General features: G+C 53.5%; 111 protein-coding genes, 4 tRNA genes, 1 other RNA gene and 1 pseudogene (1 of these 117 cut by a window edge). 68 read left to right on the top strand and 49 right to left on the bottom strand.

Translation table 11 applies throughout. From position 1 onward, the window contains the following. From lsrK to U869_RS0106405, 4 genes are all read left to right on the top strand, one after another. A protein-coding gene (gene lsrK / locus U869_RS0106420; RefSeq protein WP_025121101.1) for an autoinducer-2 kinase crosses the window boundary here: on the top strand, positions 1-819 show its 3' portion. It extends 774 nt beyond the left edge of the window; only the last 819 of its 1,593 coding nucleotides appear in the window; the start codon falls outside the window, past its left edge; it ends in the stop codon at positions 817-819. Between the two features lie 12 nt (positions 820-831). Further along, positions 832-1,182 carry a cupin domain-containing protein gene (locus U869_RS0106415; RefSeq protein ID WP_025121100.1) on the top strand — a complete coding sequence of 117 codons (351 nt, stop codon included), beginning with the start codon at positions 832-834 and terminating at the stop codon, positions 1,180-1,182. 171 nt (positions 1,183-1,353) lie between these two features. After that, the gene (locus U869_RS32145; protein WP_157834718.1) at positions 1,354-1,503 is read left to right on the top strand and encodes a hypothetical protein; all 150 of its coding nucleotides are present in this window, start codon (positions 1,354-1,356) and stop codon (positions 1,501-1,503) included. Positions 1,504-1,505: 2 nt separating this feature from the next. Next, positions 1,506-2,516, top strand: a complete 1,011-nt coding sequence (locus U869_RS0106405) for an AI-2E family transporter (RefSeq protein ID WP_025121099.1) — start codon at positions 1,506-1,508, stop codon at positions 2,514-2,516. 213 nt (positions 2,517-2,729) lie between these two features. Here the strand turns inward: U869_RS0106405 and U869_RS0106400 are convergent, their stop codons facing one another. Continuing rightward, positions 2,730-3,398: a sulfite exporter TauE/SafE family protein gene (locus tag U869_RS0106400; protein ID WP_232785333.1), complete on the bottom strand. Its 669-nt coding sequence runs from the start codon at positions 3,396-3,398 to the stop codon at positions 2,730-2,732. A gap of 186 nt (positions 3,399-3,584) precedes the next feature. Here U869_RS0106400 and U869_RS0106395 point away from each other — a divergent pair, with 186 nt between their 5' ends. Further along, entirely contained in the window at positions 3,585-4,475 is an 891-nt protein-coding gene (locus U869_RS0106395) for a LysR substrate-binding domain-containing protein (protein ID WP_025121097.1), read from the top strand. 235 nt (positions 4,476-4,710) lie between these two features. Here the strand turns inward: U869_RS0106395 and U869_RS29240 are convergent. The 3 genes and pseudogenes from U869_RS29240 to U869_RS0106385 form a co-directional block, all read right to left on the bottom strand. Continuing rightward, positions 4,711-5,226, bottom strand: a pseudogene (locus U869_RS29240) (LysE family translocator); the annotation flags it as partial. Between the two features lie 499 nt (positions 5,227-5,725). Then, positions 5,726-5,858: non-coding RNA, RtT sRNA (locus U869_RS30495), on the bottom strand. 46 nt (positions 5,859-5,904) lie between these two features. Further along, positions 5,905-5,994: transfer RNA gene (locus tag U869_RS0106385), tRNA-Ser, on the bottom strand. 235 nt (positions 5,995-6,229) lie between these two features. On the opposite strand from U869_RS0106385, the gene ghrA reads away from it, so the two are divergent. The 3 genes from ghrA (at position 6,230) to U869_RS0106370 (ending at position 8,638) form a co-directional block, all read left to right on the top strand. Then, complete coding sequence (gene ghrA, locus U869_RS0106380; protein ID WP_025121096.1) at positions 6,230-7,171, top strand: glyoxylate/hydroxypyruvate reductase GhrA; 942 nt, start codon at positions 6,230-6,232, stop codon at positions 7,169-7,171. Between the two features lie 110 nt (positions 7,172-7,281). Then, a complete protein-coding gene (locus tag U869_RS0106375) occupies positions 7,282-8,019 on the top strand; it encodes a phosphatase (protein WP_025121095.1) in 738 nt (245 codons plus the stop codon). A gap of 40 nt (positions 8,020-8,059) precedes the next feature. Continuing rightward, positions 8,060-8,638 (top strand): molecular chaperone, encoded by a 579-nt coding sequence (locus tag U869_RS0106370; RefSeq protein ID WP_025121094.1) that lies wholly within the window; start codon positions 8,060-8,062, stop codon positions 8,636-8,638. 37 nt (positions 8,639-8,675) lie between these two features. Here U869_RS0106370 and U869_RS0106365 read toward each other — a convergent pair whose 3' ends face one another. The 4 genes from U869_RS0106365 to mdtH all read right to left on the bottom strand — a co-directional run bounded on the left by U869_RS0106365 (position 8,676) and on the right by mdtH (position 13,079). Beyond that, the gene (locus U869_RS0106365) at positions 8,676-9,239 is read right to left on the bottom strand and encodes a lipoprotein (protein WP_025121093.1); all 564 of its coding nucleotides are present in this window, start codon (positions 9,237-9,239) and stop codon (positions 8,676-8,678) included. A 145-nt stretch (positions 9,240-9,384) separates the two neighbouring features. Further along, positions 9,385-11,025 carry an AarF/ABC1/UbiB kinase family protein gene (locus U869_RS0106360; RefSeq protein WP_025121092.1) on the bottom strand — a complete coding sequence of 547 codons (1,641 nt, stop codon included), beginning with the start codon at positions 11,023-11,025 and terminating at the stop codon, positions 9,385-9,387. A 31-nt stretch (positions 11,026-11,056) separates the two neighbouring features. Continuing rightward, positions 11,057-11,704, bottom strand: a complete 648-nt coding sequence (gene grxB, locus U869_RS0106355; RefSeq protein WP_025121091.1) for a glutaredoxin 2 — start codon at positions 11,702-11,704, stop codon at positions 11,057-11,059. 169 nt (positions 11,705-11,873) lie between these two features. Next, the gene (gene mdtH, locus U869_RS0106350; RefSeq protein ID WP_025121090.1) at positions 11,874-13,079 is read right to left on the bottom strand and encodes a multidrug efflux MFS transporter MdtH; all 1,206 of its coding nucleotides are present in this window, start codon (positions 13,077-13,079) and stop codon (positions 11,874-11,876) included. 334 nt (positions 13,080-13,413) lie between these two features. Here mdtH and rimJ point away from each other — a divergent pair, with 334 nt between their 5' ends. The 4 genes from rimJ (at position 13,414) to murJ (ending at position 17,218) form a co-directional block, all read left to right on the top strand. Next, complete coding sequence (rimJ, locus tag U869_RS0106345; RefSeq protein WP_025121089.1) at positions 13,414-13,998, top strand: ribosomal protein S5-alanine N-acetyltransferase; 585 nt, start codon at positions 13,414-13,416, stop codon at positions 13,996-13,998. Between the two features lie 10 nt (positions 13,999-14,008). Next, positions 14,009-14,653 (top strand): YceH family protein, encoded by a 645-nt coding sequence (locus tag U869_RS0106340; RefSeq protein ID WP_025121088.1) that lies wholly within the window; start codon positions 14,009-14,011, stop codon positions 14,651-14,653. Next, positions 14,646-15,563: a Gfo/Idh/MocA family protein gene (locus U869_RS0106335; protein WP_025121087.1), complete on the top strand. Its 918-nt coding sequence runs from the start codon at positions 14,646-14,648 to the stop codon at positions 15,561-15,563. The genes U869_RS0106340 and U869_RS0106335 overlap by 8 nt, the downstream gene beginning before the upstream one ends. A 119-nt stretch (positions 15,564-15,682) precedes the next feature. Beyond that, the gene (murJ, locus tag U869_RS0106330) at positions 15,683-17,218 is read left to right on the top strand and encodes a murein biosynthesis integral membrane protein MurJ (RefSeq protein ID WP_025121086.1); all 1,536 of its coding nucleotides are present in this window, start codon (positions 15,683-15,685) and stop codon (positions 17,216-17,218) included. Positions 17,219-17,377: 159 nt separating this feature from the next. Here the strand turns inward: murJ and argS are convergent, their stop codons facing one another. Then, positions 17,378-19,108 carry an arginine--tRNA ligase gene (argS, locus tag U869_RS0106325; RefSeq protein ID WP_025121085.1) on the bottom strand — a complete coding sequence of 577 codons (1,731 nt, stop codon included), beginning with the start codon at positions 19,106-19,108 and terminating at the stop codon, positions 17,378-17,380. A gap of 842 nt (positions 19,109-19,950) precedes the next feature. Between argS and U869_RS0106320 the strand changes: the two genes are divergently transcribed. Together U869_RS0106320 and cutC are read left to right on the top strand one after the other, a co-directional pair. Beyond that, the gene (locus U869_RS0106320; protein WP_025121084.1) at positions 19,951-20,514 is read left to right on the top strand and encodes a VOC family protein; all 564 of its coding nucleotides are present in this window, start codon (positions 19,951-19,953) and stop codon (positions 20,512-20,514) included. A gap of 212 nt (positions 20,515-20,726) precedes the next feature. Further along, the gene (gene cutC, locus U869_RS0106315; protein WP_025121083.1) at positions 20,727-21,479 is read left to right on the top strand and encodes a copper homeostasis protein CutC; all 753 of its coding nucleotides are present in this window, start codon (positions 20,727-20,729) and stop codon (positions 21,477-21,479) included. A 205-nt stretch (positions 21,480-21,684) separates the two neighbouring features. Here the strand turns inward: cutC and U869_RS32770 are convergent, their stop codons facing one another. After that, a complete protein-coding gene (locus U869_RS32770) occupies positions 21,685-21,819 on the bottom strand; it encodes a hypothetical protein (RefSeq protein WP_255328563.1) in 135 nt (44 codons plus the stop codon). Positions 21,820-22,159: 340 nt separating this feature from the next. Between U869_RS32770 and U869_RS0106310 the strand changes: the two genes are divergently transcribed. Beyond that, positions 22,160-22,657 carry a hypothetical protein gene (locus tag U869_RS0106310; protein ID WP_051588660.1) on the top strand — a complete coding sequence of 166 codons (498 nt, stop codon included), beginning with the start codon at positions 22,160-22,162 and terminating at the stop codon, positions 22,655-22,657. Between the two features lie 54 nt (positions 22,658-22,711). Here the strand turns inward: U869_RS0106310 and cmoB are convergent, their stop codons facing one another. From cmoB to U869_RS0106285, 5 genes are all read right to left on the bottom strand, one after another. After that, entirely contained in the window at positions 22,712-23,683 is a 972-nt protein-coding gene (gene cmoB / locus U869_RS0106305; RefSeq protein ID WP_025121081.1) for a tRNA 5-methoxyuridine(34)/uridine 5-oxyacetic acid(34) synthase CmoB, read from the bottom strand. Continuing rightward, positions 23,680-24,423, bottom strand: coding sequence for a carboxy-S-adenosyl-L-methionine synthase CmoA (gene cmoA / locus U869_RS0106300; RefSeq protein WP_025121080.1), 744 nt, complete (start codon positions 24,421-24,423; stop codon positions 23,680-23,682). The genes cmoB and cmoA overlap by 4 nt, the downstream gene beginning before the upstream one ends. 95 nt (positions 24,424-24,518) lie before the next feature. After that, positions 24,519-24,914 (bottom strand): MAPEG family protein, encoded by a 396-nt coding sequence (locus tag U869_RS0106295; RefSeq protein ID WP_024528726.1) that lies wholly within the window; start codon positions 24,912-24,914, stop codon positions 24,519-24,521. Between the two features lie 101 nt (positions 24,915-25,015). Then, complete coding sequence (locus U869_RS0106290) at positions 25,016-25,831, bottom strand: DUF72 domain-containing protein (RefSeq protein WP_025121079.1); 816 nt, start codon at positions 25,829-25,831, stop codon at positions 25,016-25,018. A gap of 128 nt (positions 25,832-25,959) precedes the next feature. After that, positions 25,960-26,532: a hydrolase gene (locus U869_RS0106285; protein WP_029987616.1), complete on the bottom strand. Its 573-nt coding sequence runs from the start codon at positions 26,530-26,532 to the stop codon at positions 25,960-25,962. A 190-nt stretch (positions 26,533-26,722) separates the two neighbouring features. Between U869_RS0106285 and U869_RS30490 the strand changes: the two genes are divergently transcribed. The 7 genes from U869_RS30490 to ruvB all read left to right on the top strand — a co-directional run bounded on the left by U869_RS30490 (position 26,723) and on the right by ruvB (position 32,393). Next, positions 26,723-26,953 carry an FmdB family zinc ribbon protein gene (locus tag U869_RS30490; RefSeq protein WP_369795068.1) on the top strand — a complete coding sequence of 77 codons (231 nt, stop codon included), beginning with the start codon at positions 26,723-26,725 and terminating at the stop codon, positions 26,951-26,953. 82 nt (positions 26,954-27,035) lie between these two features. Then, positions 27,036-28,820 (top strand): aspartate--tRNA ligase, encoded by a 1,785-nt coding sequence (gene aspS, locus U869_RS0106280; protein WP_025121077.1) that lies wholly within the window; start codon positions 27,036-27,038, stop codon positions 28,818-28,820. After that, a complete protein-coding gene (nudB, locus tag U869_RS0106275; protein WP_025121076.1) occupies positions 28,820-29,266 on the top strand; it encodes a dihydroneopterin triphosphate diphosphatase in 447 nt (148 codons plus the stop codon). Before aspS ends, nudB begins: the two co-directional genes overlap by 1 nt. Before the next feature lie 21 nt (positions 29,267-29,287). After that, positions 29,288-30,031: a YebC/PmpR family DNA-binding transcriptional regulator gene (locus U869_RS0106270; protein WP_025121075.1), complete on the top strand. Its 744-nt coding sequence runs from the start codon at positions 29,288-29,290 to the stop codon at positions 30,029-30,031. A 67-nt stretch (positions 30,032-30,098) separates the two neighbouring features. Then, on the top strand, positions 30,099-30,620 hold the full coding sequence (ruvC, locus tag U869_RS0106265; RefSeq protein ID WP_025121074.1) for a crossover junction endodeoxyribonuclease RuvC: 522 nt from the start codon (positions 30,099-30,101) through the stop codon (positions 30,618-30,620). A gap of 132 nt (positions 30,621-30,752) precedes the next feature. Then, complete coding sequence (gene ruvA, locus U869_RS0106260; protein ID WP_025121073.1) at positions 30,753-31,367, top strand: Holliday junction branch migration protein RuvA; 615 nt, start codon at positions 30,753-30,755, stop codon at positions 31,365-31,367. A gap of 18 nt (positions 31,368-31,385) precedes the next feature. Then, a complete protein-coding gene (gene ruvB, locus U869_RS0106255; protein WP_025121072.1) occupies positions 31,386-32,393 on the top strand; it encodes a Holliday junction branch migration DNA helicase RuvB in 1,008 nt (335 codons plus the stop codon). Between the two features lie 134 nt (positions 32,394-32,527). Here ruvB and znuB read toward each other — a convergent pair whose 3' ends face one another. Together znuB and znuC are read right to left on the bottom strand one after the other, a co-directional pair. Beyond that, positions 32,528-33,313, bottom strand: a complete 786-nt coding sequence (gene znuB / locus U869_RS0106250; protein WP_025121071.1) for a zinc ABC transporter permease subunit ZnuB — start codon at positions 33,311-33,313, stop codon at positions 32,528-32,530. Next, positions 33,310-34,068 carry a zinc ABC transporter ATP-binding protein ZnuC gene (znuC, locus tag U869_RS0106245; protein WP_025121070.1) on the bottom strand — a complete coding sequence of 253 codons (759 nt, stop codon included), beginning with the start codon at positions 34,066-34,068 and terminating at the stop codon, positions 33,310-33,312. The genes znuB and znuC overlap by 4 nt, the downstream gene beginning before the upstream one ends. Before the next feature lie 78 nt (positions 34,069-34,146). Between znuC and znuA the strand changes: the two genes are divergently transcribed. The 3 genes from znuA (at position 34,147) to lpxM (ending at position 37,595) form a co-directional block, all read left to right on the top strand. Beyond that, complete coding sequence (znuA, locus tag U869_RS0106240; protein WP_025121069.1) at positions 34,147-35,094, top strand: zinc ABC transporter substrate-binding protein ZnuA; 948 nt, start codon at positions 34,147-34,149, stop codon at positions 35,092-35,094. Positions 35,095-35,115: 21 nt separating this feature from the next. Further along, a complete protein-coding gene (gene mepM / locus U869_RS0106235) occupies positions 35,116-36,438 on the top strand; it encodes a murein DD-endopeptidase MepM (RefSeq protein WP_025121068.1) in 1,323 nt (440 codons plus the stop codon). Positions 36,439-36,626: 188 nt separating this feature from the next. Next, positions 36,627-37,595, top strand: a complete 969-nt coding sequence (gene lpxM / locus U869_RS0106230; RefSeq protein WP_025121067.1) for a lauroyl-Kdo(2)-lipid IV(A) myristoyltransferase — start codon at positions 36,627-36,629, stop codon at positions 37,593-37,595. A 228-nt stretch (positions 37,596-37,823) separates the two neighbouring features. Here the strand turns inward: lpxM and U869_RS0106225 are convergent, their stop codons facing one another. From U869_RS0106225 to U869_RS0106215, 3 genes are all read right to left on the bottom strand, one after another. Next, positions 37,824-38,714, bottom strand: coding sequence for a leucine-rich repeat domain-containing protein (locus U869_RS0106225; protein ID WP_025121066.1), 891 nt, complete (start codon positions 38,712-38,714; stop codon positions 37,824-37,826). 75 nt (positions 38,715-38,789) lie between these two features. Next, a complete protein-coding gene (gene pyk / locus U869_RS0106220) occupies positions 38,790-40,232 on the bottom strand; it encodes a pyruvate kinase (protein WP_025121065.1) in 1,443 nt (480 codons plus the stop codon). 190 nt (positions 40,233-40,422) lie between these two features. Next, entirely contained in the window at positions 40,423-41,289 is an 867-nt protein-coding gene (locus U869_RS0106215; protein ID WP_025121064.1) for a MurR/RpiR family transcriptional regulator, read from the bottom strand. Positions 41,290-41,681: 392 nt separating this feature from the next. Between U869_RS0106215 and zwf the strand changes: the two genes are divergently transcribed. From zwf to mdtI, 11 genes are all read left to right on the top strand, one after another. Further along, entirely contained in the window at positions 41,682-43,157 is a 1,476-nt protein-coding gene (gene zwf / locus U869_RS0106210) for a glucose-6-phosphate dehydrogenase (RefSeq protein WP_025121063.1), read from the top strand. A 220-nt stretch (positions 43,158-43,377) separates the two neighbouring features. Then, positions 43,378-44,019 carry a bifunctional 4-hydroxy-2-oxoglutarate aldolase/2-dehydro-3-deoxy-phosphogluconate aldolase gene (locus U869_RS0106205; protein WP_025121062.1) on the top strand — a complete coding sequence of 214 codons (642 nt, stop codon included), beginning with the start codon at positions 43,378-43,380 and terminating at the stop codon, positions 44,017-44,019. Between the two features lie 192 nt (positions 44,020-44,211). Beyond that, positions 44,212-47,022: a sigma 54-interacting transcriptional regulator gene (locus tag U869_RS0106200; protein WP_025121061.1), complete on the top strand. Its 2,811-nt coding sequence runs from the start codon at positions 44,212-44,214 to the stop codon at positions 47,020-47,022. Positions 47,023-47,160: 138 nt separating this feature from the next. Continuing rightward, on the top strand, positions 47,161-47,580 hold the full coding sequence (locus tag U869_RS0106195) for a PTS fructose transporter subunit IIA (protein WP_025121060.1): 420 nt from the start codon (positions 47,161-47,163) through the stop codon (positions 47,578-47,580). 2 nt (positions 47,581-47,582) lie between these two features. Continuing rightward, positions 47,583-48,068 (top strand): PTS sugar transporter subunit IIB, encoded by a 486-nt coding sequence (locus tag U869_RS0106190; protein WP_025121059.1) that lies wholly within the window; start codon positions 47,583-47,585, stop codon positions 48,066-48,068. Positions 48,069-48,099: 31 nt separating this feature from the next. Continuing rightward, positions 48,100-48,846, top strand: a complete 747-nt coding sequence (locus tag U869_RS0106185) for a PTS sugar transporter subunit IIC (RefSeq protein WP_021806649.1) — start codon at positions 48,100-48,102, stop codon at positions 48,844-48,846. Further along, entirely contained in the window at positions 48,846-49,706 is an 861-nt protein-coding gene (locus tag U869_RS0106180) for a PTS system mannose/fructose/sorbose family transporter subunit IID (protein ID WP_198530683.1), read from the top strand. The genes U869_RS0106185 and U869_RS0106180 overlap by 1 nt, the downstream gene beginning before the upstream one ends. Before the next feature lie 7 nt (positions 49,707-49,713). Continuing rightward, positions 49,714-50,841: a DgaE family pyridoxal phosphate-dependent ammonia lyase gene (locus tag U869_RS0106175; RefSeq protein WP_025121057.1), complete on the top strand. Its 1,128-nt coding sequence runs from the start codon at positions 49,714-49,716 to the stop codon at positions 50,839-50,841. Beyond that, positions 50,828-51,574, top strand: coding sequence for a KDGP aldolase (locus U869_RS0106170; protein ID WP_025121056.1), 747 nt, complete (start codon positions 50,828-50,830; stop codon positions 51,572-51,574). Before U869_RS0106175 ends, U869_RS0106170 begins: the two co-directional genes overlap by 14 nt. A gap of 551 nt (positions 51,575-52,125) precedes the next feature. Continuing rightward, on the top strand, positions 52,126-52,494 hold the full coding sequence (mdtJ, locus tag U869_RS0106160; protein WP_025121054.1) for a multidrug/spermidine efflux SMR transporter subunit MdtJ: 369 nt from the start codon (positions 52,126-52,128) through the stop codon (positions 52,492-52,494). Continuing rightward, positions 52,481-52,810 (top strand): multidrug/spermidine efflux SMR transporter subunit MdtI, encoded by a 330-nt coding sequence (gene mdtI / locus U869_RS0106155; RefSeq protein WP_025121053.1) that lies wholly within the window; start codon positions 52,481-52,483, stop codon positions 52,808-52,810. The genes mdtJ and mdtI overlap by 14 nt, the downstream gene beginning before the upstream one ends. 158 nt (positions 52,811-52,968) lie before the next feature. Here the strand turns inward: mdtI and U869_RS0106150 are convergent, their stop codons facing one another. After that, positions 52,969-53,313: a RidA family protein gene (locus U869_RS0106150; protein WP_025121052.1), complete on the bottom strand. Its 345-nt coding sequence runs from the start codon at positions 53,311-53,313 to the stop codon at positions 52,969-52,971. Between the two features lie 133 nt (positions 53,314-53,446). On the opposite strand from U869_RS0106150, the gene U869_RS0106145 reads away from it, so the two are divergent. The 5 genes from U869_RS0106145 (at position 53,447) to rnd (ending at position 59,931) form a co-directional block, all read left to right on the top strand. After that, positions 53,447-55,348 (top strand): ATP-dependent DNA helicase, encoded by a 1,902-nt coding sequence (locus U869_RS0106145; RefSeq protein WP_025121051.1) that lies wholly within the window; start codon positions 53,447-53,449, stop codon positions 55,346-55,348. 72 nt (positions 55,349-55,420) lie between these two features. After that, positions 55,421-56,122: a tRNA (adenosine(37)-N6)-threonylcarbamoyltransferase complex dimerization subunit type 1 TsaB gene (tsaB, locus tag U869_RS0106140; protein ID WP_025121050.1), complete on the top strand. Its 702-nt coding sequence runs from the start codon at positions 55,421-55,423 to the stop codon at positions 56,120-56,122. Positions 56,123-56,227: 105 nt separating this feature from the next. Beyond that, entirely contained in the window at positions 56,228-56,818 is a 591-nt protein-coding gene (locus U869_RS0106135) for a Slp family lipoprotein (RefSeq protein ID WP_081795897.1), read from the top strand. 215 nt (positions 56,819-57,033) lie between these two features. After that, positions 57,034-58,722 (top strand): long-chain-fatty-acid--CoA ligase FadD, encoded by a 1,689-nt coding sequence (gene fadD, locus U869_RS0106130; protein ID WP_025121048.1) that lies wholly within the window; start codon positions 57,034-57,036, stop codon positions 58,720-58,722. An 87-nt stretch (positions 58,723-58,809) separates the two neighbouring features. Then, complete coding sequence (gene rnd, locus U869_RS0106125; RefSeq protein ID WP_025121047.1) at positions 58,810-59,931, top strand: ribonuclease D; 1,122 nt, start codon at positions 58,810-58,812, stop codon at positions 59,929-59,931. A 234-nt stretch (positions 59,932-60,165) separates the two neighbouring features. On the opposite strand, the gene minE is transcribed toward rnd, so the two are convergent. The 3 genes from minE to minC are packed head-to-tail and all read right to left on the bottom strand — an operon-like array spanning position 60,166 to position 61,969. After that, entirely contained in the window at positions 60,166-60,435 is a 270-nt protein-coding gene (gene minE / locus U869_RS0106120) for a cell division topological specificity factor MinE (RefSeq protein ID WP_025121046.1), read from the bottom strand. Positions 60,436-60,438: 3 nt separating this feature from the next. Beyond that, complete coding sequence (gene minD, locus U869_RS0106115) at positions 60,439-61,251, bottom strand: septum site-determining protein MinD (protein WP_025121045.1); 813 nt, start codon at positions 61,249-61,251, stop codon at positions 60,439-60,441. Between the two features lie 25 nt (positions 61,252-61,276). After that, entirely contained in the window at positions 61,277-61,969 is a 693-nt protein-coding gene (minC, locus tag U869_RS0106110) for a septum site-determining protein MinC (protein WP_025121044.1), read from the bottom strand. A 134-nt stretch (positions 61,970-62,103) separates the two neighbouring features. Between minC and U869_RS0106105 the strand changes: the two genes are divergently transcribed. The 4 genes from U869_RS0106105 to U869_RS0106090 all read left to right on the top strand — a co-directional run bounded on the left by U869_RS0106105 (position 62,104) and on the right by U869_RS0106090 (position 64,889). Continuing rightward, positions 62,104-62,376, top strand: coding sequence for a YcgL domain-containing protein (locus U869_RS0106105; protein ID WP_025121043.1), 273 nt, complete (start codon positions 62,104-62,106; stop codon positions 62,374-62,376). A 96-nt stretch (positions 62,377-62,472) separates the two neighbouring features. Then, positions 62,473-63,534 (top strand): lytic transglycosylase domain-containing protein, encoded by a 1,062-nt coding sequence (locus U869_RS0106100; RefSeq protein ID WP_051588661.1) that lies wholly within the window; start codon positions 62,473-62,475, stop codon positions 63,532-63,534. Positions 63,535-63,582: 48 nt separating this feature from the next. Next, complete coding sequence (locus tag U869_RS0106095; protein WP_025121041.1) at positions 63,583-64,239, top strand: fumarylacetoacetate hydrolase family protein; 657 nt, start codon at positions 63,583-63,585, stop codon at positions 64,237-64,239. Positions 64,240-64,442: 203 nt separating this feature from the next. After that, positions 64,443-64,889 (top strand): YcgN family cysteine cluster protein, encoded by a 447-nt coding sequence (locus tag U869_RS0106090; RefSeq protein ID WP_021181179.1) that lies wholly within the window; start codon positions 64,443-64,445, stop codon positions 64,887-64,889. Positions 64,890-65,095: 206 nt separating this feature from the next. On the opposite strand, the gene U869_RS0106085 is transcribed toward U869_RS0106090, so the two are convergent. The 4 genes from U869_RS0106085 to nhaB form a co-directional block, all read right to left on the bottom strand. Further along, a complete protein-coding gene (locus tag U869_RS0106085; RefSeq protein WP_025121040.1) occupies positions 65,096-65,533 on the bottom strand; it encodes a universal stress protein in 438 nt (145 codons plus the stop codon). A 119-nt stretch (positions 65,534-65,652) separates the two neighbouring features. Continuing rightward, complete coding sequence (locus U869_RS0106080) at positions 65,653-66,552, bottom strand: Kdo hydroxylase family protein (protein ID WP_025121039.1); 900 nt, start codon at positions 66,550-66,552, stop codon at positions 65,653-65,655. A gap of 578 nt (positions 66,553-67,130) precedes the next feature. Then, entirely contained in the window at positions 67,131-67,661 is a 531-nt protein-coding gene (gene dsbB / locus U869_RS0106075; protein ID WP_025121038.1) for a disulfide bond formation protein DsbB, read from the bottom strand. A 122-nt stretch (positions 67,662-67,783) separates the two neighbouring features. After that, positions 67,784-69,358 (bottom strand): sodium/proton antiporter NhaB, encoded by a 1,575-nt coding sequence (gene nhaB / locus U869_RS0106070; RefSeq protein ID WP_025121037.1) that lies wholly within the window; start codon positions 69,356-69,358, stop codon positions 67,784-67,786. A 243-nt stretch (positions 69,359-69,601) separates the two neighbouring features. On the opposite strand from nhaB, the gene fadR reads away from it, so the two are divergent. Further along, on the top strand, positions 69,602-70,321 hold the full coding sequence (gene fadR / locus U869_RS0106065; RefSeq protein WP_025121036.1) for a fatty acid metabolism transcriptional regulator FadR: 720 nt from the start codon (positions 69,602-69,604) through the stop codon (positions 70,319-70,321). A gap of 58 nt (positions 70,322-70,379) precedes the next feature. Here the strand turns inward: fadR and U869_RS0106060 are convergent, their stop codons facing one another. Next, complete coding sequence (locus U869_RS0106060) at positions 70,380-71,915, bottom strand: SpoVR family protein (RefSeq protein ID WP_025121035.1); 1,536 nt, start codon at positions 71,913-71,915, stop codon at positions 70,380-70,382. A 526-nt stretch (positions 71,916-72,441) separates the two neighbouring features. Here U869_RS0106060 and U869_RS0106055 point away from each other — a divergent pair. Both U869_RS0106055 and dadX read left to right on the top strand, forming a co-directional pair. After that, entirely contained in the window at positions 72,442-73,746 is a 1,305-nt protein-coding gene (locus U869_RS0106055) for a D-amino acid dehydrogenase (RefSeq protein WP_025121034.1), read from the top strand. A gap of 25 nt (positions 73,747-73,771) precedes the next feature. Next, the gene (dadX, locus tag U869_RS0106050) at positions 73,772-74,848 is read left to right on the top strand and encodes a catabolic alanine racemase DadX (protein WP_025121033.1); all 1,077 of its coding nucleotides are present in this window, start codon (positions 73,772-73,774) and stop codon (positions 74,846-74,848) included. 2 nt (positions 74,849-74,850) lie between these two features. On the opposite strand, the gene U869_RS0106045 is transcribed toward dadX, so the two are convergent. After that, positions 74,851-76,044, bottom strand: coding sequence for a multidrug effflux MFS transporter (locus U869_RS0106045; RefSeq protein WP_025121032.1), 1,194 nt, complete (start codon positions 76,042-76,044; stop codon positions 74,851-74,853). 121 nt (positions 76,045-76,165) lie between these two features. Next, a complete protein-coding gene (locus U869_RS0106040) occupies positions 76,166-76,726 on the bottom strand; it encodes a 3'-5' exonuclease (RefSeq protein ID WP_025121031.1) in 561 nt (186 codons plus the stop codon). 528 nt (positions 76,727-77,254) lie between these two features. Here U869_RS0106040 and U869_RS0106030 point away from each other — a divergent pair. After that, positions 77,255-79,372, top strand: a complete 2,118-nt coding sequence (locus U869_RS0106030; protein WP_025121030.1) for a TonB-dependent siderophore receptor — start codon at positions 77,255-77,257, stop codon at positions 79,370-79,372. 44 nt (positions 79,373-79,416) lie between these two features. On the opposite strand, the gene U869_RS30485 is transcribed toward U869_RS0106030, so the two are convergent. Continuing rightward, positions 79,417-79,593, bottom strand: coding sequence for a GhoT/OrtT family toxin (locus U869_RS30485; protein ID WP_025121029.1), 177 nt, complete (start codon positions 79,591-79,593; stop codon positions 79,417-79,419). A 358-nt stretch (positions 79,594-79,951) separates the two neighbouring features. Between U869_RS30485 and cspA the strand changes: the two genes are divergently transcribed. The 6 genes from cspA to U869_RS0105995 all read left to right on the top strand — a co-directional run bounded on the left by cspA (position 79,952) and on the right by U869_RS0105995 (position 83,428). Beyond that, positions 79,952-80,164 (top strand): RNA chaperone/antiterminator CspA, encoded by a 213-nt coding sequence (gene cspA / locus U869_RS0106020; RefSeq protein WP_025121028.1) that lies wholly within the window; start codon positions 79,952-79,954, stop codon positions 80,162-80,164. A gap of 413 nt (positions 80,165-80,577) precedes the next feature. After that, positions 80,578-81,138 (top strand): fasciclin domain-containing protein, encoded by a 561-nt coding sequence (locus U869_RS0106015; protein ID WP_025121027.1) that lies wholly within the window; start codon positions 80,578-80,580, stop codon positions 81,136-81,138. A 64-nt stretch (positions 81,139-81,202) separates the two neighbouring features. Further along, positions 81,203-81,757 carry a sigma-70 family RNA polymerase sigma factor gene (locus U869_RS0106010; RefSeq protein ID WP_025121026.1) on the top strand — a complete coding sequence of 185 codons (555 nt, stop codon included), beginning with the start codon at positions 81,203-81,205 and terminating at the stop codon, positions 81,755-81,757. Then, on the top strand, positions 81,754-82,416 hold the full coding sequence (locus U869_RS0106005) for an anti-sigma factor domain-containing protein (protein ID WP_025121025.1): 663 nt from the start codon (positions 81,754-81,756) through the stop codon (positions 82,414-82,416). The genes U869_RS0106010 and U869_RS0106005 overlap by 4 nt, the downstream gene beginning before the upstream one ends. 89 nt (positions 82,417-82,505) lie before the next feature. Beyond that, complete coding sequence (locus U869_RS0106000; RefSeq protein WP_025121024.1) at positions 82,506-82,757, top strand: hypothetical protein; 252 nt, start codon at positions 82,506-82,508, stop codon at positions 82,755-82,757. A 236-nt stretch (positions 82,758-82,993) separates the two neighbouring features. Beyond that, complete coding sequence (locus U869_RS0105995) at positions 82,994-83,428, top strand: DUF2570 family protein (RefSeq protein ID WP_025121023.1); 435 nt, start codon at positions 82,994-82,996, stop codon at positions 83,426-83,428. 212 nt (positions 83,429-83,640) lie between these two features. Here U869_RS0105995 and U869_RS0105990 read toward each other — a convergent pair whose 3' ends face one another. Together U869_RS0105990 and yeaG are read right to left on the bottom strand one after the other, a co-directional pair. Continuing rightward, a complete protein-coding gene (locus U869_RS0105990) occupies positions 83,641-84,909 on the bottom strand; it encodes a YeaH/YhbH family protein (protein ID WP_025121022.1) in 1,269 nt (422 codons plus the stop codon). A 117-nt stretch (positions 84,910-85,026) separates the two neighbouring features. Beyond that, entirely contained in the window at positions 85,027-86,961 is a 1,935-nt protein-coding gene (gene yeaG, locus U869_RS0105985; RefSeq protein ID WP_025121021.1) for a protein kinase YeaG, read from the bottom strand. A gap of 435 nt (positions 86,962-87,396) precedes the next feature. On the opposite strand from yeaG, the gene U869_RS0105980 reads away from it, so the two are divergent. After that, on the top strand, positions 87,397-88,161 hold the full coding sequence (locus U869_RS0105980) for a MipA/OmpV family protein (protein WP_025121020.1): 765 nt from the start codon (positions 87,397-87,399) through the stop codon (positions 88,159-88,161). Positions 88,162-88,281: 120 nt separating this feature from the next. Here U869_RS0105980 and U869_RS0105975 read toward each other — a convergent pair whose 3' ends face one another. Then, the gene (locus tag U869_RS0105975) at positions 88,282-89,157 is read right to left on the bottom strand and encodes a D-hexose-6-phosphate mutarotase (RefSeq protein ID WP_025121019.1); all 876 of its coding nucleotides are present in this window, start codon (positions 89,155-89,157) and stop codon (positions 88,282-88,284) included. Positions 89,158-89,437: 280 nt separating this feature from the next. Next, the gene (gapA, locus tag U869_RS0105970; protein WP_029987603.1) at positions 89,438-90,433 is read right to left on the bottom strand and encodes a glyceraldehyde-3-phosphate dehydrogenase; all 996 of its coding nucleotides are present in this window, start codon (positions 90,431-90,433) and stop codon (positions 89,438-89,440) included. A gap of 347 nt (positions 90,434-90,780) precedes the next feature. Here gapA and msrB point away from each other — a divergent pair, with 347 nt between their 5' ends. Both msrB and U869_RS0105960 read left to right on the top strand, forming a co-directional pair. Next, positions 90,781-91,194 carry a peptide-methionine (R)-S-oxide reductase MsrB gene (msrB, locus tag U869_RS0105965; protein ID WP_025121018.1) on the top strand — a complete coding sequence of 138 codons (414 nt, stop codon included), beginning with the start codon at positions 90,781-90,783 and terminating at the stop codon, positions 91,192-91,194. Between the two features lie 64 nt (positions 91,195-91,258). Next, complete coding sequence (locus tag U869_RS0105960; protein WP_025121017.1) at positions 91,259-91,531, top strand: YeaC family protein; 273 nt, start codon at positions 91,259-91,261, stop codon at positions 91,529-91,531. Between the two features lie 41 nt (positions 91,532-91,572). Here U869_RS0105960 and U869_RS0105955 read toward each other — a convergent pair whose 3' ends face one another. From U869_RS0105955 to sppA, 4 genes are all read right to left on the bottom strand, one after another. After that, positions 91,573-92,853 (bottom strand): glycoside hydrolase family 18 protein, encoded by a 1,281-nt coding sequence (locus U869_RS0105955; protein WP_025121016.1) that lies wholly within the window; start codon positions 92,851-92,853, stop codon positions 91,573-91,575. 233 nt (positions 92,854-93,086) lie between these two features. Then, complete coding sequence (pncA, locus tag U869_RS0105950) at positions 93,087-93,719, bottom strand: bifunctional nicotinamidase/pyrazinamidase (protein ID WP_025121015.1); 633 nt, start codon at positions 93,717-93,719, stop codon at positions 93,087-93,089. Between the two features lie 17 nt (positions 93,720-93,736). Continuing rightward, positions 93,737-94,753, bottom strand: a complete 1,017-nt coding sequence (ansA, locus tag U869_RS0105945; protein WP_025121014.1) for an asparaginase — start codon at positions 94,751-94,753, stop codon at positions 93,737-93,739. 92 nt (positions 94,754-94,845) lie between these two features. Then, complete coding sequence (gene sppA / locus U869_RS0105940; RefSeq protein WP_025121013.1) at positions 94,846-96,699, bottom strand: signal peptide peptidase SppA; 1,854 nt, start codon at positions 96,697-96,699, stop codon at positions 94,846-94,848. Between the two features lie 193 nt (positions 96,700-96,892). On the opposite strand from sppA, the gene U869_RS0105935 reads away from it, so the two are divergent. The 5 genes from U869_RS0105935 (at position 96,893) to U869_RS0105915 (ending at position 101,978) form a co-directional block, all read left to right on the top strand. Then, a complete protein-coding gene (locus U869_RS0105935; RefSeq protein WP_025121012.1) occupies positions 96,893-97,444 on the top strand; it encodes an NAD(P)H nitroreductase in 552 nt (183 codons plus the stop codon). A gap of 172 nt (positions 97,445-97,616) precedes the next feature. Continuing rightward, a complete protein-coding gene (gene selD, locus U869_RS0105930; RefSeq protein WP_025121011.1) occupies positions 97,617-98,660 on the top strand; it encodes a selenide, water dikinase SelD in 1,044 nt (347 codons plus the stop codon). Next, positions 98,660-99,778, top strand: coding sequence for a tRNA 2-selenouridine(34) synthase MnmH (gene mnmH / locus U869_RS0105925; RefSeq protein ID WP_025121010.1), 1,119 nt, complete (start codon positions 98,660-98,662; stop codon positions 99,776-99,778). The genes selD and mnmH overlap by 1 nt, the downstream gene beginning before the upstream one ends. Continuing rightward, entirely contained in the window at positions 99,778-101,703 is a 1,926-nt protein-coding gene (locus U869_RS0105920) for a DNA topoisomerase III (protein ID WP_025121009.1), read from the top strand. Before mnmH ends, U869_RS0105920 begins: the two co-directional genes overlap by 1 nt. Then, positions 101,700-101,978, top strand: coding sequence for a DUF1496 domain-containing protein (locus U869_RS0105915; RefSeq protein WP_025121008.1), 279 nt, complete (start codon positions 101,700-101,702; stop codon positions 101,976-101,978). Before U869_RS0105920 ends, U869_RS0105915 begins: the two co-directional genes overlap by 4 nt. 100 nt (positions 101,979-102,078) lie before the next feature. Here the strand turns inward: U869_RS0105915 and U869_RS0105910 are convergent, their stop codons facing one another. From U869_RS0105910 to U869_RS30470, 8 genes are all read right to left on the bottom strand, one after another. After that, on the bottom strand, positions 102,079-102,525 hold the full coding sequence (locus U869_RS0105910; RefSeq protein WP_025121007.1) for a pyrimidine (deoxy)nucleoside triphosphate diphosphatase: 447 nt from the start codon (positions 102,523-102,525) through the stop codon (positions 102,079-102,081). 47 nt (positions 102,526-102,572) lie between these two features. Further along, positions 102,573-103,376, bottom strand: coding sequence for an exodeoxyribonuclease III (gene xthA, locus U869_RS0105905; protein ID WP_025121006.1), 804 nt, complete (start codon positions 103,374-103,376; stop codon positions 102,573-102,575). A gap of 105 nt (positions 103,377-103,481) precedes the next feature. Continuing rightward, positions 103,482-104,054 (bottom strand): TIGR00730 family Rossman fold protein, encoded by a 573-nt coding sequence (locus U869_RS0105900; RefSeq protein WP_025121005.1) that lies wholly within the window; start codon positions 104,052-104,054, stop codon positions 103,482-103,484. A 376-nt stretch (positions 104,055-104,430) separates the two neighbouring features. Continuing rightward, positions 104,431-104,515 (bottom strand) — tRNA-Tyr (locus U869_RS0105895). Between the two features lie 102 nt (positions 104,516-104,617). Beyond that, positions 104,618-104,702 (bottom strand) — tRNA-Tyr (locus tag U869_RS0105890). Positions 104,703-104,815: 113 nt separating this feature from the next. Continuing rightward, a tRNA-Tyr gene (locus tag U869_RS32140) sits at positions 104,816-104,929 on the bottom strand. Positions 104,930-105,087: 158 nt separating this feature from the next. Continuing rightward, positions 105,088-105,936 (bottom strand): formyltetrahydrofolate deformylase, encoded by an 849-nt coding sequence (gene purU / locus U869_RS0105885; protein ID WP_025121004.1) that lies wholly within the window; start codon positions 105,934-105,936, stop codon positions 105,088-105,090. Between the two features lie 37 nt (positions 105,937-105,973). Next, the gene (locus U869_RS30470) at positions 105,974-106,432 is read right to left on the bottom strand and encodes a YchJ family protein (protein ID WP_071998204.1); all 459 of its coding nucleotides are present in this window, start codon (positions 106,430-106,432) and stop codon (positions 105,974-105,976) included. 146 nt (positions 106,433-106,578) lie between these two features. On the opposite strand from U869_RS30470, the gene rssA reads away from it, so the two are divergent. From rssA to U869_RS0105855, 4 genes are all read left to right on the top strand, one after another. After that, complete coding sequence (gene rssA / locus U869_RS0105870) at positions 106,579-107,481, top strand: patatin-like phospholipase RssA (RefSeq protein ID WP_025121002.1); 903 nt, start codon at positions 106,579-106,581, stop codon at positions 107,479-107,481. Between the two features lie 105 nt (positions 107,482-107,586). Further along, a complete protein-coding gene (rssB, locus tag U869_RS0105865; RefSeq protein ID WP_025121001.1) occupies positions 107,587-108,600 on the top strand; it encodes a two-component system response regulator RssB in 1,014 nt (337 codons plus the stop codon). A 386-nt stretch (positions 108,601-108,986) separates the two neighbouring features. Next, a complete protein-coding gene (locus U869_RS0105860) occupies positions 108,987-110,330 on the top strand; it encodes a UDP-glucose/GDP-mannose dehydrogenase family protein (RefSeq protein WP_025121000.1) in 1,344 nt (447 codons plus the stop codon). A 9-nt stretch (positions 110,331-110,339) separates the two neighbouring features. Further along, positions 110,340-111,350, top strand: coding sequence for an NAD-dependent epimerase (locus U869_RS0105855; protein ID WP_025120999.1), 1,011 nt, complete (start codon positions 110,340-110,342; stop codon positions 111,348-111,350). Between the two features lie 169 nt (positions 111,351-111,519). Here U869_RS0105855 and hns read toward each other — a convergent pair whose 3' ends face one another. Next, on the bottom strand, positions 111,520-111,927 hold the full coding sequence (gene hns / locus U869_RS0105850) for a histone-like nucleoid-structuring protein H-NS (RefSeq protein WP_024486694.1): 408 nt from the start codon (positions 111,925-111,927) through the stop codon (positions 111,520-111,522). Between the two features lie 878 nt (positions 111,928-112,805). Between hns and U869_RS0105845 the strand changes: the two genes are divergently transcribed. Continuing rightward, positions 112,806-113,390 carry a thymidine kinase gene (locus tag U869_RS0105845; RefSeq protein WP_025120998.1) on the top strand — a complete coding sequence of 195 codons (585 nt, stop codon included), beginning with the start codon at positions 112,806-112,808 and terminating at the stop codon, positions 113,388-113,390. Positions 113,391-113,530 lie beyond the last annotated feature (140 nt).

The following is a 113,530-nucleotide window of genomic DNA, read 5'->3' as shown; positions in this document are numbered from 1 at the left end:
GTGGGCCTTGGCATTGTCAGGGCAGGGCAAACTGCCGTCTTGGGCGGGACGTTTTGGCAGCAGGTCGTGAATCTTCCCGCTCCCGTCACCGATCCCAATATGAATGTGCGCATCAACCCGCATGTGATCCCGGGAATGGTGCAAAGCGAATCCATCAGCTTTTTTACCGGGCTGACCATGCGTTGGTTCCGTGATGCGTTCTGCGCCGAAGAAAAGCTGATCGGCGAGCGTCTGGGCGTGGATACCTATGCCTTGCTGGAGGATATGGCCAGGCGTGTACAGCCGGGGGCCCATGGTGTCATGCCTATCTTCTCCGACGTCATGCGCTTTAAGAACTGGTATCACGCTGCCCCCTCATTTATCAATCTGTCGATCGATGCTGAAAAATGCAACAAAGCTACTCTGTTTCGCGCTCTGGAAGAGAATGCGGCTATCGTGTCGGCCTGTAATCTGCAACAAATCGCCGAGTTTTCCGGTATCAAGGCTGACTCGCTGGTATTTGCTGGTGGAGGTTCAAAGGGCACGCTGTGGAGTCAGATCCTGGCCGATGTTACCGGCCTGACCGTACGAGTTCCGGTAGTGAAGGAAGCGACCGCGCTAGGATGCGCCATTGCGACAGGCGTTGGCGTCGGTGTCTATTCGTCGTTGGCGGATGCCGGGGAAAGCCTGGTGCGTTGGGACAGGGAGCATATTCCTAACCCGGAAAACAGCGAGGTTTATCAACAGGCGCGGCAAAAATGGTTGGCAGTGTATCTGGATCAACGTGGTTTGGTTGATCACGGATTGACAACCTCAATGTGGAAGGCTCCCGGCCTCTAAAGGAGGGCACTCATGATCAAAACCAATGAAATGGCTCACGACTATCGCTTCGGTGACAATGGCCCGAAATACCTGATCCGTGGCCCGATGTGCGACATGGGCGTCGTTGTGTTGCAACCTGGGCAGTCATTCAGAAATCATCGTCACAAGGAGGTTTGTGAGGTGTTTTATACGCTGAGCGGTGAAGTGTGCCTGTATCTGGAAGGGGAGATGCAACTGCTGGGCGAGGGGGATGTGTTGCAGTGCGATCCTGGTGAGGCACATTTTCTGGTCAATCATGGTTCGGTTCCCTGGAAAGGGGTGTTTGTGAAATCGCCGCATATTTTGGGCGATAGCCATCCCGCGGAACCAGAGAGTTATTAGAGGAAAAGCCTGAGTGAAAATTCAGGCTTTGAGGCTGCTGGCAAATTTTCGTTGATCTCACCGCGTAGGGGCGCTGCATGCTGCGCCCATCTGGATAATCAATAGGTTGACCGAGAGCGATCCCTACAAATTCAGCAACATTGCCACTTTGTCATCAATCTGAAAGTCTGCATGAAAAATCAGGCTTTCATTGCCTATTTTTGCTATGTTTCTTCTGACAAAGGAGGCCAGCAACTTATGGACGAAAAGCAACGCAAGGTACTTGCTGCCGGGCTGGCACAGGGACTTACAATTTCTATCCCCTCAGGGATAAGCGAGTAACAATGCAGTTAATGAATTTAAAACAGGCCAGGATTATCAGCTTCATCTTTGTGATGGGGGGGCTCCTGTTGCTGTTGCCGTTGCATCTTCTTACCTGCTTTATGGCAGGTTTTTTGGTTTACGAGATCGTCAATATCCTGACGCCACATTTTCAGAAGGTGATTGGCGGCCATCGGGCCAGGTGGTTGGTTGTTGCGGTGATCAGCACGCTGGTGGTCGGCCTGTTGACCGCTATTGTGGGGAGTATCGTCGGCTATCTGATGCAGGAAATGCGCAATCTCACCGCTGTTAACACCCGTATTGCGGTCATCTTGCAGGATGTCCAGCAGGAAGTGGTGAAATATATGCCGGGCTATCTGCCATTGAGCGTGGAAGAGCTGAAAAACGAAATGCTGAGCCGGTTACAGCAACATATCGCGTTGTTGCAGACGATGGGCAAGAGCGTACTGCACGGTCTGGTGACTATGCTGATCGGCATGGTGCTCGGTGCCATCATCTCACTGTATAACGTTGATAAAAGCGAGGATCGGCCATTACTGAAAAGTGAGCTGATGAGAAGGATTTCGCTGCTATCGCAGGCGTTCCGCAACATTGTGTTTGCTCAGGTTAAAATTTCGGCCATCAATACCTTCTTCTCGGCCATCTTTATCCTTGGTGTGATGCCGCTGTGTGGGATCCATATCCCGCTGGCGAAAACGCTGGTGGTGTTTACCTTTATCTTTGGCCTGCTGCCGGTGATCGGCAATCTGATCTCCAATACCATCGTGTTCATCTCTGGCCTGTCGGTGTCACTCGGGGTGGCATTGATTGCGCTGCTGTATCTGATCGTGATCCACAAGTTTGAGTATTTCCTCAATGCTCGTATCGTCGGCACTAAAATCCAAGCCAACTCTTGGGAGATCTTGCTGGCGATGTTGGTGTTTGAGGCGGCATTTGGTTTGGCAGGGGTGGTGGCTGCACCTATCTACTATGCCTATCTGAAGAGTGAGCTTAGGGAAGCTAAGCTGATTTGAGTGTAAGCCTCAGCCGAGGCTTTTCACTGTGCTCACCCATGCTGCGCCCGTCTACCTATCGCATGAGCATGTTCGCTAATGGGTAAATGCTTCATAGCTGCTCTAGCAAGTTTTTTATTTTAACTACAGGTTGCTGCTCATTACATCCTCCCGGTTGTTGACCCTTCAGAGCAGATCGCCAATTGCTGCACCCTGTCCTACAGTTCTGATAAATCAAAAAAAGGGGCGTGAAATCAACTCTATTCCGAGCACCATCAGAAACAGGAGAAAACACTGCCTGAAACGTTTGGCACTAATGCGCGCCCGCACCTTCTGCCCCAGCCACATCCCAGCCAAAGCAGGCAATATCGATAAAAAGGACAGTGAAAACTGCTCTACCCTGAAAGCATCATGTAGATAAAGCCCCACGGCCAGCGACATGGTAGAAACTGTGAATGACAGCCCCAGGGCCTGAACGAGTTCATCTTTACTGAAGCGAAGCGACTGAAGAAAGGGAACGGCCGGCATAACGAATACGCCTGTCGCGCCGGTGATTACACCTGTCACGCCACCAATAACTGGGGAAAGCCATTTCTCCCTGGCTTGAGAAACCGTAAGCGACGGTGAAACCAGCGCAAAAGCAGCGAAAACGATTAAAGCCATGCCCAGAGCGAATGCTGACCAGGCCGGATTAATGGTGATAAGAAGCGAAGAGGCTGACACTGTACCAGCGACAATAAGCAGCATCATCAGCCACAGACGGCGGATAATCAGCCTCATTGAGGGGCCGGTAACAAGCTGCAGCATATTCGTCACGAAAGAAGGAATTACCAGCAATGCCGCCGCGATCGGAAGTGGCATAAACATGCCAAGCAGCCCCATTGCTACTGTTGGCAGTCCCATTCCGGTCACGCCCTTTACAAAACCGGCAAAGATAAATATTAATGAAAGGTAGATATACAGCTGTTCGCCCACAAAGTTTGCCCTGACATAGGATTTTCAGTGATTCAATCATCTCACCTGTTAGTAGACAATCTGGTTTAAGCGGGCCATGCTTCGGATAACCCGAAGGATGAGATAAATATCCCTATGAGACTGGATCTTTCTGATTTGAAACTTGTCGTCTGTATCGCTGATGCTGGAAGCATTACCCATGGTGCGCGATGCGCTAGCCTGGCCGTTGGTTCGGCCAGTGAGAGACTTAAAAACATAGAGGACGATACCGGGGTGAAGCTGTTTTCACGACATCCGAGGGGTGTCAGCCTTACAGAAGCCGGTGAGGTTCTCGTACGCCATGCCCGGGAAATACTGTCCCAGCAGGAGCGGCTTAAAGCTGAGCTCGGCGCTTATGCCAAAGGAGTCAGGGGAAAAATAAGGTTATATGCCAATACCTCAGCGATGGCTGAGTATCTGCCCGGCAGGCTTGCAAAGTGGCTTTCAGAGCACCCAGATGTGACCATTGAGCTGGAAGAGAGAACAAGTGCGGATATCATTAACAGTGTAAGTAATGGTATAGCTGAAGCAGGGCTCGTTTCAGATGCGGTAGACACCCGGGAACTCATGCTTGAACCAATGACAGATGACTGGCTTGCTCTTATCGTCCCACCCTCTCACCGGTTTGAACACAGAGATAAAATCTCTTTCTCTGATGTGATCACAGAGCCTTTCATTGGTTTATACCCCGGTAATGCGCTGCAGGACCACATCAGTGAGCATGCTGAAGGCCTTGGCCATCCACTGACTTATCGCGTCAGAATGAGCAGTTTTGAAGGGATTGGTGAGATGGTCAGTAGCAGTATTGGCGTAGGGATCCTTCCAGTCTCAGTAGCTGAACGTTTCAGTAAAAAATTTCATTACCATATATTGCCGCTAACCGATCAATGGGCACGGCGGCGAATCTGCATTTGCTATAAAACACCGGATTCACTGAGCCCAGCCATGAGGGAATTGATCGATTTTCTCAGGGTACAAGATGTATAAATATCCCTGTTATGCCAGATTAACGTTGTGCTACTCAGTCTCTGGTGGTGTTAAAAAAGCAGGTCAAGTCATGTCGTGATCAATAGGGGGTAAAACTGCGAACCTCCGCTTTTCGCTTATAATGGACAGCCATACTCAAATCACCCACAATTATTTGATGGATGAAGCAGGCGTAAGCTAAATTGTCCTCATTGATTTTGAAAATGAGGCTCTTCTTGTTCTTACCAGACCCGTCCTAACGATGCTGAAAAGCCACTTTTAAACCAAGTGATACAAATAGTGCCCCAATTATTTTCCCCTCCCAGCGACGTAGCCCAGACAAGCATCCTAGCCAGCGTCTCAGGGGCCGGATTATGATCGCAATGATGCTGGCATAAGCTGCACTGAGCCCTGAAAATATCAAACCGAGTACTGCAAATTGACTTAAAGACGAGCCAGATTCAGGGTGAATGAATTGAGGTAGAAATGCCAGAAAGAATAAGGCAGTTTTTGGATTAAGCACCTCGGTGCCAACAGCCTGAACAAATGCCTGAGGCAATGTCACTTCTGCCAAACGTGTTTGCGAGATAGCGTTTGATTTAGCAAAAAATGCACGCATACCCAGATAAATCAGATAACAGGCTCCTGCAATCTTTACGACATCAAATGCGAGTGCCGAGGTCATCAGAATTGCTGATAAACCTAGCGCAGCACTCAGCGTGTGAATCAGATCTCCTGTAGCAATGCCTAGTCCTGTGGCAATGCCTGCTTTACGCCCCCCCCTGAAAAGTGCGAGTAATGACCAGTAAAACGGCCGGGCCCGGGATTAAAAAAAGACCAATAACGACTGCTATGAAGGACATTATTGATGTTGAATCAAACATTTTCAGTTCACTCAAAACAGGATAATAATCCATTTATCCCTATGAACACGTTAAAAGCAAGTCACAGAGCATCTGTAGCGGACATAGCTGAAACTAGCTTGCAAAGATGTCCTGTTCCTTTTCGCTAAACGCGTCATTCTCTTTCAGTCGTGACCTGCCAATGTTTTTTGAGCTGATGACAAAATTATTGAAATAATGCTAAACAGCCTCAGTCGATATGAGAACCTTTGAATCGCAAATGTCCGCTGTTCGCTCATAGCCAACATGGGTTCTACCCTTCGGTGCGGGCCATTTTGTCGAACCCTGTCGAGGCTTCTCACTCCTCCCTGCCTGGAGAATATGTAATAAAAAGGCCTGAACGTGAATTCAGGCTTTCTTATTTTAATATGGCGGTGAGGGAGGGCTTGATTCGCAAGCTCACCCTACGGGCGGCCGGTCGGCCGTCCAAAATGTCCCAGCGGTGCGGGTCATTTTGTCGAACCCTGTCGAGGCTTCTCACCCCTCCCAGTATGGGGAACATGCAAAAAAAAAAGTCTGAACGTGAGTTCAGACTTTCTCTTAAAATATGGCGGTGAGGGAGGGGTTCGAACCCTCGATACACTTACGCGTATACACACTTTCCAGGCGTGCTCCTTCAGCCACTCAGACACCTCACCGTTTTGTCGTCGGCAACGCTTTACGCTGTCGACGGGCGCTAATGTAGGAGAATCTTATGCCAGCGTCAATAGCCTTGTGCCATAACCGCGTGCGTTTAGCCAAACTTCCAGCAATTTGCTGATTTGTCGCACGATAATTTGCTCTGTCAGCGCCAATCCGCCGTGACTTTGTGCTTGCATCAATCGGCGAAGCGCGGAAGGATAGGTAGAAATCCACCCAGTAAGGGAACCGGCAGTGAATATCATTTTCTATCACTCGTTTTTTGATGCGCAAGATTGGCTGGCAGGAATGGCGCAGCGCTTACCACAGGCAAATATCCGGGCATGGCAGCCAGGGGATGACCGCCCGGCAGATTATGCGCTGGTATGGCGGCCTCCTTATGAAATGCTGGCCAATCGCCGCGATCTGAAAGGGATCTTTGCCCTCGGGGCTGGCGTGGATGCCATTCTTGAACAGGAACGCCAGCATCCCGGCAGCCTACCGGCGGGAGTACCGCTGATCCGGCTGGAAGATACCGGCATGGCGCAGCAGATGGATGAATACGCGCTGGCTGGCGTTTTGCGCTATTTCCGCCGTTTTGATGAGTATCAGTTGCAGCAACAGCAGCAAAACTGGGCGCCACTCGAACCTCATCAGCAGAGTGATTTTACCATCGGCATTCTGGGGGCAGGGGTGTTGGGTAAAAGCGTGGCGCAAAAGCTGGCGGCGTTGGGCTTTGACGTCCGTTGCTGGAGCCGCAGCCCCAAGCAGATCGATGGCGTACAGAGCTTTGCCGGCCAGCCTCAGCTTGCGGCGTTCCTTGATGGTAGCCGATTGCTGATCAACCTGTTGCCCAATACGCCGGAAACGGCGGGTATCCTCAACCGTGAGTTGTTAAGCCGCTTGGTGCCTGGGGCTTATCTGATCAACATTGCACGTGGTGCCCATCTGGTCGAAGACGATCTATTGGTGATGTTAGAGCAAGGGCAAGTGGCGGCGGCTATGCTCGATGTCTTCGTTAATGAACCTTTGCCACACGCCCATGCCTTCTGGCGTCATCCGCGTGTCACCATTACCCCGCATATAGCAGCTATCACCCTGCCGGAGCAGGCCATGGATCAGGTCAGTACCAATATTCTGCGGCTTGAGGCGGGCGAGCAGCCTACAGGCGTGGTTGATATTCAGCGTGGCTATTGATGCTATCTAAACCCGCTAACATGTTGATAGCGGCGTTAACTGCTATGATGAGCAAGGATTGACCCGCCATCCGCTGACCCACCCCGGCGAGCGCCTAAGAAGGAGAAAGAATGTACCCCGTTGATTTACATATGCATACCGTAGCCAGTACCCATGCCTATAGCACTCTGCACGACTATATCGCCGAAGCGAAGCACAAGGGCATCAAACTGTTCGCCATCACCGACCACGGGCCGGATATGGCCGATGCGCCTCACTACTGGCACTTTATGAACATGCGTGTGTGGCCACGTCTGGTGGATGGCGTTGGCATTCTGCGCGGCATTGAAGCCAATATCAAAAACCTGGCCGGTGATATCGACTGCACCGGACCCATGCTTAACGAAATCGATCTGATCATTGCCGGATTCCATGAGCCGGTATTTGCACCGCAGGACCGGGCTGCCAACACCGAAGCGATGATTGCTGCCATGGCACAGGGCGATGTGCATATCATCAGCCATCCCGGCAACCCGAAATATCCGGTCGATATCCCGGCAATAGCCGCAGCGGCAGCCAAATATCAGGTAGCGCTGGAGCTCAACAACTCCTCGTTTATCCATTCCCGTAAGGGCAGTGAATCGAACTGTCGTGCGATCGCTGCCGCAGTGCGAGATGCCGGTGGATGGCTGGCACTAGGTTCTGACTCGCACGTCGCTTTTGCGCTCGGTATTTTTGAACATTGCGAGCGAATCATTGAGGAAGTGAATTTCCCGCAGGAACGCATTTTGAATGTGTCACCACGCCGGATCCTGGATTTTCTTGAGCAGCGCGGCAGGCCAGCAATTGCGGAATTAGCCGATCTGTGACATCGTCACGGCAAATTTTCTGTTTGTATAGGGTTTTATCATGAATGAGTTTTCCGTTGTCTGCCGGGTATTGGGCACGCTGTTTTACCGCCAGCCGCAGGATCCGTTGTTGGAGCCGCTGTTTACCCTGATTAAAGAGGGCAAGCTGCAACAGCATTGGCCGCTCGAGCAGGACGAACTGCTGGCCCGTTTGCAGCAGCATTGTAGCGATCCGCAGTTGGCCAGCGATTTTAACGCGTTGTTTGTCGGCAGCGAATGCAGCGTCTCACCACTGCGCTCAGCCTATGTGGAAGGTGCCAGCGAAGCTGAAGTTCGCGTATTCCTCCAGCAGCGTGGCATGCCATTAGGCGATGCGCCAGCCGATCATTTTGGTTCGCTGCTGCTGGCGGCCTCGTGGTTGGAAGACCAGTCGCAGGAAGACGAAATTCAGGCGCAAACCACGCTGTTTAATGAATTCTTGTTGCCTTGGTGCGGCCGTTTTCTGGGTAAGGTCGAAGCACATGCCACCAGCGGCTTTTATCGTACTCTGGCAGAGCTGGCACGCCATGCCATCGCGGCCATGTGTGATGAGTTAGCGGAGTATGAGCAAGGCGAAGAAGGGCAGGACGAAGAACAGTAAATGATTGAGGGCGCAGCAAGCACTGCGCCCGTAACGATTAATCGGTGAACGGGATCACCAACTGACCCGGCTTCACTTCCAACCCTTTGGCCAGCTTGCGCGCCAGCGCTTCCGTTTTGCTGTTATCCGGGTTCAGCACATAAACCGGTTTCTGATCGAAATAGGATTTCAGTGACTGATTGAGATAAGGCGATAACGCCTTCATCACCGTATCCATCTTCTCCGGCTGTACCTGGTAATCAACCAACTCCATCTCTTTGAGGAAAATCGCGCCCTTTTCCGGGTCGTAGACCGGTTGCGCTTTCAACGTCAGCTGTAAATCGGCGGCCTGCGGGCCGAGGATCGAGGTGATGTTGACCTTGGCATTACCAGACAGCGTTACCTTGTTAGGTTCAGTACGGCCAATCTGGCTCTGCAACTGGGTTAATACGATATTGGCATCAACCAGCCCCGGTACGCCGATCTGCTTTTGGTAGTCATTGTGTTTTTGCAGGTAATTGTTCACTTCCTGCTCGCTGACGCTGTATTGGGTAAGCTGGTTGCAGCCGATAAGCGTACCGGCAAATACCAGGGCGGCTACGCCCATCAGGATCTTCTTCATTCAAACCTCGTAAAGCGGACAACGGAAATGCGGCAGTATAAATCTTGCAACCTAACTGCCAGCAAAAGAAAAATTCATGGGGTGCAGGATAACAGATGACGCGGCACAACGGGCTTTTTACCTATTCGGATAAGGCTGAAATTGCTTAACGCCGCAGCCGCCACACCAACAATACGACTCCCCCAAGGCAGGTTAGCCCGCCGAGTGCCGGGAACAGAGGAATGCCCCATAGCTCGCTAGTGGAGCGCATAAGATAGGGGGCGAGCCCCAGCGCGAAGGCAGCCGTCACGATTGCAATAGCCAACGTTACCGCCGAGCGCTCCAGCGCCTTACTGAGTTGGCTGAGGTTCTTGACGTTGATCTCGGCATCGATCTTGCCCTGCTTTAACCGGCGCATCAGCAAACGAATGGCCTGCGGCAGTTCCACTCCGGCATCCAGCGCCTCACCACCCAGCAATAGCGCATGGCGGCGCAGCGCTTCGGGGGTGTAACGCTGGAGCATCACCTGATGCAACATGGGGTTCAGGGTAGCGACGATATCGAAGGCGGGATCCAGGCGGTGCAATACGCCATCCGCAGTGATCAGCGCCTTGAATAACAGCACTAAATCGGGGGGCAACGGCAGTTGATGTTCGCGGGCCATCACCAAGAGGTCGGTGAGGGCTTTGCCTAGCGTTAGCGTGGTCGAAGCCTGCTTATCGAGAAAGTTCTGCGCGGCCTGTTCCAGGTCGATCAAATCCAACTCCTGATTATCGGACCAGGCGATCAGCGTATTGACGATACCGTCGCTTTGCCGCTCTGCAATGGCTTGCAGCAACAGCAGTAACTGATTGCGTCGTCGTTCCGACAGTTGGCCAACCATGCCAAAATCGATAAACCCCACGTGGTTGTCACCCAAGGCCATCACGTTACCGGGATGAGGATCGGCGTGATAAAGTCGATGCTCCAGCACCATGGTCATAAAGGCCTGCGCACCACGTTGTGCCAACAACGGGCCGTCGAAACCGGCGGCGGCTAACTGCTGCGGATTTTCGGGCGCAATGCCGGGCAGGAATTGCTGCACCAACAGGCGTTTTGACGAGTGCTGCCAATAAATTTTCGGGATCACCACTTCAGGCTGTTTGGCGAAGTGTTCCGCAACCCGATCACAATTATTGCCTTCATGCGTCAGGTCCAGTTCATGATTAAGCGCGGTGGCCAACGTTTGCACCATCTGGTGCGGGCGATAACGTGCCAGCGCCGGACTTTGTTGTTCGACGGTTTCTGCCAGATAGGCCAGCAGTCGCAGGTCGGCATGAATGGTTTTGGCCAATCCAGGGCGTAATACTTTGACCACCACCGATTCACCGCTGTGCAGGCGGGCACGGTAGATTTGCGCCATGGAGGCAGCGGCTAGCGGGATCGGGTCGAACTGGGCGAACACTTGCTGAGGGTCGCCCCCCAGATCGGCAGTTATCTGCGCGGACAGCTTTTCCCAAGGGAGAGTGGTGGCCTGGCTATGCAGGCGTTCCAACTCATCGGTCCAACGCTGTTCCAGCAGATCGGTGCGGGTGGCCAGGATCTGGCCGAATTTAACAAAGGTTGGCCCCAGGGCTTCCAGGGCCGCGCGCAGGCGTTCTGGTAATGTCTGATTATCATTCTCCGCACCGCTGCCGCTCAGACCGCCGAGCAACTTGCCTAGCCCGAGCAACCTGATCACGTCCTGCAAGCCGTAGCGGATCAACACGGACGAGATTTCTTGCAGCCGGGCACGGTCACGAGCGGTGACCAAAACCATTTTTAACATCTGCGCGCTACTCCCTTATCGCCGTTGCGACTCACTGCTCCATATCGAACAGCAACGGAACGTCAACGCGCTGTGCCATGCGGTTGCGGTAGGCTTCCACATTGTCCGGCAGGGCTACGCCAGCCACGATAGACAGCGAGCGTAACACCGGGAACAGCAGGATATCATCTTCACTGAGGGTACCATTGACCGCTTCCGCTGACTTAATCAATGGGGAGAGCGTGGCCAGATCCTCTTCCAGCTGGGCGATCAGATCGGCACTGTCGGCCAGTAACACGGCAAAGTCGCCGCTGGCCGCCTGTTTTTTGTCGCTGAAATAGCGGCGCGCGTTGTCAGTGGCGAACTCTTCGAAATCGGCATTGGCAAAGCGCGGTAACAGCAGTTTGTTGACGTAAGTTGCTGTGTGTTGCAACCAGGCGGCGATCGCTGGGTTGGTTTTCCCCGTGAGAAGCGGTTTACCGTCCAAGTTATCGACGTAATGCACGATATCCAGGCTTTCGGGCAGATAGCTGCCGTCGTCTTTTTGCAGGATCGGTGCCATTTTCTTGCCAATCATGCTGGTGGGGGTGATTTCGTCATCGCTTAGCAGGGTCACCAGACGAACGGGCAAATTCTTGAGGCCGAAAATCATGCGGGCTCTTACGCAGTAGGGGCAGTGATCGTAAATAAACAGTTTCATGCGAGCTCCTGTTGTCAGGTTTAGCCGTCAGCCTGGGCCATTGCGCAGGTTGTGGTGGGATGATGCGCCATAATAAGCCTTTCTGCGCCAGTTTTTGTACTATCAGGATAGCAACTTTGGCAAATTAGGTCGTTAGATATAGGGCGCAAGCGGTGCGCCCGGGCAAAAATCAACCACCACGAAGGATCGCTGGTGCTGTGGTACGCGGATTAAACTGCCAGTAAAGTGCGAACAAAGTGATAAAGCCCACCAGCCCCAGCAGGAACCAAGGTAACTCAGGTCTGCCCATTGCGTGGCCGGTGTCATACATCCAGCCACCACCGGTATAACCCAATGCGCCACCGAGCGCCAACCCCAGGCGGCTAAAGCCCATATAGCTGCCGCGTGCCCGTGAGTCGGCCAGCGAGGCACTCAGGGTTTCACGGGCCGGTTCGGCGATGATCGATCCCAGGTAGAAGCAGCAGATCAGGGTAAACACCGCTTGCAGGCTGGTGGCAAAACCGACGGGTAGCAGGCTGAGGGTCATCAGCAGCAAGCCGGCCATCAGGCGTTGCTCCAGCCGGAAGTGTTTCTCACTCCAACGGGCCAGCGGGTACAGCAACGAGAGCGACAGCGCGGCTTCGATGGCGTACATCCATTTAACCGCTGACGGTGAACCGGCGATCTCGTTGACCACGATCGGCAGCATCAGCATCACCTGCACGGAGAGCATGTAATAGCCGGTCAACGTTAAGACATAGGTCAGGAAGCGGCGATCGCGCAGCACGCGCATCATGCCTTCCTTCATTGGTGCACGTATGGTGGAGATGCGGTAATTAGGCAACAGCCAGGCGTTCCAGCCCGCAGCCAGCACGAAAATTCCGGCCCCGACCCAGCAGACGAAATGGAAATCGTATTGCAGTAGCCAACTGCCGATTAACGCACCGATCACGGCACCTGCGCTGTCCTGCATCATCAGCAGGGAGTAGAAACGGCTGCGCTCATGCGGTCGAGTCAGTTTGATCACCAGTGCGGTGCGGGGTGGATCGAACAGGGTGCCGCCAATGGCGGACAGCGCGCAGGAAAACCACAGGATCCAGGGTTGATCGGCCATGGCCATGGTGGCAAAACCCGCCGCGCGCAGCAGCATGCCGGTGACGATCATCGGTTTGGCGCCAAAACGGTCAGCAATTGCCCCGCCGAAGATCCCCAATCCTTGCTGGATCAGTTGGCGCAACCCCAATGCCAGTCCCACCACCACGGCCGCCCAGCCGAGCTGATCGACAAAACGAATAGAAATAAGTGGGAAGACGACGAAAAAGCCTAAAACCACCAACAGGTTATCGAACAATAAAAAATACTTACCCAAGCTCCGAGCTTGCGATACCAGAGACATGCTTCACCATGAGCAATCAAGAGGAGAGAAAGACTACTCGGTTATTCTCTACCCAATATGCGGCGGCTGAAAGGGGGGCAGTAGATAATATTTTTTAATCGTCAATACGTTACCTGAGTGGCAAAACTACACTTAAAAATGAGTAAAACGACTAACTGGCTATTTACTGAGCGCCTGGGGGCTTACCTGCCGGGCAGGCTACGGTTATATTACCGGGGGAATACGCGGTTCTGCGCCAATAGTCTGCCATGAGCCCTACGAGCTAACGCCTGGCCGTTCAGACGTTGACCCAATCAATACTTCTTATCGAACCGTTCTGACCGCGGGGGAAATGATGTTTGGCTATCGCTCTGCATCACCGAAAGTACGCCTTACCACCGACCGGCTGGTCGTCCGTTTAGTCCACGAACGCGATGCCTACCGGTTGGCCGAATACTATGCCGAAAACCGGGCGTTTCTGAAGCCCTGGGAGCCGGTACGCGATGATAGTCACTGTTATCCCTCTGGCTGGCAAGCTCGCCTGGGTATGATCACTGAAATGCAAAAGCAGGGCAGTGCCTACTATTTTATCCTGCTCGATCCGGAAGAACATCAAGTGTGCGGCGTCGCCAACTTCAGTAATGTGCTGCGCGGTTCGTTCCATGCCTGTTTCCTGGGGTATTCCCTGGGTGAAAAGTGGCAGGGGCAGGGGCTGATGTATGAGGCGTTGCAAACGTCTATCCGGTATATGCAGCGCCAACAGCGGATGCATCGCATTATGGCCAACTATATGCCGCACAACCACCGCAGCGGTGGGTTACTGACCCGGCTGGGTTTTGAACGTGAAGGCTATGCCAAGGATTACCTGCTGATCGACGGACAGTGGCAGGATCATGTGCTGACCGCATTGACCAATAAAGAGTGGCTACCACCACGCTGAGGCCGTAAACATGAAATATGAATTAAACGCCAAAGAAGCCCGAGTGATCGGCTGCATGATGGAAAAACAGGTGACCACGCCTGACCAATATCCCCTTTCGCTGAACGCCATTACGCTGGCCTGTAATCAAAAAACCAACCGCGAACCGGTGATGGATCTGTCGGAAAGCGAAGTGCAGCAGCAGCTTGATTTACTGTTGAGAAGACACTTCCTGCGCACCTTGAGTGGCTTTGGCAACCGCGTGGTGAAGTATGAGCAGCGTTTTTGCAACTCCGAGTTCGGTCAACTGAAACTGTCACCGGCCGAACTGGCGGTGATTGCGACCCTGTTATTACGTGGCGCACAGACGCCGGGAGAACTGCGTACCCGCACCAACCGGATGCATGAGTTCAGCGATGTCAGCGAAGTAGAAGAAGTTCTGCAACAGTTGACGACCCGTGAGGACGGCCCCTTCGTGGTGCGCCTGCCGCGTGAACCAGGCAAGCGTGAAAGCCGGTTTATGCACCTGTTCAGCGGCCAGATTGAGGCAGCACCCGCTGAGGCAGAAGAAGCCAATAATGGCGAATTGGCGTGGCGGGTTGCACAACTGGAAGCCGAAGTCGCCGAATTAAAGCAACAGATCCAGCAACTGCTGGCGCGGGGTCAGGATGAGTAAACTGCGCATCGGGGTAGTGGGTTTGGGCGGTATAGCGCAAAAGGCTTACCTGCCACTATTGACTCAGGCGGCGGACTGGCAGCTTATCGGCGGTTTCTCACCGAGTCAGCACAAAGCCCAGCCAGTCTGCGACAGCTATCGCATGCCTTGTTTTTCTCGCCTCGATAGTCTGGCACAACAGTGTGATGCCGTGTTCGTGCACAGCAGTACGGCCAGCCATTTTCAGGTGGTCGGCGAGTTGCTGGCTCAGGGCGTGCATGTCTATGTTGATAAACCGCTGGCGGAAACCCTGGAGCAAAGCGAGCAGTTAATCGCACAGGCTGAGAAGCAGGGCTTGGCACTGATGGTGGGCTTCAACCGCCGTTTTGCGCCGCTGTATCGCCAGTTGAAACAGCAAATGCAGTTGCCCGCCTCGATCCGCATGGATAAACACCGTGCCGATAGCGTGGGGCCAAAAGATCTGCGCTTTACCCTGTTGGATGACTATCTGCATGTAGTGGATACCGCACTATGGCTGGCGCACGGTAACGCCAGCTTGCAGAGTGGGCAACTGCGCGCTAACGAAGCGGGCGAGATGCTTTACGCGGAACACCATTTTGCCTGTGGCGATACCCTTGTCACCACCAGCATGCACCGCCGTGCCGGTAGCCAACGGGAGAGCGTGCAGGCAGTCACCTCTGGCGCAGTCTATCAGTTGAACGATATGCGCCAATGGCTGCAGGAAGACCAGCAAGGTATCGTCGAGAAACCGGCCCCTGGTTGGCAAACCACGCTGGAGCAACGCGGTTTTGCCGGTGCGGTACACCATTTTATTCAGGCCGTCAGCAACCAGACCGTACCGGAAACATCGGGAGAACAGGCCATTTACGCCCAGCGGCTGATCGAGCAAATGCTGCGTGATGCCAGTTAACCCCATGTAACATATGGCGGTAGCTATTACCGGCGTGGATCCGTAGACTAACGCCACTCCACTGACGCCTGCCAATGCAGGCGTTGATATTTACCAGTCGTACACATCAGAAAAACCACATGAATCTACTTAAATCACTGGCAGCCGTTAGCTCGATGACCATGTTTTCGCGGGTGCTGGGCTTTGCGCGTGATGCCATTGTGGCACGCGTGTTTGGGGCAGGGATGGCGACGGATGCCTTCTTTGTGGCGTTCAAGCTGCCCAATCTGTTACGGCGTATCTTTGCGGAAGGCGCATTCTCTCAGGCCTTTGTGCCGATCCTGGCGGAATATAAAAGCCAGCAGGGGGAAGAGGCAACCCGTACCTTTGTTGCCTACGTTTCCGGGCTGTTGACGCTGGTGTTGGCAGTAGTGACTGTGATCGGCATGCTGGCCGCGCCTTGGGTGATCTTCATTACCGCCCCGGGGTTTGTCGATACGCCGGATAAGTTTGCCCTGACCTCGTCGCTGTTGCGTATCACTTTCCCCTATATCCTGCTGATTTCGCTGGCCTCGCTGGTGGGGGCGATCCTCAATACCTGGAACCGTTTCTCCATCCCGGCGTTTGCGCCGACGCTGCTGAACGTCAGCATGATCGGCTTTGCGCTGTTTGCCGCGCCGTATTTCAACCCGCCGGTGCTGGCTTTGGCTTGGGCTGTGGTGGTAGGGGGCGTGCTGCAACTGGGCTATCAATTGCCGCACCTCAAGAAAATCGGCATGCTGGTCCTGCCGCGCCTGAAGCTGAATGACGCTGGCGTATGGCGCGTGATGCGCCAAATGGGGCCCGCTATTCTTGGGGTTTCGGTCAGCCAGATCTCGCTGATCATCAACACCATCTTCGCGTCGTTCCTGGTTTCCGGCTCGGTTTCGTGGATGTATTACGCTGACCGCCTGATGGAGTTTCCGTCTGGGGTGTTGGGCGTGGCATTGGGAACCATCTTGTTACCGTCGCTGGCGAAAAGCTTCTCCAGTGGTAACCACGACCAATATAACCGTCTGATGGATTGGGGCCTGCGCCTGTGCTTTGTGCTGGCTTTGCCGAGCGCCATCGCGCTGGGCATTTTGGCCAAGCCGCTTACCGTATCGCTGTTCCAATACGGCAAGTTCAGCGCCTTTGATGCGGCGATGACCCAGCGCGCGCTGGTGGCCTATTCGGTCGGCCTGATGGGCCTGATCGTGGTGAAAGTGCTGGCACCGGGTTTCTATTCGCGCCAGGACATTAAAACGCCGGTCAAGATTGCCATCATTACCCTGATCCTGACCCAGGTGATGAACCTGATATTTATCGGCCCACTGAAACATGCCGGGCTTTCGCTGTCGATTGGTCTGGGTGCTTGTTTGAACGCTTCCTTGCTGTATTGGCAACTGCGCAAGCAGGATATTTTCCAACCGCAACCCGGCTGGGGGATGTTCCTGTTCAAGCTGGTAGTCGCCGTGCTGGTGATGGCTGCGGTATTGTTGGGCGTGATGGGGCTGATGCCTGACTGGGATCAGGGCAATATGCTGGCTCGTTTGCTGCGTTTATCGGTCGTGGTAGTGGCGGGAATTGTGACTTACTTTGCGGTGTTGGGGCTACTTGGATTCCGCCCTCGGGACTTTGCCCGGCGGGTAGAGTGAGTGCTGATATTGCAACCCGCTTTAAATGTAGCCCGACTGGATAATCAGTGAATTAAATCGGGTCGAACATGTTCGACCCCTACCAATTTGGCAATGTAGTCAGGTTGACAGCAATAAAAAAGGTCGCAATCGCGACCTTTTTTATTGCTAGGGTTTGGCTTACATACGTTCGACGGTTTCGATCCCGAGCGTTTCCAGACCGGTTTTCAACGTCTTGGCGGTCAGCAGAGCCAACTTCAGCCGGCTCTGACGAGCCTCTTCGCTATCGGCATTAAGGATCTGGCAATGCTCATAGAAGCCGGAGAACAGCCCCGCAAGGTCGTACAGATAGGTACACATCACGTGCGGTGTGCCTTCGCGAGCGACCACGGTGAGGGTTTCTTCGAACTGCAGCAGGCGAGTGGCCAGCGCAACTTCACGCTCTTCGGTCATCACCAACGGCAGCGTCAGGTTGCTTTCATCCACGCCAGCGCGCTTGAACACCGAAGCAACGCGGGTATAGGCATACTGCATATACGGCGCGGTGTTACCCTCGAAGGTCAGCATATTGTCCCAATCGAAGATGTAGTCCGTGGTACGGCTTTTCGACAGGTCGGCATATTTCACCGCACCAATACCTACCGCGTTTGCCAGATGCTGTATTTCATCGGCAGGCATATCCGGGTTCTTCTCGGCGATCAGCTTGCTGGCGCGTTCAACCGCTTCATCTAACAGATCCGTCAGTTTGATGGTGCCACCAGAACGGGTTTTGAACGGCTTGCCGTCTTTACCCAGCATCATGCCGAACATGTGGTGTTCCAGAGAAACCGATTCTGGCACGTAGCCCGCTTTGCGCACGATGGTCCAGGCTTGCATCAGGTGCTGATGCTGGCGTGAATCGATGTAATAGAGGACACGATCGGCACCCAGAGTCTCGTAGCGGTATTTGGCACAGGCGATGTCGGTGGTGGTATACAGATAGCCGCCATCTTTCTTCTGGATGATGACACCCATCGGATCGCCATCTTTATTCTTGTACTCGTCCAGGAAGACTACGGTAGCGCCTTCGCTTTCTACCGCCAGCCCTTTGGCTTTCAGGTCCGCTACGATTTCCGGCAACATGGCGTTGTACAGGCTTTCACCCATCACGTCATCTTCGGTCAGGGTGACGTTCAGACGGTTATAGGTCAGTTGGTTCTGCGCCATGGTGATGTCCACCAGTTTGCGCCACATCTTCAGACAGTATTCGTCGCCGCCTTGCAGTTTCACCACGTAACCACGGGCGCGCAGAGCGAAGTCTTCGTCCTCGTCGTAGTTTTTCTTGGCTTCGCGGTAAAATTGCTCCAAATCCGACAGCCCCATATCGCTGGCATGTTCGTTTTGCATTTTTTCCAGGTAGGCGATCAGCATGCCGAACTGGGTACCCCAGTCGCCCACATGGTTGGCACGTACCACTTTGTGACCCAGGAATTCCTGAGTACGGGCTGCGGCATCACCAATAATGGTGGAGCGCAGGTGGCCCACGTGCATTTCTTTCGCCACGTTGGGCGCAGAATAGTCGATAACGATGGTTTGCTGTTTAACCGGAGCAATGCCCAGCTTAGGCGCGGCCAGGGTAGCATCGGCCTGGCGGGCCACCCATTCGCTGTTCAGGAAAATATTGATAAAGCCCGGGCCGGCAATTTCTACTTTGCTGCTGATTTCACCCAGCTCCAGCAGTTGCACGACTTTCTCTGCCAGTTGTCGTGGCGGCATACCAAGAGTTTTGGCAACGGACATGACGCCGTTGGCCTGATAATCACCAAATTGTGCTTTCGCGGACTGACGAACCTGAGCTTCGCAATCGGCAGGCGCACCTGCGGCAATCAGCGCCTGGCTGACCTTATCTGATAGAAGAGCCTGAATATTCACCGGGGTTACCTTAAATGACAAACGAGGGCCGTGCAGTACGCCCTCCGGATCAAAAGGTGGCTTTACACCGTTGCACTGCAAACCGCCTTGACGGCGCAACTTACAGGTCAGCGGGGACGACGCCGCACAATGGGGGCGTCGCTCAACCACAAAACAGCCTGCAATTGTAACTGATTGACGGCGCCGCGTCAGTAGTTGACGCGGGCTGGCATGGTGAAAGATAGGGAAAAATTGAAGATAAAAAGAGTTAACCAGGTGAATCGAACCATCCGCGGTCATTGATTTGGTGGGAGCGGATAGAAGAAGCGTTAGCGCTTTTTACCGCCTCGGCCGGAACGCAATACGCTATTCTGGCGAGTTCTGAAATGGCGATAAATCGCGTAGCCAGCGATGGCTATTAACACAAGGGAAATACCTAATAGGGTCATGTTTATTTATCCGAAATCAATTACTCTTCTAACCTAGCCTATTAGCGCAATCTAATCAATTGTAATGATCCTATTTAGGATTCCTCGCATTATTTCTTATTTTTTTTAATAAAAAACAATATCTTGAATCTTGTTTTTCGGATGATTTAATTTTTGGTTTATTTCATTTATGCATAGAGATAAAACATTAAACATTCTTATGTTTTGTATCGTTTGTTTAATTAAATATGACAAGAGATTCTTCCTAATTTTTTTGTGTTTCATGAAGGATAACTCGGCTGGAAATAGACCTCAGCGTCAAACAGACAACATTATGTTTACCCGTTAGATTTTTATTCTCTGACCCATAGCCTCCGAGCGACTCGACGTGTAGATTATTGGCCTGCCAAAGATCCTGGAGAGCCTGAGAAACTTATGACTACTTTGTCATCGATCGCCGAACTCAACGACCTGACATTAGATTTACCTCGTTTTCAACTGGCGCTGGAACAGTTTGCACAACAGCTGCATCTTGAACTGGCCAACTTCAGTGCTGACCATATCTCGCTGCGTTGCCATCAAAACAGCACTGCCGATCGCTGGCGGCAGGGGTTGTTGCAATGTGGATCGCTGCTGTCGGAGACGATGATTAACGGCAGGCCGATTTGCCTGTTTGATCTCCATGAGCCAATACAGGTCGGCCCCTGGCAGATTGACTGTATTGAACTGCCGTATCCAGGCGAGAAGCGCTATCCTCACGAAGGCTGGGAACATGTGGAACTGGTGCTAAGCGGCGATCCCGCCACGTTGTATGCCCGCGCTCTGGATCATCTGGCAGATGAAGCCTTGTTGCTGCCGGGTATCAAACTCAAGCAAAGTTCACCTAAAGGTGAGGGCGAACGTCTGGCGAATCCGACGCTGGCGATCACCAACGGTACTGTCACCATCAAATTCCACCCGCATCATATTCGTGACATCGTGGCCAGCGAACGTAGTTAGACGCGCCGCCGGGGGCTGGAATTAAGACGATCGCGTTATTTATCCCACTTAACGCCGCCATTGTGACTGCGATCTATCCATTTTTCAAAATGAGGTGCCATAGTTAGCACCTTGTGCCATTAAGACCGCTATCAAGCTGTTATCCCGTGGCCGACAGGGCGCGGGTAAACCTTTGCTGTAGCATTTTTGACCGTTATCTGGGGGTAACAACAATGAAGCTGGAAATTTGTTGCTATAGCGTCGACTGTGCCATGACAGCAGAACGTGCGGGTGCTGACCGCATAGAATTGTGTGCTAGCCAGAGCGAGGGCGGGTTAACGCCGAGTTTTGGCTCGTTACGGCAGGCGCGGGAACGGGTAACGATACCTGTTCATCCAATCGTTCGTCCGCGCGGGGGCGATTTTTGTTACAGCGCCGTTGATTTCGAGATTATGAAGAACGACGTCGCGCAAATCCGCGAGATGGGTTTTGCCGGGGTGGTCATCGGCATGTTGGACGATGAAGGGCATATCGATCTTGTGCGGATGCGTGAGGTCATGAAGTTGAGTGGCGATATGGCCGTGACCTTCCATCGAGCGTTCGATATGTGTCAAAACCCGCTGGTGGCGCTGGAGCAACTGACGCAGCTTGGTGTGGCGCGCATTCTCACTTCCGGGCAGCAGCAGAATGCCGAATTGGGCTTGCCACTGCTACGCGATCTGCTGCATGCCAGCCAGGGGCCGGTGATTATGGCGGGCGCTGGCGTACGCTTGAGCAATATGCATAAGTTTGTGGATATCGGTATTCAGGAATTGCACAGCTCGGCTGGGCATACGGTCCCTTCCACCATGCGTTACCGTAAGGCTGGCGTCACGATGTGTGCCGATAGTGAGTTTGATGAATTTAGTCATTACTGCGTGGATGGTGAAACGGTTGAGTCGATGAAGAATGCGTTGGCAATGCTGACTCCTTCAATAAGTGCCTGAACATTTCATGGTGTCGCTAAAGCCCCGGATATCGGGGCTTTTTGCATTAATGTGCAAAAAAAGCCCTGAACAGGGTAGAGGTGCCCAGGGCTAAAAGACTCAATAGGTTTCACTGGTGTTGGCGCGGTACCAACACTTTAATTCTAGTTAACCAAGGGCAGTGGGCTGGTGTTTAAATATTGAGGAAATGTAAACGATGCAGTGATCAGCGCAGGCTCTCTATCCAGTGAAAAATAGCGGAAAGCGTTTGCGTTGTGCCGCCAAGATTGAACATGACAGAAATCCAGACACCGGCCATGACGGTGAGTAAAGCAATTAACAGCCGATCGACACCTCGCATTAATCACCCTTATGAATTTGTTAGCTTTTGTTCAGTCTAACACGTCAAATAAAGGGTTCAACCCTGAAGTCAAACTCCGGAAGATTGTTTTGCCAATGTTGACACACATGGTGGTACGCGACACACGGCTGTGCAGGCGATAGCCTTTAGCGATGCTGTTTATCAAGCCATAAGGAGGAATTATGAGAGTTTATGCGGTGTGGTTACTGTTGGCCTGTTGCGCATTGTCGGGCTGTGTTGCGGCCTATTATCGATAAAGGAGAGGGAGATGCGTTATTTGCTGATGATTGGTCTTGTTATGTCACTCACGGCCTGCGCCACGCTGTATTACAGGTGAATGATGAGACATTATATTTTATTGCTGGGATTGGCATTGGGCGGTTGCGTCTCGGTATATGGACCGACCAAAACCGGCAACCAACCGTTTGAGGCGGCCAGCTCTGTGGATGGCACGTCAGTTGCCGGTATAAAGCCAACCTTGATAGGCAACCGCAAGCCGGATGAGTTGCTCGCCCGGACCGAAGCGATTTTTGCACAAAAAGGGCTAGCGGCAACGCTTGTCGATCAGCACTTGGGGGTCGTTGGCACGGTGGGTAAGGACGCTGAGCTGGCCAGCCTATACCTCAGTTGTTCAGACCAGCCAGGCCCGTCTAATTTGAATGTCAGCTACCGGATCCTGGTGCAGATTTTTAGCGCCGGAGAAGGGACGAACGTGGTGGTGCAAGTCAACGGCGTTGCAGGGCTGGTGGCGGCGGATGGTAACGATAAGGTCAAGCCTTTCGAATGTTCATCTAGCGGAGTGTTTGAGAAAGACTTGCTACAGGCTCTCAGAAAGTAGTACCTGCAGCGATCCCCCGCTGTCATCGGGGGATCGCTTTTACGACACAGTTGCCTATGGTTTTTTGGCAATCAGCACGGCGCGGATCGGGGCCGGGTAGCCTTCAATAGTTTTGCTGGGATCGTTCGGATCGAGGAACTCGGCCAGTGACTCACTGGTCATCCAGTCGGTGCGGCGTTGCTCTTCGGTGCTGGTTGGGCAGACATCGGCAATTCTGACGTCGACAAATCCGCACTTCTCCAGCCAGCACTTCAGCGCTTCCGCAGACGGAATAAAGTAGACGTTACGCATCTGCGCGTAGCGATCGCCCGGTACCAGGACCTGGTGACGATCGCCCGGCACCACCAACGTTTCCAACACTAGTTCGCCCTCGGAAACCAGTTGGTTTTTCAACTGATAGAGGTGATCCAGCGGAGAACGACGGTGATAAAGCACGCCCATCGAGAACACGGTGTCGAAAGCGGCCAGCTCAGGCAATTGTTCGATACCCAGAGGTAAGACATGAGCGCGTTGATCGCCACCCAGCAGTTTACGTACCGCTTCAAACTGGCACAGGAACAGTTGCATCGGATCGATACCTACCGCCAGATGCGCTCCGGCACCCACCATGCGCCACAGGTGGTAACCGCTACCGCAGCCCACATCCAGGATGGTACGGCCTGCCAGCGGGGAAATATGCGGCAGCACCCGATCCCACTTCCAGTCGGAATGCCATTCGGTATCGATATCGATGCCGTAAAGCGAGAACGGCCCTTTACGCCATGGCATCAGCGTGCGCAGCATTTTCTCAATGCCTTCGAGCTGGCCAGGTGAGAGCGGCTGTTCCATCTGTGCGCGTACCCCATGCAGTAAATCCAGCTGGGTTGGCGTCAGGGCAGGCAGATGTTCTACCGAGTTGAACCATTGTTTGAACTTGCCGTGCAGCGATTCACGCTGCCAACTGCTGATCTGCGCTGGCAGCGTATCCAGCCAGTGGCTGAGTGGGCTTTTAGCGATGCGCTGGTAGAAATCACCAAACTCGATCATGCGGTTTCTCCCGATTTCAGCGCGATCAACGAGCCGAAGTTGAAACATTGGAACCAGACTTCGGCATGTTCAAAACCAGCCTGCTGGAGCCGTGCTTTGTGCGCTTCGACCGAGTCGGTCAGCATCACGTTTTCCAGCATGCTGCGCTTTTGGCTGATTTCCAATTCGCTATAGCCATTGGCCCGCTTGAAGTCGTGGTGCATATTGAACAACAGCTCACCGACATCCGCATCCTCAAAGCTGAATTTTTCTGACAGCACCAAGGCACCGCCTGGACGCAGCCCGCGATATACCTGTTCAAGCAGGCGCAAACGGTCGGTCGGTTCAAGGAATTGCAGCGTGAAGTTGAGCACCACCATTGAGGCATTTTCGATGGTAATGTCTAGAATGTCCGCCTCGATGACATCGACCGGCGTATCGGCACGAAACGCATCAAGATGACGGCGGCAGCGCTCTACCATCGCGGGGGAATTATCGACCGCAATAATCTGACAACCTGCAACGCTGATGTTCCTGCGCATCGACAGCGTAGCCGCGCCCAGGGAGCACCCAAGGTCATATACCCGGCTGTGCGGCTGAACAAAGCGTTCGGCCAGCATGCCAATCATCGAAATGATATTGGAGTAGCCCGGAACGGAACGCTGGATCATGTCTGGGAAGACTTCAGCAACGCGCTCGTCGAAGGTCCAGTCGCCCAGTTTGGCGATCGGGGCGGAAAAAAGAGTATCGCGGTTTGGCATAGCGGCAAATCAGGTCAGAATTCGAAGGGGCGTATACTAACAGAAAAGCGGCGCAGGCAGAAACAGGCGGCGTGGCCGCCTGAACAGAGGGGATATCAGTGCAGGCTGAAGATGATGTCCCACGGTAGGTAAACGATATTGGCTATCACCATCAGTATCAAGGAAATATAGGTAGCCGCCATACCCGAACGGCGCCAACGGACCTCACGGTTGCGCAAACCGTAATAGTGAACCAGCCGGCCTGCCATCAGCAGCAAACCACACAGATGCACCATCCAGACTTCAGCACCGTTCATCTCCATGATCACCAGCAGGATGGCGGCAATCGGGATGTACTCCACGGCGTTACCATGAACGCGGATTGCGGTTTGCAGTTCGTAGAACCCGCCGTCACCGTAGGCGACCCGGTACTGCATTCTCAACCTGACCACGTCATAAGAGAGTTTGATCAACAACAATGCGCCAAGCACCACATAGAGCGCGCTTACCATTTTTAACTCCATTCGTAACCAAATCTGGCAACGAGCATCATAACTGCCATCATCGTGACTGTCGCGAGGAAATATCCGATATGATCCATCGGATTAATCGGTTAAAACAAGGATTCTTGCTCTGGCCAGTCCGGTGGCGCGGCAAAATTCGGAATAATTCCGTGTAGCTGTTGCCAGATTTTTTGCGCCTGCTGCGGTGAATCGCTGTTGTCTGGCGTGTGAATAAACAGATAAGGCTGATGTTGCTGTGCCCAGCCTGGCAGCCGCTGTTGCCATGAATCAAACCAGCGCTGATTGTCCGCCAGCACGTCGCCGCCGATAAAACGGATCAGCGGATTGTTGGCGGTCAGCACCGCGTGTACCGGCAGCTTGGGCTTTTTCTGTTGCGCATCGCGGATCGCCGGGCTGTGCGGCTTGGCGTGGTGCAGTGGCCGGCTATCCAGGATGGTCCGATTAATGCCACGTTGATGCAATCCCTGATTCAACTGGCGTTCCGCATCGCCCTTGGCGAAAAACTCCAGATGGCGGACTTCTACCCCATAGGTAAACTCCGCCGGTAAGGCATCGAGAAAAGCCCACAGAATCCCCAGATGCTCGGGCGCGAAGGCTGCTGGCAACTGCAACCACAGCTGTCCGATACGTCCTTCAATAGGGCGCAGGCAATCATAAAACGCCTTGATATCGGATTCACAGTTGCGCAGTGCCGCTTTGTGACTGATGAGCGAGGGGAATTTAAAGCAGAAACGGAAGTCATCGCCGGTCATGTCGCGCCAGCGATGCACAATTTCCGCTTTCGGCAGAGCGTAGAAGGTGGTGTTACCCTCCACACAGTTGAAGTAGCGGCTGTAGTCCGCCAAATCGCGTAAGCCGATACGGTTCCAGGCGGGATGCTGCCATTGCGGTAGTCCGATATAGATCAAACGCTCATCTTCCCTGTTTTACATTTTGGCAACAACGGTAGCGTTATCCCGCCTTTCTTTCAAGTGCCTGAAAACTGCCTTTATGACTGCCACCTGTAGCATCATTTGATATAGCTACTTCTCTCTTATAGTGCGTCGAGGATTTCGCTGGTGCTGCGTACGCGGGCGATACGCGGGAAAATATTATCGAAGGCGAACTGGTGCATTTCGGTGCTGTAGGTGCTGCACATGTCTTCGGCGATCACCAGTTCATAGCCATGTTCCCAAGCCGCGCGCGCGGTAGACTCCACGCCAATATTGGTAGCGATGCCTCCCAATACCACCGATTTGATGCCACGGCGGCGCAGTTGCAGGTCGAGGTCGGTGCCATAGAATGCACCCCATTGGCGTTTGGTGATCAGGATGTCGTTGTCTTGTACCGCCAGCTCTTGCGGGAACTCCCACCAGGATGCAGGCAACCCGCCGACAGGGGACGGTGAAGGCTTATCTACCGGCTGTTTAAGCGCTTCGGCAAAAGAATCAGACCAACCGAACCGTACCAGGAACACCGGCGCATTCAGCGCACGAAAACGGCCTGCAAGATGGGCAGCATGGGTCACCACCTGGCTGGCGCTGTGCGGGCCAACGGCGTAAGGTAAAATGCCGTTTTGCAGATCGATCAGGACCAGGGCGGTGGTTTGGGCATCAAGTTTCAGCATTAGTTTTCTCATGATTAAAAGGACGCAAATCCTGGCTGGTCAGCCAGCGTTTGCTACAAACTACGTGATAAAACTGCTGCCAGTTAATGGGAAATTTGTTAACACATGTGTTGTTTACCTGCGATAGATGCCATTTAGCGTTGCAACAATGCGGTGTTCGCTCTTATCTGGCGCATGAATTTCCTTTATAATGGCCGCCTTTTTTCACCAATCTTTAGTCCAGCGATCTATGCCGATTTATGAATATGCATGTGGCTCATGCCAACATCGATTAGAGAAACTACAAAAATTTTCCGACGCGCCGTTGACCCAATGTCCGGCGTGTGGGCAGCCCGCCTTGACCAAGTTGATCTCTGCCAGCGGTTTCCAGTTAAAGGGCACCGGCTGGTATGCAACAGACTTCAAACCGGGTAGTAAGTAATAATTTGTCAGATAATAGCCGTGCGGAAACAGCAACTGTTGCAAACCTCCGGCGGGATCCGCTTAAGTCAAAAGGATAGCGTATGCGTACTGAATATTGCGGGCAGTTGAATCTGGCCCACGTCGGCCAGGAAGTCACTTTGTGTGGTTGGGTCAACCGTCGTCGCGATCTGGGCGGCCTGATCTTTATTGATATGCGTGACCGCGAAGGCATCGTACAGGTGTTCTTCGATCCGGATCAGAAAGCGGCCTTCGACAAAGCCTTCGAACTGCGTAATGAGTTCTGTATTCAGATCGTCGGTACCGTGCGTGCGCGCCCGGAAAGCCAGGTCAACAAGGACATGATGACAGGCGGCGTTGAGGTGTTTGCTCATCAGCTTGAGATCATCAACCGCTCAGAACCGCTGCCGTTGGACTCCAACCAGACCAACAGCGAAGAAGCACGTCTGAAATATCGCTATCTGGATCTGCGTCGCCCGGAAATGGCCGATCGCCTGAAAACCCGCGCCAAGATCACCAGCTTTGTGCGTCGCTTTATGGACAGCCACGGTTTCCTCGATATCGAAACCCCGATGCTGACCAAAGCCACGCCGGAAGGTGCCCGCGACTACCTGGTGCCAAGCCGCGTACACAAAGGCAAGTTCTACGCGCTGCCGCAGTCCCCGCAGTTGTTCAAACAGTTGCTGATGATGTCTGGCTTTGACCGTTACTACCAGATCGTCAAATGCTTCCGTGACGAAGACCTGCGTGCCGATCGCCAGCCAGAATTCACCCAGATCGATGTGGAAACCTCTTTCATGAGCGCCGATCAGGTGCGTGAAGTGATGGAGCAACTGGTGCATGAACTGTGGCTGGACGTGAAGGGCGTCGATCTGGGCAAATTCCCGATCATGACCTTTGCCGAAGCAATGCGCCGCTACGGTTCCGATAAGCCAGACCTGCGTAACCCGCTGGAACTGGTTGACGTGGCCGATCTGGTTAAAGACGTTGAGTTTAAAGTGTTCTCCGGCCCGGCGAACGATGCCAAAGGCCGCGTGGCCGCGATTTGTGTACCGGGTGGCGCACAGCTGACGCGTAAGCAGATCGACGAATACGGTGCTTTCGTTAACATCTACGGTGCCAAAGGTTTGGCATGGCTGAAAGTTAACGACCGTGCCGCGGGTATGGAAGGCGTGCAAAGCCCGATTGCCAAATTCCTCAGTGCTGAAGTGCTGGAAGCGATCCTGGCACGCACCAATGCGCAAACCGGCGACATCCTGTTCTTTGGTGCCGACAGCTTCAAAATCGTGACCGATGCCATGGGCGCACTGCGCCTGAAAATCGGCCGCGATCTGGGCCTGACCAAACTCGACAGCTGGGCACCGCTGTGGGTGGTCGATTTCCCAATGTTCGAAGAAGACGGCGAAGGTGGCCTGGCAGCGATGCACCATCCGTTCACCGCACCGCGCGATATGAGCCCGGAAGAACTGCAAAAAGATCCGACCTCGGCCATCGCCAATGCCTACGATATGGTGCTGAACGGCTATGAAGTGGGTGGCGGTTCCGTGCGTATTCACCGCAGTGAAATGCAGCAAACCGTCTTTGGTATCCTCGGTATCAATGAGCAAGAGCAACGCGAGAAGTTCGGCTTCCTGCTGGATGCGCTGAAATACGGCACGCCTCCTCACGCCGGTCTGGCCTTCGGCCTGGATCGTCTGGTGATGCTGGTCACCGGTACCGAGAACATCCGTGACGTTATTGCCTTCCCGAAAACCACCGCGGCTGCCTGTCTGATGACCGATGCACCAAGCTTCGCCAACCCGGCCTCGTTGCAGGAACTGGCGATCAGCGTAGTGAAGAAAGCCTCAGCAGAACAAGAGAGCAAGTGATGAATTACAAGCGGCCCGAGTCTATTCTGGTAGTGATTTATGCAAAATCCAGTGGCCGGGTGCTGATGTTACAGCGGCGCGACGATACGGAGTTCTGGCAGTCGGTCACCGGCAGCCTTGAAGACAACGAATCGCCGCCGCATGCCGCCCAGCGCGAAGTCATGGAAGAGATTGGTATTGACATCGCGGCAGAGGATTTGCCGTTATTCGATTGCCAGCGCTGTGTGGAATTTGAACTCTTTGTCCATTTGCGACACCGCTATGCGCCGGGAACCACGCGTAATAAAGAGCACTGGTTCTGCCTGGCGTTGCCTGATGAGCGCGATCCGGTCTTGACCGAGCATCATGCTTACCAATGGCTGGAGGCGTCCGAGGCGGTCAAACTGACCAAGTCCTGGAGTAATCAGCAGGCGATTGAAGAGTTTGTGATCCATTCTGTCCAGTAGTTCTTTTTGGAGATATTTTTTATGGCAGGTCATAGTAAATGGGCCAACACCAAACACCGCAAAGCAGCACAAGATTCCAAACGCGGTAAGATTTTCACTAAAATTATCCGTGAGCTGGTGACTGCCGCCAAATTGGGCGGCGGCGATCCAGGCGCCAACCCGCGTCTGCGTGCGGCTATCGATAAAGCGCTGTCCAACAACATGACGCGTGACACCTTGAACCGTGCTATCGCTCGTGGCGTAGGCGGCGATGATGATAGCAACATGGAAACCATCATCTATGAAGGTTACGGTCCTGGCGGCACTGCGGTGATGATCGAGTGCCTGAGTGACAACCGTAACCGTACCGTGGCAGAAGTACGCCATGCCTTCACCAAGTGTGGTGGCAACCTGGGTACAGACGGCTCGGTAGCCTATCTGTTCACCAAAAAAGGCGTGATCACCTATGCACCGGGTCTGGATGAAGACACGGTGATGGAAGCCGCGTTGGAAGCCGGAGCCGAAGATATCCAGACCTATGACGACGGTGTTATTGACGTCTTCACCGCCTGGGAAAATCTGGGTGAAGTGAAAGATGCTCTGACCGCCGCGGGTTTTGAAGCAGACTCGGCCGAAGTGTCCATGATCCCGTCTACCAAGGCGGATATGGATGCGGAAACGGCACCTAAGTTGCTGCGCCTGATCGACATGCTGGAAGATTGTGACGACGTGCAGGAGGTTTACCACAACGGTGAGATCTCCGACGAGGTCGCTGCAACGCTGTAATGCGGGTGAACGATGGCGTTGCCAACCGGCAGCGCCAGGCAACAATCAATGCAGGATGGTGGTAGCAATGGCGATCATACTGGGCATCGATCCCGGCTCGCGCGTCACCGGCTATGGCCTGATCCGCCAGCAAGGCCGCCAACTGACCTATGTTGCCAGCGGTTGTATTCGTACCGTGGTAGATGATATGCCAACACGCCTGAAGCTGATTTATGCTGGCGTGAGCGAAATCATCACCCAGTTTCAACCCGACTTCTTTGCCATCGAACAGGTGTTTATGGCCAAGAACCCGGATTCGGCGCTCAAGTTGGGGCAGGCACGGGGTGTGGCGATCGTTGCCGCCGTCAATCAGAACCTGGAAGTGTTTGAGTATGCGGCACGCCAGGTAAAGCAGACGGTGGTGGGGACCGGCGCGGCGGAAAAGAGTCAGGTTCAGCATATGGTGCGTTCATTGCTGAAGCTTTCTGCCAGCCCGCAGGCAGATGCCGCGGATGCGCTGGCCATCGCCATTACCCACTGTCATCTCAGCCAGAACGTGCTGCGTATGAGTGAGGGGCGGTTGAACATGGCACGCGGACGTTTGCGTTAGGGTTGTGTTATGTAGGGACGCCGCATGCTGCGTCCAATCAGGCTGGATATTCATCCAGCCTTTTTTATGGTATAAGCTGTATCAATACTGCGTGGCAGTGCGCCGCGTACAGGGATCCATTCAGGAGGGGTAATGATAGGTCGTCTCAGAGGAATTATTCTGGAAAAGCAGCCACCGCTGGTGTTACTTGAAACCAATGGCGTCGGGTATGAAGTGCATATGCCGATGACCTGCTTTTACGAGCTGCCGGAGCTGGGGCAAGAGGCTATCGTGTTTACCCAATTCGTGGTGCGTGAAGATGCACAGCTGCTGTATGGGTTCAATGATAAACAAGAGCGCGCGCTGTTCCGTGAGCTGGTTAAAGTGAACGGTGTGGGGCCAAAACTGGCGCTGGCGATCCTCTCCGGCATGTCTGCGCAGCAGTTTGTCAGCGCGGTCGAGCGTGAAGAGATCACCACCTTGATCAAATTGCCGGGCGTGGGCAAGAAAACTGCCGAGCGTCTGGTAGTCGAAATGAAAGACCGCTTCAAAGGATTGAATGGCGATCTGTTCAACAATAACAGCGAAATTACCCTGCCGGCCAACGTGGCCAAAGCGGCGGAGATGGATATTGAAGCCGAAGCGGCCTCAGCGTTGGTGGCCTTGGGCTACAAACCGCAGGAAGCCAGCCGTATGGTGAGTAAGGTTGCCAAGCCGGGCGCGGATTGTGAAGCATTAATCCGCGATGCATTACGTGCCGCGCTGTAGGGTGGAAAGGGGTAGATAATGATTGAAGCCGACCGCCTGATTTCTGCCGAACCGTTCACAGAAGAAGAGGTGCTGGATCGTGCGATCCGTCCCAAGCTGCTGACGGAGTACGTTGGCCAGCCGCACGTGCGTGAGCAGATGGAAATCTTTATTCAGGCAGCCAAACAGCGTGGCGATGCTCTGGATCACCTGTTGATCTTCGGGCCGCCGGGGCTGGGTAAAACCACGTTGGCTAACATCGTCGCCAATGAGATGGGCGTTAACCTGCGTACCACCTCTGGCCCGGTGCTGGAAAAGGCAGGGGATTTGGCGGCAATGCTGACCAACCTCGAACCGCACGACGTGCTGTTTATCGATGAAATCCACCGCCTCTCACCGGTGGTGGAAGAGATCCTGTATCCGGCGATGGAAGACTATCAGCTGGATATCATGATCGGCGAAGGCCCGGCGGCGCGTTCAATCAAACTCGATCTACCGCCGTTCACCCTGGTTGGGGCCACCACTCGTGCCGGTTCATTGACCTCCCCGTTGCGCGATCGTTTCGGTATCGTACAGCGCCTGGAGTTCTATCAGGTGGCCGATCTGGAACACATCGTTTCCCGCAGTGCCAACTGTCTGGGCCTGGATCTTTCTACCGATGGGGCGCATGAAGTTGCACGCCGTGCCCGGGGTACGCCACGTATTGCCAACCGCTTGCTGCGCCGTGTGCGTGACTTTGCCGAAGTGCGCGCCAATGGCGTGATCAATGGCGCGGTAGCCATGCAGGCGTTGGATATGCTCAATGTCGATGCGGAAGGTTTCGACTATATGGACCGCAAACTGTTGCTGGCGATTATCGACAAGTTTACCGGCGGCCCGGTCGGATTGGATAACCTGGCGGCGGCGATCGGTGAAGAGCGTGAAACGATAGAGGACGTGATTGAACCTTTCCTGATCCAGCAGGGGTTTATTCAACGAACGCCGCGCGGTCGCATGGCAACCAATCATGCCTATAAGCACTTTGGCATTGAGCGCGAAGAAAAGTAGCAACGAGGCGGCTGACAAACCTTCGCCGATCTCACCGCGTAGGGGCGCTGCATGCTGCGCCCGTCTGAATAATCAGTAGGTTGACCAGGGTCGAACATGTTCGACCCCTACGAATGCAGCAACATTGCCACTTTTCAAGCCTGTTGCTTTTTCGACAGGCTCAGCACAAACAGCACCGCAGCGCTTAACACTACCGAAGGCCCGGCAGGCGTATCGTAAAACGCTGAGAAGGTCAGCCCACCGGTTACCGCAATTACCCCTACCAATACCGCGAAACCGGCCATTTGTTCAGGCGTGCGGGCAAATCGCCGCGCGGTGGCCGCCGGGATAATCAGCAACGAAGTAATGATCAGTGCGCCGACAAACTTCATGGCCAAGCCGATGGTCAAGGCGGTGACCAGCATCAAAATGGTGCGGGCACGGGGCAGGTTAACGCCATCCACGTGGGCCATTTCCGGGCTGATGGTCATCGACAGCAGATCGCGCCATTGCCACCACAACACCAGCAGCACAACCACCACGCCGATACCGATCATCCAGATATCGCTCATGGTGACCGACAGCAAATCCCCAAACAGGTACGCCATCAGATCCACACGCACGTTGGACATCAGCGCAACGACCACCAGACCCAGCGACAGCGCACTGTGCGCCATAATGCCGAGCAGCGTATCGATCGACAGTTGTGGGCGGCGCTCCAACCAAACCAGCACCAGGGCCAGCAGCAGCGTGACGGCAATTACGGCATAAAATGGATTTACGTCCAGCAATAAGCCGAAGGCGACACCAAGTAATGAAGCGTGTGCCAAGGTATCGCCAAAGTAGGACATCCGACGCCACACCACAAAAGAACCCAATGGGCCCGCAGCCGCAGCCAGCAGCACACCGGCCAGCCAGCCGGGCAATAACAGTCCAATCATGCCTCACGGCCCCCGGTTTTTTTCAGCACAATTCTGCCTTGCAGGTCGTGACGGTGATTATGGTGATGACGATAGATCGCCAACTGCTCAGCGCCCCGATTGCCAAACATGGCAATAAATTCGGGATGCATCGACACCACTTCCGGTGTACCAGAGCAGCAGATATGTTGATTCAGGCACAGAACGTCGTCGGTTTTTGCCATCACCAGATGCAGGTCATGGGAAACCATCAGTACCGCGCAGCCCAGCTCTTTACGCAATTGGTCGATCAGATCGTATAACGCCAACTGGCCGTTAACGTCCACCCCTTGCGTGGGTTCATCCAGCACCAGCAATTGCGGCTGATTCAACAGCGCGCGTGCCAGCAATACCCGTTGGTTTTCGCCGCCGGACAGCTTTTGCATGGGCTGATCGAGCAGGTGCGCCGCCTGCACGCGTTTGAGCGCTGGCAGGATGTCGGCTTTTTTTACCCCAGGCTTGAGCCGCATAAAGCGGTTGACGGTCAAGGGCAGGGTGGCATCAAGATGCAGCTTTTGCGGCACATAGCCGATGCGTAGCCCCGGCAGGCGTTCCAGCGTGCCTTCCGTTGGGGCAATCAAACCCAACACCACTCGTACCAGCGTTGATTTGCCCGCTCCGTTAGGCCCGAGGAGCGTCAAGATCCGACCCGGTTGCAGGTTGAGAGAGATATTGGTCAGTACCCGGCGGGTACCAAATGACACAGAGATATTTTTTAGCGTTGCCAGTGTAGACATGTCGTGATTACATTTTGCAGAACTAACCGAATGTTATAATATCACGCTTCTTTGCTGAAAACGACGGGATTACTGATGATGGTACAGAAAAATAAATGGTTGCAACGCACTCTGCTGGCAACGGCGCTGATCATGGCTGGCAATGCAACGGCTGCCGTGGTGACCTCTATCCGCCCGTTGGGCTTTATCGCTTCCGCTATCGCCGATGGGGTAACGCCTACCGAGATTTTACTGCCGGACGGTGCTTCGCCTCATGATTTCGCTTTACGCCCGTCGGACATTCAGCGGCTGCGTAGCGCCGACCTGGTATTGTGGGTGGGGCCAGATATGGAAGCTTTTCTGACCAAATCCCTGACGCAGTTGCCTGCCAACAAGCAGTTGGCGATCGGTGAACTGCCGGCGGTGCAGCCGTTGCTGATGAAAGGCGATGATGATGACGATCACGGACATGAACATGCAGACGCAGCGCATAGTCATGCGGACGGTGACGATGGACACGACCATCATCACGGTGACTATAATATGCACGTTTGGCTGTCGCCAGAGGTGGCAAAAGTGACCGCGATCGCGGTTCACGACAGATTATTGGAACTTATGCCGCAAAATAAGGACAAATTAGACGCAAACCTGCGCCAGTTCGAGGATCAGCTAGCGCAAACTGATAAAAATCTTGTTAAGATGCTAACGCCTGTGCAAGGTAAGGGATATTTTGTTTTTCATGACGCTTATGGCTACTTTGAGAAACACTACGGCTTGAGCCCATTGGGCCATTTTACCGTTAACCCCGAAATTCAACCTGGCGCACAGCGTTTACACCAAATTCGAACACAGTTGGTTGAGCAGAAAGCAGTCTGCGTTTTTGCTGAGCCACAATTCAGACCGGCCGTAATTAATGCCGTTGCCAAGGGTACCTCTGTGCGTTCAGGAACGCTGGACCCGCTGGGCACCGGTATCGCACTGGGGAAAGACAGCTACGGGAACTTCCTGACAGCGCTGTCCAACCAGTACGTGAGCTGCCTGAAGTAAAGATTATGAGGATATTATTGAGTGCAGAAGATAGTCCGAACTATCACTCTGGCGTATAACAACCTGCCTCGACCCCACCGCGTGATGCTGGGGTCTTTGACAGTCGTTACGTTGGCCGTCGCTGTTTGGCGGCCTTCCGTTTATCACCCAGAACATAACCCTATCGTTAAAAGCGTCGAGCTGGAAGCCAACCAGTTAAGGGCATTGCAGCCCGAAGCCAGTGAACCGATCGATGCTGACCAACCTACCCCCGATGATGACATCCCTGAGGATGAGCTGGACCAGAAGGTCGCCGGAGAGGAAGGTGTGCATGAATATGTGGTTTCTACCGGCGACACGCTCGGCAGTATTCTGACCCAGTACGGTATCGAAATGTCCGATGTTTCGCTGCTGGCTTCGCAGAACCGCGATTTGCGTAACCTGAAAATCGGTCAACAGCTGTCTTGGACGTTGAACGAAAATGGCGATCTCAAGCGCATGACCTGGGAGGTTTCACGTCGTGAAACCCGTACTTACGATCGCGTGGGCAATACCTTTAAAGAAACCAAGGAAACCCAGAAGGGCGAATGGCGCAACAGCGTGTTGAGCGGCAAGCTGAACGGCAGTTTTGTCAGCAGCGCCTCGGCAGCGGGCCTGAGCCGTGCCGAAATCAATGCGGTGATCAAAGCCCTGCAATGGCAACTCGATTTTCGCAAGCTGCGTAAAGGCGATCAGTTCGCGGTATTGATGTCTCGCGAAGAGTTTGACGGCAAAAGCGAACAGAGCCAGCTATTGGGCGTACGCATGCGCAGCAGCGGCAAAGACTACTTCGCCATCCGCGCCGAAGACGGCAAGTTCTACGATCGTCAGGGTTCTGGGTTAGCGCGTGGTTTTATGCGTTTCCCGACCATGAAGCAGTTCCGTATTTCCTCCAACTTTAATCCACGCCGCGTCAATCCGGTGACCGGGCGTGTTGCACCGCACAAAGGTGTCGACTTCGCCATGCCGGTGGGGACGCCAGTGCTGGCAGTGGGTGACGGTGAAGTGGTGATTGCCAAGCGCAGCGGCGCGGCAGGTAACTACGTGGCGATCCGTCATGGTCGCCAATACACCACCCGTTACATGCACCTGAAAAAGCTGTTGGTCAAGCCAGGGCAGAAGGTGAAACGTGGTGACCGTATCGCGCTTTCCGGTAATACCGGCCGTTCTACTGGCCCACATTTGCACTATGAAATGTGGACTAACCAGCAAGCAGTTAACCCACTGACGGCCAAGTTGCCGCGTTCGGAAGGGCTGATGGGTAAAGACCGCAGCGATTACCTGGCGCAGGTGAAGGAAGTGGTGCCACAGTTGCAGCTGGATTAATCATCACTGTTGCTTATGATTTTCCATCGGCCTGATTTCGGGCCGATGTTTTTATTAGTGCCTGCTCGGGAAAGCTAGCTGTATTTTGTCAGTGAACGGTAACGGTTTTAGCCCGAACCCTCCGTCTGACGGCAACTAGGTATATAGTTTATAACTTCCGGGCAGACGCGTTGAATGAAGAGCAGGTCATGCAAAAAGAGAAAAAATCGAACGTAGAGTTCATCCCACAATTTGATAAAGCCTTCTATCATCCGCGCTACTGGGGCGTTTGGCTGGGAACCGGGCTGATGGCCGGCATTGCTCTGGTCCCGGCACGGGTGCGCGATCCGTTACTGGGGGCCATCGGTAAACTGGCGGGTAAGGTTGCCAAAGGGGCACGACGCCGCGCCCGTATCAATCTGCTCTACTGCATGCCGGAACTGCCAGAACAGCGACGCGAACATATCATTGATGAGATGTTTGCCACCGCGCCGCAATCGATGATCCTGATGGCGGAACTGGCCTGTACCAAACCGGAGAAAGTGCTCAAGCGTGTGCGTTGGCACGGTGAAGAGGTGCTGGATAAAATCCGTGCTGAAGGCCGTAATGTCATCTTCCTGGTGCCGCACGGTTGGGCCGTAGACGTGCCTGCGATGTTGATGGCTGCACGTGGGCAACCTATGGCGGCGATGTTCCATAACCAGAGTAATCCGCTGGTCGACTATTTGTGGAACAGCGTGCGCCGCAAGTTTGGTGGCCGTATGCATGCTCGCAACGATGGTATCAAACCCTTTATCAGTTCAGTGCGTCACGGTTATTGGGGTTACTATCTGCCCGATCAGGATCACGGTGCCGAGCACAGCGAGTTCGTGGATTTCTTTGCGACCTATAAAGCGACGTTGCCTGCCGTCGGCCGCCTGATGAAAGTGTGTAAAGCCGCGATCGTGCCGCTATTCCCGGTGTATAACGGTAAAACCAGCATGCTGGATATCTATATCCGTGAGCCGATGGACGATCTGGCGGAAGCCGACGATCTGCGCATTGCCCGACGCATGAATGAAGAAGTGGAAAACCTGGTTGGCCCTAATCCGGAGCAATACACCTGGATTTTGAAGCTGCTGAAAACGCGTAAGGAAGGCGAGATCGAGCCTTACTCGCGGGACGATTTATACCGTTAATCTGCCCTCACCCTAACCCTCTCCCACAGGGAGAGGGAACTTAACGTGCTACAAATTGACATCTGCACCTGACCTCGGCTCCGTCCTTGCTCCCTCTCCCCATCACTGTATTCATAAGATCCCAGAACGCTGCATCGGGAGAGGGCTGGGGTGAGGGTGACCGAGCGTTTTAACTGACAAACAACCTCCGTGTTGCCGATCAAATGCGCAGCATGCAGCGCCCCCAACTCACCAATGTACCATGCAGCCCTGCTGGATCAGCGGTTCAAGCACTGGAGGATAATGGCCGAAGTCATTCCAACGCAGATCAAGCCGCCGCAGGTTTTTCATCTGCGCCATGCTTGCCGGTAAGGTGCTTAATCGATTGGCACGTAAATCCAGTGAGACCAGCGAACTCAATGCACCAAAATTCTCGGGCAACTGGGTTAGCTGATTAAAGCGCAAATTAAGCGTGGTCAGTTTGGGTAGCTGGGCAAAATGATCGGGTAAGTACGCAATGGCGTTGTTTTCCAAATCTATCACCTGTAACTCAGACAACTGAGCGATCTCGGCTGGCAGCGTGGTGAGCCGGTTTTTCATCAGGTGCAATTCACGCAGTTGCCCCAGTAGTCCGATCTCGGCAGGCAACGCGGTGATGACATTGTTATAGAGACGCAGTTCCTGTAATGCAGCCAGCGCGCAGAGTGCGGTGGGGACTTCCACCAGTTGATTATCCGTTAGATTCAGATAGCGCAATGCCTGCAACTGACGCAATGAATCGGGTAGCTGGCTAAAGCCGTTATCGCTCAAATACAGATATCTTAACTCCCGTAATTCCCCAACCTCCGCAGGAATTGAGGTTGCGTGGTTGTGGCCAAAATCCAACATTGCCAGCTGATTGAGCAAACCGATTTCGGCCGGTAGTTGAGTAAGCCGATTGCAGGAAATATTCAGCACCTTGAGATCGCGATGGTTAAAGATTTCGCGGGGGAAGGTGGTCAGGCGATTATTGTACAGGCTGATTTTTTGCAGGTTTGTGCCGCTAAGGGAGGCGTTATCCAGATTGTCTAATTGTCTGCCATCAAGATCCAGCGTCTCTTGGGATTGTGACAAATATGATGGTTGATGCTGATGCAGCATGGTGATGTTTCCCACGATGGCAATAAAAAAGCCGGTCAGCGTAAACCGACCGGCTTTAACCGTTTTGCTCGCTAATCAGTCTACGCGCAGGATACGGCTGGTATTGGTGGTGCCCACGGTGCTCATCACGTCACCTTGGGTAACCAGCACCAGGTCGCCAGACACCAGGTAGCCTTTATCACGCAGGCGTGCGATGGCATCGTTAGCGGCGGCTACGCCATCGCTGTGGCTGCCAAAGTAGACTGGAGTGACACCGCGATATAGCGCAGTCAGGTTCAGCGTGTGTTCATGGCGCGACATGGCGAAGATCGGCAAGCCGGAGCTGATACGCGACATCATCAGTGCGGTGCGGCCAGATTCGGTCATGGCGATGATGGCGGTAACCCCTTTCAGGTGGTTAGCGGCATACATGGTCGACATGGCGATGGCTTCTTCGATATTGTCGAACTGCACGTCCAGACGATGCTTGGAGACGTTGATGCTGGGGATCTTCTCTGCGCCCAGGCAAACACGCGCCATGGCGGCTACCGTTTCGGCAGGATACTGGCCCGCAGCGGTTTCGGCAGACAGCATGACCGCATCGGTACCATCCAGCACGGCGTTTGCCACGTCCATCACTTCGGCACGGGTTGGCATCGGGTTGGTGATCATCGATTCCATCATCTGCGTGGCGGTGATTACCGCACGGTTCAGAGTACGGGCACGACGGATCAGTTTCTTCTGGATCCCCACCAGCTCCGGATCGCCAATCTCGACGCCCAGATCGCCACGGGCGACCATGACCACGTCGGAGGCCAGGATGATGTCATCCATCGCTTCGTCACTGCTGACGGCTTCGGCACGTTCTACTTTTGACACGATTTTGGCATTGCAGCCTGCGTCACGCGCCAAGCGGCGAGCATAGTTCAGATCTTCGCCGGTACGCGGGAAGGAGACGGCCAGGTAATCAACGCCAATTTTGGCGGCGATCAGGATATCGGCCTTGTCTTTCTCTGTCAGGGCTTCGGCAGAGAGGCCACCGCCCAGTTTATTGATGCCCTTGTTGTTCGACAGCGGGCCACCCACGGTGACTTCGGTGAACACTTTCATGCCCTGAACTTCCAGCACTTTCAGCTGTACGCGGCCATCGTCCAGCAGCAGCACATCGCCAGGAACCACGTCCGCAGGCAGGCCTTTATAGTCGATACCGACTTTTTCTTTATCGCCTTCGCCCTTGGTCAGGTTGGCATCCAGCAGGAACTTATCGCCGATGTTAAGGAAGATTTTGCCTTCCTTAAAGGTGGATACGCGGATTTTTGGCCCTTGAAGATCGCCCAGGATAGCGACATGACGCCCCAGCTTGGCCGCAATCTCACGCACTTTATCTGCCCGTGCCTGATGGTCTTCTGCATTGCCGTGGGAAAAGTTAAGCCGAACTACGTTCGCACCGGCAGCAATAATCTTTTCCAGATTATTGTCGCGGTCGGTAGCCGGACCCAAGGTGGTAACGATTTTGGTTCTTCTGAGCCGTCTGGTCATGTATTACTCCGTTGACTTGTGACGCAAGTATTGGTGTTGCTGAACGTCAGATAACGAAACCTTCGATCGCGGCCGGCGGTTTTAGCCTGCCAAAAATTCATCTGGGTTATCTGTATGAACGAGCTATCAGGGTACAACTATAAACCCGCGGGTCAACTTGTGATCTGCCCGGCGGTTTTTAAATCCGTTTTCAGTCGAAACTGTTGGGGACGATCCCTTTATCAAAGCGCGATTCTTTCAATGCTTCCTTGACCCGCTTCAAGTTATCTCTGAATTTTGCCCCCCGGCGCAAGGTAAATCCGGTGGCCAGCACGTCGATAAGGGTTAGCTGGGCAATTCGCGACACCATTGGCATGTAAACATCGGTATCTTCCGGCACGTCCAGCAGCAGGGGGAGGGTCGCAACCTGTGCCAGTGGTGTATCCTTGGAGGTGATGGCGATAACCGTTGCGTCGTTCTCTCGTGCCAGGTGCGCCATCTCGACCAGATTTTTGGTACGTCCGGTGTGGGAGATCAGTACCACGACATCGCCCTCGGTGGAGTTCATACAGCTCATGCGCTGCATGACGATATCGTCAAAATAGACCACCGGAATATTGAAGCGAAAGAATTTGTTCATGGCGTCATGCGCTACGGCGGCCGAGGCACCAAGGCCGAAGAACGAGATTTTTTTCGCCTGGGTCAGCAGATCAACCGCACGATTGATGGCGGTAATGTCGAGATTTGCCTTTACTGTATCCAGGTTGGCCATCACCGATTCGAAGATTTTGCTGGTGTAAGCGGCAACGGTGTCGTCTTCTTCGACGTTGCGGTTTACATAGGGCGTACCGTTGGCCAGGCTTTGTGCCAGATGCAGCTTGAAATCCGGGAATCCTTTGGTTTCAAGGCGGCGGCAAAAGCGGTTGACGGTAGGCTCACTGACATCGGCCAATTTGGCTAGCCGGGCGATGCTGGAGTGAATAGCGGTTTGTGGGGAGGCCAGGATCACCTCGGCGACTTTCCTTTCCGATTTGCTCAGGAGCTCCAGATGGCTCTGGATTTTTTCCAGCGTATTCATATAACGGGAGTCACTCATGGTTTCTACCTGCCGGACAACAGCCGTCGTGGCCGATCCATCGGGTATGACGATTTCAATCAAAGGAGAAATCAATCCGGTTTAGTGAAAATATACTACGTGCCGGTAACCGTTGGCAGTGTCGACGAGGGATAAGCTGGTTTTTTTCACCAGAACATGACCTGTGTCTAACTTTCATAATGGTAAAAGAGTGTCAAAAAAGACAGAAAATTACAGTTTTCCCCGTTGCCAGCCGCGTTGGCGCTACGTCTGGGATATCGCTGTAGTTTCTGGGGCTTTTTTTCTGCTTTTGATCTGGGTTTACTGGCCGTAGCTAAAGAGAGTACATTAGTAATGTAAGAAAATTACAAATATCCTGCATCGAGGAGATGAACATGGCGGTAACCTCTACAGCCCAGGCCTGTGACCTGGTTATTTTCGGCGCAAAAGGCGATCTGGCGCGTCGTAAACTGCTGCCTTCCCTGTACCAGTTAGAGAAAGCCGGTCACATCCACCCGGATACCCGTATCATCGGGGTAGGCCGTGCCGAGTGGGATAAAGAAGCTTATACCAAGGTGGTCAAGGAAGCCTTGGGCACCTTTATGAAAGAAGAGCTGGACGATGAGCTCTGGGCCACGCTGAGCGCGCGCCTGGACTTCTGTAATCTGGATGTCAATGACAGCAAGCATTTCGTCGAATTGGGCAAGATGCTGGACCAGAAACATCGTACCACCATCAACTATTTCGCCATGCCGCCAAGCACCTTTGGCGCCATCTGCAAGGGTCTGGGCGAGGCCAAGCTGAATAAAGATCCGGCGCGCGTGGTGATGGAAAAGCCGCTCGGTACGGATTTGGCATCCTCACGGGTGATCAACGATCAGGTAGCCGAGTATTTTAACGAATGCCAGGTTTACCGCATCGACCACTATCTGGGTAAAGAGACGGTGCTGAACCTGTTGGCGCTGCGCTTTGCCAACTCACTGTTTGCTTCCAACTGGGATAACCGCACCATCGATCATGTGCAGATCACCGTAGCGGAAGAGGTGGGGATTGAAGGGCGTTGGGGTTACTTCGATCAGGCCGGGCAGATGCGCGACATGATCCAGAACCACCTGTTGCAGATCCTGACCATGATTGCCATGTCACCACCGGCGGATCTGACCACTGACCGTATTCGTGACGAGAAAGTGAAAGTGTTGCGCTCGCTGCGCCGTATCGATCAGACCAATGTTCGGGAAACCACTGTGCGCGGCCAGTATACCGCAGGCTTTGTGCAAGGTAAGAAAGTGCCGGGCTACCTGGAAGAAGAAGGGGCAAACAAGAGCAGCAACACCGAGACGTTTGTTTCCATCCGTGTCGATATCGACAACTGGCAGTGGGCCGGGGTGCCGTTCTATCTGCGCACCGGTAAGCGCCTGCCGACCAAATGTTCAGAAGTGGTGGTGTACTTCAAAAACCCACCGTTGAACCTGTTCCGTGATTCTTATCAGCAACTGCCGCAGAACAAACTGACCATCCGTCTGCAACCGGACGAAGGGATCGAGATCCAGGTACTGAATAAGGTGCCGGGGTTGGATCACAAACATCGTCTGCAAACCACCAAGCTGGATCTTAGCTTCTCGGAAACCTTCAACCAGGAGCACGTGGCCGACGCCTATGAGCGCCTGCTGCTGGAAACCATGCGCGGCATCCAGGCGCTGTTCGTGCGCCGTGACGAAGTGGAGGAAGCCTGGAAATGGGTCGACTCCATCATGGATGCCTGGAAAGCGGACAACGAAGCGCCTAAGCCTTACCAGTCTGGCACTTGGGGGCCGGTGGCTTCCGTCGCTATGATCACGCGTGATGGCCGTTCCTGGAACGAGTTCGAATAAAGCGTAGTTAATTTATCCCCTCACCCTAACCCTCTCCCAAAAGGAGAGGGGACCGATCGAGGTCGTTGCAGCCCAAGTGTTATTTCTGCGGACGCAGAGACTCCTGGGGGTGAGATGGGATTTCTCAAAAGATTACCGGTGCGATCGGAATCCGCAAGCACGCGGAGCCCTGTGGCAGGGGCGTGCCATACACCAACCGAAAGTAATGGAGATAATGACGATGAAAAACTGGAAAACCAGTGCAGAACAGATCCTGACGGCAGGCCCCGTAGTTCCGGTGATTGTGATTAACAAACTGGAACACGCCGTGCCGCTGGCTAAAGCACTGGTTGCGGGTGGGGTGCGCGTACTGGAAGTGACGCTGCGAACCGCCTGCGCAATGGACGCCATTCGTGCGATCGCCAAAGAAGTTCCTGATGCGATTATCGGTGCAGGTACGGTGATTAACCCACAGCAGTTGCAGGAAGTGACCGAGGCTGGTGCGCAGTTTGCTATCAGCCCTGGCCTGACCGCCGATCTGTTGAAAGCCGCTACCGCTGGCAGCATTCCGTTGATCCCAGGTATCAGCACCGTTTCCGAGCTGATGATGGGGATGGATCATGGTTTGCGTGAGTTTAAATTCTTCCCTGCGGAAGCCAACGGTGGCGTCAAGGCATTGCAAGCCATTGCCGGGCCGTTCTCGCAGGTGCGCTTCTGCCCAACCGGTGGCATTACGCCAAACAACTACCGTGACTATCTGGCGCTGAAAAGTGTGCTGTGCATCGGTGGTTCCTGGTTGGTCCCTGCAGATGCGCTGGAAAGCGGTGACTATGCCCGTATCACCGAATTGGCACGCGAAGCCGTCAAGGGTGCTACCGCTTAACTCTGCTTTCACTCCTGCTGATGCCAATCCTCTGTGATTGGCATTTTTTTTGCCTGCAAAATCCATAACATCCCATTTTACGGTGGTTGCCAACCCTGACCCTGTATTAGGATGGTTTTAGGTTAGATTGGCTACCAGCTTGCCACTCACCTGGTTTTTCTTATTTATAACTAATAATAACAACAGGTTAAAATGAAACGTAAAGATGCGGTTCGCCAGGAACTGGAACGCCTTACCCTGACATTTACCCGGGAGACGCTACAACAGAGTGAAGGCGGTTTCGCCGCGGAGACCATCGCTTTCAACCTGGGATTGGCGCGTAACTCCGTCAGCAAAGATCTCAACGAGCTGCACGGCGAGCGGTTGGTGATCAAGATTAAATCCCGTCCGGTGCTGTTCCTGCACCGAGCTGTATGCGAGCAGTTGATTGAGCAATCGTTACCAGACGAAAGGTTGGAAGCCAAGGATTTGCAGGAACTGTTACCTGTTAAAGCGTTGCCGCAACCACAGAGTGATGATCCTTTTCATACGGTGATTGGCTATGATCGTAGCCTACGATTGCCGGTAGATAAGGGGAAAGCGGCGGTGCTCTACCCGGGGGGACTGCATGTGTTGCTCACCGGGCCTTCCGGGGTGGGGAAAACCTTCTTCGCTGAAGTCATGCACCAGTTTGCCGTGGTGCAGCAGCCTCAACGCCAGATCCCGCTGGTGTATTTCAACTGTGCCGAGTATGCCCATAACCCGGAACTGCTCTCGTCCCATCTGTTTGGCCACAAGCAGGGCGCATTTACCGGCGCAATCGAAAGTAAACGCGGCCTGATCGAACAGGCGGACGGCGGTTTTCTGCTGCTCGATGAAGTTCACCGCTTGCCCTATGAAGGGCAGGAGAAGCTGTTTTCGATCCTTGATAAAGGCGAATATCGCCCATTGGGTTCCAGCGATAAGGCCCGGCCTATCAGCGTGCGGTTGATATGCGCCACCACCGAAAGCCCAGACTCGACGTTGTTACGCACTTTTCTGCGGCGTATTCAGGTGTCGATTGCCATACCGGCGCTACGGGAACGCTCGCTGGAGGAACAGGTGGAAATCATTACCGGCTTCCTCCAGCAAGAGAGCCGCAAGATTGCGCGCACCATCCGGCTGGATAAGGGACTACTGCTTTACCTGTTGGAGAAACCGCTGAGTGGCAATATTGGCCAACTCAAAAGCGATATCCAGTTTCTCTGTGCGCAGGCCTGGGCCAGCGGTATGGGGCACAGTAGCCCAAGATTGCTGCTGGATAAGCGGCTGATGGATGTGCCGCACTCGGCCAGTGCAAGCAGCCGCCTGCTGGTGGACGCGCTATTTGGCCAGCAGGAGTATCTGGATATTACCTCGCAGCCGATGGAGCAGCTCAAGCAACATCTGAGCGCCTTGAGTAACGAGCAGGACAGCGATCTGTTCTACACCTACCTGACGTGCGAATATGTCAATCTGCGCAACAGTAACGTGCCGCCGCAGGAAACCCTGTCGATCCTGAAGAACAAGCTGCGGACTATTTTTGAGTATGGGCTTTACAGCCGCAGCGGCGCGGAGAGTGAGGAACGTTATTATGGCGGTCAGGTAGAGCAGCGTATTACCTTGTTGATCGGCTGCATTGAACAGGTCCTGGGCTTTCCGCTGCCGCAGAATATGGCGGGCCATCTGCGTAAACACCTACTGGCACTGCTTTCCTATGTGCAGAAAGGGCTGATCCCCAATCTGTACTCCTCCAGCCTGATCCTCGATTATTGCAAGGATGAGTACGACAACGCCAACCAACTGTGCCGCAAGATCAACGAAATCTTCCACATCCAATGCCCGTCGACGGAAATCGTTTATCTGTGCCTGTTCCTGAAAGAGTGTCGTAGTTTCCGCCAGCGCAAAGCGGTTAATCCTGACTGTGGTGCCATGCTGATCGGCCACGGGGCCACCACCGCCAGCAGTATGGCGCACTATGTCAATCGGGTGCTGGAATGTGAGCTATTTACCGCCATCGATATGCCGTTTGAGCAGTCGGTGCATGACACATTGGAATTGCTGATCGCGACACTGCGGGAAAAACGCTATCAGCGCCTGATCCTGATCGTCGATATCGGCTCACTGGTGCATTTTGCCAGCACCGTCAGCAAACTGTTCCACATTGATGTGCTGCTGATCCAGAACATCACTATGGGAGCGCTGCTGGAGATTGGCCTGGATCTGACTTACGAAACCAGCGATTTCGCCCCTTTGATGGAGCTGATGGTGAGCAAAGGGATTGCCCATCAGCTTTTCGACCAGCGTGAGGATGAGACCGGCAAGGTGTTGGCAATCTCCTGTATCACCGGCATGGGTACGGCGGTGAAGATCAAAAAGGTGCTGGAGGAGAGCTTCGGAGAACTGATGGCGGAAGATACCCGCATGGTGCTGGTGGATTACAACGAAGTCCGCAGCCTGGAGCGTTTACGTCAGGCCATCGGGGGTAACGAGCGCCTGGTGGGGATCGTCGGTACTTTCCAGCCCGGTTTGCCGGATATTCCGTTTATCGCTCTGGAAGAGCTGTTCTCCGAACAGGGGCCAGAGCTGGTGCTCAGCCTGCTGAACCCTGATCTGGGCAGCGCCGAACGCCAGTTGCAAGTCGAGCGTTGTTCGATGCGCTTTATCAGCGCGCTGACGTTGGAAAGCATCATCAACCACATTTCCGTGCTCAATCCTCAGCGTATCCTGCAAGAGATCGAGGCGGTGTTACACCAGATTTGCCGCACGCTGGATCTGCAGCCCTCAAGGCAAGTGACACTTCGCTTCCTGATCCACTGCTGCTGCATGGTGGAGCGTATCGTTTTAAGCCACAAACCGTTACAGATTGCCCTGGACGCCCAGCAGGATATCGACCAACAGGCGTTTTCTGTCATCAAAGATGCGTTTTCACCGATTGAACGTGCCTATTCAATTCGCCTGTCTGATGCGGAATATTTTTATATCTACGAGCTCCTCTACCGCTAAACCCTGCCATAGCGGGCCTTGAGGGCCCGCTCTCTCCTGAACTCCCTCCGGCGTGCCACAAAGTTGGCACAGGCATTGCTATATCTCTATTGAAGAGAAAATTTCCAATGACTTTCAATAGATTGCCAGGAGGCCATTTTGGCGGCATTACCTCAAATTTTACTACTGACCCACGGCGGCTGGGGCCAGCAACTGCGTGAAAGCGTGCGCATGGTGATTGGCGAAACCAGCGGGGTGTTTGATATCGCGCTGATGCCGGTCGATACGCTGTCTGAGTTCCACGAGCGGGTGGAACAGCAGGTGAAAACCATGCCGGAAGGGTCGTTGATCCTCACCGATTTTATCGGCGGCACCACCTCCAACGTGGCGGCGAGACTGAGTCGTGACTACGCCATCGGCGTGATTTCCGGTCTCAATGCCACCTTGTTGCTGGCCGCTATCGATTTACGCGAACAGGGCAATCTTCTCGGCCATCTCGATGAGTTGGTTGAATTGGGGCGCAACAGCTGCCTCGACGTCGTTAAACAAATCAAATCAATAACATCAGGGGAAAATTAATCATGGCTAAAATCGTGTTATGTCGCATTGACAGCCGTTTGATCCACGGCCAGGTGGTCACCAAGTGGGTAGGGCAATCGCAGGCCAATCGTATCGCGGTCGTTAGCGATGAGCTGGAAGCCGATCCGTTTATGAAAAGCATCTACCTGATGGCAGCGCCACCGAATGTGAAAGTGGATTGCTATGGCAACCAGAGTTTTGCAGCCGCGTGGCAGGAGAACCAACTGGGTGAGGGTAACGTCCTGGTGCTGTTCCCGAACCTGGCTACGGTACAGCAAGCGGTTGTTGACGGGTTTGACGTCAAGACTATCCAGGTAGGTGGGTTAGGTGGTGGACCGAACCGTAAAGCGGTGTTCCAGAACATCACGCTGGATGAGGCCGACGTGGCGATCCTGCGCGATCTGGAACAACGCGGCGTGACGGTGTTCTTCCAGACCATCCCGGAAGACAAGCCGCAGGCGCTGGCAGATATTTTGAAGAAGTTCTGATTTTCGGCATCTGATCGATTAGGAGCAAAACATGGATAACTTGACCGTTGCCATCTGTATGGGGCTGTATTACTGGTTTGCCCGCCTGCGTTTGGGTTACACCCTCTCCGGCATGTTGGTTCAACCGATTGCCATTGCGGTATTCGTCGGCTTCCTGCTGGGGGATATGAAAACGGCGATGATTATCGGTGCTGGCATGCAGTTGGTGTATCTGGGCGTCACGTCTACGCCGGGCGGCAACGTCCCTTCAGATCCAGCGCTGGCGGCCTGTATCGCACTGCCTATCGCGGTGAAAGCGGGGATGGATCCCAACCTGGCGATTGCACTGGCGATCCCGTTTGGGGTGATCGGCGTATTTGTCGACCAATTACGCCGCACCGTGAACGCTGTCTGGGTGCACATGGCAGATAAACACGCGGAAGAAGCCAACATCAGCGGGATCATGCGCTGCGCCTTCCTTTACCCGGCGCTGCTTGGCCTGGTGATCCGCTTCCCGGTGGTGTTCGCTGCCAACTATTTCGGCCAGGGCGTGGTCGAGAAATTCCTGGCGCTGATGCCACATTGGCTGACCCACTCGTTTGAAATCATGGGTGGGATCCTGCCTGCGCTGGGCTTCGCCATCACCATCATGGTGATCGGCAAGAAAAGCCTGCTGCCTTACTTCATTGCCGGATTCTTCGCGGTGCTGTACCTCAAGGTCGACATCATGGCGATGGCCATCTTCGGTACCTGCGCGGCATTCCTGGTTAAAAACATGGCTAAAGGCGAGGGAGCTTAATCATGAGCAGCGACATCATGCAACACGAACTGGTGGAAAGAGCGCGGCAAACCAACGTGCTGACCAAGCGGGACATCACCAAAGCCTGGTTTATTTACTGGCTGGGAGCCGAAGTCTCCAACTCCTATGAGCGTTTACAGAGCCTGATCTTCTGCGCCTCAATGACGCCGATTATCAAAAAGCTCTATCCCCAGAAGGAAGAACAGGTTGAGGCGCTGAAACGCCACCTGAACTTCTTCAACAGCGAACAGACCTTTGGTGCGGTGATCCAGGGCGTCGCCATCGCCATGGAAGAGCAGAAAACCCGCGGCGAGCCGATTTCCGACTCGTCCATCACCGGGATCAAAACCGGCCTGATGGGGCCGCTGGCCGGCATCGGTGACTCGGTGGTCTGGGCGGCGATCATGCCGCTGCTGATCGCCATTTTCATTCCTTTCGCGGCCAACGGCAGCGCCATGGGCGGCATTATGCCGGTGGTGCTGTATACCGCCATCACCATGGCAATCAGCTATGGCTTGGCCCACAAAGGCTACACGCTGGGGAGGGAATCGATCATCGGCCTGCTGCAAGGGGGCAAGATAAAAGAACTGATCTACGGGGCTAACGTGCTCGGACTGATCATGATGGGGGCGCTGTCTGCCAGCTACGTCAAGATCACCTCGCCGCTGAAAATCAGTGCGCTGGAAGGCTCCGAGGTGGTGGTTCAGCAGATCCTGGACTCTATCGCCCCTGGTTTGTTACCCCTGGCTGCCGTGTTCTCAATCTACTTCTACCTGGTCAAAAAAGGGCCGCGTTATACCACCATTCTGCTTTCGGTGGTGGTGTTGAGCGTGGTGTGTTCCCTGTTGGGCATTCTGTAACGGAGCAATGATGAATATTTATCAACGGCTCGGACTGAAACGGGTGATCAATGCCAGCGGCAAGATGACCATCCTTGGCGTCTCTTCGGTGCCGCATGAGGTGATGGCGGCCACGGCAGAGGCGGCGTCAGCCTTCGTCGAGATTGATGCGCTGGTAGATCGCGTTGGCGAACTTATCTCGCAGCATACCGGCGCCCAGGACAGCTATGTGACTTCCTGTGCCTCCGCTGGGGTGGCTATCGCGGTTGCGGCGGCTATCACCCAAGGAGAGCCTGACCGGGTGGCGCAGATGCCCTGTAGTGAGGGCCTGGCAAATGAGATCGTCCTGCTGCGTGGCCACAATATTGACTATGGCGCACCGATCACCACCGCCATCCGCTTGGGGGGTGGTAAGGTGGTTGAGGTGGGACAAAGTAACCTGGCAGCTCGTTGGCAATTGGCAAAGGCCATCACGGTAAAGACGGCGGCGTTGTTTTACGTCAAGTCGCATCACTGTGTGCAAAAAGGCATGGTTACGCTGAGCGACTTTGTCGCCGTGGCTCGGGATGCCGGGTTGCCGCTGATTGTGGATGCTGCCGCAGAGGAGGATTTACGGGCTTACGTGGCGGCCGGGGCCAATATGGTGGTGTACAGCGGGGCCAAAGCGCTGGATACCCCGACCTCCGGTTTTGTCACCGGTGACCAGAAATGGATCGCCTGCTGCAAGGCACAGCATAACGGCATTGCGCGGGCGATGAAGATCGGAAAAGAGAACATGGTGGGCTTGGTGATGGCGTTGGATCATTATCAACAAAATCAACCTGACTGGAGCCGCCAATTACCGGCATTACGTGAGCTGGCACAGCAGATTTCCGCCATGACAGGTTTACAGGCAGAAATCGAACAGGATGAGGCCGGGCGGGCGATTTATCGGGTACGGGTGAGTGTAGACGCCTCAAGGCTGGGGCTAACCGCTTATCAGGTGGAAGAGCAACTGCGTACCGGCGAGATCGCGATTTATACCCGTCACTATTGGCTGAATCAGGGCATTTTCAGCTTCGACCCACGGGCGCTGCGCGATGACGACTTTGAGCTTATCGTGGCGCGTCTGCAGGAAATTGTGCAACAGGCCGGGGGGCAGCATGCAACAGCTTGATTTTTACCAGGGGCGCGTGGCAATCAACGTGCTGGCGAAAGATATCCCTAACGCGTTACAGGTACACCTTGCTGCCGAGGGGCACGCTGCGATCGGTGTGATCTCGGCGCAATTCAGCAGCGTCGAGCAGGGCGTGACCGAAGTGAAGCGTTGGATGGAGCATATCCCGGCCATTTCGGTTGGCTTGGGGGCCGGCTCGGCGGCGCAGTTTTATAAGGCGGCGATGATTGCTGCGGCCACCGCGCCTGCACACGTCAACCAGACCTTCACCGGCTGTGGTTTTGCCGCTGGAGCCTTGGCAGCGCGGGGTATCAGCAATACCTGCATTAACGCCCTGATCTCGCCGACCGGTACGCCAGGAAAGGTGATTATCTCCACCGGTGTCCACAGCAGCCAAGGCGAGCCTGCCGTGGTGAGCTGTGACAGCGCGGTGCGGATGATCCTCGATCTGGGCGGTCATGCGGCCAAGTTCTTCCCGATGGGCGGATTGGCCTCGCTGGCAGAACTGCGTGCATTGGCGGAAAGTTGTGTACGTAATGGCATGACCATGATCGAACCGACCGGCGGGATCGATACGCAAAACTTCCTGCCGATACTGGAAACCTGTCTTGACGCGGGAGTGGAGAAGGTGATGCCACATGTTTACAGTTCCATCATTGATCCCCACAGCGGAGAGACCCGTGCCGAAGAGGTTGCAATGCTGCTGGAAGGCATCAAACAGATCCTGCGCTAAGGTGCATGGCGCCTGAATCTGCCGCACTTTCGGGCAGCCGAAATTCTCACAAGGCTCAGGTGAAAATCCGAGCCTTTTTTAATTTTTAAAAACATTAACGTTCTTATTTATAACCCATTTTTTTTCACTAAATGTGAAAACGGCGGTTTGCTTTCTGATTTTCGCTATGGTAAAACTATTGCAGCTGAAAATTTTACATTCATGAGGATATTGGGCAAATCGCACGGTGTGCGGCTGAAGATAGAGAATATTATGATGATACTTAACGGAATGCCTCTCAGAACATCTTGTTGCCAACTTTTCCTTTCTGCCATCCTGGCCAGTGAGCATCACTGGTGTAGCGAGCTATAGCGTCTTTCTCCTTTAACCGGGGCTGATGACAGGGCTGACTTCCCGTCGTTTGGCGTAACCGGGCAAACTTCTTTATTACGTTTGGGTAGGTTTATCCCCAGAGATTTCTATATCTCAAGCGCCGCCGTGCGCCTGTTTGATGAGATAGATTGGGATAAATACGCCTTAGCGTGCGCTAGTTGCCGTTTGGGAGAAATATTATGATTTATTGGATCTTTTTAGGTTTTGCTATCACCGCCGAAATTATCGGCACTCTGTCCATGAAATACGCTAGCGTCAGCGGCGGTATGACCGGACACATCGTCATGTACGTCATGATCACCTTGTCCTACATCATGCTGTCATTAGCGGTAAAACGCGTGGCCTTGGGCGTCGCCTACGCCTTATGGGAAGGGATCGGTATCCTGTTTATTACCCTGTTCAGCGTGATGCTGTTTGATGAGCCGATTTCCGCACTGAAAGTGCTGGGTCTGGCGGCGTTGATTGCCGGGATCCTGTTGGTGAAATCCGGTACCCGCAAGCCACGAAAACAGGTCAGCCCACGAGGTGACAACCATGCAACAGCTTGAGTTGTACCACATCGGGTTTCTGGCCTTGGCCATCGTACTGGAGATTGTGGCCAACATCTTTCTGAAGATGTCGGACGGTTTTAGCAAGGTTTGGCTGGGGCTGCTGTCGCTGTTGTCGGTATTAGGGGCGTTCAGTGCGCTGGCGCAAGCGGTCAAAGGGATCGATCTTTCGGTCGCTTATGCGCTGTGGGGTGGTTTCGGTATTGCCGCTACCATCGCTGCCGGTTGGATCTTGTTCGGTCAACGACTTAATGCCAAAGGCTGGATGGGGCTGGCCCTGCTGCTGACGGGGATGGTCATTATCAAATTGGCCTAATGCCGCCCCTCACCCTAACCCTCTCCCACGGGGAGAGGGGACCGATCGAGCTCGCTGAAACCTCCTACATTTTCCGAAGCCGCACAGCCTAACCTACAGACACCGGCCAGCCCCCTCTCCTTTTTGGGGAGAGGGCCGGGGTGAGGGGGATTTTTGTTTTACAGCGCCGCGATGATCTTGATTTCGACTTTGAATTTAGGATTCATCAGGCGAGCTTCTACGGTACAGCGTACCGGCGCACTGCCTGCAACGACCCAGGCATCCCAGGCGGCATTCATGGCGGCAAAGTCGTCGCCGTTGGCCAGGAAGATGGTGGCGTCCAAAATCCGGCTCTTGTCCGAACCCACGCGTTCCAGCAACACATCGATAGCGGCCAGGGTGTTGGCGGTTTGCGCCGTGGCATCATCATCCAGATTTTCCGGTACGCTGGTGTAATACACGGTCTCGTTGTGGATCACCGCTTCTGACCAACGCTGTGCCGGATCAATTCGTTCAATATTCATTCATTTATCTCCTAATCATCAACGCCATAAGGGTATCACAGCCGTGAACGGATGTGCGTGTGGATAAAGTCGGTGGTAGCGAGGTGGCAGGCTTGGCATAATCACCGCTGAATGATACCGGCAGAGAGATAGCGTGGCAGACGATTTCGCACCAGAAGGCGCATTGGCGCAGGCAATTAAAGGGTTCAAACCCCGTGAACCGCAAAGACTGATGGCAGAGGCGGTGACCGAAGCGATCAATTTTAAACAGGAACTGGTCGTCGAGGCTGGCACCGGCACCGGGAAAACCTATGCCTATCTGGCACCGGCGCTGCGTTCCAAGCGCAAGGTGATTATTTCTACCGGTTCCAAGGCGTTGCAGGATCAGCTCTATGCCCGCGATCTGCCCACCGTGGCCAAGGCATTAAAATATAAAGGCAAGCTGGCGCTGCTGAAAGGGCGCTCCAACTACCTGTGCCTGGAACGGCTGGAGCAGCAATCCATGGCCGGTGGTGAACTGGCCGGCCAGACGCTGATCGATATGGTGCGTCTGCGTACCTGGTCGACCCTGACGGAAGAAGGGGACATCAGCTCCTGTGGCGATGTGGCGGAAGACAGCTTTGTCTGGCCGCTGGTGACCAGTACCAACGACAACTGCCTGGGCAGTGACTGCCCGCTGTATAAAGAGTGTTTCGTGGTCAAGGCTCGCCGCCGGGCGATGGATGCCGACGTGGTGGTGGTGAACCATCATCTGTTTCTGGCGGATATGGTGGTCAAGGAGGGCGGTTTTGCCGAACTGATCCCGGAAGCTGAGGTGATGATCTTCGACGAAGCGCATCAGATCCCGGATATCGCCAGCCAATACTTCGGCAAGCAGTTGACCAGCCGGCAACTGATGGATCTGGCAAAAGATATCACCATTGCCTACCGCACCGAGGTGCGTGATAGCGCGCAATTGCAAAAAAGCGCCGACCGCCTCAGCCAGAGCACGCAGGATTTTCGTCTGGCGTTGGGGGAGCCGGGTTTTCGCGGCAATCTGCGTGAAGTGCTGACACAGCCTAACGTCCAGCGCGCCTTGCTGCTGCTCGATGATGCGTTGGAGTTATGTTACGACGTGGTCAAGCTTTCCCTCGGCCGTTCGGCGCTGCTCGATGCTGCCTTTGAACGCGCGACACAGTTCCGCGCGCGGCTTAAACGGCTCAAAGAGGTCAATGAGCCCGGTTTCAGCTATTGGTATGAATGCAACTCACGCAACTTTGTGTTGGCGCTGACGCCGCTGACGGTATCAGACCGTTTCCGCGAAATGCTTGATGAAAAGCCGGGCAGCTGGATTTTCACCTCGGCCACGCTGTCGGTGAATGAGCAGATGGGCCATTTTACCGATCGGTTAGGCTTGAATAAGGCCAAAACCTTATTGTTACCCAGCCCGTTTGATTATGCCAATCAGGCGCTACTGTGCGTTCCGCGTTTTCTGCCCTCGCCGAATCAACCCGGAGGCGCACGCCAACTGGCCCGTATGCTGCGGCCAATGATCGAAGCCAACCAAGGACGCTGTTTCTTCCTTTGCACCTCACATCAGATGATGCGTGAACTGGCCGAAGAGTTCCGCGCGACGTTGACGTTACCAGTGTTGCTACAAGGGGAAACCAGTAAGGGCCAGCTATTGGCGCAGTTTGTCGAGGCAGGCAATGCGCTATTGGTCGCTACCAGCAGCTTCTGGGAAGGTGTGGACGTGCGTGGCGATGCGCTCTCCTGCGTGATTATCGATAAACTGCCGTTTACCTCACCAGACGATCCCTTACTCAAGGCGCGCATCGAAGATTGTCGCTTGCGTGGCGGTGACCCGTTCAATGATGTGCAGTTGCCCGATGCGGTGATCACTCTCAAGCAGGGCGTCGGCCGGTTGATCCGCGATACCGACGATCGCGGCGTGCTGGTCATTTGTGATAACCGCCTGGTGATGCGTCCTTATGGTGAAGTGTTCCTTAACAGCTTGCCGCCAACGCCGCGTACCCGCGATCTGGCACAGGCGATTGCCTTCCTTAAGGGCGAATAGGCGCGACTTCGGGGGTGTGCTACAATGCGCGCCCTGTATGAAACCACTGATATTTCCCGCCTGAGGTTTGGCATGTCCACGCGAATTTTAGCGATCGATACGGCGACGGAAGCATGTTCTGTCGCTATCTGGAATCAAGGCGAAGTCCACGCCCTGTTTGAACTGTGCCCACGTGAGCACACCCAGCGCATTTTACCGCTGGTACAGCAGGTGCTGGCCGAATCCGGATTATCCCTTTCACAGCTCGATGCCCTGGCCTTTGGCCGTGGCCCCGGTAGCTTTACCGGCGTGCGTATCGGCATTGGTATTGCCCAAGGGCTGGCGCTCGGTGCTGAACTGCCGATGCTTGGCATCTCCACATTGCAAACCATGGCACAAGGCGCTTGGCGCATGACTGGCGCACAACGGGTGTTGGCGGCGATCGATGCCCGGATGGGCGAGGTCTATTGGGGCCAGTTTGAACGCAAGCTTGATGGCCAGTGGCTGGAAAGCGCCGGAGAAGCGGTCTTGTCCCCGCAGCAGGCGTTGGAACGTGCGCAGCAGTTGCAGGGCGACTGGGCGCATGTTGGCACCGGTTGGCAAACCTACCCGGATCTGGTTGTCGGGTCCTCGCTTAACGTTACCGACGGGCAGATGCTGTTGCCGCAGGCCGAAGATATGTTGCCGCTGGCAGTGCTTGCCTGGCAACAAGGTTTGGCGGTCAATGTAGAAAACGCTGAGCCAACCTATTTACGTAATGAAGTTACCTGGAAGAAGCTACCGGGACGCGAATAGTTTCCTATAGTTATTCTAAAGTTGGCCGCTAGAGAAAACCGCTCTGCCTGCAACTTGCTTTGAGGATCGTTGTCGAAGTTACAGCTAATTCAGGAGATTGCGATGATGTTAACCCGTACTTTGCATAAAAAGCTGTTAACCCTGGCAATCGCAGGCAGCGTGCTGGCCCTCTCTGGCTGTGTGACCATTCCGGATGCCATTCAAGGAACCAGTCCCACGCCGGTTGGGCAACTGTCTCAGGTGCAAAATGCACCGAAACAGTTTACCGGTGCGGAAGCGCGTTTCGGTGGTACCGTGGTTGGCGTGGCTAACGAACGCGGGCGTACCATTCTGGAGATTGCGGCGGTGCCGCTGGATTCGGGAGCTCGTCCGATCTTGGGGGAACCTTCGCAAGGCCGTTTGCTGGCCTCGGTTAACGGCTTCCTCGATCCGGTCGATTTCAGAGGCCAACTGGTCACCGTGGTCGGGCCGATCACCGGTCTGCGCGACGGCAAGATTGGCATGACGCCGTACCGCTTTGTCACCATGGATGCGACCGGCTTCAAACGCTGGCGCATTGCTCAGCAGATCGTGATGCCACCGCAGCCGATGGGGCCGTGGGGCTGGCACAATGGCCCGTGGGGTCCAGGCTGGGGCGGGGGTTATGGTTGGTATAATCCAGGTCCGGCACAGGTGCAGACCTTCGTCACGGAGTAGGGCGCGGTAGTGAGGCAATTTTAGTAACGTTAGGGCGGCTTAATGGCCGCCTTAACTTTTTTTGTTGTGCGGTTACGTCGGCAATTAGTGACGTACATCGCAACCTGAATATTGTTTAAAACCCAAACTGGTACGCTGAGTTAAAATATTGTTAAAGTTTGGCTGCAATTTTGGGGGCTACGATGATAATTAGTAATGATTTCAGGAGTAATAGCTTGGAAAAGGTCTGGTTAAAACGTTACCCGGCGGATGTTCCGGCAGAAATCGATGCCGATCAATACTCATCCCTGATCGAAATGTTCGAGAATGCGGCCGCCCGTTATGCGGATCAACCCGCCTTTATCAACATGGGTGAGGTGATGACCTTCCGCAAGCTGGAAGAGCGCAGCCGAGCGTTTGCCGCCTACCTGCAAAACGAGTTGGGGCTCAAGAAGGGCGACCGCGTGGCGCTGATGATGCCCAACCTGTTGCAATACCCGATTGCCCTGTTCGGCATTTTGCGGGCGGGGATGGTGGTGGTTAACGTCAACCCGCTGTATACCCCGCGTGAGTTGGAACACCAGTTGAACGACAGCGGTGCCAGTGCGATTGTTATCGTGTCCAACTTTGCCCACACCTTGGAAAAGGTGGTGTTCAAGACCCAGGTCAAACACGTCATTCTGACCCGCATGGGCGATCAGCTCTCCGCAGCCAAGGGCACATTGGTCAACTTTGTGGTGAAGTACATCAAGCGGCTGGTGCCTAAATACCATCTGCCGGATGCCATTTCGTTTCGCAGTGCATTACAACGTGGTCGTCGCCTGCAATACGTGAAGCCGGATATTATCAATACCGATCTGGCGTTCCTGCAATATACCGGCGGCACTACCGGCGTGGCCAAAGGGGCGATGCTGACCCACCGTAACATGCAGGCCAACCTGGTTCAGGCCAAGGCAGCTTATGCTCCGTTGCTGCGTGAGGGGCAAGAGCTGGTGGTTACCGCCTTGCCGCTGTATCACATCTTTGCGCTGACGGTGAACTGCCTGCTGTTTATCGAATTGGGCGGCCGTAGCCTGCTGATCACCAACCCGCGTGATATACCCGGCACGGTGAAGGAGCTGGCAAAATATCCGTTCAGCGCCATGACCGGGGTAAATACCCTGTTTAACGCGCTTCTGAACAACGAAGATTTCCGGCAGCTCGACTTCTCCACGTTGCGGCTTTCCGTCGGCGGTGGCATGTCGGTGCAAAAGTCGGTGGCGGAAAAGTGGGAAAAGCTGACCGGTCAGCACTTGTTGGAAGGCTACGGGCTGACGGAGTGTTCTCCGCTGGTTGCCGGCAACCCGCATGATTTGAAGCATTACAGCGGCAGCATTGGCCTACCGGTGCCTTCCACCGATATTCGTCTGGTGGATGATGACGGCAAAGATGTGCCGGTCGGTCAACCGGGTGAACTTTGGGTCAAAGGGCCGCAAGTTATGTTAGGCTATTGGCAACGGCCAGAGGCGACGGACGAAGTGCTGCGCGATGGCTGGCTGGCAACCGGGGATGTGGTTACCGTGGATGATGAGGGCTTTATCCGCATCGTCGATCGTAAAAAAGATATGATCCTGGTTTCCGGCTTTAACGTTTACCCGAATGAGATCGAAGAGGTCGTCAGCCAGCATCCTAAAGTGCTGGAATGTGCGGCAATCGGGGTGCCTAGCGAGGCCTCGGGTGAGGCAGTGAAGATTTGCGTAGTGAAGAAAGATGGGTCACTCACCAAAGAAGAGTTGCTAACCCATTGCCGTCGGCACCTGACAGGGTATAAAGTGCCAAAAATTGTTGAGTTCCGTGACGAGTTGCCGAAGTCGAACGTCGGCAAGATATTACGACGGGAACTGCGTGACGAACAGAAAAAGCCCAAGGCAGCTGATGCTGCCTAGCTGAATTGTTGCCCCCTTTTCAACAACGCCGGTGATTAGCCGGCGTTGTTGTGTTTGAACCTTAAAAACGATGAAGAGAATGACGTTTTGAATTATCAGTTGATCACTACCGACGCCGGGTTGCAGCAGGCCTGCGAGCAGGCAAGAAACTACGCCCAGGTGGCGCTGGATACCGAGTTCGTCCGTACGCGTACCTATTATCCGCAGCTAGGCCTGATCCAGTTATACGATGGTGAACAACTTTCCCTGATCGATCCGCTTCCCATCAAGCAATGGCAGCCTTTTATCGATCTGCTGGCCGATACCGCCGTCGTGAAGTTTCTGCATGCCGGTAGCGAAGATCTGGAGGTGTTTCTGAACGCCTTCAAGACGCTGCCGACACCGATGGTCGACACTCAGATCCTGGCGGCCTTCAGCGGCCATACGCTGTCCTGCGGCTTTGCCAAGCTGGTCACCGAGTATATGCAGGTCGACCTCGATAAGAGTGAATCACGTACCGACTGGTTGGCGCGTCCATTAACCGAACGCCAATGCGTGTATGCTGCGGCCGACGTGTTCTATCTGTTGCCGATGGCCAAACAACTGGTGCAGGAGACCGAGGAGGCGGGTTGGACCGCCGCAGCCGAGAACGAGTGCCGCTTGCTCTGCCAACGGCGTAGCGAGGCGCTGGCGCCGGAATTGGCCTATCGTGAAATTACCAATGCCTGGCAGTTACGTCCGCGCCAGTTGGGTTGCCTGCAACTGCTGGCCGAATGGCGTTTGCGTCAGGCGCGTGAACGCGATCTGGCGGTAAACTTTGTGGTGCGTGAAGAAAACCTGTGGGCCGTGGCGCGTTATATGCCGGGTTCGCTGGGTGAGTTGGAAGCGCTGGGGCTGAGTGGCCCAGAGATCCGCTATCATGGTAAAACCCTGGTGGCGCTGGTGGCACAAGCCAATGCCCTGGAAGAATCCGCCTTGCCGGCACCGTTGAGCAATCTGGTCGACCATCCTGGCTACAAGAAAGTGTTCAAGGATATTAAAGCCGCCATTACCTTGGCGAGCGAGCAGAGTGGCCTGAGCGCCGAGCTGCTGGCTTCGCGTCGGCAAATTAATCAGCTGCTGAATTGGCACTGGAAATTGAAAGAGAGCGAGTCCCTGCCAGAGTTAATCAGTGGTTGGCGCGGTGAGCTATTGGCGGCTCCATTGCAGGCGATCCTACAGGATTATTAATCGTTAAAGGTGAAGCGGGGCAGTTTTAATCAAACTGTTCCGTTTTATCTCGCCAAAAATAAGAATAGGAAAATTTTTACCGCCAGCCTTTACCATAAAGACATTTGCGGCAAAAAGAACTGAGAGTTGTCTCAATAGGGCGGGGTTTTTATTATTGCGGGCGCGTTAATAACTGGATAAATACACAGTTACCCCCTGTATAAAAATATACAGGGGGCACTCATTGCATCGCAATCATTTAGCAGGTTCTTCCGATTCCGGCAGCGTTACGTTAAGTTCAAGTACCGAAATATCGTCCCCTTTCTGCTCGAATTGCACGTGCAGCATTTCGGGGTCGATCTGAATGTATTTACAAATTACCGCTAAAATATCGCGCTTTAAATCAGGCAGATAGTGGGGCTCGCTGTCCCCACGACGACGTTCTGCGACGATAATTTGCAGCCGTTCCTTGGCTACACTGGCTGTCGATTTTTTGCGGGACAGAAAGAAGTCTAACAGAGCCATGGTTTATCCCCCAAAAAGGCGTTTCAGGAAGCCCTTTTTCTCTTCTTCAATGAAGCGGAACGGGCGTTCTTCTCCTAACAGGCGGTGAACGGTATCGTCGTAGGCCTTACCGGCATCGGACTCACCATCAAGAATAACAGGTTCACCCTGGTTAGAGGCACGTAATACCGACTGATCTTCCGGGATCACGCCAACCAGCGGAATACGCAGGATTTCCAGCACGTCTTCCATGCTCAGCATGTCACCACGGCTGACGCGGCCCGGGTTGTAACGGGTGAGCAGCAGATGTTCCTTGATCGGGGATTCCCCTCTCTCGGCACGGCGTGATTTGGACGCCAGAATGCCAAGGATACGGTCGGAGTCACGTACCGAAGACACTTCCGGGTTGGTGGTGATGATGGCTTCATCGGCAAAATACAGCGCCATCAAGGCACCGGTTTCGATCCCCGCCGGTGAGTCACACACCACGAATTCAAAGCCCATCTCATCGAGATCGCCGAGGATTTTTTCCACACCTTCACGGGTCAGGGCGTCTTTATCACGGGTTTGCGAAGCGGGCAGAATGTAGAGATTATCGGTGCGCTTGTCTTTGATTAACGCCTGGTTCAGCGTGGCATCACCTTGAATAACGTTAACAAAATCATAAACTACCCGGCGTTCACACCCCATGATGAGGTCAAGATTACGCAGACCGATATCAAAGTCGATCACCACGGTTTTCTTGCCTTTCTGGGCCAAGCCGGTAGCAATGGCCGCACTTGATGTGGTCTTGCCAACGCCCCCTTTACCCGATGTAACAACAATAATGCGTGCCATGAAATGGATTCCTTGTCAAAAGGGCTTAATTTAAAGGTTGTATGGTTAAAGCATTATCCGACAGGCTGAGCCTTGCTGCCTGCCCGAGGAACTCGGACGGGATCTGATCGCTCAACCAGTACTGCCCTGCGATAGAGACTAGCTCAGCACCCAGATGCGTGCAAAAAATCTGACACTGGGTATCGCCAGAAGCGCCGGCCAGTGCGCGGCCACGCATGCTACCGTAGATATGAATATTGCCGTCGGCAATCAGCTCGGCACCGGCGCTGACGCTACTGGTGACGATCAAATCGCTGTTACGGGCGTAAATCTGTTGGCCTGAACGGACCGGTGTACTGATGATACGCGTTTTGGCCGGGGCATTATCGGGTACCGGCGCAATCACCGGGGCCTGTGGGGCCGCCTTCTGGCCTTTGCCTTCATTGAGTAGCGGCAAACCGGCACGGGCGATGGAGCGCTTCTGCCGTTCATCTTTGCAACCACTGATGCCGACCACGCGCAGCCCAGCCGCAGTGACAGCCCGTTGAATTTCTTTCCAGTCTGCGTCGCCGTCTAGCGTAGCAACATTGATAACGACAGGGGCATTTTTGAGAAAAGCGGGAGCTTGATCCACCTTTTCCTGTAGTGCCTGGCGTATTACCTCGGGTTCGCAATTATGTAAATGAACCACCGATAGGGTAAAACTGCTGCCTTTTAGCTCAATTGGCGATTGTGACATCTATCCTGACTCAGTCTCAGCAACTTAAATCCCCGGAATACCACTCGGGGTGCGATATTCCGAAGTACTATAAGCATGTTATAGTCAGAGTTATATCCAGGCAAGTCGCTGCCTCAATTAAATAGAGTTTAAAAATGTTTTGTGTCATCTATAGAAGCGCTAAACGCGATCAGACTTATCTTTATGTCGAAAAAAAGGACGATTTCTCTCGGGTGCCGGAAGATCTGATGAAAAGTTTCGGCACTCCGCAGTATGCCATGATGCTGTCGCTCGACGGCCGCAAGAAATTGGCGTCAGCGGATATCGAAAAGGTGAAAGAGGCCCTGCAGCAGGAAGGGTTTTATCTGCAGTTCCCGCCGCCGGTGGAAAACCTATTAAACCTTCATTTATCGGATGCCAACAAATAACGTGGCGTCGATTTTCAACCCTGTGTTAACGCCAGCATGTCAGTATTATCTGCCGCTGGCGGCAGGTCGTCACAGGTAGGGAAAATCATGAAGAAGATGTCGATGATGCTGACGCTGCTCCTTTTGGCGGGCGGTGTTCACCAGGTGGGGGCCGCTACTGCTCCTGCCGTAAAGCCAGCCGCGACTACGTTGGCGGAAACCGGGCGTGATCCGGCAGAGTTTCCGGCTTATGTGGCACAGCTTAAGTTGAAGGCCATCAAGCAGGGGATCCCTGAAGCTATCGTTGAGAACGCCTTCGCCAACGCGCATTTTGTCGATCGGGTCATCAATGCCGACCGCAATCAGTTGGAAAAGAAAATCACGCTGGATGACTATCTTAACCGTGTGTTGCCCGCGTGGAAGATCCAGCGGGGTCGTGAGATGCGTCAGCAATATCAGCCACGATTGGCGCGAGTGACCGCGCGTTACGGTGTTCCGGAACCCTATATTGTCGCGCTTTGGGGCATGGAAAGTGCTTTTGGCAAAATACAGGGTAAGGAAGACGTCATTTCTGCCCTGGCGACGCTGGCGTTTGAAGGGCGGCGCGAAGCGTTCTTTACCAAGCAACTGATGGCGGCCTTACAGATTATTGAGCAAGGCCATGTCGATGCGGGCAATCTGAAAGGATCCTGGGCCGGGGCGATGGGGCAGAGCCAGTTTATGCCTACCTCGTTTTTGACCTATGCCGCAGACGGGGATGGCGACGGTAAAATCGATATCTGGAATAACCTTGACGATGTGTTTGCCTCCACGGCCAACTATCTGGCTACCGAGGGCTGGCAAGCCGGAGTGGGTTGGGGCCGTGAGGTCAAACTGCCCGCGAAATTCAATGCTGACCAACTGGGACTGAAAGATGCCCAGGGGCATCGCGAGGAGCAGTGGGCGGCCAAAGGAGTGGTGTTAGCCGATGGCTCACCGTTACCGGCTTCTGGCTTGCGCAGTTGGGTAATCGCTCCAGATGATATGCAAGGACGCGCGTTCCTGGTTTATGATAACTTCCGTACTCTCATGCACTGGAATCGTTCGTACTATTTCGCAATCAGTGTGGGAATGATGGCCGACGGTATTGGCCAAGAGATCAGTACCGGTAAGGTGCCTGGAACGGCACCCCGTACATAGAATGGGCTAAGGTTGACTGGCCCTTAAACTGTAGTTGGGAGAGGCGGTATGTATCAACATAGAGACTGGCAAGGTGCGTTGCTTGATTTCCCGGTAAGCAAAGTGGTTTGTGTAGGCAGCAACTACAGCGATCACATCAAGGAAATGGGGAGTTCAACCCCGTCTGAGCCGGTGTTGTTTATCAAACCCGAGACGGCATTGTGTGACATTCGGCAACCGGTAGCCATCCCCAAGGGGCTGGGCTCGATTCATCATGAGGTCGAATTGGCGGTGCTGATCGGGACCCCGTTAAAGCAGGCCAATGAAGACCGCGTGGCCCGTGCCATTGCAGGGTACGGCGTGGCGTTGGATCTGACCTTGCGCGATCTGCAAGCTGGGTTCAAAAAAGCGGGCCAACCTTGGGAAAAGGCCAAGGGATTTGATGGTTCTTGCCCGATCTCCGGTTTTATTCCGGTGGCTGAGTTTGGCGATCCGCAAAATACTGAACTGTCGTTGTCGATCAATGACGAACTGCGTCAGCAGGGCAATACCCGCGATATGATCAACCCCATTTTGCCGTTGATCGCCTATATGAGCCGTTTTTTCACGTTGCGTGCAGGCGACATCATTCTGACCGGCACTCCGCAGGGGGTCGGGCCAATGGTTTCCGGCGATATGCTGAAAATTTCGCTTAACGGTAAAACCCTCAGTACCCGAGTGATTTAACTCCGCGCTATCTTTCTGCCTGCCAGGCCTAACGTGGGCCGCAGGCAGGATCCTCTTAAGTACCTTACACTGATACTAACGACGTTCGATGCGGGGGCCGCAAGCCGGGGAAACATTTCCTTTTGCGCCGAGTGTCTATATAGTGTGCCCCCTTGAACCTGCTTGCAGGTGGTTTGTTCATTTACCTATTTTCGGAAGTCGATATGTCACAACTCCCTTTTTGGCAACAGAAAACGCTGGACGAAATGTCTGAGGCAGAGTGGGAATCGCTGTGCGACGGATGTGGGCAATGCTGTCTGAACAAGCTGATCGATGAAGATACCGATGAGATTTATTTCACCAATGTGGCCTGCGATCAGCTCAATATCAAATCCTGCCAGTGCCGCAACTACGAGCGCCGCTTTGAGCTGGAAGAAGACTGCATCAAGCTGACGCGCGAAAACCTCACTACGTTCGATTGGCTGCCGCCAACCTGTGCCTACCGTCTGATCGGCGAAGGTAAGCCGCTATTCGACTGGCACCCGTTAGTCAGCGGATCAAAAGCAGCTATGCACGGCGAGCGTATCACCGTGCGCCATATCGCGGTGCGTGAAAGCGAAGTCGTGGATTGGCAAGACCACATTCTCAACAAACCGAGCTGGGCCAGATAAGAAGTAGTTCCCTACTGTACCTGAGCCTAAGTAGCTGTATTCATAGTGCTACAGGCGAGAGTCATGCAGAACGCCGACACGCCTTGAACCCGTCCCCGGGGGCTCGCAATCGCGCATCCTTGCGCTCAACGGTCGGCTAACCTGCAATGACTCCCACCTGTCTCAAGCTTTAGGTGTAGCGGTTAAAGGCAATGTGAGCCGCAGAATTACCGCACCACCAAGACCGACGTTTTGGCATACCTGACCACCGATGACGCCGTTGTGCCAAGTAAGAAGGTGGTGATATTTGGTCTGCGGGAGCCGACAACGATCAGATCGGCGTTGATCTCTTCGGCAAAATTCAATATCCGATCCCTCGGCGCACCAATTTCTACCGAACAGTGCACCCGACCTTCTGGGATATCAAACGCCATCACGACTTTCTTTAACTCCGCCAGCGCGATCTGTATCCGCTCGTCATCGCTGGGGAGTAGCCGCTCGGGGTGTGACAGCCCATATTCATAATAAGAGAGCATGGGGGAGAGTACGGCGAGAAAATGGATCTGTGGGTAGTCCATTTTTGCCAGTGAATTAATCGGGGGAATGACTTTCTGTGTTAACTCGATTTCAGCCAAATCAATCGGCGCCAAGATAGTCTTGTACATACAACCTCCTAAGTCAGTCGGTGATGTGCATAACTACTGCGCGATCAATATACTACATCTGCAAGAACGTTGGGGTGACACAGATCGAAGTTGTGGCAACCCCATAAGGATATCGGCATTTATATCAGCGGTTGGTGTAATAACGTTTCCAACACTTTCAGCGGTGCATTCTGCGGTGTCTTCATGGCGTTCACCGGCAAAATAAAAGTCTGCTCCAACATAAATTGCCCGGCCATGGCGGCATGCGGCGTTTGGTCGGAGAAACAGATCCAACTGCTGCCAGGGGGGAATTCAACGGCCTGCTGTGGGCCGCTTTCCTGATAGTCTTTATCTGCTTTCATCGCATCGTGCATTTGCAGCATCAGGTGATCGTAATGGCTGCGGCGCGTTTTGGTAATGCCGACCTTGTCTTGCAACCAACTGGCCAGGGGCGAATAACGCTTCAGGCGTGGCAGGAAACGTTGCGCCAACTCAGGGAACGGCTCGCCAACGCGCCACAGGCGGCTTTCACCATGAGGATTGATATTGGTGAAGATACGTAAAATACGGTTGCCATAGTTGGGGCGCGAAGGGAATGCATCGACATGCAGACGGCTGTCGTCCTTACGCCATGAGGTCGCGGCTGTCCATGCAGAGATGGGGTGCAGACGCAGGCTATTGGTGGGCATTTGCACCGTGTGTCGATATTCGGGCAACACGGCTTTGATTAAATGCTGGCAGGCCTGATGATGCCGAGCCAGTAATTTATGCACCGCCTCACGCTTGGCCTCAAGGGCAACTCCTGTCAGCTTTTGCTGTTCGGGCTGATAACTAATATTCTTGCGCTTGGGGTCAACCAGCTCCGGGGTGAGCAAAGTTTTTTCTTCTTCGCTCAGATTAAACGCCAGATGAGGGAAATAGAGTACCTTACCGCTTTCTAGCGCGGCAACGGCATCTAAAGTGGAAGGAGAAGTGGCGCTCCAGTCTGAATAGGGAAGCGTCACGATAGCCGATTGCAGATTGATGTTATTGTCTGACATAGTGATCCCTTGCACAAAATACCCGGTCTATTTATTGGTTGCTACCGTCCAGCGGTTGAACCCCTGCGGCGCTAAATCATGCAGATCATAGCCGAAATAGCGTGCGAACCTGGCGGCGAGGTTAAACGAAAGTTAAACGAGTGGGTAAATAAATCAGGGAGGATGTGGGGAGTGGCTTATATACGTCATCATTGTATTAATAACCCCCCTAAAGTATTAATTCGGCGAATGAAAAACGACCAGCCTGCCATTAAGTGTAGCCAATATATCTCTGCTCGGCCGTGAGGGGATTGTCAAAGGTGAGGGATATACCGCTGAGAGGACGCAACAAAACTTAATGTTATGTAAATTACGCCGTAATGGCCGGGTGAGCGCTTCTTTTTAAACAAAATCTTAGGTAGTTTGTCGGCACCTCCGCCCTGTGATGAGAATTTAGTGATGAAGATGGTGCGCCTGTTTGCCGTGGCCGGAGTACTGATCGTGCTCGTGTATTACTTTACTCATATGTGACGTCGGTTCAGCACATCCGATGCAATAAAAAACGGCGCCCTCAGGCGCCGTTTTTGCGATGTTTAGCGTTAGCGGCCAAACAGATCGCGTTTACGCTGGCGGACAAACTGGCTGAGCAGAACCACAATCCCGATCAGCAAATAGGCAGCAAAGATCCCCACCAACCACTGTGGCATTTCCAATGACAGGAACTGCCACTGACGTACTGAACAGTCACCCGAGGCGTGGAATACCGCAGGCACCCATTTGTCTAGCGGCAGCCAGGAAGGGAAGCTGACAAAGAAATCACAGGTATTGAACGGCGATGGATGCAGCTGGATCATCGTGTGTTTCCAGGCTAACTGCAGGCCTTCCCAGGCGCTGTAGACCCACAGCAGGATCGCCACATAGCGCAACGGCGATTTCGGTGCCAACGCACCGAGCAGCGACGCTCCCAAGATCCCGAACAGCGCGACGCGTTCGTAGATACACATTACGCAAGGCTGCAACAGCATCACGTGCTGAAAATAGAGGGCCGCCAACTCCAGTACCAATGCAGTCAGAGCCATCAACAGCCAAGCACCGCGCCCCTGCGAGCAGCGGTTAAAGAATTGCAACATATCTATATTCTTCCATGCAGTAAGCAATTGAACCGGCAGTGTAAACCAATTCATCCCCGCTGCCAGCTACCTAAAGACGATTCCGTGAAAAATATCATCGTTTGCGGGGATGGTGATGGCGCTTAATGTGCAGCGATTGGGGCCACCGCGTCAAGGGGTAGCGGCGTTAACCACTGCCATTGAGTAAACAGGTCCGTTACCGGTGCCAGAGTATGCTGCACGCACAGCAGGCCAACCAGGGTCAACACCAGCGTATAAGGCAACGCCATCCAGACCATGCGGCCATAGGACAGACGTACCAACGGTGCCAGGGCCGAGGTCAGCAGGAACAGGAAGGCCGCTTGCCCGTTGGGTGTAGCTACCGAAGGCAGATTGGTGCCAGTATTGATCGCGACCGCCAACAGTTCGAACTGTTGCAGTGAAATAGCCCCGTTTGCCAATGCCGCGCGCGCCTCGTTAATGTAAACCGTACCGACAAAAACGTTGTCAGAAACGGAAGAAAGCAGGCCGTTGAACAGATAGAACAGAGAAAGCTGGGAGGTCGGCGGCGCTTGTAACACGTAGTGGATCACGGGAGTAAACAGCTGCTGTTCGATAATCACCGCCACGACGGTGAAGAACACGGTCAGCAGCGCGGTAAAGGGCAGGGCCTCCTGGAAAGCCTTGCCGATAGCGTGCTCATCGGTTACGCCACACAGCGAGGTCGCTAAAATGATCACTGACAGACCAATCAGGCCCACTTCCGCCAGGTGAAAGGCCAATGCGATCACTAACCAGAGGCCGATTAATGCCTGTACCACCAGCTTCATTTTTTCCTGACGGCTGCGTTTGGCCGTGGCCTGGCGATCGAACTCTTTCAGTACGCTACGCACCTGCTCTGGCAGTTTGGTGCCGTAGCCAAATACCGCAAAACGCTCTACCAGCAGGCAAACCAGCAAACCGCACACGAACACCGGCAGCGTGACGGGAGTCATACGCAGGAAGAATTCGCTAAAGCCCCATCCGGCGCTTTTGGCGATGATCAGGTTTTGCGGTTCGCCAACCATGGTCATTACGCCACCGAGCGCCGTGCCGACACCGGCGTGCATCAGCAGACTGCGCAGGAAACCACGAAACTGTTCCAGCGTCTGTTTATGGTCGTTATTGTCCAGGAGGCTGTCATCATTGATATCGCTGGTCTGATTAGAGGCGACGTTATGGTAGATCGAGTAGAAACCGGTGCCGACGCTGATCACCACCGCCACCACCGTCAGGGCATCCAGGAAGGCAGAAAGCAGCGCCGCAGCAACGCAGAACGACAGCGATAACAGCATCTTTGAACGGATGTTCAGCAGCAGTTTGGTAAACACAAACAGCAACAACTGCTTCATAAAGTAAATACCCGCCACCATAAACACCAACAGCAGCAGCACCTCAAGATTGCTGGCAATTTCCGCGCTAACGTGTGCCGGGCTGGTCATGCCGATCAGCACCGCCTCAATGGCCAGTAGCCCACCGGGTTGTAACGGGTAGCATTTAAGCGCCATCGCCAGCGTAAAGATAAACTCGATAACCAGTAGCCAGCCTGCCGCGAAAGGGCTGACCAGGAAAAATACCAAGGGGTTGATCACCAGAAAGCTGATGATGGCCAGTTTGTACCAGTCGGGGGACGTCCCGAGAAAGTTCTTGATCAATGCCGAGCGTGTTGTCATATCCATGCCTGTTGTTGCGAAACCTTAATGTGAGTTGGCGCGCCATACCCTAACAACGGCAGTGGGCCCGATGCAAATAACTACGACCTAATAGACTGAAATTTCGGCGAAGCAGATTTTTTCCCCTTTTTGCCGGTTTATGCACACTTTCGTTTATTGTTTTTTGCTCACGCTATGTGATGCCCCGGCGATCTGGTATGATCTGCTGATTACAATTACTGATTATCGTCGTAACGGAACATCAAAAACATGGTTATAAAGGCGCAGAGTCCTGCCGGTTTCGCGGAAGAGTATATCATTGAAAGTATTTGGAATAACCGCTTCCCTCCCGGCTCTATTTTGCCCGCGGAACGTGAGCTTTCAGAACTGATTGGCGTCACGCGCACCACCTTACGTGAGGTTCTACAGCGATTGGCCCGTGATGGTTGGCTGACCATTCAGCACGGTAAACCGACCAAAGTGAATAATTTTTGGGAAACCTCCGGCCTTAATATCCTGGAAACGCTGGCCCGTCTCGATCATAACAGCGTGCCACAGTTGATTGATAATCTGCTGTCTGTGCGTACCAATATTGCCTCGATCTTTATCCGTGCGGCGGTGCGTAACCACCCGGAGCAGGCGCAGGAAGTGTTGGCGAAAGCGGCGCTGGTTGACGATCAGGCGGATGCCTTCAATCACCTCGATTATGAAATTTTCCGTGGTCTTGCGTTTGCTTCGGGCAACCCGATTTATGGCCTGATTTTCAATGGTCTGAAAGGGTTGTATACCCGCGTTGGTCGTTATTACTTCTCCAACCCGGAAGCGCGTAAGCTGGCACTGAATTTCTACAGCAAGCTGTCTACCCTGTGCCATGAGAAGATGTACGATCAGGTGATGGATTGCGTACGTAACTACGGTAAGGACAGCGGGGCCATTTGGCAGAGTATGCAGGGCACTATGCCAAGCGATCTGACCGAAGCGCGTCGTTAATCCGTGAACTCAGCTAGTTGAAGGGGCGCTCTAGGCGCCCCTTTGTCATATTGTCGCTTTATAACGCGTTGGGTCTTGGTGGGCAACGGTCCAGCAACTCTACGCTGCCATCCTCGTTTTGCTGCTCCAGAATAATGTCGAACCCCCACAGACGATGCAGGTGCTTCATGACCTCTCTGCGGCTTTTATCCAGCGGTGCGCGGTCTTGCGGGATGTAACGCAGCGTCAATGAGCGGTCGCCACGCAGATCCACATTCCAAATCTGAATATTAGGCTCGTGGTTGCTCAGGTTGTACTGAGCCGACAGCTCCTGGCGTATTGCCCGGTAGCCCGCTTCATTGTGGATCGCTGATATCTCCAGGTAATTGTTGCGATCGTCATCCAGCACGGTAAACAGCCGGAAGTCACGCATCACCTTTGGTGACAGGAATTGGCTGATAAAGCTCTCATCCTTGAAGTCACGCATGGCGAAGTGCAGCGTATCCAGCCAGTCTTTACCCGCGATATCCGGGAACCAGTAGCGATCTTCTTCGGTCGGTGACTGGCAGATCCGCTTGATGTCCTGGAACATGGCAAAGCCAAGCGCGTAGGGGTTGATGCCGTTGTAGTATTGGCTGTTGTAAGGGGGTTGGTAGACCACGTTGGTGTGGCTGTGCAGAAACTCAAGCATAAAGCGATCTGTCACGCGCCCTTCGTCATACAGATGGTTAAGAATGCTGTAGTGCCAGAAGGTAGCCCAGCCTTCGTTCATCACCTGCGTTTGTTTTTGCGGGTAGAAATACTGACTCACCTTACGCACGATGCGCAGCACTTCCCGCTGCCAGGATTCCAGCAACGGGGCGTTTTTCTCCATAAAGTAGAGAATGTTTTCCTGCGGTTCTCGTGGAAAACGTACGGCCTGTTCTGGCAGGGCTTCGCGATCGACTCGCGGCAGGGTTTTCCACAGCGAGTTGACCTGGCTTTGCAGATACTCCTCACGGCTCTTCTGACGGGCTTTCTCTTCCACCAGCGAGATTTTTTGCGGCCGTTTGTAGCGATCGACCCCGTAATTCATCAGCGCATGGCAGGAGTCCAGCAGCTTTTCCACTTCTTCCACGCCATAACGCTCTTCACACTCACTAATGTAATGGCGGGCAAACAGCAAATAATCGACGATCGAGCTGGCATCGGTCCAACTGCGGAACAAGTAGTTGTTTTTGAAAAACGAGTTGTGCCCATAGCAGGCATGAGCCATCACCAGCGCCTGCATGGTGATGGTATTTTCCTCCATCAGATAGGCAATACATGGATTGGAGTTGATCACGATCTCATAGGCCAACCCTTGCTGGCCGTGCTTGTAACGCTGCTCGGTTTCGATGAACTTCTTGCCAAATGACCAATGGGTATAGTTGATCGGCATCCCGACGCTGGAATAAGCATCCATCATCTGCTCGGAGGTAATCACCTCGATCTGATGCGGATAGGTGTCGAGCCGGTAATGTTTGGCCACCCGGTCGATCTGTTCCAGATACACCTGCAACAGGTCGAATGTCCAGTCCGGTCCATCGCTCAGACGTTTATCTTCCTTAACCTTTTTATGTGTCGAAGTAGTCATCAGCGCACCCTCATTATGAACGGCGTCGGCTCTTTTGGCAGACCCTTTAACAATGATAGTCCAAGTCGTAATAAATCGTTTGAAATCATCCGTGCCGTGCATTGAACGCTACGCGCGGTGGTCTTGCTCAAACCGGCTTTTTGCCCGGCGGCGGCACTCAATCAGGCATTCACGCGGTTCGGTAGAGGAAACTGATGCACAAACGGTGTTGTTGGAATTATTAGCCTAAAATTTTTAATTAAACGAACTAATATTCTGATTCGAGGTGGTGATTATCATGCTTGCCGCTGGAGATTTTTGCTTATGTTATTGGCGCATTGCAAGGCTGATTTTTCGTCAAAATGCCCTTTAACAGTATCTTATCGTTATTTTTGGCGCGCTATTGCCAATGCCAGGTGCATCAACGATAAAATAATTGTGAATATTGTCACGATTAATGATTGAGTTGTTGAGTAGTTTTTTCCACTGAGTTAATTTCCTGTTATTGGTAGATTGTGCTTTATCGATCCTTGGGCTGGAGTCAGCGATGAGAGTGGTTATTTTAGGTAGTGGAGTAGTAGGGGTTGCCAGTGCCTGGTATTTGGCAAAAGCGGGCCATGAGGTCACGGTGATCGACCGTCAACCCGGGCCTGCTTTGGAAACCAGCGCGGCCAACGCCGGGCAGATTTCTCCAGGGTATGCGGCACCTTGGGCTGCACCAGGGGTACCGTTGAAGGCGATCAAGTGGATGTTCCAGCGTCACGCTCCTTTGGCCGTCCGCCTGGATGGCAGCAGTTTCCAACTGCGCTGGATGTGGCAGATGCTGAAAAACTGCGATACCGCCCACTATATGACCAATAAAGGCCGCATGGTGCGATTGGCGGAATACAGCCGTGACTGCATCAAGGCGCTGCGCCAGGAAACCGGCATTCAGTACGAAGGCCGCCAAGGCGGCACGTTACAACTGTTTCGCACCCAGCAACAGTTTGACAGCGCAGCCAAGGACATTGCGGTATTGGAAGATGCCGGGGTGCCCTACAAACTGCTGGAGGCCAGCCAGTTGGCGACGGTTGAACCAGCGTTGGCGCAGGTGGCACACAAACTTACCGGTGGTTTACAGCTACCGAATGATGAAACCGGGGATTGCCAGTTGTTCACCCAGCAGCTAGCCAAGCTGGCGGAGCAGGCCGGGGTCAGGTTCCAGTTTAACCGCAACGTTGAGCGCTTGCTGGTGGCTGGGGATAACATTACCGGCGTGCAGTGCGATGGTGAAATCATCACTGCCGACAGCTATGTGGTAGCGTTTGGCGCCTATTCGACCGCGCTACTGCGCGATCTGGTTAGCATTCCGGTTTATCCGTTGAAAGGCTACTCGTTAACCATCCCGATCGCCGATGAGGCGGCCGCACCGTTCTCCACCGTGCTGGATGAAACCTACAAAATTGCCATTACCCGTTTCGATCAGCGTATTCGCGTGGGCGGCATGGCGGAGATTGTTGGCTTCAATACCCAGTTGGAGCAGAAGCGCCGTGCCACGTTGGAAATGGTGGTACGGGATCTGTACCCGAACGGTGGACGGGTTGAAGAGGCAACGTTCTGGACGGGCCTGCGTCCAATGACGCCGGATGGCACGCCGATCGTGGGGCGGACGTCGTTAAAAAATCTCTATTTGAATACCGGCCATGGCACCTTGGGCTGGACGATGGCCTGTGGCTCCGGCCAGTTGCTTGCCGATTTGATCTCTGGGGTTACGCCGGCCATTGCGTCGGACGACTTGGCGGTAGCGCGTTACCGTGCCGACTTCCGGCAGATGCCTGCGGTTCCCTTGAATGACGTGCACCCGGCACGCTGAAACCCCAATGTGACAGGAAGAACTCATGCCTCGCCCGATTACCGCTACGCTGCATTTGGCGGCATTAACCAATAATTTGCAGGTCGTTCGTCGTTTTGCCCCTTCGTCTAAAGTCTGGGCCGTGGTCAAGGCCAACGCATATGGCCACGGTTTACAGCATGTCTGGCGCCGTATGGCCGAGAATAGCGACGGTTTTGCCTTGCTCGATCTGGGCGAGGCGGTGTTACTGCGTGAGTCTGGCTGGCAGGGGCCGATCCTGTTGCTGGAGGGTTTTTTCCAGCCTGCAGATCTGCTGCTGATCGATCGCTATCGTTTGACCACGGCGGTGAACAGTGACTGGCAGGTACAGGTGATTGCCGACGCTCGCTTACAGGCCCCGCTGGATATCTATCTTAAGTTGAACAGCGGAATGAACCGCTTGGGGTTTGCGCCAGAGCTGCTGCATAGCGTGTGGTTAACGGCAAAGGAGCTGCGTAATATTGGCTCGATAACCTTGATGAGCCACTTCGCCACCGCCGGCGGTGCTGAAGGTGTAACGGAGCAAATGGCCGTGATTGAGCGTGCCACCGCTGCGATTGATTTGCCGCGCAGCCTGGCCAACTCGGCGGCCACTTTATGGCACCCGCAAACGCAGGGGGATTGGATAAGGCCGGGGATTATCCTCTATGGCGCCTCGCCAAGCGGTAACTGGCAGGACGTAGCCGAAACGGGGCTGCAACCAGTAATGACGCTGAGCAGTAAGATCATTGGTCTGCAACAATTGCAAGCGGGCGATCGTGTGGGGTATGGCTGGCGCTATACCGCCAATGGGCCGCAGCGTATCGGCGTGGTAGCCTGCGGTTATGCGGATGGTTATCCTCGCCATGCCCCTTCCGGTACACCGGTGTGGGTGGACGGCGTGCTGACGCATACGGTTGGGTCGATTTCCATGGATATGATGACGGTCGATCTGACGCCATGTCCACAGGCCACCATTGGCACTGACGTCGAGTTGTGGGGAAGGAAACTGCCGGTTGATGATGTGGCCGCCGCAGCCGGAACCTTGGGTTACGAACTGCTGACGGCCTTGGCGGCACGGGTAGCGATAAGTATTGAGCAGTAGCCTCAGCCGATCTTTTTCAACTGCCCTTTGATTTGCTTGCTGCGCTGCCGCGCGTGTAGCGCCAGCAGGCAACCTACCAGCATCACCAACGCCAGTGACAGTTTCGGCTGTAGCGGTAACGCCATGGCGATCAAGCCCAGTGCAGCGCCCCCGGCCATCTGAATAAAGCCTACCAGTGCCGAAGCCACACCTGCTTCGTTAGAGTAAGGTTCCAACGCATAGCTGGTTGACGGCCCCATGACAAAAGCCAGTCCGGCGCAGGCGCAGGCGACGGGCAGGATATACGCCAGCCAATGGCTCTGTGCCGACTCACTCAACAGCACTACACCCAACACCAAAGCAAGGCAGCCTAATCCCATCAGTATGCCGCCAGTCGCCAGACAGAACGGGCGGCCAATCTTGTGAATAATGCGGTTGGCCACAAAACTGACCAGCATGATCCAGAAGCCGTTGGCGCCAAAGACCAAAGAGAACTGTAGCGGTGATAGCCCGGCGGTACCCATCAGTACGTTAGGTGCCAATGAGACATAGGTCAGCGCCATCCCCATCGCCCCCGCATTCACCACTGCAAAGGACATAAAGCGCCGGTCGCCAAGAATACGCAGATATTGTCGTACCGGTAGCCCTTTGACGGCCACGGTGCTGGCGGGGCGGGTTTCCGGCAGGTAGAAGATGACCAGCAAAAGCACTACTACGGCGTAACCGACCAGGAACCAGAACGGCGCGCGCCAGCCGAAGGCTTCTGCCAGCAGGCCGCCAAGCAGCGGAGCCAGAGCAGGAATGATATTCAACGTGCCGTTGAGGAAACCGAAAGCGCGTGCGGCGTCGTCGCCATTCATGCGATCGCGCACGCCACTGAAGGCGACAACGGCGGTACAACATACCGCAACGCCTTGCATCAGGCGTGAAGCGACAAAGATATCTGCCGTGGTTGCCAACGCCGCCATGGCAGCACCGACCATATAAATCAGGATCCCTGCGATGGCCACCGGCTTACGACCGTAATTATCCACCAGCGGGCCAGCGATCACCTGGCCAAGTCCCAACACCAGAATAAACAGCGAAATGGTGGATTGGATCAGGGCCTCACTGCTGTTGAGACCCAGGGCAATGGCAGGAATGGTGGGCAGATAGAGATCGATGCCTAGCGGGCCGAGCAGCACCAGGCTAAGCAGGAGAAATAGAAATTTTTGCATAACAAAAATGGCACATCCGAATGACAAAGAGAGCTAGAGTAGAGATCCTGACCGCAAATGGGAAGCGATAACGTCTTGATGATAGACAGGAAACCGTTTGCGTCGCTTTTTCCCGCGGTAATCATTTAACTGCGGGCTGACGGTAATAAAGGGCCGAAATAGTATCGGCAACGTAGCGCGCCTGATGTTTGGCATCATCCAGTGCCCGGTGTGGCGTGCCTTCAAATGGGCGCTGTTTTTTGGGATTGAAGCCATTCAGTTCCGCCAGCGTAATGACAGTGCGGGCGTCCTGGGTATCCCAGAATTTCCAGGGGCAGGGCATGGCTAACTGGCGATAGGCATGTTCCAGGATCGAACAGTCAAACTCTTTACCATTGCCCCAGACTTTCACCGTATCGGTGCTGTGCATATGAATAAAGCGGCTCAGATTGGTCAGCACCCGCTTAAGGCTTTCACTGCCTCCGAAGGCCAGTTTACGCGCTTCGTCAGACTGTTTTGCCCACCAGGCAACGGTATCGAGGCTGATGGTGCGGCCCGGTTGTTCCTGCTGGCTGTTGACTGCCGCTTCAAATTCAGCCCCCAACTCGCCGGTTTTGGGGTTAAAGAATACGCCGGCAACGACCAGGATCACCGCGCTGGGGGCAATGTCCAGCGTTTCAATATCTAACATCAAATGGTTCATGAGTATCTCCTGGGGAAAAGCGGGCAATAAACACAGTCTGGCAGAATATACGGCCAGTTTGAAATAGGCGAAAATGGTTCGTTCGCGGTATGATGTTGCTGGTCATATTGCCTGAGTTGGTAGCTTGCGTTGAGAACACTTATTTTTATTCTATGTATGATCGGCTACTTGCTGATATTAGGCTACTTTGGCGTTTACGTTACCGATAAAATCTGCGAGAACTCCTACAACTTAAGTAAAATCTGCCGCATGGTGGACATCTCCGAACCCCACATCAAGCAGTAAGCCGTTAACCGAAAAAGTGTAATACCTGCAATGTTTACCGGGAATTAGGGCAGATCAACCCGACAAACAACGGTCTTTTGCTGCTTGAATTCATTGATGATAAAGATAATAACTATCATTGTTATTAGTATTTGTTATCTAACAACATCAGAGCACCGTTACCTCGGTACGCCAAACCGGCCAGCGTTGCCGGCGCGGTAAGTTTTCGGTGCAATTTCAATGGATCCCATGGGGAATACAGGTATGCCTGCGTTTTTTCCTGCCAGTCGTTGTGCTCTTTACTGCTCGTTAGCGATTTTCCTGCCACTGACCTCCTTTGCCGAAGATACCCTCGTGGTCACGGCAAAACCCGCCGATACGGCAGAAACGGCGACGCATGGCTACGAGGCCAGCACCAGCCAGGGAGCCACCAAAACGGATCGGCCATTGGTGCTGACCGCGCAATCCGTTTCCGTAGTGACTCGCCAACAGATGAGCGATCAAGGGGCTTTAACGGTTAATGATGCGCTGAAATACACCCCTGGCGTGTTCACTAACTTCTCAGGTGGTGCAACGCGTTACGATACCATCGCGCTGCGCGGGTTCCACGGTGGTGATGTCAATAACACCTTCCTGAACGGACTGCGCCTGCTTAGCGACGGCGGCAGTTATAACGCCTTGCAGATCGACCCCTGGTTCCTGGAACGCATCGACGTGATTAAAGGCCCGTCGTCGGTGATGTACGGACAAAGTATTCCTGGTGGGCTGGTGGCGATGACCAGCAAACGGCCGCAGTTTGCCAGTGAAAACCATGTGAATGTGATGGCCGGGAATAACAATACCAAAGGCGGTGCGTTTGATTCGACCGGAGCGCTGAACGAGCAATGGGCTTACCGTTTGACCGGTATTACCCGCACCAGCGACACCATGTATGACCATCAGCGGGAAGAGCGCTATGCGATTTCGCCTTCGCTGCTGTGGCAGCCAGATGAAAATACCTCCTTGCTGTTGCAGGCCAACCTGCAAAAAGATCCTTCCGGTGGCTACCACAGTGCGGTGCCGTCAGATGGCAGCATATACACCACCACGGGAGACAAGCTGGGGCGTGGGTTCTTTGACGGTGAGAGCAGCCGCAACGTGTTCAAACGCTGGCAGCAAATCTACAGCTATGACTTCTCGCACAGTTTTAACGACGTGTGGTCGTTCCGTCAGAACGCCAGCTACACCCACTCCAACGTCGAATTGGAGCAGGTTTACCAGATTGGTTGGAACGCCGATCGCAGCGAGCTGAACCGCTGGTACAGCGGCTCCAATACCTCATTGGATGCGTATGCTGTGGACAACCAGTTGGCGGCGGAGTTCGCCACCGGCGCGTTGGAACATAAGGTGATGTTGGGGCTGGACTACCAGCGCTTTACCAATAACCTGTGGGAGGAGTCTGGCTCGGCCACGCCGTTGAACCCGTTCACCGGCGTTTCAGGTGGGCCAAATATCACCATTCTCAGCCATACCGACTCCAAACGGCTCTATGAGCAGACAGGCGTCTATCTGCAGGACGAAGTCAGCCTCTACAACTGGTATCTCAACCTGTCCGGGCGCGTTGACCGTTTGGAAACCAAGAACACCGTGCTCAATACCGATGCCACCGATGCTCGTACCGATGACCACTTCACGGGCCGGGCCTCTCTGCTGTATCACTTTGACAGCGGTTTCTCTCCGTATATGAGTTACAGCTCGGCGGTAACGCCAGCGGTGTTAGCCGATAAAGAGGGCCACCTGCTCAAGCCAACCACCAGTGAGCAATATGAAGCCGGGCTAAAATACCAGGCGCCGGGCAGCAGCTCGATCTACAGCATTGCCCTCTACGACTTGACGCAGAATGACGTAGCCAACCGCGTTGTGAAGGACAGCTACTATGTGCCTGCAGGCAAGGTGCATTCACAAGGGATTGAGCTGGAGGCCCGCAGCCAGGTGAGCGAGCGTCTGAACGTGATTGCCGGTTATAGCTACAACAAGGTGAAATTCAAGGACGCCGTTGACGGTAATGATGGCAATACGCCTTATCTGGCGCCTAATCAGATGGCGTCTTTGTGGGGGCAATATAATGCTGGGCTCGGCGTCAACCTGGGTGCTGGCGTACGTTATATTGGTAAACAGTGGGCGGATAATGAGAATACCCTGCGTATTCCTTCGGTAACGCTGTTGGATGCCTCGGTGCGCATGGATCTGGACAGCGTAAAACCGTCGCTAAAAGGGGCCTATGTGCAGTTGAACGCCAACAACCTGACGGACCGAGAATATGTCGCTGGCTGCTATGGCACCGGTTACTGCTACTGGGGAGCAGGGCGCTCCGTTGTTGCTACCGTGGGTTATGATTTTTAACGGCTAGACCGACTCATCCCGCTGAACGCTGGCGGGATGAGTGGTTAAAACAGCGAGAATAATAGCACCACAGGCAGGCTGAGAGGCCAGGTCAGGCCGATAATCAGCGCGCTGAGCAAGCGAATGGCAAGAGTGTCGCGGCTGACCAGAAAAGTGAAAATCATCGAAACGATCAGACCAATAACATAAACGTATTGCGTGACTACCCACAGCGATGACATGAAAACGATCCCGGTTATTTTTGGCCCCATTCTAGGCGGCTCAGCGGTGCTAATCAATGCGTTAACGCAGCGAAAAACGCGGTCGCAGGGCGGTTGGCTGCCTTGATGGTATGCCGCTTTATTGAAATTAATTATAAATAGCACTTGCTAATAACTCTGGGTTATGAGTAAATAGCGCCATCGGTTTGAAGTACAGACCTTATGAAAGCAGTTTTAGTAAAGTAGTTCTCAGTATTAGCGATATCCGACAGATACCTCTTCTTCCGCGAATTTTTTTCTAGTGCCCCCATAAGTTTCCACTGAATTACAGACCTCATTCGCCATTATGGCGGCCTAAAAAATAATGAAGGAAGTATCTATGTCTAATAAAATGACTGGTTTAGTAAAATGGTTTGACGCTGGTAAAGGTTTTGGTTTCATTTCTCCTGCTGATGGCAGCAAAGACGTGTTCGTACACTTCTCTGCAATCCAGGGTAATGATTACAAGACTCTTGATGAAGGCCAGCAGGTTGAATTCAGCATCGAAAATGGCGCCAAAGGCCCATCAGCAGTTAACGTTACAGCACTGTAATGTAACTGGGTAGCGTGGTTGACACTTGCAATAGCGATGATGGCATAAGCCGGAGCAGACAAGCGATAATCACGTTACCACATCAATCCCGGCCTGGTGCCGGGGTTGACACTGTCCTCTTGCAATGAGGGTAGACAGAAAAGCCGATTTCGCACAAGTCTGTTTTTCTGTTGTGACCAGGTCGTGCTTAGGCCGTGCAATGCTGGAGTGTTCGATGGACGCTTGCGCCGCAGCATGACAGCCGGGAAAGCGACCGGCACTACTTGCTAACCCTGGCGCTCTCGCCGGGGTTTTTTTACGTCTTTTTTCCTCGTCCGAAAAATATTTTCCGATCGCTGCATCCAATATTCTCGTTCACTACGTATATGGCTATGTGAGGACATCTTCCCACATCACCCTTCGAGGATATGATCATGAAAAAGCTTCTCTGTACTGCCCTGTGTTCATCACTGTTGTTCAGTAGCGTTTCAATGGCCGCCATGATGTCCGACACGGTAATGGTTGGCGGTGCTGCCATGTATCCCAGCAAAAATATTGTAGAAAATGCGCTCAATTCCAAAGATCACACTACGCTGGTTGCTGCGGTGAAGGCTGCCGGTTTGGTCGATACGCTGCAAGGTACGGGGCCATTTACGGTATTTGCCCCGACCAATGAGGCCTTTGCCAAACTGCCTGCCGGAACGGTAGACACCTTGCTCAAGCCGGAGAATAAGGCGGCGCTGACTGGGGTACTGACTTACCACGTGGTGGCAGGCCGTTATGATATGAAACAACTGGAGAAAAAAATCAAGGAAGGTCACGGTACGGCCGAACTGAAAACAGTGAATGGTCAACCGCTGTGGATTATGAACAACGGCCCGCACAATATTCAGCTCAAAGATGGTCAAGGCCATATTGCCAATATCAGTACCTATGATGTGTATCAGAAAAATGGTGTGATCAACGTCATTGATAGCGTGCTGTTGCCAAAATAAATCCCGTCTATACTAGGTGCAGGCAGGCTGCCACAAGGCTGCCCGCACCTCGACAGGATAAGACATGAGCAAAGCACTCCCCGACCAACATGTCGCATTGATGCAGGCCGTTGCGCTTGGCGACCGCAACGCGTTTGAACAACTCTACCGGCAGACCTCTCCGCGTTTGTTCGCCGTTGCTTTACGCTTGCTGCGTCGTCAGTCGTGGGCCGAAGAGGTATTACACGAAAGCTTTATCAGCGTATGGAATCGTGCCGCCAGCTATGATCCTGAGCTCAGTGCGCCGTTGACCTGGCTAACGCATATTGTTCGTAACCGGGCCATTGATTGGTTACGCGGAGCAGGTGGCCGTGCGGGGCAAGTGGAAGATGAGTGGTTGGATGACCAAGGGGATAGCACGGAGGAGCCCGTTAGCCAACTGCTACTGGGGGAGGAGGCTGGCAAGCTGGCCGAGTGTCTGAATCATCTTAATGTCGAACAGCGTCAAAGTATCGTGCTGGCTTACTATCAAGGGCTGTCTCATGGCGAAGTTTCGGCGCATCTGCAACAGCCGCTCGGCACGATAAAAAGCTGGATCCGTCGGGCATTGGATCATCTGAAAGACTGCGTGGGCCTATGAAAAGCACCGGGGAGTACGACTCTGCTTTAGCCGCCGAATACGCCTTGGGCACGTTGCGAGGCCCTGCGCGGCTGAACTTTGAACAGCGTATACAGCGTGAGCCTGCCTTGGCTGCCTTGGTTGCTCGCTGGCAAACGCTGCTGTCGCCACTGGACAATGCGCTGACGCCGGTAACGCCGCCGGAGCGTGTATGGAAAAAGATTCGTCTGAGCTTACCGATTCAGGCAACGGCGCGGCGTAAGACCTGGGGTTATGTGGGTTGGGCGTTGGCTGCTGGGTTGGCGGCGTTGCTGCTGGTGCCGCGCTTTATCATTCAACCGCAGGATTTTGCTCCGGCAGTGGTGCTCAATGCTGGGCAGCAGGGCGGTGGACAATGGATCGTCAGTATGGACAGTGCCAAACGTTATCTGAAACTAACCCCGCTTAATCCGCAATCGCTGGCCGTAGCCAATAGTCTGCAACTGTGGGCGATCCCGCCGGGTGAAAAACCTCGTTCCTTAGGGCTGATTGCCGCAGAGAAACCGACCGAACTAGCATTGAATTCTATGACCTTGGCGCAGGGCATGACCATTGCCATCAGTCTGGAACCGGCAGGTGGCTCGCCTACCGGTCTTCCTACTGGACCCGTGTTGTATAGCGGCCAGCTAACGTCTCTGTGATTTTATGCCGATGTTTTTTCTGCTAACGGCCTCAATAATGGCTTTTAACGACCATAATCAAGTCATCAATAGTCGTTAAAGGGGTTGTTATGATATGGATTGAGCAGGGGCTGTACCTAAGCGTTGTGCAGATGGACAATGCGCCCAAACCTTATCCGCTGGAGAGCGGCTTCACCCCGAATACGGCCTATCGTGCACTGGGAATGTATAACCCTTCGGAAACCGCTGACGCGTACTTCATACTCTCTAATGACCGCGATGAAATCTGGTTTATCTGTAACCGGCATCTCAGAACGGTGGGGTTGTTCCCTGATATCCGTGATTTCAGGTATTTGTTGTGACTGCTAAACATCGGCGCTTAAACCTTTTTTTGAACCACCAAAAATCTCGCTGCGGTGAGATTTTTTGCCTCTAGAGCCCTGACATCCAGTTGTGGCATGGCCAGTACAATCCTCGTGAATATCCCTGATCCCTCTCCTTTGAGATACTGTTTATCCAAACAGTAGCATGGCTTCGGCGGAGGAATTCACATGCAGAAAAATAGACAAGGTGTTGCCGATCGTGAGGTGTTGCTGTCATGAGCCTTTCAGGAGTAATTCAGTTTTCCAAAGGTCATTGGCAGCCATTATTGGTCTGCCTGCTTGCGGCCCTATTGTTTGGCATGCACCAGCGTATTGGTGTTTTGAATACGGGCATAGAGCAGTCTCAGAAAGATAACGAGGCGTTGAGCGCAGCATTGCTCGGCAGGGATGAAACCATCCAGGCGCTAAAAGGTGCCGCTGATGCCGATCGCCGGGCGACCGAACAACAGTTAAAGATTGAGCAGCAAAAGAGGGAAAAGGCGGATGCTGAGAACAGAACGTTACGCAAAGCGTTGGAGGATAACGACTGTAGCAATCAGCGGCTGCCTGCTGATGCTCTCGATATCCTGCGCGGAGCAAGCAAAGCCAGTCCCACCGGCTCCGCAACTGATCTACGTTTACCCGCCGGCGGTATTGCTTCAGCACTGTGATAAGACACCGTTTACCGGTGAGACTTTTGGCGATGCCGTTATGGCTTTGCAGGTGAGTCAGGGTGAGTTTGATATCTGCTCATCAAGGATCGACGCATTGATTGAGTGGCAACGAGGCTTAAGAAACATTCATTGAAGCCGAAGGTGACTCAACAGCATAAAAAACGGCCAGCTAACTCTCGTTGCTGGCCATTTTCGCTGATGAACACGACTCACGCGGTCTGCTTGTGGAACAACTCTCTGAACACCGGATAGATATCATCCGGCTCGCGGATATGCTGCATGGCGAAGTTTTCAAACGTCGCTTGCAGATGCTCATACTCGCGCCACAGCGTCTGGTGAGCACGACGGGTTATTTCGATATAGCTGTAATAACGCACCATCGGCAGAATGTTTTTTGACAGTAGCTCATGGCACAGCGGAGAATCATCCGCCCAGTTGTCCCCATCCGAAGCCTGGGCCGCATAGATGTTCCATTGCGCTGGATCGTAACGCTCTTCGACCACTTCGTTCATCAGCTTCAAGGCGCTGGAAACGATGGTGCCGCCGGTTTCCTGTGAGTAGAAGAACTCCTGTTCATCTACCTCTTTGGCCTGAGTGTGGTGGCGAATATAGACCACCTCGACGTTTTTATAGGTTCGGCTGAGGAACAGATACAGCAGAATATAAAAGCGCTTGGCCATGTCTTTGGTGGCCTGATCCATCGAGCCAGAGACGTCCATCAGGCAGAACATCACCGCCTGGCTGGAGGGTTCGGGCCGACGTTCGTAGTTTCTGTAGCGCAGGTCGAAGGTGTCGATAAACGGCACGCTGTCGATTTTCTTGCGTAACTCGGCAATTTCCTTACGCATGCGCTCCTCTTCCAGCAGTTGCACCGGTTCGGTGTTTTCCAACTGGGCAAGGCTATCTTCAAGCTCATGCAACGCTCGTCGCTTACCGGCGGTCATGGCGGTTCGACGCGCCAGCGAGTTTTGCAGTGAACGCACCACGCTGATATTGGCTGGCACGCCATTGGCGGTGTAGCCAGCACGGTGGGTTTTGAATTCCGTCAGCTGCTTATACTGATTCTTCTTCAGGTTAGGCAGCGCCAAATCCTCGAACAGCAGGTCAAGATACTCATCTTTGGAGATCTGGAAGACAAACTCGTCCTGGCCATCTCCATCCTGGCTGGCATTACCCTGACCGCCACCCCCTCCGCCGCCGCCCTGCGGGCGTTCAACGCGGTCATTCTGCACGAAGTGATCGTTACCTGGATGAACGCGATGGCGTTTACCGCCGCGCCCTTGATGAAACATTGGCTCGTTGATATCGCCACCGGGAATCGATACCGACTCCCCGCTATCCACGTCGGTGACCGAACGCTTGTTGATGGCTTCGGCAATCGACTGTTTGATTTGCGACTTATAGCGACGCAAGAAGCGCTGGCGGTTCACCATGCTCTTGTTTTTGCCATTCAGCCGTCGGTCAATGAAATACGCCATACATCCCCCAAACAACGTTGCCAACTTTCTCTACCTGAGTCTTTCAGGCTGTAGCCGCGAGACTACAACCCGAAAGCCACTGGGTATACAGGCTATCTATGACGTCATAGCGCAGGTTTATGAAGATTTTCTCACCCGCAGATACCATTCACACAGTAGACGAACCTGCTTGCGGGTGTAGCCTTTCTCCATCATCCGGTCGACGAAGTCATCGTGTTTTTTCTGCTCATCCGTTGAGGTTTTAGCATTAAAGGAAATGACTGGCAGCAGCTCTTCGGTGTTCGAGAACATTTTCTTCTCGATGACCGTACGCAGCTTCTCGTAACTGGTCCAGTTCGGATTCCGGCCGCTGTTATTGGCACGGGCACGCAGGACAAAGTTGACGATTTCGTTGCGGAAATCTTTCGGGTTGCTTATACCCGCAGGCTTCTCGATTTTCTCCAGTTCAGCGTTCAGCGATTCGCGGTCAAACAGCTGTCCGGTATCTGGATCACGGTACTCCTGATCCTGGATCCAGAAGTCTGCATAGGTCACGTAGCGGTCAAAAATGTTCTGACCGTATTCCGAGTAGGATTCCAGATAGGCGGTCTGGATCTCTTTGCCGATAAATTCGGCGTATTTCGGGATCAGATAACCTTTCAGGTGCTCCAGGTATTTCTCAGCCAGATCCTGCGGGAACTGCTCGCGCTCGATCTGCTGTTCCAGAATGTAGAACAGGTGTACCGGGTTGGCCGCCACCTCGGCATGGTCAAAGTTGAATACCCGTGACAGGATCTTGAAGGCGAAACGGGTCGAAAGACCGTTCATCCCTTCGTCCACCCCGGCATAGTCGCGATATTCCTGATACGACTTGGCCTTCGGATCGGTGTCTTTCAGGCTTTCACCATCATAGACACGCATCTTCGAATAGATGCTGGAGTTGTCTGGCTCTTTCATCCGCGACAGCACGGTAAAGCGAGCCAGCGTTTCCAACGTGCCAGGGGCGCAAGGCGCATGGGTCAGTTCGCTGTTATCCAGCAGTTTGTCGTAGATTCTAATCTCTTCCGACACCCGCAGGCAGTAAGGCACCTTGACGATGTAAACACGGTCGAGGAAGGCCTCGTTATTTTTGTTGTTGCGGAAGGTCACCCATTCCGATTCGTTGGAGTGAGCCAGGATAATGCCGCTGAACGGCAGGGCAGAGATCCCCTCGGTGCCGTTGTAGTTACCTTCCTGGGTGGCAGTCAGCAGAGGATGCAGCACCTTGATTGGCGCTTTGAACATCTCCACGAACTCCATGATCCCCTGGTTGGCACGGCACAGTGCACCGGAGTAGCCATAGGCATCCGGATCGTTCTGCGCATGGTTTTCCAACTTGCGGATATCCACTTTACCGACCAACGCAGAAATATCCTGGTTGTTCTCATCGCCCGGTTCGGTTTTGGCGATGGCAATCTGTTCCAGTATCGAAGGACGAACCTTCACCACTTTGAATTTGGTAATGTCACCACCGAACTCATGCAGGCGTTTGGCGGCCCACGGCGACATAATGGTGCCAAGGTAGCGCGTCGGGATGTTGTATTCTTTTTCCAGAATAGTGGCATCCTCCTGCGGGTTGAACAGGCACAGCGGATGGTCATTGACCGGGCTGCGCTCGCCGTTGGCGCTCAGGGTGTAAATCGGTACGCGCTGCATCAAGGCTTTCAGCCGTTCTGCCAGCGAGGATTTACCGCCACCCACCGGGCCCAACAGATAAAGAATTTGTTTTTTCTCTTCGAGGCCCTGGGCGGCGTGTCTCAGGTAAGAAACTATCTGTTCGATAGCCTCTTCCATGCCGTAGAATTCCTCGAATGCCGGATAGCGTGCGATCACGCGGTTGGAGAACAGGCGAGACATACGCGACTCAAGCGCGGTATCCACCATTACTGGTTCACCGATAGCCATGAGTAGACGTTCTGCCGCATTGGCATATGCACTGCGATCTTGCCGGCAGATGGTAAGAAATTCCTGCAGTGTGAACTCTTCGTCCTTGGCAGCTTCGTAGCGCTGGCGATAGTGGTCAAATATGTTCATGGCGATGCCCGTCCTTTCGTTATTAGCACAGGTTAATAAAGGAGCTGGTGTTGGTATTCTGGCTCCCGAAAGCGTGAAGCTATCTCTGAGTACAGCAACTCGTATGCCAACTTGGTGCGCTTATTATCGCGAGTTGCGCTGTATTGCCACTGGGCTCAGGCTAATTTCACCTTCTGATTTTAAGCTTAGTTGCATACTGGAAAATTTCCTGCAAGAGAAACGGTCTTTTTTAAGTCATTTCAATGACTCAGTTGGGAGGAGGGGCGGCAAATGCCTTGTCTGGCGCGGCTTGCGGCAAAAATCGTCATCATTTTGCCATCAATAATTCATGTTTCCGTTCTAAGTTATTCGATCTTCATCGTTTTATATTGTAAAGATCCGGCAATAATTCACATTTTCACATAAACTATCGCCATTAATTGTCCCTTGTTATGTATGGAAAAAGAACCTGTGAAGATATCTAAACTCAAAACGCTAGCAATTTTCGCTTCCGCAATGGTTTGTGCGCACAGTGCTCAGGCAGGCAACTGGTCACTCGGCGCTTCAGCGCTGGTCAGCCCGGACCCTTACCGTGGTTATCAGGATCGTGTCTATCCCGTTCCGATTATCAATTACGATGGTGATGATTTTTACTTCCATACGCTGTTGGCGGGTTACAACCTGTGGAAAGATAAGCAAAATCATCTGAGCCTGATCACGTATTACTCGCCGCTGCACTATAAGCCAGGCGACAGTGACGACGACCGCATGAAGCAGTTGGACAAGCGTCACAGCACCGTTATGGCCGGTGTGGCGTTCACACATAATGCCGAGTGGGGGACGATCCGTACCGCTTTCTCCGGTGATGTTCTGGATAACAGTAACGGTCTGGTGGGCGATATTGCCTATCTGTACAAATTCCGAGTGGGCTCCTGGAGCTTTGCCCCTGGCGTCGGGGTTAACTGGAACAGCTCCAACCAGAACCAATACTACTATGGCATCAACGGTGAGGAATCTCGCCGTAGCACTTTCGACAGCTATAAGCCAAGCGATAGCTGGTCGCCCTATGTGGAAATCTCTACCAACTATAATATCAACGCCAACTGGAATGCCTTCTTCACTGGTCGCCTTTCTAGCCTGTCGAGTGAAGTTAAAGACAGCCCAATGGTGGATGAAACTTATACCGGTATGCTGTGGACGGGTGTGACTTACACCTTCTAAGCCGGGCAGTGCATTATTCTGGTGCGCCGGATGCATCAAAAAGGGGCGGAAACGCCCCTTTTGCACATCTGAGGTGCAGGATGATCGGAGGAAAGGGGCGGCGCGTTCGCCCCTGTGTGATCAGTTGTTTTTTATGCTACGGATTTTCATCGCCAGGCGGGCAGGTTGCTCCCCGGAAGCGATCAGCGGCTTGCTTACACGCCCGGTCTCAACGCAGACCATGGTTTTGTAACCATCGTTTGGCATGTCTGCCATGCTGCATGAAAGCTCAACGCCCGGGTTCCAGGCGATCACATCACTCATATGGTGGTGATTGACCTCAATGGTACGTTGCAATACCGGATCCTTGATCAGGCTGCAAGGCGTGGCCTGGGTGTAGATGCGATCGGTCTGCCCGGTAAACTCCAGCTCGCCAATCTGGCGTGCCTCAATCCCCTTGGCGACCTTATCGATATAATGCTCGCCCAGGCCGGCAATTTTCACCTTGTCGATGTCGCCGATCTGGAAATAGGTATGCAGCGCGGCAGTAGCCTGGTAGTCACCGTGTGACTCCAGTTCCATCTCACACTCTTCACCCAGCTTGAAGCGAGCTATCAGCGTGAAAGCGTGTGGCCACAATTTGCGGGTTTGTTCGTTATCTTGCAGCGTGAAGGTCAGGATCACGCCGTTTTCGTCTTCATCATGGGCGGTCAACTGCCACGGCTGGTTACGAGCAAAGCCGTGGGAAGGACTGCCTGCCGGGCCAAACCAAGGCCAGCAGATCGGAACGCCGCCGCGGATCGCCACGCCGTTTTTAAATGGAGTGTTGTTGCTCAGCCAGAGAACCGGTTTGTCACCGCTTGGCTGCCAGGCCAGTAAATGCGCCCCTTGCAGGGTAATTGCTGCGCGGACTTTCGGGTGGGAAACTACCACCACGGGCAGTTCGTCCAACTGACGTTGGCTGATAAACGGAGAGATTTGTTCGGTAACGGGTAGCGTGAAGATTTTTTCGTTCATGTTGTTGCCTTCTTTTCACCGCAAAAAACAAAGTTACCCTATGGATTTCAAGTCACAGCTAGGCGACAAGATTACTCATCCCCAGGAGCTTACTATTGTGACTGGGGTGTGACAAATCTGTTTGGAACAGATTTGAACGCTGTACACAGCGGCCCCGCAGGGGTGAGGCCCAGGGATGGGGCGAATAGCTGCGCAGGTAACAACGCTGTGGCTTGAAAGACGACGGGTATAAAAAGGGCGACTTAGAGTCGCCCTTGATAATCAGCTTCGCATCATGCCATTACTTGGAGATGTGAGCGATCAGGTCCAGTACTTTGTTTGAGTAGCCGGTTTCGTTGTCGTACCAAGAAACCAGTTTCACAAAGGTGTCGCTCAGCGCGATACCGGCTTTAGCATCGAATACAGAAGTCAGTTTCTCGCCGTTGAAATCGGTAGAAACCACTTCGTCTTCAGTGTAGCCCAGCACGCCTTTCAGCTCGCCTTCTGAAGCGGCTTTGATAGCAGCACAGATTTCTTTGTAAGAAGCTGGTTTTGCCAGACGGGCAGTCAGGTCAACTACAGACACGTTCGGGGTAGGAACGCGGAACGCCATACCGGTCAGTTTGCCGTTCAGTTCTGGGATGACTTTACCTACTGCTTTAGCAGCACCGGTAGAAGAAGGGATGATGTTCTGGGATGCGCCGCGGCCGCCGCGCCAGTCTTTGTGAGACGGGCCATCAACGGTTTTCTGAGTTGCGGTAGTTGCATGCACAGTGGTCATCAGAGCTTCAACGATGCCGAACTTGTCGTTGATAACTTTAGCCAGTGGTGCCAGGCAGTTGGTGGTACAAGAAGCGTTGGAAACGATTTCTTGGCCAGCGTAAGATTTGTGGTTCACGCCCATAACGAACATAGGGGTGTCATCTTTAGATGGACCAGTCAGAACAACTTTCTTAGCACCTGCAGCGATGTGTTTACGTGCAGTTTCGTCAGTCAGGAACAGGCCAGTTGCTTCAGCAACGATGTCAACGTTGACTTCGTTCCACTTCAGGTTAGCCGGATCTCTTTCTGAGGTACAACGGATGGTTTTGCCGTTAACAACCAGGTGGCCGTCTTTAACTTCTACAGTACCGTCGAAACGGCCGTGAGTAGAGTCATACTTCAGCATGTAAGCCATGTACTCTGCATCTAACAGATCGTTGATTGCAACGATTTCGATGTCAGAACGTTCCTGAGCAGCACGGAAAACAATGCGACCGATACGGCCAAAACCGTTGATACCTACTTTGATAGTCATATATTCCACCAGCTATTTGTTAGTGAATAAAAGGTTGGTTGTAAAATTACAAAAACCTTACCCAGCGTCAAGCGGAATCGTGTCAATTCTTGCTGCAAGTCAAATCAGAAGCCCTGATTTGCCCACAAATCGCACATTCCATTTACGTTTGGCCTCCAATACATATGGGGGCAAACCGCCAAGTATAAAGTCAGTACGTGCAGGATATGTGATCAAAGTCACATATGGCGGCAGCGTAACCTTTATGCCGTACAGTTTAGGCTAAAAAGGCCTGCAACGTTGTTAATTTTTTGTTATTATTACTCATTGTTTTCGTTGACATTATCCACATTCCGGGAATAGCACAAATGGCTAAAGAGATAACCCCTAATTCTCCGCGCACCGAACTGAATGAAATCCAACGGTATGTGACGCAAGAGCGTGGCACTGAAGCCCCCTATACCGGTAAATTACTGCACAACCAGCGTGAGGGCGTGTACCATTGCCTGTGCTGTAATGCGCCGCTGTTCTTCTCCGCCAGCAAGTTTGATTCAGGCTGTGGCTGGCCAAGCTTCTATCAACCGGTTTCGGATGACGCTATTCGCTATCTTGATGATAACTCGCATAATATGCATCGCGTTGAGATCCGCTGTGGCAGCTGTGACGCGCATTTGGGACATGTGTTCCCCGATGGCCCGCAGCCAACTGGCGAACGTTATTGTGTTAACTCCGCGTCACTGAATTTCACCGACGATGAGAATGGCGAGCAGACGGCAGGCTAGGCTGTAACTAAACCAACAAAATCGATTCAGCTAATTATTCATCCGTGGGTGAGGAAATGCTCTGATGGAAGTAAAAGATCTGATTGCGGCCATGACGCCGGAAATCTACCAGCGACTGGTGCTGGCCGTGGAACTGGGCAAGTGGCCGGATGGTGTGGCATTAACGCCAGAGCAAAAAGAACACAGCCTGCAAGCGGTGATGCTGTGGCAGTCGATGAACAATGCGGACCCGCAGCATATGAGCATTGGCACCGACGGGCAAATCGTGATGAAAAGCAAACAGGAGCTGAAGCAGCAGTTTATCGCTGAGCCGTTGGTCAAGCTGAAACCACAGTAATTGCTTGCTGGCGGGGCGATGTTGCCATCGCCCCGCCGGTTTTATTTCTTCGGCGGGCTTATGCCCAAGGTTTCGGCCAGTTGATGGGCCAGGCGGTTGTTGTCGTCGGCACCATATTCCCAGAACATCGCTCCTCCCAATCCTTTGCTCTTGATGTACTCGGCCTTGATGGCTACCGAGCGCGGGTTCTCATAGCCAATCGCGAACAGCGGCTTGCCTTCGGCTGATTTCATCATCAGGTAGGGGACTTTGGCGTCGTTATCCCAATGCGCGCTGAAACGCCGCTGTGGATCCTTCAGCATCTTGCCTACGATATCGTTGTACTTGATGTAGGTGTCTTTATCCAAATCCACGCCCAGCGACTTGAAGATGTCTTTTTCACGCGTGGTGAAATAGGGTTGGGTGACGGGATGTTTGGCCGCATCTGCCACATCCCAATCAATACCCGGTTCGGTGGCGCGTTTAGGTACCCGGCCATAGAAACCGATCCCCAGATTGAGCTGCGCGGGCTTCAGCCCGGCGGCCAGATAGTTGTTGACCACGAAGTCAGCGCTGTACTTGTCGGCAGCGGCCACGGTCGGCCACTGTTTGGAATCATAGAGATTGGAGTTGAAATACTGGGTACCGTACGCCATGTCGTAGGTCATCAGATTGATGTAGTCCAGATAGGGCGCAATAGCCTTGACGTCCACCCATTCCTGCGGACTTTTGACGTTGGCTCCCACGGCGATGGTCAGTAGTTTTTCTTTACCCAGCGCCTGATGCAATTCGCCCAGCAGGGCGGTGAAGTTGGCGCGGTCAGCAGGCTGGCTTTCCACCAATCCCCAGGCCCCATTCACCGGGTATTCCCAATCGAGATCGATACCATCGAGCTGATACTTGGCGATCACGTCCTGCACCGAACGGATAAACACCGCTCGGCTCTCCGGCGTTGCCGCTGCGCCAGAGAAACCACGAGCTCCCCAGCCACCAACGGAAAGCAACACCTTCAACTCCGGGTTTTGCTTACGTAATATGGGGAGCAACTTTAAGTCTGCCTCCACTTTAGGGGAAAGGTAGATTTGGTGCAGTCGTGAAGGATCTTGCAGCGCCGGGTTGGTTTCCTCTTTCTCTGCGTTATAAATCAGGCCGAAAGAATAGTTGAGATGAGTGATCTGTCTGACGTCCAACTGGTTGATATCGCCACCAGGCCCGGCGGTTACGTCGCCACCGCCATTGAAGTAGCCGACAGAAAGATAAGAAGCGGCGTGCGCAATGCCTGCACCAGCCATACTGAGTTGCACCGCTACCAGCATGGGCAGCAGTTTACGGGTTAAAGCCATGTTATCTCCTTTGGTCAGCAAGGCTGACCTGAACCGCTCAGGGCGGTATCATTAAAGCCGGGCTCTGATGGCCCCGGATGCGTATAACTAGTTGATGCCAAGGCATCAGCAGCCATAACAGCAAAAGAGGCGGGAGGGGACAAGACCGCAGTGCAGAAGAATGGTGAGAATGTGAGCAGCGTCGAAATAATGCGGGGGATGGGGCAGCTAAGCTCAAACTGCCCCAGAAACGATTAGCGTTGAATAAATTGTGACAGCGTCACTAATTGTGCGCCAGCAGATTGCATGGCCGCCAATGCCTGCTCGCTGTCATCGGGTTGCAAATTGACGCCGCGACAGCCATCAATAATGACCTGAGTCTGGTAACCCAAGCGTAGCGCATCCAACACGCTGAACTTGACACAATAATCGGTGGCCAGCCCCATGACGGCAAGCTGCGTAATGTCTCGCTCCTTCAGCCAGCCATCGAGCGCCGTTTGCGCCCGATGGCCGTTGTCGAAGAAGGCGCTATAGCTATCAATATCCGGGTCTTCACCCTTACGGAAGATCGCCTCAATAGATTGCCGATCAAGCTGAGCGTGAAGATCTGCGCCAAGGCTACCCTGAACGCAATGCACCGGCCACCAAACCTGGGGCAGGCCTTCAAGCTCCCCAAGCGTACCAACCTGTGCGTTGGAGTTGATCGCAAAGCTGCGATGCTCCGCCGGATGCCAATCCTGGCTGGCGATCACCGTGTCGTTACGGGCCAGGCAGGCTGCAATGGCCTGATTGGCGACGGCAATGGTGGCATCACCTTCAACCACACCCAAAGCGCCACCAGGGCAAAAGTCGTTTTGCAAATCGATCAGCAACAGGGCTGTCTTCATATATTGTTCCACTCCGATTAGCCAGCAGCGCTCAGTTCGCCACGCAAGTCTTGTTGCATCAGGCTGCGGATCTCGTCCGGGGTTAAGGGTTGGCTCAACAGGTAATGCAATTTGGTCAGCGCGGCTTCTACCGTCATATCAAAACCGCTGATCACGCCGGCATGGGCCAGGGCATTACCCGTCGCATAGCCCTCCATATTGACCCGGCCGGAGATACATTGGGTCAGGTTGACCACTACGATGCCACGCTCGGAGGCATCGCGCAATTCATCCACCAGTTCCGCCTTTTGCGGCGCGTTGCCGACACCGTAAGAGCGCAGGATCAGGGCTTTAACCGGTTGCAGCAGGAAGTTGCGCACCACAGCACCGGAAATTCCCGGATAAATCGTCACCACACCGATTGGCTGCGGTGTGATGTTATGCACGATCAATTCCCCGTTGCACACCGGAGAGGCAATGCCGGTCTGACGACGGATGTGGATCCCGGCTTCCAACAGCGGCGGCAGATTGGGGGAGGCAAAGGCTTCAAAACCGTCGGCATGTGCCTTGGTGGTGCGGTTGCCACGGAACAGCTTGTTATTGAAAAACAGGCTGACCTCATTCACCGGATGGTTGGCGGCCAGATAGAGCGCATTCAACAGGTTGGTCTGGCCGTCGGAGCGCAATTCCGCCAGTGGGATTTGCGAACCGGTCACGATAACCGGCTTATCCAGATTCTCCAGCATAAAGGACAGCGCCGAGGCGGTAAACGCCATGGTGTCGGTACCGTGCAGAATAACAAAGCCGTCATAGAGGGCGTAATTCTGTTTGATGTCGTCGGCAATATGCTGCCAGTCTTCGGGCGTCATATCCGAAGAGTCGATCAGCGGGGCGTATTCATGAATGGTGAAATCCGGCATTTCAGGCCGATGGAACTCGGGCATTAACGCCAACTGGCGCTGCAGGTGGCCGGAAACCGGGATGTAGCCCTGTTCGGAACGCTGCATACCGATAGTGCCACCGGTATAGGCGACGTAAATGGATTTCTTTTGCATGGCTTCGATCTTGTGGCTGTCAGATAGGCTGAATTATAGGGAGAAAGCAGCAGAAAAAAAGCCCGGCAGATGCCGGGCTAGAGATTTATTTGTTAACGGACCTCTCCGCAAGTCAGGCATATGGCATAACGATGCTGCGGATCGTTCAGGTTATTAAACAGGCCAGGCTGTTCTTTCACCGCCAACGCCACCGATGCCAGAGGGGCTGGTAGCATTGACTGGATCGCCGCAGGCAGCATGGCGTGGATCGACACGCCAAACTGGCTGAGGATCATATCGGTCATGCTTGGGGCATCAATAAACCAGTTGAGTTGCCACTGCGACAGCTTGGCCAGTTCGGCCGCTTTCTTCACGGCGTCGTCAAAGTCACCCAGTTGATCGACCAGACCATTTTTCTTGGCGTCGCTACCGATCCAGACATGGCCCTGAGCAATTTGGTCTACCTGTTCCGGCGTCATCTTCCGTGCGGTTGCCACCAGGTTGATGAAGTTTTTGTAACCGTTCTCGATGTTCAACTGCATCATCTGTGAGAACTCTGGTGGCAGGGCTTTGGTTACTGACAGATCGGCCAGTGGTGAAGTTGCCACGCCGTCGGTATGTACCCCAACGCTGTCCAGCGTGTTTTCAAAGGTGTTGATGACGCCAAAGATGCCGATGGAGCCGGTGAGGGTGCTCGGGCTGGCAATAATGTAATCTGCCGGGGTCGAAACCCAATAACCGCCAGATGCGGCCATCCCGCCCATGGAAACGACTACCGGTTTACCTGCGGCACGTACTGCGGCCAACTCGGAGCGGATCACTTCTGAAGCGCTGACGCTGCCGCCAGGGCTATTGACGCGCAGAATGACGGCTTTGATTTTCGGATCCAGACGAGCCTGACGCAATTGTGCCGCCGTGGTATCGCCACCGACCGAACCTGGCGTCTGTTGGCCATCCATGATGGCACCGTTGACCAGGACAACGGCGATCTCACCGCCCTGATCCGGCGCTGGTTGCGGCTGATAATCGTAGATGCTGACTGCATTGAAGTCGTTGCTCTGCTTGTCCCAACCGAAAGTTTTCACTAGTTGGGTTTCTATCGCAGTGCGGGATGCCAGTTCATCGACCAGTTTGCTGTTGAGAGCGAACTGCGCGGTATCGCCACCGGCCGCTTTTAAGCCAACAAGAATATCTGCCGCGCCAGGGAACAACTGAGCTGGAGTGAGTTGACGGTTAGCCGCCACCGTATCCAGGTAGTTTTGCCACAGCCCACCGACCCAGCGGCTATCGGCTTCCCGCGCTGCTGGTGACATATCGTCACGGATCAGCGGCTCTACGGCCGATTTATAAGTGCCCACACGGAAAATATTGGTGGTGACCTTCAATTTTTCCAGCAGGGATTTGTAGTAAAGGTTATTGGTCGCGAAACCATGCAGATCGACGGCACCCTGCGGTGACAGGTAGATCTTGTTGGCGTAGCTGGCCAGATAGTATTGCGTCTGGTTATAACTATCGCCGATGGCGTAGATCGGCTTACCACTGTCGCGGAATTCACGCAGCGCTTTACCGATATATTGCAGAGAAGGTTGGTCGGCCCCGGCAAAGTCATTCAGCTGCAATACCATCCCGGTGATGTTTTTGTCATCTTTGGCCTTGCGAATGGTATCCACCAGGTCAAACAGTGAATTTTCCTGCAGACGATTGCTGGAGGCGCCCAGCAGTTCACGGCCCCACTGGCGAACGCGGTTGTTTACCGAAGGTTGATCGACCACCACACCGCTGAGATCGACCAGCAGTGCGCCACGCGGTGTTTCTACCGAAGAACTGCCTTGGAGTGAAAGATAAATACCGACCCCGATCAGGATCAAAAAAATCAGGAACAAGTTGAGGATAAGTTCCCTGACAAAATTCAGCAGACGCCATGTCCATCTGAAAATGCCTGCAATAATTCGCCCCAATGTGCGCATGTGCTCTCCAACAAGAGTCTAGAATGTTCCGCTATCCTAATGAGCGGCCGAAGAAAAGTCAGCTTTAAATCACCTGCCACCTATCCCATTACCGCTTGCAAAGCGACGGGTATAGACAGTATTACAGAGGCTGTAACTCTATGTTGGGCTATGTTAACGTGATTTAAATGAAAATTGTTATCAGGAGTTAATCATGGATGCACTGGATCTGTTACTGAATCGTCGTTCTGCGTCACGCCTGACCGCCCCAGCCCCTACAGGTGAAGTACGTCAGAATATTATCAACGCCGGGCTGCGCGCACCGGATCACGGGACGTTGCAACCATGGCGTTTTGTACTGATCGAGGATCAGGGTCTGGAACGCTTCAGCGAACTGCTGCAAGCGGCGGCCAAGCATGATGAGCTGGATGACAGCGCGGTGGAAAAAGCTAAACAGGCACCGTTTCGCGCGCCGCTGATTATTACCGTGGTTGCCCATTGCAGCGAAAATCCGAAAGTGCCGCGCTGGGAGCAGGTGGTTTCTGCCGGTTGCGCAGTGCAGGCGATGCAAATGGCCGCCTTGGCGCAGGGCTTTAATGGTATCTGGCGTAGCGGTGCCTGGACAGAGCATCCACTGGTACGTGAAGCCTTTGGCTGCCGTGAGCAGGATGAGATCGTCGGTTTCCTCTATCTGGGGACGCCGCAGTTGAAAGGTTCGACAAAAGTGGTCGCCCCGGACAGTACGCCTTTCGTCCGCTACTTCTGATCCGACATGCGGGAACTCGCCATAGAATGCGCGATAACCCGCAGTTTTGTACTGTTTATGAGCAGGTCGCACGCATAATGCCAACCTGCTCTTATCAATCCCCTCGGCAAGCGCTACCCTATATCCCATTGTGATATCCTTACGTTCGTTTGTAACCCAAAGGGAGTGGACTATGACATCGCCGGCCATTCGATTGACCCAGTACAGCCATGGCGCTGGCTGCGGCTGTAAAATCTCACCCAAAGTGCTTGAAACGATCCTGCACAGCGAGCAGGAAAAATTTATCGATCCCCATCTGCTGGTAGGTAATGAAACGCGTGACGATGCCGCGGTTTATGACATCGGTAACGGCGTAGGCATTATCAGCACCACCGACTTCTTTATGCCAATCGTCGATGACCCGTTTGATTTTGGCCGTATTGCGGCAGCCAACGCCATTAGCGACGTGTATGCGATGGGCGGTAAACCGATCATGGCGATTGCCATCCTCGGCTGGCCGATTGCCAAATTACCCGCAGAAGTGGCCCAGCAGGTGATCGACGGTGGTCGCTATGCCTGCCAGCAGGCGGGAATTGCGTTGGCGGGTGGCCATTCGATCGATGCTCCAGAGCCGATTTTTGGCCTGGCGGTGACCGGTATCGTCAGAACCGAACTGGTGAAGAAAAATAGTGCAGCGCAGGCAGGTACCAAGCTATTCCTGACCAAGCCGCTGGGCATTGGCGTGCTGACCACCGCAGAGAAGAAAAGCAAACTGCTGGCGGAACACCAAGGCTTGGCCACTCAGATCATGTGCCAGTTAAATAAGCCAGGGGCAGATTTCGCCGAAGTTGCCGGCGTAACGGCAATGACCGACGTCACCGGCTTTGGCCTGCTAGGCCACCTCAGCGAGATGTGCCAAGGTTCCGACCTACAGGCGAAGGTGTGGTTTGACAGCGTACCGAAACTGCCGGATGTCGAACGTTACATCGGCGAAGGCTGTGTGCCGGGCGGTACCGGGCGGAATTTTGAAAGCTATGGTCATCTGGTTGGCGCTATGAGCGATCTGCAACGCCAATTGCTGTGCGATCCGCAGACCTCCGGCGGCTTGCTGCTGGCGGTATTACCGGAGGCCGAGGCAGAAGTGCAGGCAATTGCAGCCCGTCACGGCATCACGCTGAATACGATTGGTGAATTGCAGGCCGCACAGCCAGGCAAACCGCTGATCGAGGTTGTCTAGTGTCAACGGTAAAGACCCGGCAGGATACGCAAGACTACCAGCGCCTATTTCTACAGGATGTGCCGTTGATTGACGTGCGCGCACCGATAGAGTTTCAGCAGGGCGCGTTTCCTGGGGCAATCAACCTGCCTCTGATGAATGACAGTGAACGCCAGGCGGTCGGGACCTGTTATAAGCAACATGGCCAACAGGCAGCTATTGCCTTGGGGCATAGCCTGGTCAACGGCAAGCTGCGGGAGCAACGCACCCAAGCCTGGATCGAGCAATGTGCATTGCAACCCGAAGGTTACATCTATTGTTTCCGTGGCGGATTGCGTTCGCAACTGGTGCAACAGTGGCTGCGAGAGGCTGGCGTTGATTATCCGCGCGTGGTCGGTGGTTATAAGGCGTTACGCAACTTTTTACTCGGTGCGCTTGATACCGCCGCTGCGTTGCCTATGCTGATCGTGGGCGGTAATACCGGCTGCGGCAAAACGTTGCTGATTAATGAAATGGCGGCGGGTATCGATCTGGAAGGGATCGCTCATCACCGTGGTTCCTCCTTTGGCAGAACCTTGGTGAAACAGTCTACCCAGATTGATTTTGAGAACCAGCTAGCCATACAGATGCTAAAGAAACAGCACGACGGCTGCCGCCATTGGGTGTTGGAGGATGAAAGCCGCATTATCGGCTCCAACAATCTTCCCTTGGGGCTGTTCAACGGCATGCAACAGGCTGCTCTGGTTGTCATCGACGATCCGTTTGATGTGCGCGTGGCACGGTTGCAGGATGAGTACATCGATCGGATGCGCATAGCCTTCGAACAGGCCTATGGCGAGCAAGAAGGCTGGCGGCAATATGATGAATATCTGCATCATGGCCTGTTTGCCATCCGTCGCCGCCTGGGGCTGGAGCTGTTCCAGCAACTGACGCTGTTGCTGGAGTCGGCGCTGCAAGTGCAACGTCTCAGTGGCCAAAGTGAAGCGCATCAGCAATGGCTGGTGCCGCTGCTGCAACACTATTACGATCCGATGTACCGTTACCAATTAGAAAAGAAAACCCAACGTATGATCTTCCGTGGTAACTATGCGGAGGTCAGAGAGTTCCTGATGACGTACAGCCAGAATAACGGTGAATAATGCGACTGTTTATAGCCGAAAAACCGAGTTTGGCCCGCGCCATTGCTGATGTATTACCCAAGCCTCATCGCCGGGGTGACGGGTTTATTGCCTGTGGCAGCAACGATGTGGTGACCTGGTGCGTTGGGCACCTGTTAGAACAGGCCCAACCGGACGCTTACGACAGCCGTTACGCACGCTGGTCGTTGGCCGACTTGCCGATAATCCCGCAGAAGTGGCTGTTGCAGCCGCGCCCTTCGGTCAGCAAACAGCTGAATGCGATCAAGAAGTTGCTGGCGGAGGCCGATGAGGTGATCCACGCGGGTGACCCGGATCGCGAAGGGCAGTTGCTGGTGGATGAAGTGCTGGATTATCTGGCGTTGACACAGGAAAAGCGGCAGAACGTGCAACGCTGCCTGATTAACGATCTCAACCCACAGGCGGTAGAACGTGCGGTGCAGCGTCTGCGTGATAACCGTGACTTTATCCCGCTGTGCGTTTCCGCTTTGGCACGTGCGCGTGCAGACTGGCTTTATGGCATCAACATGACCCGTGCTTATACGCTGTTAGGGCGTAATGCGGGCTATGATGGCGTACTGTCAGTGGGGCGGGTACAGACGCCGGTGCTGGGCTTGGTGGTGAGGCGTGATGAAGAAATCGAAAACTTCGTCTCGAAAGACTTCTTTGAGGTGAAGGCACACATCGTCACACCGAAGGACGAGCGTTTTGTCGCTCTGTGGCAGCCGAGTGAATCCTGTGAGCCTTATCAGGATGAAGAGGGACGTTTACTGCACCGGCCATTGGCCGATCACGTGGTCAAGCGTATCGAAGGCGCCCCGGCGCTGGTCACCTCGTATAATGATAAACGGGAATCAGATACCGCTCCGCTGCCGTTTTCCCTCTCCACGTTACAGATTGAGGCGTCGAAACGCTTCAACCTCAGTGCTCAGCAAGTGTTGGACGTGTGCCAACGGTTGTATGAAACCCACAAGCTGATCACTTACCCGCGTTCTGATTGCCGTTATCTGCCAGAGGAACACTTTGCCGGGCGTCATGCGGTATTGAATGCGATCAGCGTGCATCAGCCGGATCTCTATCCGCAGCCGATCATCGATAGTGACCGTCGTAACCGTTGCTGGGACGACAAAAAAGTTGATGCTCACCACGCGATTATTCCAACGGCGCGTGCCAGCAAGGCCAGCCTGAGCCAGGATGAACTGAACGTTTACGGTTTGGTCGCCCGGCAATATCTGATGCAGTTCTGCCCGGATGCGATGTTCCGCAAATGTGTTATTGAGCTAGATATCGCCGGTGGCAAGTTTATCGCCAAGGCGCGCTTCCTGGCCGAGGCGGGGTGGCGTACCTTGCTGGGCAGCAAAGAGCGTGATGAGGAAAACGAAGGCGCACCACTGCCGGTGGTTGCCAAAGACGATGAGTTGCTGTGTGAGCGTGGTGAAGTGGTTGAACGCCAGACGCAACCGCCACGGCCCTTTACCGATGCCAGCCTGCTGTCAGCCATGACCGGGATCGCACGTTTTGTGCAAGATAAAGCACTAAAGAAAATCCTGCGAGCGACCGATGGTTTAGGAACAGAGGCAACGCGCGCAGGTATCATCGAGCTGCTATTCAAGCGGGCGTTTCTCTACAAGAAAGGACGCTATATTCATTCCAGCGAAACCGGCCGGGCATTGATCCACTCATTGCCAGACCTGGCGGCACGCCCTGATATGACGGCACAGTGGGAGTCTACGCTGACGCAAATCAGCGAAAAATCCTGCCGTTATCAGGACTTTATGCAGCCGCTGGAGGGCACCCTGCAACAGTTGATCTATCAGGCTAAGCAGAGCCGGGCCAGTATAGCGTTTCGTGGCTTATCGCCAGCTCCGTCAGCGGGGGCGAAAAAGCGTAAAAAAAGTGCCGGTAAGGCGCGGGAGAAAAGTGAATGAGCCGCATAACTCTGATGATTGGCTGTCTGGCGTTGTTTTCCACCGGGGTAATGGCTAACCGTGGCAACGTTGACGTCGTCGTGCCGGTTTCCCCTGAAATATGGGGTAGCGTACGTACCACGACCACGCCGCCTTGCAACCGTTGCTGCATCTATCAGAATCAAAACTACTCTGAAGGTGCGTTGCTGAAAGTCGGTGACGAACTGATGCAATGCGCGCGCGATCCTAATGTGACGGGCACCAATCCGTTAATCTGGATCCGCCTCAAGCGGTGATTGACCCCTCACCCTAACCCTCTCCCACCGGGAGAGGGGACCGTCCGTGCTACAAATTGACATCGGTACCTGCCTGCGGCTCCGGACTAGCCCCCTCTCCCTATCGCTGTGCGTAGGGTATTCCTGAACGTGACATCGGGAGAGGGCTGAGGTGAGGGGATAACAAACGAATATAACTTTCCAGCAGGGGAATATCGGCGGGTGCTAATGGATAATCTCTCGCCTGTTCGGGGGTTACCCAGACAGTTGCGCTATGACAATGCAGCCGTAATTCTCCGCTGAAGGCGCCGACCCGCCAGGCATGTAGCCGGATCGTTCTCTCGCTTTGCTGCCACTGATTGCTGGCCACAAAGCTTCCCACCTGGGCAACAATACCTAATTCTTCCCGCAGCTCACGCGCCAGCGCCTGGGGCTGACTCTCAGCCGTTTCGACCTTGCCGCCGGGAAACTCCCATAGGCCAGCCTGATCGCTGTTGCCATCGCGCTGGGCGAGCAGGATTTTGCCGTCTTGTTCGATAATGGCGGCCACAACATCAATGATTTTCATAACCCATATTCAACGTTGCCCCGATGTGCATCGGGGCGGAGAGATTTCTACAGAGTGAACTCGGCCCAGACAGGAGCATGGTCGGAAGGCTTTTCCATACCACGGATCTGATAATCAATGCCGGTAGCGGTACAGCGCGCAGCTAATGCGGTATTAGCCAATAGCAAATCGATGCGCAGCCCACGGTTTTCATCGAAACCGCGTGAGCGGTAGTCAAACCATGAGAACTCATCGTTACGCTCCGGGTTGGCATGACGGTAGGTATCTACCAGCCCCCAGTCCAACAGGCGGCCCATCCATTCACGCTCTTCTGGCAGGAATGAGCACTTACCGGTGCGTAACCAGCGTTTGCGGCTCTCTTCACCGATACCGATGTCCAGATCGCTTGGGCTGATGTTCATATCGCCCATAATCAGGACCTGCGACTCTGCCGGCAGTGATTGCAGGTAGTTTTGCAGATCTTGATAGAAACGGGTTTTGGCCGGGAATTTGGTAGGGTGGTCGCGGCTTTCTCCCTGTGGGAAATAACCATTAATCACCGTCAGTGTGCCCTGTGGCGTCGCCAGGTCGGCCATGATGATACGACGCTGCGCATCTTCTTCATCAGTAGGAAAACCGCGGCGTACGGCAAGAGGCTCAGCTTTGGTCAGCATCGCGACGCCGTAATGGCCTTTCTGCCCATGATAGAACACGTGATAGCCATGTTGGCTGACTTCTTCCAGCGGGAACATATCGTCGTGGACTTTGGTTTCCTGCAGGCCGATCACATCCGGCTGATGCTGTTCAATAATGGCTGCCAGTTGATGCGGACGTGCACGCAGTCCATTGATATTAAAAGAAACAAACTTCATGAGCGCTGCCGTTGTTATCCGAAAAAATGTGTTCAGATAGTAGCAGAGTTTGACCGAAAATGTAACGTGGACCAGCGGCGGTCTGCCGCTGGTGGCTGGGGGGGATTATTTTGCCCAGCGATCGTAATTCTGTGGCTGATAGTCATCAAATAGCTGGATCAAGGCTGCCGGGGAATCGCTGATATGCAGGGTTTTGAGATAATCATGCCGCATAAAGCCTTGATCGGCGACATGCTGTAAAAACTGGCTGAGCGGATGATAAAACCCGTTAACATCCAGCAGACCGACCGGCTTGCTGTGATAGCCGATCTGCCCCCAGGTCCAGATTTCGAACAGCTCTTCCAGCGTACCGATACCACCGGGCAGCGCAATAAAGCCGTCGGCCAGTTCGGCCATCCGTGCTTTGCGGGTGTGCATATCGGGGACGATTTCCAATTCGGTCAGGCCGCGATGCGCCGTTTCGGCTTCTACCAAGCGTTGGGGAATAATACCTATCGCTTCACCACCGGCCTCTAGCACCGCGTCGGCAACTACGCCCATCAACCCTTTCTTACCCCCGCCATAGACCAGGCGACGCCCTTGGGAGCCAAGCAAATGCCCTAACTGACGGGCCTGTTCGACATAGACTGGATCATTACCCTCGCTGGCACCACAAAAGATACAGATGTTGTTACGCATTGATTTCCCCTTGCTGCTTTCAAGAAGTGGTTTGTATAGATGATTGTGGATTTCAGTTCAAGGGGAATTGGTAGTGTAGTGATGGCGAGAAAGATGATTTCGTGCAGATGAAGCCAACTGCCTGAGTATCAGTGTTTAATACCGCGACACTCAAGCTTGAAACAGGTGGGAGTCATTGCAGGTTAGCCGACCGTTGAGCGCGGGATGCGCGATTGCGAGCCTCCAGGGATGGATTCACGGCGTGTCGGCGTTCTGCATGAGTTCCAGCTGTAGCGCAATAAGGAACAGCTATTTTGCTCGAAGTTTCTCATCCTTCCCTGTTCGGTGTTGCATGGGAATGAATGGAGTTTTTTAAATTGGGAGGTATATAAAGAGATGGTGGTGGGGGAAGGATTCGAACCTTCGAAGTCGATGACGGCAGATTTACAGTCTGCTCCCTTTGGCCGCTCGGGAACCCCACCATGGTATTCATGGTTGCTAATTTTGAACAGAAAGTTGGCAAAATCTTTCTGGTAGTGCTGAACAATCTTTCCATCTAGCCACTGTTACGTAGCAAACAAGGATGGTGGTGGGGGAAGGATTCGAACCTTCGAAGTCTGTGACGGCAGATTTACAGTCTGCTCCCTTTGGCCGCTCGGGAACCCCACCATGATGTTCATGGCTTACTACTTTTACAGAGAAATGGCTAAAGTCCTCTGATACTTCATCGTAGTGTCAAAAATACAATATGATGCACTGTATTCTTCTCACTATTGTTACGGTGGTGAGGGAAGGATGACCGCGTAAGCGCGTTGTCCACTACGTGGACTCGAACCTTCGAAGTCTGTGACGGCAGATTTACAGTCTGCTCCCTTTGGCCGCTCGGGAACCCCACCACTGGCCTTGCTTGCGAAACCTCTGTCTCGGTAAGCGGGGCGCATCATATCAAATGAAACGCCGGTGTAAAGCATTGAAATGCAGAAAATGAATTGTTTGTCGCTTTTTTATTCTTAGCGGTGCTTCCGTGAACGAAAGACACCGCTTTGTTAAACAGTTACAAGATCACCGTACGATTGCCATACACGAACACGCGTTGAGCCAGCACCCGATACAGCGCGCGGCTTAGCACGTTTTTCTCTACGTCACGCCCGGCACGCATCATATCTTCTGCCGAATAGGTGTGATCGACGTGGATCACGTCCTGCATAATGATTGGGCCTTCATCCAGACTGTCGTTAACATAGTGCGCCGTCGCCCCAATGATTTTCACGCCACGCTCATAAGCCTGATGATAAGGACGTGCACCGATAAAGGCAGGCAAGAACGAATGGTGAATATTGATCACCTGGTTCGGGTAGTGCTGAACGAAAGCTGGGGTGAGCACGCGCATATACTTGGCCAACACCACGTAATCTGGCTGGTATTGGTCAATCTGGGCGATCATCTGCAGATCGTGTTGCTCACGCGTCAGTCCTTCGTGGCTGACCAGATGGAAAGGAATATCAAAGCGTTCAACCAGCGTCTGCAACGTGGTGTGGTTGCCAATGACGGCGGCGATCTCAACGTCCAGGCCGCCATAGGCGCTTTTCATCAACAAATCGCCCAGACAGTGTGCTTCTTTGGTGACCAGTACCACAATGCGGCGGCGGCCTGCGCTGTGCAGTTCACGCTCCGACCCCTCCGGTAACGCGCCGTCCAGATCGGCCAACAGCGTCGTGTCATTGAAAATCCCTTCCAGCTCGGTGCGCATAAAGAAGCGACCGGTGAGGTGATCGACAAACTCATTGTTCTGCACAATGTTCAATTCGTGCTTGTAACAAATGTTGGTGATCTTGGCGATCAGCCCTTTGGCATCGGGGCAGATGGTGCGTAAAATTTTTCTTTGTACGTTTTGCTGTGGCATGAGTGTGTCGATCCCGTCTGATTCTTAATCCGCAGGCTTACTGCCCGCAGCACTTTTTATATTTTTTGCCTGAGCCGCAGGGGCAAACGGCATTTCTGCCCGGTTGAGGCTTGGTTCCGTCGATATAGTACCAGCGTTGTTCAAGGCGAAGGAAGCGGGAACGCTCATGCATGGCACTCTCGCTTCCTCCATCGCGCGAACGGGCGATAAATTCGACAAATCCCTCATCGGGGCTATTACCCGCGGCTTCCGCTATGACCGTCAAGCCAAGCCATTCGGTATTGCCAAAGCTGCTAATGATGGCGCTGCGCCACTCTTCAGGGTTGCAGTTTGGGTGCCAGGTCGCAATAAGATAATCCACATCCCGTTTTACATAGGCGGAATATCTCGAACGCATTAATATGCCCGGAGACTTGGCGTATTGAGTACCTGTTATATAGGGCGCACAGCAAGCGCTGTAGTCCAGCCCGCTGCCGCAGGGGCATAGCTCAGTCAAAATAACGCCTCTCAATGGTTAGCTCGCGTGATGCAAAGTGGAAGCTAAAATGAATTTAACGCATATGTTACCTAACATCATTCGTTGATGACAATGTACCCTGCTACTGGGTTGAGTGAATTCACCGTGCAAAGGATAGGCGAAGCATGCGGAAAGTTAAAATCGGGCTGGCATTAGGGGCCGGTGCTGCCAAGGGATGGGCGCATATCGGCGTGATTAACGCATTGCGCAAACTGGGCATCGAAGCCGATATTGTTGCAGGATGTTCCGTAGGGGCGCTGGTTGGGGCCGCATTTGCCAGCCATCGGCTGCCTGTGATGGAACAATGGGTACGCTCATTCAGCTATTGGGACGTGATCAGGCTGATGGATCTCTCTTGGCAGCGCGGTGGGTTACTGCGCGGTGAGCGCGTATTTAACGTCGTCGGCCAATTGCTGAAGATTAATGACTTCACCGACTGCTCACTCAAATTCGGGGCGGTGACGACCAACCTCAGCACCGGCCGCGAACTGTGGATGACCAAAGGAGATATCCACCAGGCCATTCGCGCTTCCTGTAGTATGCCGGGTTTGCTGGCTCCGGTATGGTTTGACGGGTATTGGTTGGTGGACGGTGCCTTGGTCAATCCGGTTCCGATCTCGCTGGCCAGAGCGATGGGGGCAGACATAGTGATTGCCGTGGATTTACAACATGACGCTCACTTGATGCAGCAGGACCTGTTTTCGGTGCAGAGCAATCCTAGCGAGCCCAGCACTAGCGATGCGGCTAACTGGCGCGAACGCCTGCGGGAGCGCATGAATAAAATGATGCTGAAGAAAACGACCTTCACTCCCACAGCGATGGAAATCATGAGCACCTCGATTCAGATGTTGGAGAATCGGGTGAAGCGTACCCGCATGGCCAGCGATCCGCCGGACGTGCTGATACAGCCGTATTGCCCGCAAATATCTACCCTGGATTTCCATCGCGCCAGCGAGGCGATAGAAGCAGGCCGCCTGGCGGTCGAAAAGCAGATAGATGTTTTGGCTCCGCTGATAAAAAATAAATGATTACCCTTTGTTAGGGTGGAATGATGCTATCGGGCGTATTTTCGACAAGCACAAGTGCTCATTATGAGCCACTATTACAACATCAAAAGGGAAGAGGCTGGGTCGATGGCATTACCACTGATAAACAAGCGCATCTTAATCGTGGAGGACGAGCAGGTTTTTCGTTCTGTGCTTGTAACTTATCTCGCCTCCTTGGGGGCGCAAACCAGCGAGGCGGCCAATGGCCTTCTGGCGTTGAGCGCGGTAGAGGAGATCGTTCCCGATCTGATCCTGTGCGATCTCGCCATGCCGGAAATGGACGGTATCGAGTTTGTCGAACACCTGCGTTTGCAAGGGATCAAGATCCCGGTGCTGGTGATTTCGGCGACCGATAAGATGGCAGACATCGCCAAGGTCCTGCGGCTCGGGGTACAGGATGTGCTGCTGAAACCGCTGACCGACCTCAATCGTCTGCGTGAAGCCGTGCTGGCTTGCCTCTACCCCAATATGTTTACTTCGCAGGCGATCGAAGAGGCCGAGCTGTTTCAGGATTGGCAAGCATTAAGCCAAAACCCCTCTGAAGCCGTGCGATTACTCAAGCAGTTGCAACCGCCGGTGCAGCAGTCTATTGCCGGTTGCCGTATTAATTATCGGCAATTAACCACCAGCGAAAATCCGGGGTTGGTGCTGGATGTCGCCGCACTGTCGGATAAAGACCTGGCGTTTTATTGTCTGGATGTTACCCGTGCGGGAGATAATGGCGTGATGGCTGCCTTGTTATTACGCGCGCTATTCAACGGGTTACTGCAAGATCATTTAGCCAATCAACAACACCGCCTGCCGCAAATGTCGGCATTGTTAAAGCAAGTTAACCAATTATTGCGCCAAGGCAAGCTGGAAGGGCAATTTCCGTTGTTGGTGGGCTATTATCATGCCGAATATAAGAATCTGGTGCTGGCCTCAGCCGGTTTGCATGCCAATGTAAATACTGGGGATAACCTGATCCAATTAAGTAATGGCGTACCGTTGGGGACGCTGGGTACCACTTACATGAATCAAATTAGCCAACGCTGTGAGGCCTGGCAGTGTCAGGTATGGGGCAGCGGCGGTCGGTTACGCCTGATGTTGAGTGCTGAATAAATCATCAATGGAACGCCTGCAATTGTCTCTGCCTATTTCATCATCGCCATTTCCATAGGTAGTTGTCTTAATTTATTGCTATTTGAGCTTGGAGTAATACTCTGCGGATTTAAGCTGGTATACTTTGAGGGTTTTTCGTATGGCGGATTATGCGCACAATTTGAGCGTATATCGCAAGCGAAATAGGGCCATTTAGATCGTCAGTGCCACAGTAGCGATTGGTGGGTGATAAACCCGCAACGGCTAGCTCTGCGACGAATAGTATGCAGGCCCGAAAAAGACGACCCCATTGGGGTAAAATTGTTGGTTTGGTTGCTACTTAGGGTGGCAGACAAACGGAAATAGCTCGATAACTTTTTGTTAAATTTGAAAATTAGGACTTCCCGATGAAAGTAACCGTTTTCGGTATTGGTTATGTTGGCCTGGTGCAGGCAGCCGTGTTGGCTGATGTTGGCCATGATGTCATGTGTATTGACATTGATGAACAGAAGGTCGAAAACCTCAAAAAAGGCAACATTCCCATTTTTGAGCCGGGCCTGACCTCGCTGGTACAGCAAAACTATGAAGCCGGTCGTCTGCACTTTACTACCGATGCCAAAGCCGGTGTGGCTCACGGCGCGATCCAGTTTATCGCGGTAGGTACGCCACCGGACGAAGACGGTTCTGCCGATCTGAAATATGTCACCGCCGTGGCCCGCACCATCGCCGAACATATGACCGATCGCAAAGTGGTGATCGACAAGTCAACCGTACCGGTGGGCACCGCGGATAAAGTTCGTGAAGTGATGACCGAAACGCTGCGCAAGCGTGGTAGCGACGTGGCGTTTGATGTGGTGTCCAACCCTGAGTTCCTCAAGGAAGGGGCCGCTGTCGCCGACTGTATGCGCCCTGAGCGCATCGTGCTGGGCACCGACAACAAAGACGTCATCGAGCCATTGCGTGAGCTGTATGAGCCGTTCAACCGTAATCACGACCGCATGATCCTGATGGATATCCGCAGCGCAGAGCTGACCAAATATGCCGCCAACTGCATGCTGGCCACCAAAATCAGCTTTATGAACGAAATTTCCAATCTGGCAGAGATGCTGGGTGCGGACATTGAAAAAGTGCGTCAAGGGATCGGTTCTGATTCACGTATTGGCTATCACTTCATTTATCCAGGCTGCGGCTACGGCGGTTCCTGTTTCCCGAAAGACGTTCAGGCGTTAATTCGCACCGCAGAACATATCGGTTACCAACCGAAACTGCTGCAGGCGGTAGAGCAGGTGAACAACCAGCAGAAATATAAGCTGACCCAGTTCATCAAACATCATTTTGCTAATGATGTGAAAGGGAAAACCTTCGCGCTGTGGGGCCTGGCATTTAAACCTAATACCGACGATATGCGTGAGGCTTCCAGCCGCGTGCTGATGGAAACCCTGTGGGAATTAGGTGCTTCCGTGCAAGCCTATGATCCGGAAGCCATGGCCGAAGCGCAGCGTATTTATGGACAGCGTGCCGATCTGAAACTGATGGGTACCAAAGAGGCGGCGTTGCAGGGTGCCGATGCGCTGGTGATCTGCACCGAATGGCAGAATTTCCGTGCACCGGATTTTGATGCGATTAAAGCTGCCTTGAAGCAACCCGTTATTTTTGATGGGCGTAACCTGTTTGATCCAGAACGTCTGCAAGCGCGCGGCTTTACTTATTATGGTATTGGTCGCGGCGCATCGATTAAGCCGGTCATCTAAGAGGTGAGCATGAAATTCCTGGTTACAGGCGCTGCAGGGTTTATTGGTTTTCACGTAACGGAGCGTCTGCTAGCCATGGGGCATCAGGTTGTTGGTATCGACAACCTGAACGATTATTACGATGTCAGCCTGAAACAGGCACGGCTCGAGATGCTGGCTAATCAGCCAGCATTTCAGTTTATCAAACTGGATTTGGCCGATCGCAATGGAATTGCCGAGCTGTTCGCTGAGCATCGGTTTGAACGAGTCATTCACCTCGGCGCTCAGGCCGGAGTGCGTTATTCGCTCGATCACCCCTTGGCTTATGCGGATTCCAACCTGATTGGCCATTTGAACATCCTTGAAGGGTGTCGGCATAATAAGGTCGGACATTTGCTGTATGCGTCTTCCAGCTCGGTTTATGGTCTTAACCGCAAGCTGCCATTTTCGACGGATGACTCGGTCGATCATCCAATATCGCTGTATGCGGCGACCAAGAAAGCCAATGAGCTGATGTCGCACAGCTATTCGCATTTATACGGTCTACCCACCACCGGTCTGCGCTTTTTCACCGTATATGGTCCTTGGGGGCGTCCTGACATGGCGCTGTTTAAATTCACCAAGGCGATATTGGCCGGTGAGAGCATTGATGTATATAACCATGGTGAAATGCATCGTGACTTTACTTACATTGATGATATTGCCGAGGCAGTAGTACGTTTGCAGGCCATTGTTCCTCAACCCAATGCTAATTGGACGGTAGAACAAGGAACGCCAGCCAGCAGCTCTGCGCCTTATCATGTCTATAATATCGGCAATAGTAGCCCTGTTAAGTTAATGGAATATATTCGTGCTCTGGAGGCTGCGTTAGGCATCACTGCGCACAAAAATATGCTGCCAATGCAACCTGGTGACGTTTTGGATACCAGCGCCGATACAGAGGAGCTGTACCAGACTATCGCGTTCAAACCTGAGACCAGTGTCGAAGAAGGGGTTAAACGGTTTGTCGAGTGGTATAGGGCGTTTTATAACGTTCAGTAACCGAACGATAGGCGGGTAAAATAAAGGGGCTTAGGCCTCTTTTTTCTTTTGCTGAAAGTCAGAATTTTGCTAGTAAGTCTGGATAAAGTGGGTGAGGATTTCGGTGGTTGCCGGGCTGAAAACAAAAAGGCTCCCCTCGGGAGCCTTTTTAACGGCAACTAAAATGCTATTACAGCAGGAAATCGTCCAGGGATTTGCCTTGCTCTTCGATAGCTTTTTTAATCACGGCTGGAGTACGGCCCTGGCCAGTCCAGGTTTTCATTTCGCCGTTTTCATCTTTATAGTGGTATTTAGCAGGGCGTGCAGCACGCTTTGCTTTACCAGCGGCTTTGGTAGCAGCCATGGTTTGCAGCAGTTCGTTTGGATCAATACCGTCTGCAATCAGCATTTCGCGGTATTGTTGCAGTTTACGAGTGCGCTCTTCAATTTCTGCTTGCGCCTGGCTGTCTTCTTCGCGGCGTTCGTTAACAACAACTTCCAGCTTTTCCAGCATCTCTTCCAGAGTTTCCAGGCTGCATTCTCTTGCCTGTGCACGCAGAGTACGGATGTTGTTCAAAATCTTCAATGCTTCGCTCATTGTTCAAGTCTCAAATTATATTGGTGGGGGGGCGTGACGATAATAATAGAGTGGTCTTTTCTTTTCTGCAATAGCCAAATTGAAAGAGTGACTAAATTTATCTTTAAAAAACCGATATTGAGAACTGTCCGACTAATAACGCAGGGGGAGTACACTTTTATCGCCCCCGCTTTTTAAGCCAAATTCTTCAGCCGGAAGGCATAATCGCCGAGCTTAAAGTCATTTTTGCCAGCTCGGCATAATTATGTTCTATAACGCTATCGGCAAGGATTTGTGTCCATAATCACTTCCCCAAAAGGACTAGTACCGTAAAGCATGGGGGTATAGCGCTATACAGGCGGCAGGCAGAGAGTAAGTTGTTAAACGTTCCAATTAACCGGGTCGTTTCGCTGAAAGCGCATTTAATTGCATTGTCGGCGGGTAGGGGCGGTTGAGGCTGTTTGCACGCTGATGGGACATATCTGTATGAGCATTAATGAATTTAGTTAATCATTAACAATAATTAATTGTGCTTGATAAACCACAGCAATCTGTAAATAGATGTAAAATTGGCCGGTGCGCGTGTAAAATGCTTCACTTGAAACTCGGCTTATGGCTATTTCCTTAGGGTGGGATAATGTCTGCCCGCTTGCTGAGTCTGACCATGGTCTATGTTACAATGTCAACCTGCACCTTTCGACAGTATATACCCGTCGTCACTCAAGCTGCAGCGTTGTTAACCGTAACAGACTCATCTGCAGGGGGAATATAATCATCTGCTGATTGGCAGGCGCGGCCTGTAGGGCGCCTGCAAGAGACAAAGGATGAGTCAACGAGTTGCCCGGCTGCTACAAGAAAGTCTTAGGGTATATATTTTAAACCAATGGAGTCGCGGCCACATGGCTCAGCTTTATTTTTATTATTCCGCAATGAATGCCGGGAAATCGACGGCACTGTTACAATCTTCATATAATTATCAAGAACGTGGTATGCGCACGCTGGTGTTCACCGCTGAGATCGACCACCGCTTCGGTGTGGGCAAAGTCAGTTCGCGGATTGGGCTGTCGTCGCAAGCACAGCTTTATAATAACGCCACTCAACTGTATGCCATGATTAACCAGGAGCATCAACAGCAGCCCGTACATTGCGTGCTGGTGGATGAAAGCCAGTTCCTGACCAAAGAGCAGGTTGAAGAACTCTGCGAGGTGGTCGATCAGCTTGATATTCCGGTGCTGTGTTATGGCTTGCGCACGGATTTTCTTGGGGAGCTGTTTGTTGGCAGTCATCATCTGCTGGCCTGGGCCGATAAGCTGGTCGAACTGAAGACCATTTGTCACTGTGGGCGCAAAGCCAATATGGTGTTGCGCCTGGGTGAAGATGGCAAGGCGATGCATATGGGCGAGCAGGTGGTGATCGGGGGTAACGAAAGCTATGTTTCGGTATGCCGCAAACACTACAAGGAAGCGATCAAAGAACCTGAGTGATATCATGCCAGAAGCGCCGCAGAAGGCTTGTGCGGCGTTTTTGACAACCATCCTGTAGGTGAGTGGGTATTGTTGCCTCAATAGCGTTGAGCCCATTTGCGGGCAGCTTTTCCCGCCCATAAAAATCTATGGTCACCCCC

Source organism: Serratia sp. H1w, assembly GCF_000633355.1.
GTDB lineage: Bacteria > Pseudomonadota > Gammaproteobacteria > Enterobacterales > Enterobacteriaceae > Chania.
Note: the sequence above shows the minus strand (reverse complement) of the source record. Positions and strands in the feature narration are given on the sequence as shown.

What these genes read in the sequence shown, in the direction of transcription:
- U869_RS0106415 (WP_025121100.1), top strand. Translation starts at nt 832, where the DNA reads ATGATCAAAACCAATGAAATGGCTCACGACTATCGCTTCGGTGACAAT.
- U869_RS32145 (WP_157834718.1), top strand. Translation starts at nt 1,354, where the DNA reads ATGAAAAATCAGGCTTTCATTGCCTATTTTTGCTATGTTTCTTCTGAC.
- U869_RS0106405 (WP_025121099.1), top strand. Translation starts at nt 1,506, where the DNA reads ATGCAGTTAATGAATTTAAAACAGGCCAGGATTATCAGCTTCATCTTT.
- U869_RS0106400 (WP_232785333.1), bottom strand. Translation starts at nt 3,398, where the DNA reads ATGGGACTGCCAACAGTAGCAATGGGGCTGCTTGGCATGTTTATGCCA.
- U869_RS0106395 (WP_025121097.1), top strand. Translation starts at nt 3,585, where the DNA reads ATGAGACTGGATCTTTCTGATTTGAAACTTGTCGTCTGTATCGCTGAT.
- U869_RS0106375 (WP_025121095.1), top strand. Translation starts at nt 7,282, where the DNA reads ATGTACCCCGTTGATTTACATATGCATACCGTAGCCAGTACCCATGCC.
- U869_RS0106370 (WP_025121094.1), top strand. Translation starts at nt 8,060, where the DNA reads ATGAATGAGTTTTCCGTTGTCTGCCGGGTATTGGGCACGCTGTTTTAC.
- U869_RS0106365 (WP_025121093.1), bottom strand. Translation starts at nt 9,239, where the DNA reads ATGAAGAAGATCCTGATGGGCGTAGCCGCCCTGGTATTTGCCGGTACG.
- U869_RS0106360 (WP_025121092.1), bottom strand. Translation starts at nt 11,025, where the DNA reads ATGTTAAAAATGGTTTTGGTCACCGCTCGTGACCGTGCCCGGCTGCAA.
- grxB (WP_025121091.1), bottom strand. Translation starts at nt 11,704, where the DNA reads ATGAAACTGTTTATTTACGATCACTGCCCCTACTGCGTAAGAGCCCGC.
- mdtH (WP_025121090.1), bottom strand. Translation starts at nt 13,079, where the DNA reads ATGTCTCTGGTATCGCAAGCTCGGAGCTTGGGTAAGTATTTTTTATTG.
- rimJ (WP_025121089.1), top strand. Translation starts at nt 13,414, where the DNA reads ATGTTTGGCTATCGCTCTGCATCACCGAAAGTACGCCTTACCACCGAC.
- U869_RS0106340 (WP_025121088.1), top strand. Translation starts at nt 14,009, where the DNA reads ATGAAATATGAATTAAACGCCAAAGAAGCCCGAGTGATCGGCTGCATG.
- U869_RS0106335 (WP_025121087.1), top strand. Translation starts at nt 14,646, where the DNA reads ATGAGTAAACTGCGCATCGGGGTAGTGGGTTTGGGCGGTATAGCGCAA.
- murJ (WP_025121086.1), top strand. Translation starts at nt 15,683, where the DNA reads ATGAATCTACTTAAATCACTGGCAGCCGTTAGCTCGATGACCATGTTT.
- U869_RS0106320 (WP_025121084.1), top strand. Translation starts at nt 19,951, where the DNA reads ATGACTACTTTGTCATCGATCGCCGAACTCAACGACCTGACATTAGAT.
- cutC (WP_025121083.1), top strand. Translation starts at nt 20,727, where the DNA reads ATGAAGCTGGAAATTTGTTGCTATAGCGTCGACTGTGCCATGACAGCA.
- U869_RS32770 (WP_255328563.1), bottom strand. Translation starts at nt 21,819, where the DNA reads ATGCGAGGTGTCGATCGGCTGTTAATTGCTTTACTCACCGTCATGGCC.
- U869_RS0106310 (WP_051588660.1), top strand. Translation starts at nt 22,160, where the DNA reads ATGAGACATTATATTTTATTGCTGGGATTGGCATTGGGCGGTTGCGTC.
- cmoB (WP_025121081.1), bottom strand. Translation starts at nt 23,683, where the DNA reads ATGATCGAGTTTGGTGATTTCTACCAGCGCATCGCTAAAAGCCCACTC.
- cmoA (WP_025121080.1), bottom strand. Translation starts at nt 24,423, where the DNA reads ATGCCAAACCGCGATACTCTTTTTTCCGCCCCGATCGCCAAACTGGGC.
- U869_RS0106295 (WP_024528726.1), bottom strand. Translation starts at nt 24,914, where the DNA reads ATGGTAAGCGCGCTCTATGTGGTGCTTGGCGCATTGTTGTTGATCAAA.
- U869_RS0106285 (WP_029987616.1), bottom strand. Translation starts at nt 26,532, where the DNA reads ATGCTGAAACTTGATGCCCAAACCACCGCCCTGGTCCTGATCGATCTG.
- U869_RS30490 (WP_369795068.1), top strand. Translation starts at nt 26,723, where the DNA reads ATGGCCGCCTTTTTTCACCAATCTTTAGTCCAGCGATCTATGCCGATT.
- aspS (WP_025121077.1), top strand. Translation starts at nt 27,036, where the DNA reads ATGCGTACTGAATATTGCGGGCAGTTGAATCTGGCCCACGTCGGCCAG.
- nudB (WP_025121076.1), top strand. Translation starts at nt 28,820, where the DNA reads ATGAATTACAAGCGGCCCGAGTCTATTCTGGTAGTGATTTATGCAAAA.
- U869_RS0106270 (WP_025121075.1), top strand. Translation starts at nt 29,288, where the DNA reads ATGGCAGGTCATAGTAAATGGGCCAACACCAAACACCGCAAAGCAGCA.
- ruvC (WP_025121074.1), top strand. Translation starts at nt 30,099, where the DNA reads ATGGCGATCATACTGGGCATCGATCCCGGCTCGCGCGTCACCGGCTAT.
- ruvA (WP_025121073.1), top strand. Translation starts at nt 30,753, where the DNA reads ATGATAGGTCGTCTCAGAGGAATTATTCTGGAAAAGCAGCCACCGCTG.
- ruvB (WP_025121072.1), top strand. Translation starts at nt 31,386, where the DNA reads ATGATTGAAGCCGACCGCCTGATTTCTGCCGAACCGTTCACAGAAGAA.
- znuB (WP_025121071.1), bottom strand. Translation starts at nt 33,313, where the DNA reads ATGATTGGACTGTTATTGCCCGGCTGGCTGGCCGGTGTGCTGCTGGCT.
- znuC (WP_025121070.1), bottom strand. Translation starts at nt 34,068, where the DNA reads ATGTCTACACTGGCAACGCTAAAAAATATCTCTGTGTCATTTGGTACC.
- znuA (WP_025121069.1), top strand. Translation starts at nt 34,147, where the DNA reads ATGGTACAGAAAAATAAATGGTTGCAACGCACTCTGCTGGCAACGGCG.
- lpxM (WP_025121067.1), top strand. Translation starts at nt 36,627, where the DNA reads ATGCAAAAAGAGAAAAAATCGAACGTAGAGTTCATCCCACAATTTGAT.
- U869_RS0106225 (WP_025121066.1), bottom strand. Translation starts at nt 38,714, where the DNA reads ATGCTGCATCAGCATCAACCATCATATTTGTCACAATCCCAAGAGACG.
- pyk (WP_025121065.1), bottom strand. Translation starts at nt 40,232, where the DNA reads ATGACCAGACGGCTCAGAAGAACCAAAATCGTTACCACCTTGGGTCCG.
- U869_RS0106215 (WP_025121064.1), bottom strand. Translation starts at nt 41,289, where the DNA reads ATGAATACGCTGGAAAAAATCCAGAGCCATCTGGAGCTCCTGAGCAAA.
- zwf (WP_025121063.1), top strand. Translation starts at nt 41,682, where the DNA reads ATGGCGGTAACCTCTACAGCCCAGGCCTGTGACCTGGTTATTTTCGGC.
- U869_RS0106205 (WP_025121062.1), top strand. Translation starts at nt 43,378, where the DNA reads ATGAAAAACTGGAAAACCAGTGCAGAACAGATCCTGACGGCAGGCCCC.
- U869_RS0106200 (WP_025121061.1), top strand. Translation starts at nt 44,212, where the DNA reads ATGAAACGTAAAGATGCGGTTCGCCAGGAACTGGAACGCCTTACCCTG.
- U869_RS0106190 (WP_025121059.1), top strand. Translation starts at nt 47,583, where the DNA reads ATGGCTAAAATCGTGTTATGTCGCATTGACAGCCGTTTGATCCACGGC.
- U869_RS0106185 (WP_021806649.1), top strand. Translation starts at nt 48,100, where the DNA reads ATGGATAACTTGACCGTTGCCATCTGTATGGGGCTGTATTACTGGTTT.
- U869_RS0106175 (WP_025121057.1), top strand. Translation starts at nt 49,714, where the DNA reads ATGATGAATATTTATCAACGGCTCGGACTGAAACGGGTGATCAATGCC.
- U869_RS0106170 (WP_025121056.1), top strand. Translation starts at nt 50,828, where the DNA reads ATGCAACAGCTTGATTTTTACCAGGGGCGCGTGGCAATCAACGTGCTG.
- mdtJ (WP_025121054.1), top strand. Translation starts at nt 52,126, where the DNA reads ATGATTTATTGGATCTTTTTAGGTTTTGCTATCACCGCCGAAATTATC.
- mdtI (WP_025121053.1), top strand. Translation starts at nt 52,481, where the DNA reads ATGCAACAGCTTGAGTTGTACCACATCGGGTTTCTGGCCTTGGCCATC.
- U869_RS0106150 (WP_025121052.1), bottom strand. Translation starts at nt 53,313, where the DNA reads ATGAATATTGAACGAATTGATCCGGCACAGCGTTGGTCAGAAGCGGTG.
- tsaB (WP_025121050.1), top strand. Translation starts at nt 55,421, where the DNA reads ATGTCCACGCGAATTTTAGCGATCGATACGGCGACGGAAGCATGTTCT.
- U869_RS0106135 (WP_081795897.1), top strand. Translation starts at nt 56,228, where the DNA reads ATGTTAACCCGTACTTTGCATAAAAAGCTGTTAACCCTGGCAATCGCA.
- minE (WP_025121046.1), bottom strand. Translation starts at nt 60,435, where the DNA reads ATGGCTCTGTTAGACTTCTTTCTGTCCCGCAAAAAATCGACAGCCAGT.
- minD (WP_025121045.1), bottom strand. Translation starts at nt 61,251, where the DNA reads ATGGCACGCATTATTGTTGTTACATCGGGTAAAGGGGGCGTTGGCAAG.
- minC (WP_025121044.1), bottom strand. Translation starts at nt 61,969, where the DNA reads ATGTCACAATCGCCAATTGAGCTAAAAGGCAGCAGTTTTACCCTATCG.
- U869_RS0106105 (WP_025121043.1), top strand. Translation starts at nt 62,104, where the DNA reads ATGTTTTGTGTCATCTATAGAAGCGCTAAACGCGATCAGACTTATCTT.
- U869_RS0106100 (WP_051588661.1), top strand. Translation starts at nt 62,473, where the DNA reads ATGTCGATGATGCTGACGCTGCTCCTTTTGGCGGGCGGTGTTCACCAG.
- U869_RS0106095 (WP_025121041.1), top strand. Translation starts at nt 63,583, where the DNA reads ATGTATCAACATAGAGACTGGCAAGGTGCGTTGCTTGATTTCCCGGTA.
- U869_RS0106090 (WP_021181179.1), top strand. Translation starts at nt 64,443, where the DNA reads ATGTCACAACTCCCTTTTTGGCAACAGAAAACGCTGGACGAAATGTCT.
- U869_RS0106085 (WP_025121040.1), bottom strand. Translation starts at nt 65,533, where the DNA reads ATGTACAAGACTATCTTGGCGCCGATTGATTTGGCTGAAATCGAGTTA.
- U869_RS0106080 (WP_025121039.1), bottom strand. Translation starts at nt 66,552, where the DNA reads ATGTCAGACAATAACATCAATCTGCAATCGGCTATCGTGACGCTTCCC.
- dsbB (WP_025121038.1), bottom strand. Translation starts at nt 67,661, where the DNA reads ATGTTGCAATTCTTTAACCGCTGCTCGCAGGGGCGCGGTGCTTGGCTG.
- nhaB (WP_025121037.1), bottom strand. Translation starts at nt 69,358, where the DNA reads ATGGATATGACAACACGCTCGGCATTGATCAAGAACTTTCTCGGGACG.
- fadR (WP_025121036.1), top strand. Translation starts at nt 69,602, where the DNA reads ATGGTTATAAAGGCGCAGAGTCCTGCCGGTTTCGCGGAAGAGTATATC.
- U869_RS0106060 (WP_025121035.1), bottom strand. Translation starts at nt 71,915, where the DNA reads ATGACTACTTCGACACATAAAAAGGTTAAGGAAGATAAACGTCTGAGC.
- U869_RS0106055 (WP_025121034.1), top strand. Translation starts at nt 72,442, where the DNA reads ATGAGAGTGGTTATTTTAGGTAGTGGAGTAGTAGGGGTTGCCAGTGCC.
- dadX (WP_025121033.1), top strand. Translation starts at nt 73,772, where the DNA reads ATGCCTCGCCCGATTACCGCTACGCTGCATTTGGCGGCATTAACCAAT.
- U869_RS0106045 (WP_025121032.1), bottom strand. Translation starts at nt 76,044, where the DNA reads ATGCAAAAATTTCTATTTCTCCTGCTTAGCCTGGTGCTGCTCGGCCCG.
- U869_RS0106040 (WP_025121031.1), bottom strand. Translation starts at nt 76,726, where the DNA reads ATGAACCATTTGATGTTAGATATTGAAACGCTGGACATTGCCCCCAGC.
- U869_RS0106030 (WP_025121030.1), top strand. Translation starts at nt 77,255, where the DNA reads ATGCCTGCGTTTTTTCCTGCCAGTCGTTGTGCTCTTTACTGCTCGTTA.
- U869_RS30485 (WP_025121029.1), bottom strand. Translation starts at nt 79,593, where the DNA reads ATGTCATCGCTGTGGGTAGTCACGCAATACGTTTATGTTATTGGTCTG.
- cspA (WP_025121028.1), top strand. Translation starts at nt 79,952, where the DNA reads ATGTCTAATAAAATGACTGGTTTAGTAAAATGGTTTGACGCTGGTAAA.
- U869_RS0106015 (WP_025121027.1), top strand. Translation starts at nt 80,578, where the DNA reads ATGAAAAAGCTTCTCTGTACTGCCCTGTGTTCATCACTGTTGTTCAGT.
- U869_RS0106010 (WP_025121026.1), top strand. Translation starts at nt 81,203, where the DNA reads ATGAGCAAAGCACTCCCCGACCAACATGTCGCATTGATGCAGGCCGTT.
- U869_RS0106005 (WP_025121025.1), top strand. Translation starts at nt 81,754, where the DNA reads ATGAAAAGCACCGGGGAGTACGACTCTGCTTTAGCCGCCGAATACGCC.
- U869_RS0106000 (WP_025121024.1), top strand. Translation starts at nt 82,506, where the DNA reads ATGATATGGATTGAGCAGGGGCTGTACCTAAGCGTTGTGCAGATGGAC.
- U869_RS0105995 (WP_025121023.1), top strand. Translation starts at nt 82,994, where the DNA reads ATGAGCCTTTCAGGAGTAATTCAGTTTTCCAAAGGTCATTGGCAGCCA.
- U869_RS0105990 (WP_025121022.1), bottom strand. Translation starts at nt 84,909, where the DNA reads ATGGCGTATTTCATTGACCGACGGCTGAATGGCAAAAACAAGAGCATG.
- yeaG (WP_025121021.1), bottom strand. Translation starts at nt 86,961, where the DNA reads ATGAACATATTTGACCACTATCGCCAGCGCTACGAAGCTGCCAAGGAC.
- U869_RS0105980 (WP_025121020.1), top strand. Translation starts at nt 87,397, where the DNA reads ATGGAAAAAGAACCTGTGAAGATATCTAAACTCAAAACGCTAGCAATT.
- U869_RS0105975 (WP_025121019.1), bottom strand. Translation starts at nt 89,157, where the DNA reads ATGAACGAAAAAATCTTCACGCTACCCGTTACCGAACAAATCTCTCCG.
- gapA (WP_029987603.1), bottom strand. Translation starts at nt 90,433, where the DNA reads ATGACTATCAAAGTAGGTATCAACGGTTTTGGCCGTATCGGTCGCATT.
- msrB (WP_025121018.1), top strand. Translation starts at nt 90,781, where the DNA reads ATGGCTAAAGAGATAACCCCTAATTCTCCGCGCACCGAACTGAATGAA.
- U869_RS0105960 (WP_025121017.1), top strand. Translation starts at nt 91,259, where the DNA reads ATGGAAGTAAAAGATCTGATTGCGGCCATGACGCCGGAAATCTACCAG.
- U869_RS0105955 (WP_025121016.1), bottom strand. Translation starts at nt 92,853, where the DNA reads ATGGCTTTAACCCGTAAACTGCTGCCCATGCTGGTAGCGGTGCAACTC.
- pncA (WP_025121015.1), bottom strand. Translation starts at nt 93,719, where the DNA reads ATGAAGACAGCCCTGTTGCTGATCGATTTGCAAAACGACTTTTGCCCT.
- ansA (WP_025121014.1), bottom strand. Translation starts at nt 94,753, where the DNA reads ATGCAAAAGAAATCCATTTACGTCGCCTATACCGGTGGCACTATCGGT.
- sppA (WP_025121013.1), bottom strand. Translation starts at nt 96,699, where the DNA reads ATGCGCACATTGGGGCGAATTATTGCAGGCATTTTCAGATGGACATGG.
- U869_RS0105935 (WP_025121012.1), top strand. Translation starts at nt 96,893, where the DNA reads ATGGATGCACTGGATCTGTTACTGAATCGTCGTTCTGCGTCACGCCTG.
- selD (WP_025121011.1), top strand. Translation starts at nt 97,617, where the DNA reads ATGACATCGCCGGCCATTCGATTGACCCAGTACAGCCATGGCGCTGGC.
- U869_RS0105920 (WP_025121009.1), top strand. Translation starts at nt 99,778, where the DNA reads ATGCGACTGTTTATAGCCGAAAAACCGAGTTTGGCCCGCGCCATTGCT.
- U869_RS0105915 (WP_025121008.1), top strand. Translation starts at nt 101,700, where the DNA reads ATGAGCCGCATAACTCTGATGATTGGCTGTCTGGCGTTGTTTTCCACC.
- U869_RS0105910 (WP_025121007.1), bottom strand. Translation starts at nt 102,525, where the DNA reads ATGAAAATCATTGATGTTGTGGCCGCCATTATCGAACAAGACGGCAAA.
- xthA (WP_025121006.1), bottom strand. Translation starts at nt 103,376, where the DNA reads ATGAAGTTTGTTTCTTTTAATATCAATGGACTGCGTGCACGTCCGCAT.
- U869_RS0105900 (WP_025121005.1), bottom strand. Translation starts at nt 104,054, where the DNA reads ATGCGTAACAACATCTGTATCTTTTGTGGTGCCAGCGAGGGTAATGAT.
- purU (WP_025121004.1), bottom strand. Translation starts at nt 105,936, where the DNA reads ATGCCACAGCAAAACGTACAAAGAAAAATTTTACGCACCATCTGCCCC.
- rssA (WP_025121002.1), top strand. Translation starts at nt 106,579, where the DNA reads ATGCGGAAAGTTAAAATCGGGCTGGCATTAGGGGCCGGTGCTGCCAAG.
- rssB (WP_025121001.1), top strand. Translation starts at nt 107,587, where the DNA reads ATGGCATTACCACTGATAAACAAGCGCATCTTAATCGTGGAGGACGAG.
- U869_RS0105860 (WP_025121000.1), top strand. Translation starts at nt 108,987, where the DNA reads ATGAAAGTAACCGTTTTCGGTATTGGTTATGTTGGCCTGGTGCAGGCA.
- U869_RS0105855 (WP_025120999.1), top strand. Translation starts at nt 110,340, where the DNA reads ATGAAATTCCTGGTTACAGGCGCTGCAGGGTTTATTGGTTTTCACGTA.
- hns (WP_024486694.1), bottom strand. Translation starts at nt 111,927, where the DNA reads ATGAGCGAAGCATTGAAGATTTTGAACAACATCCGTACTCTGCGTGCA.
- U869_RS0105845 (WP_025120998.1), top strand. Translation starts at nt 112,806, where the DNA reads ATGGCTCAGCTTTATTTTTATTATTCCGCAATGAATGCCGGGAAATCG.